Here is a 115,343-nt window from a genome sequence, read left to right on the forward strand (position 1 = left end):
AGTTTATTGTTTTATAAAGCTCTATATAATCGAAAGCAAGATAGAAAGAATTCTGTTTATAGTTTCTTGTTATAAACGAAAACTATATAGTTCGTGTGCTTGCCTTTCAGAAATCCATTTTGGAATACGTTTCATTATTTCATTTCTTATTATAGTTAAAGGTTTACTTTCTATTTGCGCCATTTTTCCAACTGTCCACGCAGTGGTTGAGATTTTTTCAATTCTATCTCTTCTTTTTTGTTCGTATTCTATAAATGCTTGACGATAATGAGCATTATTTTCGATACATTCAGCCAGAATAATCGCATCTTCAATTGCTTGACAAGCACCTTGACCTAAATTCGGAGTAAGTGCATGGGCAGCATCTCCAATAAATACGATGCGTTTGTCAAAAAATTGTTTCATTGGAGTGATGTCTACAATATCACGATGAATCATATTAACGTCAGATGCGTTTTTTAAAATAGCTGGAATGGGATTATGATAATTTTTGAAGTGATTATATAAATCTGCTGTTGTGTAAGCTTTGTATTTTGAATCTCTAGCTTTAGCGTTTATGAGTGCATACCAGTATACTTCATTGTTGGGAAGAGGGACGATACCAAATCTACCGTTTGTTCCCCAAGTTTCAATAAAATCGTTTGTTAAAGAAAGGTTATTAGTAGGAGTTACGCCGCGCCAACACGTATAGCCTGCATAACGGTAATTATCGCCTTGTGTTACTTGTTTTCGAACGACAGAATGAATACCATCAGCCGCAATGAGTATATTGCCGAGTGCTTCACTACCATCTTGAAATACTATTTTTAAGGCGTTTTCTTCATTCTGTTCTATTTTTACGCATTCTTTTCCCCATTCGACAGTATCCTCTTTTAGTTCAGAAAGTAATAATTGATGTAAATATTTTCTATGAATGGAGTACATTTTTGGATAGCAAGTTGGAATAATTAATTTATTGAAAGTAGTTCCTTTTTCGGATACAAGGTTAAAACCGTCACTTTCGTTGCCGAATTTTTTGATTTTCTCAGAAATTTCGTATAATTCCAGTGCTTGCATTGCATTTGGGGCAATGATAATACCTGCACCAGCAACAGTGGGTTCAGTTTTTTTGTCATATACTTTTACATCTAATCCTATTTTTTGTAGGGAAATTGCTGCACAAAGTCCAGCGATACCGCCACCAATAATTATGACATTATTCATTTGTTATCCCTCCACTTATAAATGACTTAACTCATAAAATGACCAAGGTCATTTTATGAGTTAAGGTTAATTTCTTTTTATGTAATTGTCAATTAGACTTTTAACTATAGTTTTGGAAAGATTAGGTGAAAATAGAATGAATAAAGCTTTTCAGAAATGTAGAAAAGGAATTAGTAAAATTAAGCATCCGAGTAGGAGTATAGAGTGATAACATGTTACAATACAGCTAAGAACATGCAATAAAGGAGAGTTTTTTACGTGAAGATTAAAGCAATTGAACCGACGCCAAGTCCAAATACAATGAAAGTTATTTTGAATGAAGTATTACCATCAGGAGCGCGTAATAATTATACAAATGAAAATAAAGAACAAGCGCCAATGCAAGTGCAAGAAATTTTGAAAATTGAAGGCATTAAAGGTGTATATCATGTAGCCGACTTTTTAGCAGTGGAGCGAAATGCGAAGTATGACTGGAAAGTTTTATTACAACAAGTTCGTGCTGTTTTCGGCGAAGAAGTAGTGGAAGAAAGTGAAGAACAACAACTTGCTCATTTTGGAGAAGTGAAAGTGTTTGTTCAAATGTTCTTTACAATTCCAATGCAAGTAAAGTTAACAGATGGAACGACGGAAGAACGTGTTGGTTTACCAGATCGTTTTAAAGAATCAATTATGAAAGTGCAAATGTCTGCACCAAACGTTGTAAAAGAGCGTAAATGGGTGGAACAAAGTACACGTTACGGTAACTTTGAAGAAATCGGGAAAGAAGTAGTGGAAGAGATTGTTGCTGCTTATTCAGAAGAACGTGTAAATGAAACGGTTAAAGAATTATTAAATCAAGCAGGTGCTGTTGAAGTAACGATTCAAAAGCGTGAGCCATATAAAGTAACAGAAGAGATGATGAAAGATGCTGACTGGAAAAACCGTTTTGCAGCATTAGAACAAATGGATCCTACTGAAGAAGATATTCCAGTGTTGAAGATGGCGTTAGATGATGAAAAAGTTTCGATCCGCCGTTTAGCAACTGCGTATTTAGGTATGGTAAAAGGTGATGGAGTATTGCCATTATTATATAAAGCGTTATTAGATCGTTCAGTAAGTGTTCGCCGTACAGCAGGCGATTGCTTATCAGACGTAGGTGATCCAGCAGCGATGTTCGTTATGATTAAATCTCTGAAAGATTCAAGTAAATTAGTACGCTGGCGTGCAGCTATGTTCTTATTTGAGCTTGGAGATGAAAGTGCAATTCCAGCATTAAAAGCAGCGCAAGATGATCCAGAGTTTGAAGTAGCGATGCAAGCGCGTCTAGCATTAGAGCGTATTGAAGGCGGAGAAGAAGCAAAAGGTTCTGTATGGAAACAAATGACAGAGTCTCGTAAAGGGGAATAATATATGATTGTTTTCTATGATAGTTGGTGTCCGATGTGTACGGCGGTTGCAGAACGTACGAAAAAATTAGATAAAAAAGGTAAGATGAAATTTGTTTCATTTCGAGATGAAGATGTAGTTGAGAAGTATGAGCTTTCTCAAGAACTACAAAGTAAGATGGAACAAAGACTGTATATTTTTAAAAATAATAAGTGGTATGACGGCATTCAGAGCATAAATGTATTAGCAAAGGCCGTACCATCTTATTGGTTTGCCGTTCCTTTTATAAAGCTATCTATCGTACTTGGTTTTGGAAGTAAAGTATACGATTATATCGCTAACAATAGAAAACTTGTCCCAGTTGGACATTGCCGCGGTGGGGTTTGTGAAATCCCTACAAAAAAATGAAATCATCGTAATCTTTCTTTTGCACCTAGTAATAGAGCGTGATATGATGAATTTGGAATGAAAGTTGAAGGAGAGATTACAAGATGTCAAATGCTTATGAAGAATACATGCGCCAAATGGTAATCCCAATGCGCCAAGAGTTAGTGCGTTCTGGGTTTGAAGAGTTAACTACAGAAGAAGCTGTAACAGAATTTATGGAAAATACATCAGGTACAACTTTAGTAGTTGTAAACTCTGTTTGTGGTTGTGCAGCTGGTTTAGCACGTCCATCAGCAGGTCAAGCGGTTGTTCGTGCTGAAAAACAACCTGATCATCTTGTAACTGTATTCGCAGGTCAAGATAAAGATGCTACCGCAAAAATGCGTGAATACTTCGGAGAAATCCCTCCATCTTCACCATCTATGGCATTATTAAATGGAAAAGAAGTTGTTCACTTCATTCACCGTCATGAAATTGAAGGTGCAACTATGGACGAAATTATTACGAACTTAGAACAAGCTTTCGAAAAGAATTGCTAAAGAAGGGGGAGAGTAAATCTCCCTCTTTTCTTTATATAGAGGTGAAACCATGATCGTAACAACAGCAGGAAGAACAAATAAAGAAATGACAGCATATGCAAAGGAGGTAGCAGAAGAATTAAATCGTTCTTTTATTTTACGTAATGATATACCAGTGCATAAATTACATGAGCAGTATGAACAAGATGTACTTGTCGTAGGAAAGAACCGATTAGCTATTTATCCGAAAGGTACGGAAGAATCATTTTTCTTTCATCCGAACTCAGCGATGTTTCGTGTGAAAAGGTTAATGCGTGGAGAGCACGATCCGTTTGTACAAGCTGCTAAATTAGAGAGCGGAATGACAGTGTTAGATTGTACGCTCGGTATGGCATCAGATAGTATTGTAGCTAGTTATGTTGTTGGTGAAAGTGGAACAGTAACAGGACTTGAAGGCAATGAATATATGGCTTATATCATGAAAAATGGTTTGAAAACATGGTCTTCATCTGTTTCTGAAATCGATGAAGCAATGCAAAGAATCCTAGTAAAGCAAACGGAGCATTTTTCATTTTTAGCGCAATGTGAAGACGATAGTTACGATGTCGTTTACCTTGATCCTATGTTTGAAGAAACTGTCATAGAATCTGACGGAATTAAAGGATTAAAACACTTCGCTTTGTATCATGATATTACTGATGAAACAATTGCGGAGGCGAAGCGAGTGGCGAGAAAGCGTGTCGTATTAAAAGATCATTTCCGTAGTTCTAGATTTGAAAAACACAATTTTCACGTATACAAAAGAAAAAGTGCTAAGTTTCACTTTGGTGTAATTGACCCTTGCTAATTGTTTGAAAAGATGTATAATAAGCAATAATTAATTAAATATACTGTCTGTGATGAAGAGAGTAGTCTTTTTTAGAAGGAAAGCGAGCTGGGGATGGTGTGAGCCTAGTACGGAAGAAAAAGATGAAGCGCACTTCGGAGATGCTTCTTGAACGAATAGTAGAGAAAGCCGAGGCCCCCTGTCCTCGTTATAAACGGGAAAGTGGTTCGTAACGAACAACAAGGGTGGTACCACGGGTTAAAACTCGTCTCTTTTTTAGAGACGAGTTTTTTGTGTTTTAAAAAATAAGGAGGTTAAATCATGGATTATAAAATGCAGTTTGCGGAAAGTTTATCTAATATTTTCACGAATGAACTAACGCAAAAACAAATTTTAGATTTAATTGAAACACCGAAACAAGATGAATTTGGAGATGCAGCGTTCCCATGCTTTTCATTAGCAAAGAAATACAAAAAAGCACCAGCTATTATCGCAAAGGAAGTTGCTGAGAAATTAAATAATCCGTTTTTTACGAAAGTAGAAGCCGTTGGTCCTTATGTAAATGTGTTTTTCAATCGTGAAACTGTAAGTGATGCAGTATTAAAAACGGTTTTAGCGGAAAAAGAAGAGTTCGGTCAAAACCACTTTGGCTGTGAAAAAACAGTAGTAATTGATTATTCCTCTCCTAATATCGCGAAACCTTTTTCGATGGGGCATTTACGTTCTACAATGATAGGAAATTCGCTGAAACATATCGCTGAAAAATGTGGCTATGAAGTTGTAGGAATCAATTATATTGGTGATTGGGGAACGCAGTTTGGAAAATTAATTACCGCATATAAAAAATGGGGAAATGAAGCAGTAGTTAAAGAGGATCCAATACGTGAATTATTTAAGTTATACGTTCAATTCCATGAAGAGGTAAAAGACGACGAAGAACTAGAAGAAGAAGGGCGTGCTTGGTTTAAGAAATTAGAAGAAGGTGATGAAGAAGCTGTTGAGCTTTGGAATTGGTTCCGTCATGAGTCCCTTAAAGAATTTTCTCGCATTTATGAACTTCTCGGTGTTGAATTTACTAATTTTCAAGGAGAAGCATTTTATAATAACTTAATGGAAGATTTTATTGGGATTTTAGAAGAGCATGATTTGCTTGAAGAATCAGAAGGCGCATTAGTCGTTAATTTAGAAGAAGAAGGAATGCCGCCCTGCTTAATTAGAAAATCAGATGGTGCGACGATTTATGCAACGCGTGACTTAACAGCAGCTTTATATCGTCAAAACACTTATGGGTTTGATAAAGCGCTATATGTTGTTGGTCCAGAACAAAGCTTACATTTCAATCAATTTTTCACTGTATTAAAAAAACTTGGCTATACTTGGGTTGATGGTATGGAACACGTACCGTTTGGCTTCATTTTAAAAGATGTTAAGAAAATGTCGACACGTAAAGGAAGAGTTATTTTACTCGAAGAAGTACTTGAGGAAGCAATTGAACTTGCAAAACAAAATATTGAAGAGAAAAACCCAAACTTAAAACAGAAAGAAGAAGTAGCAAAGCAAGTCGGTGTAGGGGCAGTTATTTTCCACGATTTAAAAAATGAGCGTATGCACAATATTGAATTCTCATTAGAAAACATGCTGAAATTTGAAGGAGAAACAGGCCCGTACGTACAGTACACACATGCACGTGCTTGCTCTATTTTAAGAAAAGAAAGTGTAGAATTTGAAACATGTACGTTTGCTTTAAAAGATGATCATAGCTGGAGTGTCGTAAAATTACTTAATAAATTCCCTCAAGTAATTGAAGCAGCTTTCAATAAAAATGAGCCATCAATCATTTCGAAATATGTATTAGATGTAGCACAATCATTCAATAAATATTACGGTAATGTTCGTATATTAGAAGAGAGCGAAGAAAAAGACAGCAGACTCGCATTGGTTTATGCTGTGACGGTTGTACTAAAAGAAGGATTACGTTTACTTGGGGTGGAGGCACCTGAGGAGATGTAGCATAAAAGGTGTATGTATCATTACAGATATGTATGCCTTTTTATTTGGTATAGGAGCCATGTAAGTAGTAATCTCACTTTATTAAACTAATTTCTGGGGGAATTAAAATGTAGGAATGTTTTTGTTAAATGGAGAATTGTAAGGGGTGTATATAAAAGGAGGCGTTAGACGTTGGAAACATACGATTGGAACAGTAAACTAGCGTATTTAAAAAACACGAGAGATTTATATTACAATAGCGATTATGTAAGTTTTCTAGTGAATTCAGTTTGGAAGATTTCTGATCCAGTACATGTTGTTGATTATGGCTGTGGATATGGTTATTTAGGGTTAGTTTTGTTGCCGTTACTTCCAGGTGGATCAACATATACAGGCATTGATAGCGGAGAAGCATTAATAGCTGAAGCGAGAGAGTTGTTTCGTTCCCTCCCGTATGAATCAGAATTTATTGAGGAAGATGCTACAGAAATTGAACTGAACGATAAATACGATATAGCAATCTGTCATGCTTTCTTATTACATATGAGTTCGCCAAAAACGATGCTACAAAAAATGATACATTCAATTAAAAAGGGCGGAAAAATAATCTGTTTTGAACCACATTGGATATCAAATATGTCTTCATACTCTTTAGATGGGGAGAAACAATCAGAATTTATTCAGTTAGGTGTTTTGCAGAAATTATTTGAAAGTGATACGAAAAGAAATGGTAAAGATGGCAATATAGGCATGAAAATACCGATATATTTAAGTGAATTAGGTGTGAAAAATATTGAGTGTAGAGTAAGCGATAAAGTGAACTTTTTAGATTCAAATATGCATCACAATGATAAAAACGATTTGTATCAATCATTAAAAGAAGAGGGGATTGCAGGCAATCCGGGTGATAAGCAGCAATTTATAGAATGTTTAATAGACAGAGGATTAACATATGATAATGCGCTAGCTCAATATGAAGCTGAACTCCGATTTTACAAAATATTTCATGTGCATTCTTCTTTAGTGTACGCTCCGAATATGAAAATTACATTTGGTGACATAGTATGTTAAAAGGTATGATATATAAGAATTGTCGTTTAATGTCGATAAGTCGGTATTCGACATATAATCGCTGATATATTTGAATTATCGGCGATATAATTTTATGTACTAAGTTCAGCTTTTACAAGATCAAAACTGCATGTTACGTTATTCCATATAATCAAACAAAATACAGAGAAAAGCAATCGTTTTTACTATATTTTGTTATAAATTTGAATAATATTAATTAATACCATCCATTATAAGAGATTTTAGTTGAATACATACTATATGGTGTGTAAAATCTAAGCAAGTAGCAGTATAAATATAAATTCGAGGTGAATGCATGCTAGATTTTAAGCAATTAGAAACTTGTTTGAAAGATAAGAGATTTGTAGACGGATTACAGGAAATAAATAATGAAATTGCATATATAAAAGAAACGAATACTTTATCCTATGTGAAGAATTGGCTTGCCAATATTCCTTCGCATAAGGAGTTTGATATATTAATTCGCCTTACTGATGAAGGGCTTATGCACCAATGCAGTTCATTTCTCATTCGCTACGCTTATAAAAAATTCCCAAATATGAGAACGCTCTCTTTATATTGTGATGAGTTAATTGATGAGCGAAAAATTCTTGAAGCAGAGCAGTTGTTAAAATCTTCTTTAGAAGAGTTAGGTAAAGAAGAAATAGATGCAGATTTTTTAGCGAAAACATATTTTACGTTAGTACGATGTCTTTTAGAAATGAAACGAAACGAAGAAGCGCTAATGTATATGAAAAAAGCAGAGGAGTACAGTACACGTGCAGTCTTTGATAAATGGGGCTACGTTTATATGCATACAGGTGAATGGGAGAAAGCGGAAGAACAATTTATTGCTGGCATACAGCATGAAGATTGTGAAGAGTTATCTACCTATTTATTATCACAATTGTATGCGAATAAAGGGGAACAAAAACGTGCAATACAGTTAATTGATGATGCGATTGTAAAGTTTCCACAAGTACCATATTTTCATTTTGAGAAGGTAAAGTATTTATTAGATTTAGAGCAATATGAAGAAATGTTAGCGGTAATAGATAACATAAATACTCAGCTGCCATATCATGCCTATAATACTTACTTTGTACATTTACGTGCAGAAGCGTTGTACAAAATGAATAAGTTTGCAGATTTACAAAAGCTATTAAGAGAAGAAAAGAGTTTAAAAGAATCTTTATATCATAATTTAGAAAAAAATCCGGATGGAAAAAAGGTTCACTTGCCGATAGTTCCTATTGTACAAAAGGATAATTATTGTGTTCCGACAAGTTTAGAGATGATGTTGCGTATATGGGGAGAGAAACGTACACAAGATGAAATAGCAGAGTTTATTTTTGATATGACAGGTTCGAAGTTTTCAGATACTGTTTCTTATTTAGAAGAATTAGGTTATGAATATCGTTATTTTAAAGGGAATGAAGAGAATTATAAGAGACTGATTGACGAAGGAATTCCTGTTTTATTAAGTATAGATATTGAGCATGCTTCACACGTACAAGTTCTATCTGGATATGATGATACATTGCAAGCTTTCTATGTTCAAGATCCAAACTTTATAGAACCAGTTCTTGTGGAATATAGTAAATTACAAGAAAAATATCGTTATACAGGCTGTTTAGCAATCACGTTTGTTCCGAAAGAAAAGAAGGAGCAACTAGCGTTTCTAAGTGAAGAAGAAAATCGTTATTTTAAATCTATTTTTTCTCTTACGGATCATTTAGATGAACATGACAAAGAGGGAATTAGTAACTTAGTACAATTTTTAAAAGAAACGAGTGATAATCCAAATACGTGGTTATATACGATAAAGCACTTAGATGTTGAAGTAGATAAAGAATTTATTTTATATTGTATCGATAAGTTAATGGAAAAGTTTCCGAACTCGGACTTTGTTAAATTGCATGGTGCACAGTGTTTTATTCGTCTTCAGGAAGTAGACAAAGCCGAGCAAATGCTGACAAGCGTTGAGAAGAAAAATAATCGTGCATTATATCATTTGATAAATGGAAGATATGCTTTTGAGCAGGAAAGTTATATAGAAGCAATTTCAAGCTTTCGTTCATCGTTACAATTAGACGCAGATCAGCCTATTGCTTGGAGTTTTCTCGCTTTATCCTATATGTATATTGATCAATCTGAAAAAGCATTGCAATACTCTCAAGTTGCGTTAGAGCGTAGTCCTGAAAGGTTTACTTTAACGAATCACGGTATAATATTAATAGATTTAGAAAGATATGAAGAAGCATATGAAATCTTTAATGACTTGTTAAAAGAATATAAATATGAAGCACATGTATGGTATGAACGAGCGAGATGTGCACATCAACTAGGAAAATTATATTTAGCAATAAAAGGGCTTAAAGTAGCGATTCATTTGGATAGTAATGCACCTTACATTTATACAAAACTTTCGGAAATATACGAATCTGATTTGAAGGATGAGGAAAGTACGAAAGAAATTTTATTAAACGGTATTGAGAATTGTGATGATAAAGCATCTCTTTACGTAAAATTAGGTGACTATCATTTTCAAAATGATAGCTTGGAAGAAGCAGAAGTATTGTATAATCGTGCTTTAGAAGAAAATGATGAGGATGTTTATTCTCACTTCGGACTTACACAAGTTTATATGGCAAGAGAACAATACAAGGAAGCAAAAGAATATATTCTTGGTCTTGAGAAGCAAATTGAAAAGAGCCAAGATTTCCTCATGAATGCAGGAATGGTTTTATGGGATGCTGAAATTGAACTTGGTGGAAATGAAGAAGGGTTTAAAGTAGCGCTATCTAAGTTAGAAAATGGTATAAAGAAAAGTGATTATAATGTAGCAAGTGCGTTAGATGAATATGTGAATCGAATTAAAGGAACGGAATTTGTACAACGAGGTATAGCGTTTTTAAGAACGTTACACAAAGAAAGAAATGAAGTAAGTGAGTACGGTTGTTATGCAGGTATTTTATATGAATCTATTGGACAGTACGGCCAAGCGATGAAAAGATATAGTAAGGCGATAGAACAAAAGGAAACGGCATTACCGTATTACCGAATTGGTGAAACACTTATGGCATTAGGACAATTGACGGAAGCAAAACAAGCGTATGAAACATGTTTAGAGCTTGATGGGAATTTCGTAGGTGTACATTTACAGCTTGCGGAAATATACGAAAAAGAAGAAAACCGTTTTAAAGAACAAAGTCATATGGTTCAGGCGATGAAAGAAGAGCCGTTGCATATTAATATGGAATATTTGGCACAGCTTTCAGTAGATATGAATCTTCAGGAAGAATTGTTGACTGAACTAGAACAATTAGCGGAAGAAGTACCTGAAATATGGCGTTTAGATGCGATTGCATATGTGCATGGTGCGATGAATGAAATAGATAAAGAACAAGCACAGATTGAATACGCGCTACAATTAGATGGTGAGCATATAGAAGTTCTATATCATTATGCAAAAGTATTAGTGAAAAAAAGAAATGTAAAAGCAATTGAAGTTGCAATGAAAGTAATACAAAAAGATTTTGATAATGAACGTATATTTGATGTTTATGTAAAAGCAGTAGAGCAACATAAAAAATTGTCTAACATACGAGATTTTCTTCATATGTTAAAGGTGAAAAAAGCAGAAAGAAGTACAGCATTCATGTATGCTGCAGCTGCGGTTACGGAAATATGGATTGAACGCCAGCTGCATGAACAGCCGAAACGATCTATCATTACGAGAGCTTTTTATCGTATGAAAAATCGTGCGAAAGAAATTTCAATGGTTACTATGATAATTGATTTATATGAAATCTCTTTAAAGTTAAATCCGAAAAATAGTATGGCAGCACAGCGATTTGCGCTATTTTATGAGAATGTAGAGATGAATAAAGAAGCGATAGACATTCTGCACACCTCACTAGAAAATAAATGGGATTATGAAGTAGCGAAGCAACTTGTAAATCTTTTCGTTGAGTGCGAGGAAGAAGATATGTTAAGAGATGCTTTGGAATTAACGAAGCAAATGGTTCGAGAACTACCAGATGATTATGATACTCTTCTTCTGCAAGCACAAGTATTCTTTAAAGCAGGGGAAGAAAGAAAAGCAGAAAAGATTACCTTACAATTAACGGAGCAAACACCGTTCGTAAGTAGAGCATTTCTTGCTTTAGGAGAAATATATCAAAGTCAAGAAAGGTTTGAAGAGGCAATTCAAGTATTAGAAAATGCTTCTATACATCATCCAAATGAAACAGTAATTCTTCTTTCTTTAGCGTCTTCATATCATGGTGCCGGCCAAACACTAAAGGCAGAAAAAATAACAAATGAAGTATTAACAATGGATGCAAGTGATTTGTTAGCAAGATATGATCGTGCTTGTTATTTAGCACAGTTAAATAGAAATGAAGAGGCGAAGGAAGAGCTTGAAATTGTCCTTCGTGAGGATGACTCGGGATTCTTTGTTGAACTTATTGAGGATGATGAAAATTTAGCAGCATTGCGAGAATTTGAAAAGTAATTGTATAAGAATAGGGGATAAGGATAAGAATATATTTTGAATTAGTTGACAATTAGTTGTCAAATGGCATAAAATAACTTTTAATAAAGTATACAAATCTGAAGACGAGAAAGAGTAAAATAGTGAACTGTTCTCCAGAGAGCCGGTATATTGCTGAAAGCCGGTGGGCAGAAGTTATTTGAAAATCATCTCCGAGGAGCCGAGGCTGAAAGTGAGTAAGCCCGGACGGATGTCTACCGTTACAAAGAACACGTATGATAGTACGTTGCTAAGCGCTATTAGTGAAAAGCTAATAGAATTAGGGTGGTAACGCGGGTAAACCCGTCCCTACTTCATAGGGGCGGGTTTTTTGTGTGCTTTTAAAACATTCAAAGGAGTGATTGTAGATGAAGAAAGTAGATGTAAAAGAGTCAGCTGTAGGGAGAGAAACACGTATTCGTAAGCAGTGGAACGAACAAAGCATTTTTGAACAATCAATTCAGAATCGAGAAGGCGCGCAATCGTTTGTGTTTTATGAAGGGCCACCAACGGCGAACGGTTTACCACACGTCGGCCATGCACTTGGTCGGGCAATTAAAGATTTAGTAGCAAGATATAAAACGATGGCTGGTTATAAAGTAGTAAGAAAAGCAGGATGGGATACACACGGTTTACCTGTAGAACTAGGTGTTGAGAAGCAACTTGGTATTTCTGGTAAAAATGAGATCGAAGAATATGGTATTGAACCATTTATTCAAAAGTGTAAAGAGAGTGTTTTCACATATGAAAAGCAGTGGCGTGAATTCACTGAAAGTATTGGTTATTGGGTAGATATGGATGATCCATATGTAACTTTAGAGAATCCATATATCGAAAGTGTATGGCATATTTTGGGGACGATCCATGAAAAAGGATTGTTATATAAAGGACATAGAGTTTCACCATACTGCCCAAGCTGCCAAACCTCATTGAGCTCACATGAGGTTGCACAAGGGTATAAAACAGTAAAAGATTTAAGTGCAACTGTGAAGTTTAAGGTGAAAGATAGTGAAAATGAGTATTTCTTAGGTTGGACAACGACACCTTGGACACTTCCAGCAAACGTAGCGCTTGCTGTCCATCCAAATATGGAATACGTTAAAGCAAAACAAGAAGGTCATGTATATATTGTTGCGAAAGAACGTGTACAAGAAGTATTAAAAGAGAATTATGAAGTATTATCTGTTCATAAAGGCGAAGAATTATTAAACACATCTTATGCAGCACCATTTCCGATGAAAGAAGTTACAAATGGTTACCGCGTTATCGCAGCAGATTTTGTAACAGCAGATAGTGGTACAGGACTTGTTCATATTGCTCCAGCATATGGAGAGGATGATTATAGAGTCGTTCAAAGTGAAGGATTGTCATTCTTGCACGTTGTAGATGAAAAAGGTGAGTATACAGAAGCAGTACCATTTTTGAAAGGAAAATTTGTAAAAGATTGTGACGTGGATATCGTTCGTTATTTAGCGAAGGAAGGTTTACTGTATCATAAAGAAAAATATGAACATAGCTATCCGCATTGCTGGCGTTGTGATTCACCACTACTTTATTATGCAGGAGAAAGTTGGTTAATCCGAACAACTGCAATTAAAGATACATTTTTACAAAATAATGATTCTGTTACTTGGTATCCGGATCATATGAAACATGGACGATTTGGTAAGTTTTTAGAAAATATGGTGGACTGGAATATTAGCCGAAATAGATATTGGGGAACGCCATTAAACGTATGGGAATGTGAAAGTTGTAATCATCAGTTCGCACCGAAAAGCATTGCTGAATTAAGAAAGCATAGTACGAACGAAACACCAGAAGATTTGGAATTGCATAAGCCTTATGTAGATGAAGTGCAAGTCTGCTGCGGGAAATGCGGAGGAACAATGAATCGTACACCAGAAGTAATTGATGTTTGGTTTGATAGTGGTTCTATGCCATTTGCACAATATCATTACCCATTTGAAAATAAAGAGTTATTTGAAGAGCAGTTTCCAGCGGATGTTATTGCAGAAGGAATTGATCAAACACGCGGCTGGTTTTATAGTTTATTAGCAGTCTCAGCACTGTATACAGGAAAAGTACCGTATAAACGAGTGTTATCATTAGGGCATGTCTTAGATGAAGAAGGACAGAAAATGTCTAAAAGTAAAGGGAATGCACTAGACCCAGTTGATTTAGTAGATAAGTTTGGTGCAGATGCGCTAAGATGGGCTTTACTTGTTGATAGTGCCCCGTGGAATGCGAAGCGTTTTTCTGAAAGAACAGTACTGGAAGCGAAATCTAAATTTGTAGATACATTAGTCAATGTGTATAGCTTCTACGTTTTATATGCAAATTTAGATGAGTATAATCCGAAAGAAACGTATAATGTAAAGCTTACGAAATTAGACGAATGGGTATTATCAAGATTGCATAGTACAACGAAAAAAGTGAGAACAGCACTTGATGATTATCAATTTACGAATGCAGCTCGTGAAATTGCAGCACTTGTAGATGAAGTGAGTAACTGGTATGTAAGACGCTCACGTAATCGTTTCTGGGAATCTGGTATGAACGCTGAAAAAGCTGCTGCGTATGAGACACTTCATGAAGTACTTGTAACAATTAGTAAATTAATTGCACCATTCACACCGTTTGTCGCGGAAGACATTCATCTTAATTTAGAAGGAAGTAGTGTTCATTTAGCTGATTATCCAGTTGTAAATGAATTACTACTTCAGCCGAAATTAGAAGCGGAAATGGATGCTGTTTTACAAGTTGTTGAACTTGGAAGAAGTAACCGTAATCAGCATTCTTTAAAAGTAAAACAGCCGCTAGCAGAATTTGTATTACTTGAGCATAACGAGAATGATATGGATTGGGAATCTTATCGTGATATCGTTATGGATGAGTTAAATGTAAAAGCGTTCCATGTTGAACTCGATGAAACAAAATACACATCATATCAATTGAAGCTTAATTTTAAAACAGCGGGGCCGAAGTTCGGTAAAAATGTGAATGCAGTGAATGGTTGGCTAAAACAATTATCACAAGAAGAAGTGCAAAACTTTGTATCAACAGGAAGAGCAGTTTACGAAGCAACACCAGGAGAAGAAGTAGTTGTAACTGCTGAAGATGTGTTAGTTGAGAAAGTTGCAAAATCAGGATTCTCTAATACGACTAACGGACAATACACAGTTATGTTAGATACGAATGTAACGGAAGAATTGTTACAAGAAGGAGTAGCGCGTGAATTCATTCGTGCGGTTCAAGAATATCGTAAACAGTTGAATTTACCAGTTAATTTACGAGTCGATGTTATTCTCGATACAGAAGTAGAGCTACAGCGAACGTTAACGAACCATAAAGATTTATTGGAAGAAAACTTACTCGTTGAACAATTTACATTTGGTCACTTAACGAACGAAGACGATGAACTTTCTTTAGGTGAGACAAAACTTAGAATTAAATTAAGTGCGGCTAATTAAAGAAAAAAGGAAGTTGGAATGATTCCAACTTCCTTTTTTGTATGATTAGAATTTATTTGACTATACATTCGATAGGATTACTAGCAATTTTCTTTTTTCATAGCGTACCGAAAACAATACTGTAGAAATATATTTCTACAGTATTGTTTTCACTTTACACATAAATATTGAGAAAATTTCACTTACCTCAAATGGAAAGGTAATAGAATTGTCCATAGAGAATTACTCCTAGATTCAATTTTTATCCCTCCATTTTGTGGAGAATGATTGCTGAGTGGTAACGGGATAAGGTTGAGCTACTTTATTAGGGGGAGTGGTTCTATGTTTAATAAAAAAATGGTGGCAATGGCAATGACTGTGCCGTTAGTAATGGGGACGATTTCTACGGTTTCGGCATTGGAAAAACAACAGCAAGTAAAGTTAGAAGCTTATTCGCCACAGAAAAAAGCAACTGAATATTTAAAAGAAAATGCTGCGCAGTATGGATTGAAGGCAGACCTTTCAGACTTGCAATATATTTCTACAACAGAAACGTCAGTAGCTTCATATGTTAGGTTCCAACAAGTTGTTAACGGTGCTCCTGTATTTTCAAAACAAATTACAGTTACTCTTAACGGAGAAGGAAAGGGAGTACTCGCTGTTTCTGATTATCAGCCTGTTACAGGTGTGAAGGAAGTAACGACAAAAATTAGTGAAAAAGATGCAATACAAAAATCAATGGCGTATGTTGGAGAAGCAAGTGAGCAAAACTTATGGGCTCCTACAGAGAAAGAATTCGGATATATTGTTGAAGAAGGAATGGCTCGTCCAGTATATAAAGTTGTAGTCCATTCTAATAATCCATTTGGTGCATGGGAAACATTTATTGATGCAGAAAATGGAAAGTTAATTAAAAAGGTTGATATAAACCGAAAAGCTGAAGGGTCAGGAAAAGTATTTTTACCTAACCCAGTAGTATCTAGCGGTAGTAAAGTAGGCTTAAAAGATAATAACGATGCAGATTCAACAGCTCTAACGAACCAACTGAAAACTGTTACGTTAAAAGGTTTAGATGGAACAGGATTTTTAATTGGAGAATATGTAACGATTTCTTCAAAAGCGAAAACAAAATCTACGAATTTACAATTTAACTATACACGTGCAAATGATAGCTTTGAAGATGTGATGTCGTATTATCATATCGATACATTACAGCGTTACATTCAAGGGTTAGGTTTTAAAAATATTAATAACCGTTCGATAAAAGTGAATGTTAATGGTACAACTGATGATAATTCATTCTATTCTCCATCAACAAAAGCTTTAACTTTCGGTACTGGCGGTGTTGATGATGCAGAAGATGCTGGTATTATCGCACATGAGTATGGGCATTCGATTCAAGATAACCAAGTTCCTGGCTTTGGTAGTTCAGCAGAAGGCGGAGCGATGGGAGAAGGATTTGGCGACTTCTTAGGTGCTACATATGAAGATGCAGTATCGACTACAGGATACGGAAAAGCATGTGTTGGAGAATGGGATGCGACAGCTTACTCTAGTTCAGATCCAACATGCTTACGCCGATTAGATACGAATAAAGTATATCCGAAAGATATAACGAATGAAGTGCATGATGATGGTGAAATTTGGGCACAAGGTCAATACGAAATGGCACAAGCTTTTGGCCGTGATGTAGCAACAAAAATCATTTTACAATCACACTGGTCATTAACACCAAACTCTAAATTCAGTGATGGAGCAAAAGCGATTAAGCAAGCAGATGCTCTTTTATATGGCGGACAACATGCTGCTGATATCGATCGTATTTGGGCAGCGAGAGGCATTAGTACGAATTAATATAAAAAGTCGTGGCATTATAAGCCACGACTTTTTAATTTGCTTACGAACTGGTACTAGTAAATAAAGCTATATCAATGATAGTGTGAATATATCCGTATCCCATTTACTTTTTAGCTTCTTTAAAAACAAAATGTTCTTTAAATTTTCTAGATTCAACTTTTTGACCATTTCGCATCAATCGGAATGGGTGTTCTTGCCATGTAATAATAACATCAACCTCATCCGCTTTTGTAGCAACAGGTAAATTAGCGTGTTCAAATCCAGTTTTTCCACTTGCTAAACGACTTTCCTTTAGGGAAAAGAGTTCATATTTCGTTTTCTTATTTGGTTCGTTGCGGAATACTTCGACGTTTACGTTATATACTTCACTATTCCCGATATTCTTTACTGAAAAATGATATGTTTGAAATTCATTTTTTTTAGCTTGAAGCATATTTTTGTTTGTTTTTTTCGGTTTATCAATATTCACTAGCCATTGACCAGAGTTTTGAGAGATTGGTAAAGATTTTGGTGAATAGGCGTATGTTTCGTTTACTACAATTAGGCAAAACAATAGGAGAAAGAAACTAATTGCTTTTTGCATATGCACACCTCGCTTTAAATTTGTTTATTAATATGCGTGAAAAATACGGTTTTTATGTAAAAATTGGGAAAATATTAGATGTGTAATTTCGGATTTGATACATAAGAATATGTATTACAAAATTAACTTTTCCCGTTTTAGAAGCAGTTAGGAGTTAGAAAATCAGAATGTTTCAAAAAAATTCTTGCATTTTATAAAGCGATAAGTTAGAATACTCTGTAAATATAAAAAGTGATGATCAGGAAAAGTACATGGTGCAAAGGTCTACAGAGAGCAGCCGGTTGCTGAGAAGGTTGTGATACCGCATGATGGAAAGACACCTGTGAGTGTTGCTTTGAACGTGATTATTAGTAAAAGCAAACGGTACCTACCGTTATCAGGGCTAAGATGGTCAGTATGACAATTTGGGTGGTACCGCGGAAAAAAATCCGTCCCTATTTATAGGGGCGGATTTTTGTATTCTTTGAAAGGGGGTGAGTGACCGTGGATGATGACGATGACAACAATAACGTAAATAAATATAAAATTACTGGAGGGAAAAATAATGAATTCAATAATGAAGCGTTCACTCACAAAAGAATGTATGGAACAAAGTGGAAAGGTTGTATTACTTCAAGGATGGGTAAAAAAAATTCGGCATCTTGGAAATGTTAGTTTTTTATTATTACGGGACAGAACAGGAGTAATTCAATGTGTATTAGAGAATGGATTGGCTGGATATAAAGTTGATGTAGAAAGTGTTGTCCATGTAATCGGTGAAATAGTCGAGACGTCGAAAACAGAATTGGGTGTTGAAGTACTTGCTCATGAAGTGAAAGTAATAAACGGTGCAGAACCACTTCCATTTGAAATAAATAAAAAGAAGTTACAAGTGGGCTTAGATCAACTACTTAATGAGCGAGTAATATCATTAAGGCATGAGCGAACCGCAGCGATTTTTAAAGTGAAATCTACACTCGTTCAGAGCTTTAGTGAAATTCTTATAGAGAACGATTTCACACGGATCTTTACGCCGAAAATTGTTTCGCAAGGGGCAGAAGGAGGAGCAAATGTTTTTAAGCTTCCATACTTCCAAAAAGAAGCTTATTTAGCACAATCACCACAGTTCTATAAGCAAATGATGGTGGCAGGTGGGTTAGAACGAGTTTTTGAAATTGCACCTGTATATAGAGCGGAACATCATAATTCTTCCCGTCATTTGAATGAATATATATCGTTAGACGTAGAACTTGGTTTTATTCATGATTTTTATGAAGTGATGCAACTAGAAACGGATGTTTTACGATATATGTTTCAACAAGTAGCGAAAAAATGTGAAATAGAACTACAACTATTACAAATAGAAGTACCTGTTATTACTGAAATACCTAAAATTACATTGTTAGAAGCACAAGAAATTTTGAAAAGTAAGTATCGTAAAGAATCTCCTGTAGGGGATTTAGATACAGAAGGTGAAAAGTTACTAGGGAAATATGTAAAGGAAACATATAATAGTGAATTTGTTTTCATTACACATTATCCGAAAGAAGCGAGACCGATGTATACGATGCAAAATAAAGAGAATCCAGCTATTACTGATTCATTCGACTTATTATATAAAGGGTTAGAAATAACGTCAGGGGCACAGCGAATTCATAATTATGAAATGTTACTCGCTTCGTTTAAAGAAAAAGGATTACACCCAGAGAAATTTCAATCTTATTTAAATACATTCCGATACGGTTGTCCCCCGCATGGAGGTTTCGGAATTGGGTTAGAAAGGATTGTATATAAACTATTAGAATTAACAAATGTACGAGAGGCGAGTGCTTTTCCGAGAGATTGTACTCGTCTTATACCGTAAAAAGAATCTTCGCGATTATCGCGAAGATTCTTTTTATAGTTCGTTTGAAAAGATGAAAATATAGACTCTTTCTTTTGCTAATAAGCTTAGTAAAAGTGAGTTATCAATATGAACCATTTCGACAAAAAATTAATATACCCCTTGACAGTTACAAATATAACCGATATACTTCATATTAATTTCAAAAGAAAATATATTCTAAATATTACAATGTGTTGAATAGGAGTAGTAAGGTCATGTATTTGTACAGAGAGCTATGGGTTGGTGCGACATAGTCAAATGACATCCTGAACTCGCCTAGGAGCAGTAAGGTGGAACGGAATCACATTCTTAGTAAATCTTAACGGTTAACCTTCGATATTAGGTTTGTAATCAAACGATTACTACTAAGGTGGATTCATAATGGAATCAATAAGGGTGGTACCGCGTTAAGTAAATGGCTTAGCGTCTCTTTATATAGAGATGCTAGGCCATTTTTTTATTATATGGAAAAAGAAGTGGAGGGTTTATTTGGATAGGTCTATAAAATTTATTTATCTATATAAAAAGATTTAATTAGGAGGAAAATGAGATGAAACAAACGGAGCAATGGACTTCGAAATTAGGTTTTATAATGGCTGCAGCAGGATCAGCAATTGGACTTGGCGCAATATGGAAGTTTCCTTATATCGCGGGGAAGAGCGGGGGAGGAGCATTCTTTTTAATCTTTATATTATTTACTATATTAATTGGATTACCACTACTTATAGCTGAATTTATGATTGGACGTAGTACGCAGAAACAAGCAGTTGGCGCATTTAAAAGTATTGCACCAAATACAGGGTGGCACTGGATTGGACGCCTTGGTGTTGGAACGTGTTTTATACTACTTTCATTTTATAGTGTTGTAGGTGGATGGGTGTTAATTTATTTATTCAGAGGAATTACTGGACAACTAATTGCACCGGGACAAAATTACGGAGCATTATTTACTGAAACAATTGGGAATCCCACTTGGGCTATTATGGGACATTTCGCTTTTATGTTCATTACGATATGGGTTGTATCAAAGGGTGTACAAAACGGAATTGAAAAAGCAAGTAAATATATGTTGCCAGCATTGTTCGTTTTATTTGTCGCTCTTATTATTCGTTCGTTAACACTTGATGATGCTATGAAAGGTGTGAAGTTTTTCTTACAACCAGATTTCTCAAAGATTACTTCGGAAAGTATTTTGTTCGCAATGGGGCAATCATTCTTTGCAATTAGTATCGGGATTTCAATTATGGTTACCTATAGTTCCTATTTAAATAAAAAAGAAAGTTTACCAAAATCAGCAATAACAATTGTTGGATTGAATTTATTTGTTTCTTTATTTGCAGGTCTTGCCATTTTTCCGGCCGTATTTTCATTAGGAATGGAGCCGACAGAAGGACCTGGATTACTATTTATCGTATTACCATCTGTATTTAGTCAAATCCCATTCGGTGGATTTTTCTTAACAGTATTCCTTGCACTATTTACATTTGCGACATTAACATCGGCATTTTCTCTACTAGAAACTGTTGTTTCAGCATTAGCAAATGGTGAACAAGAAAAGAGAACGAAATTATCATGGCTGATCGGTTTCGGCATTTTCTTAGTAGGTATACCATCAGCGTTATCATTTGGAGTATGGAGTGATATTACGATTTTCGGAAAGAATATTTTTGATGCAGTAGACTTCTTATCTAGTAATATATTAATGCCACTTGGAGCACTATTTATTAGTATTTTCGTTTCATTCAAAATGGAAAAGAAGGTACTAGAAGCAGAGTTTTTTGTAGGTGGAAATTATGGAAAGAAAGTATTTACTTGTTGGGCATTTTTACTTCGATTTGTAGCACCGCTCGCAATCATTATCGTCTTTTTAAATGTAATAGGGATTATTTAACAATAAATGTTATACTATTCAGTAAAAAAAGAAGATGGTGATGTTTATGGCGAATTTGATAGAAACAGGAGAGTATATGAATATTAGAGGGAAAAAGCTATACGTTGAAACACATGGAAATCCTAAAAATAAGCCAGTCTTATACTTGCATGGTGGACCAGGAGAGAGTTGTTATGATTTTTCATTTCAATCAAGCGGAACGTTTAAAAGATTCTCTACATGTAATTATGATAGATCAAAGAGGTGTTGGTCGTTCAGAAAAAATTACTGAAGACGAAGCTTTTGGATTAAATGATTTGATTGAAGACTGTGAGGAATTAAAAAAAGTATTACAAATTGAGAAGTGGTCTATAATTGGACATTCTTTCGGTGGATATGTAGCATTGCTTTATGCGTCGATATATCCAAGTTCAATAGAGAAAATAATATTTGAAGGACCAACTTTTGATTTTGCATTAACAAGTAGAGCTTTGTTGCAAAAGACAGGGCATTTATTAAAAAAGTATGGAAAAGAAGAAGTAGCAAAAGAGTGCTTTGCTTATTCATCTAGCGATGCTAGTTCAGAAGAGTTGTTAGAAGCTTATATAAGATTAAGCGCTGAATTAGAAGAAAAAAGAATGGAGATTTACAATAATAAGGAAGATAGGACAGATGAGAGTTTATACAGTGATGAAGAGTGGGAAATATTTTCAAATCGCTCCAAAATGCACTTTGATAGATTAAAATTAGAGGGAGCATGTCATACATCATTATTATCAAAAATAAAAGATGTACAAAATCTAATGTTATTAATAGTAGGAAAACATGATGTAGTAACGTGTGAAGAACAAATTAAAACATTTAATAAAGATGCCCGAAACGGCAAGTATATCGTATTTGAAGAGAGCGGTCATTCACCTCATTATGAGGAAGCAGATAGATTTGCAGAAACAGTCATACATTTTTTGAAATGAAGAAAAGGGTGCTTCTATAAATGAGAGGCACTCTTTCTAAATTTCTGGATATGTGATTGTGATGTTAGGCCACTTACTTTGCCAATTCTTTTTTATAACTCTGTTTTTGTACATATGTAATCGTTCTTTCGATTTAAGAAAATGAGCTGTTGGTCTCACTTGTAACGAAAGGACATCTTCAATACCACATGGGGCTGTTAATATAACATTGTTTAGTTCATCAAGTGTAACTCCTAAAGCCGTTGCTGTTTCAGGGAATTTAGAAATAGCATTAACAGAAGAAGAATATGGTGGCATATTATTCACTACATGCATACGAGCTTGATTTTTTACAGACCAAGGGATAGTAGCATCAATATTCATTAATTTCGTTTCTAATGATTGTTCGTATATCTCATCTTGATGTAGACTATCATAATAAATCACATCAACATCAGGCATAGCCGTTTTAGCTTCATAGTCATGTAAAGTATCCCAAATTTTAGAACGAACAAAGCCGGCACAAACCCACCAATCAGGTAACTCTAGTGATTTTGCCATTTGTAATACATTCATCATCCATTCGTCGTTTTCTATTAAGCGAATGATATCTTGTTCTGTTTGTATAGTCATTTGTTATCTCACCTGCTTTTTTTTAGAGAGTAAATTTAATTCATAAGCTTTATAATCCATGTAATCCAGTAAGCACCTGGTATGAATAACAGTTGAGCTAGTAATGTACCAAAAAGTCTAGAAATCATTAGCCAAGCATACATTTTACTCATTGCTTCAGCACCTTCTTCTGATTGAAGAGCTCGCTCTGTTAAAAGAGCAATACGTGGATCTAGTAGCACTGTTAATAAAATAGTAGCAAAACCATTAATAAGACCGGAAGCTGTAGTGGCTTTTGTTGCGAAAGCTGGAATTAAAAAAGAAGCATATAGTGCGGAAAGAACTCCCGCTGTATAAATAGCAGTAGCAAACATGTTAATAAGCATAATACGCTTTGGAATACCACCGATACGCAGTCTATGAATCATTTCTAACTTTGGAAAGCGGACATATTTTTTTGTGTACTTTAATTTTTGAATGTTATTCGTTTTCATCATTCGAATGAAAGAACCGTCTGTTTCAAAGTTTTGAATGACATATCCAAATAGTTTTGTCAAAGTTGGATACAGTATAATCGCAAGCAATGTACCGATAGAAGCAGATAATAGTACAAGACGTATAATATGCTCTAAATCAATAGAAGGATCTAGTTTTGCTTCGTCCACAATCCCGCCAAGTAAAAAGGCTTGTAGTAAGTTTGACGTTCTTGAAATGAGTAATACGATTCCTACGACGGATAATGCGACAGCAATCTTCTTTAAACGAACCCCCGCTAATCGAATACTATAAGAGCTTGTTTCAACTGCGTGGATTACAATTGTGAAAGCCATTATAAAAATTAACGTAATTGACATTTGTTTCACCAGTTTCTATTAAAATAATTGTAACTTTTTTACTTTATCATATCTATCGTATTTTGTAACTGAAAGTATGTGACATATGGAAATTGATTTTTCGAAAAAATAGATAATGATAGTATAATAAGGAGAAGTGGAAGAGATGTTAGCAGTTATTTATACAGCAAATTAAGTGGAGGAATGAAACATGTATAAAACATTTCTATTTGATTTAGATGGAACTTTAACGGATCCGAAAGAAGGGATTGTAAATTCGGTTTTGTATGCGTTAAAAAAAGTAGGAATTGAAGAAGTACATATAAGTGAGTTAGATTCATTTATAGGTCCTCCTATTCAGCAATCATTCGTAGAGAGATATAATATGAGTGAAGGAGAGGTTGAACGTGCAGTTTTTTACTTCCGTGAGTATTTAAAGCAGCGTGGATTGTTTGAAAATAATGTATACGAGGGGATTCTGAAGCTCTTGCAACAATTAAAAAGTTCAGGAAATCGCATATTCGTAGCTACTTCAAAGCCCACTGTATTTGCGAAACAAGTTATAGAGCATTTTCAATTAACGAATTATTTCGAAGATATCATTGGAAGTAATTTAGATGGTACGAGAATAAAAAAAGAAGAAATAATTGCTCATATTTTACAAACAAATGAAGAACTAAATAAAGAAGAAATGATAATGATTGGTGATAGAAAGCACGATATAATAGGTGCGAATCAGAATGGAATTGTTTCAATTGGTGTTTTATATGGCTATGGCTGTGAGAAAGAACTGACTGAAGTTAGTGCGACTTACATAGTGAAAGATGTTGAAGAACTGTATCATTTTTGTGTAGGGAAAATTTTAATAAATCAGTAAATATAGGTACTAACAATCCCTTTATAACGTATGATGAGGAATTCGTTTCTGTTTAAAGGGATTTTTCATATGTAATCGAATATTTATAATTAGACATTTTTAGCATGAAAAAATTGTATGAATAAGAGGAGGGATGTCAGAATTAAAAGATTAGTAGAAGTTTATCAATAAATTTTAGAATATTCTGTTTAATGGAGGGGTAAAATTGGAGTTAGTTATTATATTATTAGCACTAAGTTTACTTATGTTCGTAGCATACAGAGGCTTTTCTGTTATTTTATTCGCACCGATATTTGCATTATTTGCAGTATTTTTGACAGAACCTAGTTATGTATTACCTTTCTTTTCTAATATCTTTATGGAGAAAATGGTTGGATTTATAAAGTTATATTTTCCTGTGTTTTTATTAGGAGCAATATTTGGAAAAGTAGTGGAAATGTCAGGAATTGCAGATTCTATCGCAAAAACGATTATTGAGTTAGTTGGTGAAAAACGTACTATATTAGCGATTGTATTAATGGGGGCTATTTTAACGTATAGTGGTGTTAGTGTGTATGTAGTAGTGTTTGCTGTTTATCCGTTCGCAGCTAAGTTGTTTCGACAAGCTAATATTCCAAAGCGTTTAATCCCTGGAACGATTGTTCTTGGAGCAGTAACGTTTACAATGGATGCGCTACCTGGATCACCACAAATTCAAAATGTAATACCTACAACATTTTTTAAAACGAATATTTATGCTGCACCGATACTTGGCATTGTAGGAGCAATTTTTGTTCTTACATTAGGTTTACTATATTTAGAGAGTAGACGTAAGAAGGCAAAAGCGGCAGGTGAAGGATATTTTGGTTTTAATGATGGAAATACTGAAATGGCAGCATCTTTGCAATTAGAACAAAAAAATATGCCATTAATTAATAACATTGAAATTACAAGAGCACAACAACTTATTGCATTTATACCACTTATTTTAGTAGGTGTAATGAATAAAGTGTTTACTATTATGATACCGAAGTGGTATCCAAGCGGTTTTGATTTTTCTGCAATTGGTATGAAAGCATTTGGAAAAGTAGAATTAAGTGCAGTGGTAGGAATTTGGTCTGTAGAATTGGCACTTATTATAGGGATCTTAACAACGTTATTATTATATTGGAAGCGAGTAGTAACAGGTTTCCAAGCTGGATTGAATACAAGTATTGGTGGAGCGCTACTTGCAACGATGAATACAGGAGCTGAGTTTGGATTCGGTGGTGTCATTGCAGCACTTCCAGGCTTCGCAATTATGAGAGATGGCATCTCTGCTACTTTCACAAATCCGTTAGTGAATGGTGCAGTAACGACGAATATTTTAGCTGGAATTACAGGCTCTGCATCAGGAGGAATGGGAATAGTATTAAGTGCAATGGGAGATAAATTTATTGCAGCGGCCAATCAATTTGATATTCCATTAGAAGTTATGCACCGTATCGTATCAATGGCATCAGGAGGAATGGATACACTACCGCATAACGGGGCTATTATTACTATTCTTACAGTAACAGGATTAACACATAAACAGTCCTATAAAGATATATTTGCTATTACAATTTTGAAAACGGTTGCTGTATTTTTAGTTATCGCGTTCTATACTTTAACAGGACTCTATTAAAAATTCGAATCGTAAAGATTCATCAAATCGATAATTTATATCATAAAATATTAATTAGGATAAGAAGGGGTGGAGTACTTGCAAGAAGTTTCTGAGTTTCGTATGCCAAAGTCGGTATTATATGGAAGGAATTCGCTTGAAAAACTGGGGGAACAATCAAAAAAGTTAGGGAAAAGAGCTTTTATAGTTACTGATACAATTATGGAGAAATTAGGATATCTTGAAAAGTGTATACAACAACTAAATAAGAAAAGTATTACTGTTAGTACATATAATAAAGTGGATGCTGAACCTACAAATATACACGTGTTAGAAGCCTTATCTCTTTGTAAAGAGGAGAAGTGTGATTTTATTATCGGTATTGGTGGTGGAAGTTGTATTGATGCTGCGAAAGCAGTAGCGGTTTTATATACAAATGGTGGAGAAGTTGAGGATTATGTCGAAAAGGATATTGAAATAGAAAACAATCCACTACCACTTATTGCAATTCCAACAACTTCTGGTACTGGATCGGAAGTTACAAGTGTAGCAGTAATTACGAATAAAAAAACAGATGTAAAAATGATGATGAAGCATCCTAGTTTTATACCGAAAGTAGCAATTATAGATCCAGTTTTGACAAGTTCGTTACCACCACAAATTACGGCAGCAACAGGAATAGATGCGTTATGTCATGCGATTGAAGCTTATATTTCTAAATTTTCACAGCCACTTACAGATGTACTTGCTCTTTCAGCTATTGAAAGTATTATGAAATATTTACGTATAGCATATGAAGATGGACGTAATATGGAGGCAAGAGAAGCGATGATGATTGCTTCCTTACAAGCTGGAATTGCATTTTCTAATGCATCAGTTACATTAGTTCATGGAATGTCAAGGCCAGTGGGAGCATTATTTCATGTACCGCATGGAATATCAAATGCCATACTATTACCTACAGTGTTAGAATTTACAAAAACAAGTGCAGTGAAAAGGTTAGCAAAAATTGGACGTAGTTTAAATAAGGATTTGTATTCGAATTCTGATGAGGAAGTAGCAGACTACACGCTTGGGGAAATAAAAAAACTTTGCTTTGATCTTCGTATTCCAAATTTAAAAGAATATGGAATCGATGAAATTGAATTTGAAAATGCTATTTCTAAAATGGCATCAGATGCAATTGAAAGTGGTAGCCCAGCTAATAACCCACGTGTTCCATCATATGATGAAATCAAAGCGTTGTATCGAGAGTGTTTTAATTATAAGAAAGAATTTATAAAAACATCAGATTGTTAATTTCAGAATATTCTATAAAAATTTCCTTGGAAATGAAAGTACAATTACTCTTTATTATTTCCATATTAAATTCCGTAAAATAAGACTTTATATTTCAAACTTAAAGTCTTATTTTATTATGTATAATATATACAATAAAACGTAGTTATTAGTTTTATAAAAAAAGTTTAGGTAGGTGTTGTTTATATGAAAACGATAGGTCTTATAGGTGGTATGAGTTGGGAATCAACTTCTGAATATTATCGAATTATTAATGAAGAAATAAAAGAGAGATTAGGAGGGCTACATTCAGCAAAATGTTTGATTAATAGTGTGGATTTTGAAGAAATTGAACGATGTCAGTCTAGCGGAGATTGGGATGGTGCTGGAGAAATTCTAGGGAATGCGGCATATTCATTACAAAAGGGAGGAGCAGACTTTATAATCATTTGTACAAATACAATGCATAAGGTAGTTGGAAAAATAAAGGCGAAAATTGATATTCCAGTCTTACATATTGCTGATGCAACTGCAAAAGCAATTAAAAGAAAAGACATTCAAAAGGTTGGTCTGCTTGGAACTACATATACAATGGAGCAAGATTTCTATAAGTCACGTATAGAAGAAAATAATATAAAAGTAATAGTACCATCAGAAAAAAATAGAAAAGAAATAAATAAAGTAATATATACAGAATTATGTTTAGGAAAAATAGTATCTCAATCTAGAGAATATTATAAAAGAGTCATCGAAGAGTTAGTGCAAAAAGGAGCACAGGGAATCATATTAGGTTGTACAGAAATAGGGTTATTAATAAAGCAAGAAGACGTATCTGTCCCGATATTTGATACGACTCATATACATGCAATTGAAGCAGTCAAGGTAGCTCTAGATAGATTGTAATTATATTATGTAAACTAAATTCATATATCTGGAAAACATTCAGAAAATATTTTATAATGTAAGTGGTTACATTTAAGGGGGAATGCGCATGTTTTCAGTTCAACCAATCGCATTTGTACATAATGAAAGAAAGGAAATAAAAGATGATGAGTGGGGAGAAGTAAGATCCCGTATAACTTTAACTGAAATGTATGCAGAAGAAAGTATACAAGGGATTGAAGATTTTTCTCATATTGAAGTTGTTTTTTATTTTCATAAAGTAACTGACGAGCAAATTCAGTATTTTGCTAGACATCCTAGAAATAATAAGGATTATCCTGAAGTAGGTATTTTTGCACAGCGCGGGAAAAATCGCCCGAATCGCATAGGTGTAACAATTGTAAAGGTGATCAAAAGAGAAGGTAAATCAATTATTGTTGAGGGATTAGATGCTATTGATGGCACTCCTATATTGGATATAAAACCAATAATGAAAGAGTTTATGCCGAAAGAAGAAATACACCAGCCTAAGTGGGCAACGGATATAATGAGACAGTATTGGAAGGGGAATGGAGTAAAATGAGAATATATGAGGCAACAATTGCAGATTTAGATGGACTAGCATCAGTTTTTAATAACTATCGCATGTTTTATAGGCAGGATTCTGATTTAGAAGGGGCAAAAGTATTTTTACGAAACCGAATTGAGAAAAAAGAGTCCGTTATTTTCGTAGCAGTTGAAGACGGCGAATATATTGGGTTCACACAACTATATCCATCATTTTCTTCCATTTCAATGAAAGAATTATGGATTTTAAATGATTTATTTGTACAAGCGGCGAAGCGTGGAGCCGGAACAGGTAAAAAATTATTAGAAGCTGCTAAAGAATACGCATTAGAAAATGGAGCAAAAGGTGTAAAATTACAAACAGAGATTGATAATTTATCAGCACAACGATTATATGCTGAAAATGGTTATTTGAGAGATAATCGTTATTTCCATTACGAATTAACGTTTTAAAAAATTAAGTTGAAAGAGGCATTTTCAAGAAAAAGAATTTCTTTGTAATGAGAAATTCTTTTTTATTTTTGCCTAAATTAAAAAGTATGACAATAACGATAAAACGATATTTATTTATTGTTAAACGATAAATTATGTGGTAAAATTATGTTGTCATTAAATAAGTGAGTTATTGTAAATGAATCTTAAATGAAGTTCAACAACGTTCTTAAAAGTAATTATTTTTCTTTCTGGAATTGCAGTGCTTGCCTTATGCATATTTTTAGTGCCGGAAATGGCGAATTTTGTAGCGAATTTGTATCCTAATATCGCTCCGATAAAATATCTTGTTTTCATTGTGATGTATGGAGCAGCTGTGCCTTTTTATGTTGCTCTTTATCAGGCTTTCAATCTTTTACAGTATATTGACGAGAACACAGCGTTCTCGGAATTATCTGTAAAGTCGTTAAAGAATATAAAGCGCTGTGCAGTTACAATCAGTGGTTTGTATGTATTAGGTTTGCCACTTTTTCATTTTATAGCGAAGAAAATGGAACCTCCTATTGGGTTAGTGGGACTTATTATCATTTTTGCTTCGTTCGTTAGCGCTGTTTTTACCGCTATCCTTCAACGCCTTCTACAAGAAGCAATTAACATAAAATCAGAAAATGATTTGACAGTTTGAGGTGGCGGATATGACAATTATTATTAATATTGACGTCATGTTAGCAAAACGAAAGATGAGTGTAACGGAGCTTTCGGAGAAGGTTGAAATTACGATGGCGAATCTTTCTATTTTGAAAAATGGGAAAGCAAAAGCGGTTCGTTTTTCAACATTAGAAGCGATATGTAAAGCTTTGGAGTGTCAGCCAGGGGATATTTTGGAGTATAAAAACGATGAGAATACTCAATAAAAACAGATAACAAATGTAAATAATAGAAGTCAATAAAGAAGGGATAGCCACTAAGCTATTCCTTCTTTACGTTAATTGCTGTTAGTAATAAAAAATATAATTTGAATTGCAATGTCTGCTTATCAAAAGGGAACTTGCTACCTTTGTATTATAGTTGATTTAAAACCCAGTTTGTTGCATCTTCAAAGTTATCTGCAATGTAGTTTGGTTCAATATGTGCCCATTTGTCTCGGTACGTATGCAAAGCATCATACCCAGCGCCTGTTCGGACTAGAATCGTTGTCGCATTTACTTTTGCTCCTGCAACAATATCAGTCCAGCGATCACCAACTACAGCACATTGTGTTAAATCAAGCCCATGTTTTTTTGCTGCTTTAAGCAGCATGCCTGTACTCGGTTTACGGCATTCACAACCATCACCGTGTTTATGAGGACATACATAAATATCATCAAAACCGAAGCCTTCTAATTCTTGTACAAAATCGGCTACAGTTGCTATTCCATCTGCAATCCCAGGTTGATTTGTGAAAGAGAAAATTTTTATATTCTTAGCTTTTAGTTTTTGCAAGGATGTTTTTGTGAATGGAAATAATGTAAAAGATCCTGGATAATGTATTGTAGTGTCACCACCAATTGTACCGTCACGATCAATGAAAATTGCTTTAATGTTTGTCATAGTTATAGCCCCTTCAATTTATAAGTAGTTTAAAAATGTTTTACAAATCGGTAGCCATTTACCTCATAGCCTAATTTTTTGTAAAAAGGATGAGCTTCTACTCTTTTTGTTCCACTAACTAGCCATGTGCCAATGCAATTATGTTTCTTTGCTAATTGTTCTGCATAATCCATCAAAACTTGTCCAATGCCTTTACGTCGTATGTTAGAATCAACGCTAATAATTGAAATCTCTCCATAACGTGTTACATCTTCTAAATTTTCACGTATACGAAATCCAAGTAATCCAAATATAGCTTCTTCTTCCTCGTAAACATATAAAAAATCAAACGGACTCATTTGTACGAATTGTAATCGATTGTTCATATCTTCATAGGAAATAGAGGAACCTTTTAATTCTTTCGTTAAAGAACAAAGTGCGTCTATATCATCTATCGTTGCTTCACGAATTTGAAAAGACATATTATCCACTCCAATAAAATGTAATCAAACATTTAGTATTCTGTTAAAAAATGTTTTTTCCTGCCATAAAAATAAATATTTTATAATGATATATAGATAGTTATATGTTATTATTTTCCTTGATTGTATTGGAAATGGAAAGAGAAAGAGGGGAAATGCATGTTAGAAGTAAATATCCGCTCAGCTGGATATGAAATAGGTGAAAAAACAATTCGTGATATAGCTTTTTCTATCGAAAAAGGTGAACTAGTTGCTCTTATTGGAGCAAATGGTGCTGGGAAGAGTACGACGATAAAAACGATGCTCGGATTACTTGTAAATATGGACGGTGAAATATCATTCGGTGAAAAGAAAAATCCGTATGCATACGTACCAGAACATCCAACATACTATGATTACTTGACGCTCTGGGAACATATTGAATTATTAATGGCAGCTCGTGGAAGTGAAATGGGAAGCTGGGAAGAACGAGCGGGACAATTATTACATACTTTTCGAATGGATAAGCATAAACATGAATATTTATCAAAGTTTTCAAAAGGTATGAAACAAAAATCGATGCTAATATTGGCGTTTTTAACTGAGCCAGATTTTTATATAATTGACGAACCCTTTATCGGTTTAGATCCAGTAGCTACGAAAGAGTTTTTAAGTTATTTATATAAAGAAAAAGAGCGCGGAGCAGGAATTTTACTCTGTACGCACGTATTGGATACTGCTGAAAAAATTTGTGAAAGATTTTTACTCATTTCACAAGGTACATTAGTCGCAGATGGACATTTAGAATCTATTCAAATGTTAGCGGAAATGCCGGATAGCTCATTACTAGACTGCTTTGATATAATTGTAAGGCGTGAACAACATGATTAAACAACAATTTTATAAAAGATTATGTCATGAGCTCCAGCGGAAGTGGAAGTCTATATGTTCGGTAACAGATTGGACAGTCGCGTTATATATTATTATTCCAACACTTATATTTATGGGAATCTATTATAGGTCACTATGGATAAATGAATTATCAATGGAAGAGACGATTTATTTCGGATTAGGATTACTCGCATTTTATCTAGTAACATATCCGAGAGGAGTTCGTTCGTTTTTTGAGCAAGCGGATAGTTTATTTTTAATTTCGTATGCAACACATATGCGAAAATTAGTCCAGTATGGCATGATGTACACATTTGTTCGAATAGCGATAACGAATGTAATAGTAGTCGTTATTATGTTACCAGTGTTGATGAAAAGTATCGGAGTAACAGAGATACAAGTCGTATTATTTTGGGTATTCTTTACTATATTTCGATTTATGTTGTCGTTGTTAACAAGATTTATTCATGTACAGGTGGGGAAACGATGGGTTTTATGGATTGTAAAAAATGTAGTATTTTCTATGAGCTTGTCCTTTTTTGGAATTAGTTTATTTTTTATTTATAAAAATCTATATTATTCAATTCTATTTATCGGTCTATTAATTTTCTTAAGTAGTGTATTAGTAAAAGAGAAAATGAATTATAAAAAGTTCTTTTTTAAAGAAATCGAGAAAGAAAAAGAGGAAAGCATGCGCTGGACGAGCGGAATTATGCAAGTTGGTGGTCATGCAGCTAAACCGAGTAGCTCGAATAAAAAACCGTGGATGTTTCCGCGTTCTAAAAGACTATTAGGAAAAAAAGCAGATTCTCGTATTGTCGAATCTTTTTTGAAAGAATTTTTCCGTACAAGTACTGTACGAATATTTTATATTCAAATTGTATGTATGAGTACTGCAAGTATAATCATGACTCCAAGGTGGATTGCAGCTATTGTTCTTGTATTTGCTGTAGTTGCAATTTCTCGCTATGCGCGTGATTATTGGAATGAATTTACGAAAAAAATGTTTCTTCATTTATATTGTGAAGAAGGAAAATTACTTTTGCTAAGGTGGAAGGCAGATCGTTATTTACTACTACCAGCAATACTCTTGTATGGAATAGTTATACTTGCCCAGTTTTATTTATTGCCAGCTGTGATTGGTGGCTTTGTTTTTATTTTATTAATTGTATGGATTGTATTTTTACCATAAAAAAAGAGCCATTGACGGCTCTTTTTCTAGTCTGTAACACATTGATAAATAAAATATACTAAAACGAGTATGCTTGCGGCGGAATACATGACATCTAAAGTCATTCAAGTGCCTCCTCAATATTGTGGTATTAATATTGTATGAAATCTTACAATTTCATATTCAAGTGAAAAATATGTGAACGTTAACAAAATTGTAAAGTGCAAAAATTATAATCATTTTGTATAATAGAAGAAACCACCGTTATATAAAAAATAATGAGTGAAAGGGGAGGGAACATAAATGCCAAATTGGTTTAGAAAAACCTTAGTCGCATTAATTACCGTATTTACATTTGGTTTAGTGACGCCTCCTTCCATATTGCTTGATAATGCCAAAGCTGCGGACAAGCCTACGAGCACAGCTGGGCAACAAAGTTTGGAGAGCACGTCCTATACATATGAAGAAACGAATGACAGGTTAACCACCGATACTTTTATTACTTATGCAATGCAAGAAGCAGAGAAGCAGTCGATGCAAAAGTTTGGTACTAAAATTGGTCCAGTAATTGAAGATGAATTTAAAGATGTAATATTACCGAAAATTGAAGAGGCAATTGCTGAGCTTGCTAGTGATGTACCAGAAGACTCACTACAATCATTAGCGATTTCTCAAAAACCAGCTGGTGGAAATAATGAAAAGATTTTTCACGTCTACGATACGAAATCAGGAAATGATTTATTGCGTTTCCATGTAAGAAGAGATCATCCGCCGCAAGATGGTTATTATTTTAATTTCCATTATCACCGTTTTGATGATGGATACTCTGGACATCATGAGTTAGGAAATATTTATTGGAATACAAATGTACCGCCGAAATGGTTGTCTTAAAAAGAACAAGAGAAAATCTTGTTCTTTTTTATGTTTATAGAAGGGACAGACAACTATGTTGTTGAATAACATAGGTTTAGAAAAAAGAAATAAAAGGAGTATGGAGATGCAAAAATACATTGTTTTTGACTTTGATGGCACATTAGTAGATTCGCAAAATATATTTGTACCAATTTATAATCAAATTGCTGAAAAGCACGGATATAAAACGGTAAAGGAAGAAGAAATTGAACATTTACGTAAATTAACGATGCCAGAGAGATGTAAACAACTCGATGTACCACTGTATAAATTACCGATATTAGCGTTGGAGTTTTATAAATTATATCAGCCTGCTATAAAAGATCTTGTTTTATTTCATGGGATGAAGGATGTATTAGATGAACTATATAAAAAAGGATACGGTATTGCGGTTATATCATCTAACTCAGAAGAGCATATTCGGGCATTTTTACACAAGAATGATATAGAAAATATACAAGAAGTGTATTGTTCTAAAAATCTGTTTGGTAAAGATAAAATGATAAAAAGATTTTTAAAATCGAAAAAGATAACAGAGCAGGATATGTTATACGTTGGTGATGAACAGCGAGATGTAGCAGCGTGTAAAAAGGCTGGAGTGAACGTGATTTGGGTATCTTGGGGATATGATGTCATTGAAACAGTGAAAAAAGATGCACCAGATTATATGGTTCATAAGCCGATGGAAATTGTGGAAGTAGTACAAGGAGCGTATTCTTAATATGAATACACTTCGAGCAGGCATTCATCATATTGAATTTTGGGTAGCGAATTTGGAGGAGTCCATTTCTTTTTATAATAAGTTGTTTTCCATAATTGGATGGAGAAAGTTAAATGAAGTAGCATATAGCACAGGAGAAAGTGAAATATATTTTAAAGAAGTAGATGAGGAAATCGTAAGGACGTTAGGGCCTAGACATATTTGTTATCAAGCTATTCATAGAGAAGTAGTTGATGGAGTAGCAGATTTTCTTTCTAGTACGAAAGTGAAGGTAATACGTGGTCCAATTGAAATGAATCATTATTCGGAAGGTTACTATACGATTGATTTTTACGATCCGAATGGATTTATTGTAGAAGTTGCCTATACACCAAAGGCAGAAATGTAAGGGGAATAGATATGAAGATAATTACAGCGCAGCAAAACAATATACAAATTGTAAAAGATGCAGTGGATATTAAAGAAATTTCTAAAGGTTTTTCGCCTGATAAGAAATATATAATTATGAGTGCGAATAATGAAAAATATTTATTTCGGACAGGCGATATAAAAGAGTATGAAAGAAAGAAAATAGAGTTTCAAATTTTAAATGAAATGGTAAAATGTAACGTACAGGCACAAAGGCCAATTGAAATAGGTATATTGGAAGAAGAAGGTGTATGCTATAGTATTTTTTCATATTTAGAAGGGGAAGATGCGAAGAGACTATTGTCTACGTATTCACCAAAAGAACAATATGATATTGGCATAGAGGCAGGAAAAGATTTAGCGAAAATGCATACACTTGAAGCTCCTAAGAATATACTTCCGTGGTATGAAAGAGCAATGAAAAAACATAGGAAATATTTAGAGGCGTATAAAACATGCGGAATTAAAATTGAAAATGATGATAAAATTATTAAGTTTATAGATGAAAATGAAATGTATGTAAAGGATCGCCCAAATCGATTTCAACACGATGATTTTCATTTAGAAAATATAATTGTACGGGATGGGAGATATGTAGGTGTAGTTGATTTTAATGGTTATGACTGGGGCGACCCACTGCATGATTTCGTAAAAATTGCACTATTTGCAAGAGACATTAGTATTCCATATTCAATCGGACAAATAGAAGGATACTTTAATGAGAGAATACCAGAGGAGTTCTGGAAATTATATGCGGTGTACGTTGGCATGACAGTTTTCTCATCAGTTGTCTGGACATTACGAGCAGCACCGCATATGTTGGAGGATACGTTAGAGCGTCTTCATATTGTATTAGAAGATCATAAAAACTTTGAACTATCGAAGCCGATTTGGTTTCAACCAGATAAGATGGATATGAAATAGAAAAGGTAGGTGTGATTCGCACCTACCTTTATTTTTTACCATCAAAATAATTATTTGATTTTCTTAAATGTCAGCGGCTGAGTACTTAACATAGCTGGCACATGTAACTGAAGAGATGGGAATTCACCACTCACATTCATTTCATAAGCGAATAATAAACTCATTTTCATTTGGAATAAGTCAATTTTTGCAGAGAAGATGTCGTAGTGATGATGGTGCAATTGAACCTCCATCTCCATAAATTGTACAAATAACGAATCATCTTGTTTGTATACTTGTAATGTTCCGTATGCAGGATGTTCAAAAGTACCAGTATAATCCTCTAACTTGTGAGAAGGTGTAGTCCCTTTAATTTGTTCAGGAAGCGATTCAGTTGCTTCTTTCATCATTTCCTTCATTTTCTCAGTATCTTCTACAGCACGTTTATGCCAATCAATGGATTCTAATTCAAGTAGTTCGTCATAAATTTGATTAGCGAGATAAGTAGGAAGTAATGTTCCTCCAGCATTCGTTAAAATGACAAGGCCTATGTTTTCTGTTGGTATGAATGAAACAAGTGCTGAAAACCCATCAATATTACCGCCATGATGAATTACCTTATTACCACGGTAAGCGCTAATAAACCAACCAAGACCGTAACTATTTAATGGAGATTCAGGAAGTGATAAAACTGGTTGATCTGGAATGGAATTATGTGGTGTATACATTTGTTGTAATAATTCAGAGGAGATTAATTCATGATCTCCAAATTTACCTTTGTTTAAGTGAAGAAGGACCCAATTTGCCATATCTTCAATTGTAGAATTAATACACCCAGCAGCTCCAACTGTATCGATGTTATGGAATGGAACTTCTTTTATTTTACCTTCATTTTCAACGTAAGGTAAAGCATAATCATCTGTAGTTTGTGAATCTGTAACAGAGAAGTTTGTTTGATTCATATTTAAAGGTTCTAAAATATGTTCTGTAACGTATTGTTCCCACGTTTGATTTGTAATATTTTCCACAATGTAGCTGATTGTTGTATACATTAAGTTGTTATATAGAAACGCTGTTCGGAACGGCGCATCAAGTGGTAAATGTTTTATTTTTTCAACGAGATTTTTTCGAGATAAGGAAGAGCTATACCAAAGAGCCTCATGACGGCTTACACCGGTTCGATGAGAAGCTAAATCTCGTCCGGTAACTTGTGAGCTAGCAAGTAATTCAGATAAAGAGAAGTTAGGTATAAAAGACTGGACAGGACTATCCCAATTAAATTTTTGTTGTTGTGTTAACAAACTTAATGAAAGTGTGCCAAAAGCTTTCGTTGAGGAACCGATTGCGAATCGAGTATGCGGTGTAACAGCCTCTTTTATTTCTATATTACGATAGCCGAAACCTTCTGAAATAATAACTTCACCGTCTTTTATTACAGCGACAGCAGCACCAGGAACATTTAAATCCTTCATCATTTTTTCAACCGTTGTTTGTAAAGAAGTCATAACAGGCGTTCCAATTTTAGACATACTTCTAACCTCCAAATATAAATTTTGTTCTACCGCACTATACTTTCGGTAATAGAAAATGAAAACCTTTTTAAATTTGGAAAGTTAATAATTTTGTAAGAATTAGTGGGAGAAATTTTATTAATTAGGATTATTAACTTTACCATTTTTCATGTTATGATAAATTGCATATACGATTGAAAGAAGGTTTTCCTACATATGAAACATGCTGAAAATGAATACTTAAATTTATGCCGCCATGTAATGGAACATGGTACGAAGAAAGAAGATCGTACAGGGACAGGAACTGTATCTGCATTTGGATATCAAATGCGTTTTGATTTGAGTAAAGGATTTCCTTTATTAACGACAAAAAGAGTACCATTTCGCCTTGTAGCAAGTGAACTACTTTGGTTTATGAAAGGTGATACAAATATTCGCTATTTATTGCAGCATAATAATAATATTTGGAATGAATGGGCATTTAAGAGCTGGGTGGAAAGTGACGAGTATACTGGTCCTGACATGACTGATTTTGGTCTTCGCTCACAACAAGATGAAGAATTTAAAGTACAGTACGATGAGCAAATGGAATTGTTTAAAAAGAACGTTTTAGAAGATGATGATTTCTCAAATAAATATGGTTATTTAGGAGACGTATACGGTAAACAGTGGCGTGCTTGGAAAACGACAGCCGGTGAGACACTTGATCAATTAAAAGATGTAATTGAAATGATTAAAAAAACACCAGACTCACGTCGTTTAATCGTTTCTGCTTGGAATCCTGAAGACGTACCGAGTATGGCATTACCGCCTTGTCATACATTATTCCAGTTTTATGTAGCGGACGGAAAACTTTCTTGTCAGTTATATCAAAGAAGTGGTGACATATTCCTTGGAATTCCATTTAACATCGCAAGTTATTCACTACTAACACATTTAATTGCACATGAATGTGGTCTTGAAGTAGGAGAATTTGTTCATACAATTGGAGATGCACACATTTATACAAATCATTTTGAACAAGTAGAAAAGCAATTGGCACGTGAACCACGTCCGTTCCCGAAACTTACATTAAATCCAGATGTGAAATCTGTTTTCGATTTTGAAATGGAAGATTTAACGATTGAAGGATACGATCCGCATCCAGCAATTAAAGCACCGGTTGCAGTATAATTGTAGAGGAGATGAAAAAATGATTGTTTCATTTATGGTCGCAATGGACGAAAATAGAGTAATTGGTAAAGATAATAATTTACCTTGGCGTTTACCGAGTGAATTACAATACGTGAAGAAAACAACGATGGGTCACCCGCTTATTATGGGAAGAAAGAACTATGAAGCGATTGGTAGACCGCTGCCTGGAAGACGTAATATTATTGTAACTCGTAATGAAGGATATCACGTTGAAGGATGTGAAGTTGTTCATTCTGTAGAAGAAGTATTTGAACTATGTAAAAATGAAGAAGAGATTTTTATTTTTGGCGGGGCGCAAATTTATGATCTCTTTTTACCTTATGTAGACAAATTGTATATAACAAAAATCCATTATGCATTTGAAGGAGATACATTCTTCCCAGAAATGGATATGACAAATTGGAAAGAGATTTTTGTGGAAAAAGGTTTAACGGATGAAAAAAACCCGTATACGTATTATTACCATGTATATGAGAAACAACAATAATAAAAAAGATTGATGTGAGAATTCGCATCAATCTTTTTATTTATATTCACCAATATAAGTTTATAGATGAGATTCGATAGTGCTATAATGATAGGTAGCATGTAAAAAATGCTAAAATTTTCAAAATTACTAATATAGAAAGAGGAGGAGAATGGATTGAGAAAGATATGGGGGATTCTTTTTCTTTGCTTAACATTCATGTTAGTTGGATGCGGTAAAGAAGAAAAACCACAAGAAGCGTTTGATACATATGTAAAAGCATGGAATAAACAAAAATTTGCAGATATGTATGATCAACTATCAAAAAATGCAAAAAAAGATATTTCAAAGAAAGAGTTTACTGAGAAATATGAAAAAATTTATTCTGGTATCGAAGTAAAAGACTTAAAGGTAGAAACAGGGGAAGTAAAAGAAGATAAAAAAGATGAAGGCCCTGTTCCTTTTAAAGTAAGCATGGATACAGTTGGTGGTAAAATTACTTTTGGCCATGAAGCAAAAATGGTGAAAGAAAAAGATGGAGATAAAGAATCTTGGAAAATAGATTGGACTCCTGATTTTATTTTCCCTGGTATGACGAAAGATAGTAAAGTGCGTATGCAGACGACAGAGCCAAAACGTGGTGAAATATACGATCGTAATGGAAAAGGTCTTGCAACGAATGGGAAAGCTTCTGAAATTGGAATAGTTCCAGAAAAATTAGACGATACTGCTCCGCAAACGAAAGAGACAGTAGCGAAGTTGTTAAATATGACTGTAGAAGAAATTGATCAAAAATTAGCTGCTAAATGGGTAAAACCAGGGTATCTCGTACCAATTGGAATTTTGCCTGAAGGGGCAACGCAAAATACGTACATTGATTTAGCAGGTGTTTCAACAAAACCTGTAAATGTTCGTACATATCCATTAGGGGAAGCGGCAGCTCATCTAACTGGTTATATCGGAAAGGTAAATGCTGAAGATTTAAAAACGCTTCAAAAGAAAGGCTATCAAGCTGATGATCCAGTTGGTAAAGCTGGTTTAGAGCAAGTATTAGAGGAAAAGCTACGCGGTAAAAAAGGTGGCCGTGTCTTTGTAGAAGATGCACAAGGAAAAGAAATTAAAAACTTGGCAAAAACAGATGCTGTTGATGGAGAAAACGTGACTTTAACTATTGATAGTGCTGTTCAAGAAAAAACGTACAATGAAATGAAGGGCGAAGCTGGTTCAAGTGCAGCAATTAATCCGAAAAGTGGAGAAACAATTGCACTAGTAAGTAGTCCAGCATATGATCCGAATTTAATTGCACGAGGAACATCGAAAGCACAACGCGAAGCTTGGAATAATGATCCGAAAAAGCCGATGACGAATCGCTTTACACAATTATCGGTACCAGGTTCTGTATTTAAACCAATTACAGCTGCAATTGGTCTTGAAACGAAAACGATTGATCCAAAAGAAGAGTTAAAAATTGAAGGATTAAAATGGACAAAAGATTCTTCTTGGGGTAATTATTATGTAACGCGTGTGAAAGATGCAAATCCGATTGATTTTGATAAGGCGATGAAATACTCGGATAATATTTACTTCGCACAAGAAGCATTGAAAATCGGAAAAGACAAGTTTATGAGTGAAGCGAAAAAATTCGGATTCGATGAAAAATTACCAATTGAATATGGATTCCCTGCTTCTAAAATTGCAAATGACGGTATTAAAAATGATATTCAAATGGCAGATACAGGATATGGACAAGGGCAAGTATTAATGACTCCTCTTCATTTAGCTTTAACGTATGCGCCAATTGTAAATGATGGAACGATTCCATCACCGTATATTATTAAAACAGATAAACAACCAAAAGCTTGGAAAGAAAATGTAATTTCTAAAGGAAATCAGGATATATTAAAAACTGCTATGACGAAAGTAATTAATGATCCGGATGGTACAGGGAAAATTGCTAAAATTGATGGAATGACTCTTGCTGGAAAAACAGGTACAGCGGAATTAAAAGTATCCAAAGAGGCCGAAGGAAAAGAACTAGGCTGGTTCGCTGCATTTGATTTGAATTCACCAGATATGGTCATTACAATGATGATTGAAGATGTAAAAGGTAGAGGTGGAAGTAACATTCCAGCTGAAAAAGTGAAACATGTTTTTCAAAAATAATATGTAATAAAAGGCTATCTCTATAAATTATAGAGATAGCCTTTTTGTATGAGGAGTCTTAATATCTGTATACTAAATTTTAAAGAAACAAAATAAATCATTAACTTACGAAAAAAAAGCAGCTATTTTTTATTGACATTAATTAAAACTTTTTGTATTATACTTACATAAGGTAAGTTATTAACTTTCGAAAAATAAATCTTGAATTAAAGATAAAGAGAAAAAAGGGAGAGAATACAATGACAAAAGTACTATTTATCACAGCAAATCCAAATTCAGCAGAAGGTTCTTTCGGAATGGCAGTAGGGGAAGCTTTCATCGAGGCTTATAAAAACGAGCATCCACAAGACGAAGTTGTAACAATTGATCTATTCAATACTACTGTACCAGCAATCGATGCAGATGTATTTGGTGCTTGGGGTAAATTTGCAGCAGGTGAAGGCTTTGAAACTTTAACTGAAGTTCAACAACAAAAAGTAGCAGCAATGAACACAAACTTAGAAACATTTATGCATGCAGATCGTTATGTATTCGTAACTCCAATGTGGAACTTTAGCTATCCACCAGTAGTAAAAGCATACTTAGATAACGTAGCAATCGCAGGTAAAACATTCAAATATACTGAAAATGGTCCAGTTGGCTTATTAGAAGGTAAAAAAGCACTTCACATTCAAGCAACAGGTGGCGTATATTCTGAAGGAGCATACGCAGCTGTAGACTTCGGTCGTAATCACTTAAAAACTGTATTAGGATTTGTCGGAGTAAATGAAACTGAATATATTGCAGTTGAAGGTATGAATGCAAACCCTGAAAAAGCACAAGAAATTAAAGAAGCAGCAATTGCTAATGCTCGTGAATTAGCAAAACGTTTCTAATATAAAATGCCTTAAAAAGTCCAAACACTTGATGTTTGGACTTTTTTTCTTCTTTTTCCTTCGTTTGTCTAGTATAATGAAGGTCGGAATGATAATAGGTGGGGGTTCTGTATGATTCAAACGTTTTTTAAAATCTTTTATTTAATTTTAATCGTAATTGCGATTACACCGAGAATGTGGCGTCTTAAAAGACAAGTAAATACGATGGCGCCAAAAGAAAAAGATAATGCTGTGTACAAAACGACAAATTGGTTTGGTAAGAAAATGGTACGTGTAGCTGGAGGGACAGTAGAAGTTAAAGGGCTTGAAAATGTTCCGAAAGACAAGCCGGTACTAGTTGTAAGTAATCACCAAAGTAATATGGATATCCCTGTTTTACTAGGTTACTTAAATAAACCAATTGGATTCGTGTCAAAAGCAGAAATTAAAAAGTTCCCAGTTGTGCCAACTTGGATGGAACTTATGAATTGTGTATTTATGGATCGTAGCGATCGTCGTCAATCTCTTAAAGCAATTAAAGATGGAATCGAGCTATTAAAGAATGGACATTCTATCGTAATTTTCCCAGAAGGGACAAGAAGTAAGGGTGGCGAAGTTGGAGAGTTTAAGGCTGGTAGTTTTCATCTTGCAGTAAAGTCAGGTGTAGCAATTTTACCTGTAACGTTAGATGGTACATATAAGATGTTTGAAGCGAATGGAAATCGTATGAAGCCAGCTCATGCAACAGTAACAATTTCTAAGCCGATTACACCTGAAGATTATGCGAATATGGATATTAAAGAATTAACGAAGCATACACAGGAAGTTATCGCATCACAATTACATAAGTAGTAAAAAAGGTTTCAGCTTATAGTAAGCTGAAACCTTTTTTACTATGCTGTAGGTAAGACATAAAAGAGTACACAAAAGAACATCATCGCACTACCACCTAAAACGAACAGGTGCCATATGGCATGGTTGAAAGGTAGCTTTTCCCAAAGGAAGAATATAGCTCCGACAGAATATAAAATTCCGCCCGCTAAAAGTAGTGAAAAACCATGTCCAGTTAGATTTTCATAAAGTGGTTTAATGGCAACGATTATGAGCCAGCCCATAATGATGTAACATAAAGTTGATGCCTTTATAAAGCGACGTACAAAGAAAATTTTGAAGACGATACCTCCGATTGCAAGTGTCCATATAATAGCAAGTAACGTCCATCCTAATGGGCCACGAAGTGTAATAAGTAGAAAAGGAGTATACGTGCCAGCAATCAATAAGTAAATGGCTGAATGATCTAAAATAGTAAATATTTTTTCAACTCTAGGATGATGGATGCTGTGTAGCAATGTTGAAAACAAGTACAGTAAGAACATGCTTACACCATAAACAGTAAATGCAACTACAGCTGATGCGGTACCGTGCTTAGAAGCATGAATAATCAATATGATTAAGGCAGGGATGCTTAAAATGGCACCGATACCATGTGTAATTGCATTTGCAATTTCTTCTTTTACAAATTGGGTCATTCGTGTCATTTTTTCAGTCATAATGCAAATCCTTTCTACTATCATGAAATAATATGTCATTTCCCTTACCATATCATACACAAGGGCAATAGAAAATGAAATTTGTATAATTGATTATATTTTTGAATTTTTTTGACAAAAGGCAATGGATTTGTTGACGTTTTCAAACTTTTTTGACAAAATAAAATTATGTAATAGTAGGACAAGGAAACTACTAATAAAGGGGATGGGGAAATGTTTTCAAATATTGGCTTTCCAGGGTTAATTTTAATTTTAGTAGCAGTACTCATTTTATTTGGGCCTAAAAAATTGCCGGAAATCGGGAAGGCTTTAGGGGAAACGTTAAAAGAGTTTAAAAAATCAACGAAAGAATTGACAGATGACGCATTTCAAGAAAAGGAAAAGAAAGAAAAAATGTAATGTATTTTCCTTGTAATGGATAAATAAAGTGTGGTGAACGAGTTGGAAGATCGGGAAATGAGCGTAGTAGAACATATTGTTGAGCTTCGAAAAAGAGTAATATATACGGTGTTATCCTTTGTACTATTTTTAATTATCGGATTTACTTTTACAAAGGATATTTATTTTTGGCTTGTAAAAGATTTACCAATGAAATTAACTGTTCTCGGTCCAAGTGATGTATTGTGGATTTTTTTCTCGATTGCTACAGTATTTGCTATCGTTTGTACAATTCCTTTTGCTGCTATACAAATTTGGTTATTTGTAAAACCGGGTTTACATCCAAATGAACAAAAGATGACAATAATGTATATACCGGTATTGTCTATATTATTTATTGCAGGTTTATGTTTTGGATACTTTATTGTAATGCCATTTCTATTTCACTTTTTAACTACGATAGGTAATGAAATGTTTAATACGATGTTTACGACAGAAAAGTATTTTCATTTTGTACTTAATTTAACAGTCCCATTTGCTGTGATTTTTGAATTACCAGTCGTTGTAATGTTTTTAACTAGTATTGGAATACTTACGGCGGAATTTTTAATAAAAATAAGAAGATATGCTTACGTAGCACTGATTATCATTGCATCTTGTATATCACCGCCTGACTTTTTATCTCATAGTTTAGTTGCGGTGCCGCTTATTTGTATTTATGAAGTAAGTATTGCTTTATCAAAGGTTGTTAGTAAGAAGAAAAAGAAAAGAGAAGAAATGCAGTCGAAAAGTGCCTCGTTATAAAGGCACTTTTTTATTTATTGGTTATACTATAGCTATAAACGTATACAATATATAGAAGAAAAAAATTATAGAATCTCCAAAATTTAGACAAACTTTGCGCTTTTATAAGCTTATACTAAATGTATTAAACAATTGATGGATAATGAGATTCCCGTCTCGGAGATATTTAGGATGGGAAGATGGATTAGGTGGAGATGAATAGAGTATAAATCTTCTAGCCATAAGGACTACAGAAATCATATAAGTCTGATTTTACTCCACTTTAAACAACGTGTTACAACGCAAAGTAGAGGAAGTTCAAAAATCCAATGAAAAAGAGGATTGATATTGTGATTACGAAAAGTTTTTATTTCACTCATTCAACAGGGGATTGTATTAAAATATTCGAAATCCCTGTCCTACAGGCGCAGCATCCATTATCGTTTCTAATTCAGTCTCGTCTTCAATTATTTATTGCAAAAATTCAAAAACAAAAACATCCAAGATTTGCATATTCTTTCCGTGAATATTTACAAAATTGTTTGAAGTGGAATGATTATTTAAATGTATATAAAACAAATACTCTTGAAAAAAATGCATGATATAGAGTAGAGACAGGGTTAGGAGCTCTGTCTTTTTCATTTTAGATATAAAAATATAATTAATTTGATGAAATTTCGTTCCAAATTGTTGAAAGCAATGGGAATACTAGTATAATAACAAGGAGAGCGTATTGGAAAGGGAAGAATATAATATGCAAAAAATTAAAATTGTAACAGATTCAACGGCAGATTTATCACAAGAAGTAATCGAGAAGTATGACATTCATGTTCTACCATTATCAATCTCTGTAAATGGACAAACATATTTAGATCGCGTTGATCTACAACCAGATGAATTTATTGAAGAAATGCTTAAATCAGAGGAATTACCAAAAACATCGCAACCAGCAATGGGTACATTTGTAGAAATGTATGACAAGTTAGGTGAAGATGGAAGTGAAGTACTTTCCATTCATATGACAAGTGGAATGAGTGGTACTGTAGCAACTGCAAATAGTGCTGCATCAATGACCGATACAAAAGTAACAGTTGTTGATTCTCAATTTATTACACATGCTTTAGCATATCAAGTAATTGAAGCTGCAAAAATGGCAAATGAAGGGCGCTCACTAGAAGAAATTTTAAAACGTGTAGATGAAGTAAGAAAGAATACTCGTTTATATGTAGTAGTAGATACATTAGAAAACTTAGTGAAGGGTGGACGTATCGGTAAAGGAAAAGCGTTTATCGGTTCGCTGCTTAATATAAAGCCAATTGCTAGTCTTGAAGACGGTGTTTATAATCCTGTAACGAAAGTTCGTAGCCAAGGCCAAATTGTAAAAACATTAGCTAAGTTATTTGAGCAAGATACAGTTGGAAAAGTTGTAAAGGCTGTTGCAATTCCACATGCGAAAGCAATTCCTTTAGCTGAAAGTATGAAAGCGGCGGTTGAAAAAGTGAGTGGGTTTGCTCAATCAGAAATTTTCTATACAACGCCTATAATTAGTACTCATACAGGTCCGGGTGCAATCGGATTTATGTATTTAGCAGAGTAATAAAAAAGCTACTTGAAAATATATTTCAAGTAGCTTTTTTATGTAAATAGAAAGTAAGAAATAAGAAGAGCTATACAGGCACTACCGCTAATGATATAGCGAGTCTGTAAATATCTATTCATAGAAAACACCCTTTATCCCGCAATTTGCGGACAGTAAAACTCCCACCTCAAAATTTAGTTGGAGCAAAGAGGTTAGGTAACGGGCTGTCCGTAAAAGCCTTCACTATAGGATTTTCTATATTATATGTTAGATGTAGAAAATCAGTCGCTACGTTACACATGTAAAGTTTCAATTTTTTCATTTATTTGCTTATCATTTGTTGCGTTACTATAAATAAAAGTTTGGCCTAAAAAGAGTACATGCAGTTGTTCCCATGGTAACATGCGCAAATTCCAATTATTTCGAAGTCTAGTTATTGCTTCACGAGGTGTTTCATCGGCGAGTGCAAATGCTCCGTAATGCATCGGTATAAAATGAGTAGCGTTTAAATCTAAATAAGCTTGCACAGCCTCTTCAGGTGAAACATGAGATACTTTCATAAACCATTCTGGTTCATAAGCGCCAATGGGCATAAGAGCAATATCAATTAAAAAGCGTTCACCAATTTCTTTGAAACCTTGGAAATAGCCACTGTCGCCACAAAAATATATGGTTTCCATAGTCGTTTCATTATCAATAATCCATCCCCCCCAGTGAGACGTATTCATATCAAATAAGAATCTTCTCGTCCAGTGCTGAGCAGGTACGAAGTGAAAAGAAACTTCGTTAATTATCGTACTTTCCCACCATTTATACTCTTCTACATGTTTAAATTTCTTACGAGTAAATAATTTTTTTAATCCGATAGGTACAAGGTATAGAACATCATCATTCAACTGACGAAGAGTTGAAAAATCTAAATGATCATAATGACCATGTGAAATAAGGACAATATCAATTTTAGGTAGTGCTTCTATAGAGAATCCAGGTTCTGTAAGTCTTGGAACTAGCTTTAATTTATTGGCCCATACTGGATCTGTTAATATATTAAGTCCATTCGTTTGGATAAGAAAAGTAGAATGCCCAATCCATGTGACAGTCGTTTTTTTTACATTACTTTGCAAAAATGCACTTTGTTTAACGGGTGATTGTTCTACTAAGAAAGAAAAATCTTTTTTGTTTTGCTTTCGTTCTTTACGCCAGCGTAAAAAAGAGCGAATTGATTTTTTTGTACTAACATTATCCATATTTTCATAGCGCTTTGCCATGAACATCACCTCATTTAAAATCGTTGTATTTGTATTGTACCGAAATGTTGTTAAGGAATACAGTGTAAAACATGGATTAATGTTTAAGGAATTGTTAAAAAATAGGGAAAGATATTTACAAAAGTAACAATAAAATTAGTTTTATCACTTCTATTTATAGAAATAATAGTAAAAAAATATATTTTGTCTAGTAATTCGCTTGAAATAAAGAAGTAACATACGTAAATTCGTACGATTTCGTGAACAAATGTAGTAAACAATTTTCTCGTAGTGTTAACTTTTGTTATTATAAACATAACCTATTTAAATTTAGGATAGAGAAAAGAGGTTTATAAATGAAGCGTTATCAAAAAATAATTGGTCTTATGGTTGTATTTTGTCTCTTTGTACTTGCTGGATGTAGTGGATCAGGTTCAAAGCTTCGTAAACCATTGAATTGGGATTTAGAAACTTTCCAATTTACAAATCAAGATGGAAAGCAATTTGGTACAAAAGATTTAAAAGGGAAAGTTTGGGTTGCAGATTTTATGTTCACAAATTGTCAAACAGTTTGTCCACCAATGACTGCAAATATGGCCAAGCTGCAAAAGATGGCAAAAGAAGAGAAGATAGACGTTCAGTTTGTTTCATTTAGTGTAGATCCAGACCTTGATAAACCAGAAAATCTGAAAGCATTTATTCAAAAGTTTACAGAGGATACTAGTAACTGGAATTTATTAACGGGATATTCGTTAGAAGATATTACAAAGTTTTCAAAAGATAATTTCCAATCACTTGTAGATAAGCCGGAGAACGGTCAGGTCATGCATGGTACATCATTTTATTTAATTGATCAAAACGGAAAAGTAATGAAAAAGTATAGTGGCATTAGTAATACGCCATACGAAGACATTATACGTGATATGAAGCGATTAGTGGATTAAAAATAAGGGTGCATAGCACCCTTATTTTTTTTGCATTAGTCTATGGATAAAATGTCATGTTGTTGGGGAAGTTTCGGCGCCCGAATTTCTAATACGCCGTTTTGATAAGAAGCTTTTGCTGCTTTTTTATTAATTGAATACGGCAACTTAATCAATCTTGATGCTTCTGAAATGGAACGTTCTCGGCGATAATAGTTATGGGATGTTTCTTCTTCCTCTTCGAGTATCTCTTCTTTTACAGAGACTTTTAAGTATTCACTTTGTATTTCAATTTGGATTTGCTCTTTTTGTATACCTGGTAGTTCAGCTGTAACAACGAGTTCTTCACCAACTTCATATAAATCTACAGGGAATGTTAATAAACGGTTTCCTTTTTGGAAAAAATGATTTAAATCAGCGATTACATTGCGAAGAGGTGTTTGCTCGAAGAAATCATCAATTTGCTTTAAGTAATTACGAACCGGTGGGCGAGAAGAATCTTTTTTTTCTTCACTCATGGTATTCCCTCCTAGAAATCAATTTGCAATATCATATGACAAAAGCGGAGAAAGGTGAGTGCCTAGTTTTCATGTTTTCATAAAAAATTGTTAAAAATGTGAAATGGAGTGATTTTTTTATAGTTTTTGGTCGCCATATTCAGTTGATTATGCTAGTATAAATAGGGTTGATATAGTAGTATAGAAACAGAATGAAAACCGAAAGAGGGTAAGAAGTATGTGTGGTTTTGTAGGATGTTTATGTGAAAACCCTAGAGAGTTTTCAGAAACAGAAAAACATCAATTTGAAAATATGAACACGATGATTTTCCACCGTGGTCCAGATGACGAAGGATATTTTCGTGATGAACATGTACAATTTGGCTTCCGCCGTTTAAGTATCATTGACTTAGAGGCAGGACATCAGCCGCTAACTTATGAAAATGATCGATATGTAATTATTTTTAATGGTGAAATTTACAACTATGTAGAATTACGTGAAATGTTACTTGAAAAAGGTGCAACGTTTGCAACGCAATCTGATACAGAAGTTATTATTGCATTGTATGCACATATGAAAGAAAAATGTGTAGACTACCTTCGTGGTATGTTTGCATTTATGATTTGGGATCGTGAAGAGAAGAAACTTTTCGGTGCACGTGACCACTTCGGTATTAAACCTCTATACATCGCACAGCAAGGTGATACTACATTCTTCGCATCTGAGAAGAAAAGTATTATGCATGTGATGGAAGATAAAGGCGTTAATCCAACGTCACTACAACATTATTTTACGTACCAATATGGCCCAGAGCCAGAAACATTAACAATTGATGTTAATAAAATCGAGCCTGGTCATTATTTCGTAAAAGAAATCGGTAAAGAGATGGAAATCCATCGCTACTGGAAACCTTATTTCAATGCTTCAAGTGCAACGAAAGAGGAGCATATCCAAGCAATTCGTGATGTACTATATGATTCAGTAAAAGTGCATATGCGTAGTGATGTACCAGTAGGTTCATTCTTATCTGGTGGTATCGATTCATCTATCATCGCTTCTATCGCAAGAGAAATGAATCCAAATCTTTTAACATTCTCTGTTGGTTTTGAGCAACGTGGTTTCAGTGAAGTTGATGTTGCAAAAGAAACTGCTGAGAAATTAGGCGTTAAAAACCATAACGTATTCATTTCAGCGAAAGAATTTATGGATGAGTTCCCAAAAATCATTTGGCATATGGATGATCCTTTAGCTGATCCAGCAGCTGTACCATTGTACTTCGTTGCTAAAGAAGCACGTAAACATGTAACAGTTGTTCTTTCAGGTGAAGGCGCAGACGAGCTATTTGGTGGTTATAACATTTACCGTGAGCCAAACTCACTAAAAATGTTCTCTTACATTCCTAGCCCAGGTAAGAGTGTTCTAAAAGCATTGAGTGGTGCTCTTAAAGAAGGATTTAAAGGTAAGAGCTTCCTAGAGCGTGGATGTACACCAATTGAAGAGCGTTACTATGGAAATGCGAAAATCTTCCGTGAAGAAGAAAAAGCTGAATTAATGAAGTATTACAATGAAAGTGTTAACTATATGGATATCACGAAACCATTGTATAACGAGATTAAAGATTATGATGATGTAAGTAAAATGCAGTACATTGACATGTTCACATGGTTACGCGGTGACATTTTATTAAAAGCTGATAAAATGACAATGGCAAACTCATTAGAACTTCGTGTACCGTTCTTAGATAAAGAAGTATTCGATGTTGCATCTAAAATTCCAACTGAACTTAAGATTGCTAACGGAACTACGAAAGCTATTTTACGTGAAGCAGCACGCGGAATCGTTCCAGATCACGTATTAGATCGTAAAAAACTTGGATTCCCAGTACCAATTCGTCACTGGTTAAAAGACGAAATGCATGATTGGGCTATAAATATTATAAACGAAAGTAAGACAGAGCATTTAATCGACAAACAGTATGTATTAAACTTACTGGAAGCACATTGTGCAGATAAAGGCGATTATAGCCGTAAAATTTGGACTGTACTTGCGTTTATGGTATGGCACCAAATTTATGTTGAGCATAAATACGATACGAACAAGTTCCATGAAGAAACAAAACGTGCGTATAGCTTAGTGTAATTAGAAAAACCTTAAGATCGCATACGGTCTTAAGGTTTTTTTTCATAAATAGGAAGTATTATTGATACAATAATAGTAAAAGGATGGACAACATATGATTACGTTTGAGAAAGTTACTATAGAAAATGAAAGCGTTGTTAAAGAAATGTTTAAATCGCATAGTTTAGGTGAGAAAAAGGTACAGTATTGTGTGAAAGTTGATGATACATATATTGGTGTAATAGATTATAGTGTTCAAGAGGAACGAGCTGTTTTATCACAGCTAATTATTCATTTTGATTACCAAGGTTATGGTTATGGTACAAATACGTATTTTACATTTGAAGAAATGATGAAACAAAGAAATGTGAAAGAAATAAAAGTGCTACAAGAGGAATTAACAGAAAAAGCGCATTCTTTCATAGAGAGTTTTGGCTTTACTTCAGAAGATGGAGCGTATGTGAAGAAAATATAACGATGATTATTTATGCGATACAATAAATATAAGGCAGGTGGATGTATGACAATGACTTCTGGTCTTGTATTAATTGGAGGGTGCTTTATAGTAGCAGAACTATGTCATATAATCATTCGGAAAAGAATGATTAAGAAAAGAAAGCCGTATGAATTACAATACGTCCCTGTCTTTTTCATTATATTTTGTATGCTTAGTACATTACAAAATATAATGAACTTTCCACCACTTGTGAATGTTTTTTTAAAGTTCGGTTTACTTTATAGTGGTGTTGGAATAGTACTTTTATTTATTTTATTTTGCATACGTTATATTCACTATCAATCGTATATATTTATTTTAAATTGGTTAAAGCAAGATGATAGAAACCGCCTTACATAAGGCGGTTTTTTTATTTGTGATTGTAACAGAACTTGTACATTTCACATAAAATAGGACGAGTAGCAATGCTAACATATTACAAGAAAGGGGCGGGGTAGTAAAATGAAACTTGTTATAGACGCAGGGCACGGTGGATATGATTCTGGTGCTGTTGGTAATGGCTTAGTAGAAAAAAACTTAACGCTTCAAATTGCTAGACGCGTTCGAGATATTTTAACGGTAAATTACCCAATTACAATTAAAATGACACGTGATAGTGACGTGTTTATTTCCTTATCGGAACGTGCTAATATTGCTAATGCTTTTGGTGCGGATTATTTTATTTCATTTCATATTAATAGCGGCGGGGGTACAGGTTTTGAAAGCTATATTTATAATGCGTTATCCAACAGCAGCACTGCATATGCAAAGCAACAAAAGATGCATACAGCAGTAAATCCTGTATTAACAAAATACGGTCTTCGTGATCGAGGAGCAAAAAAAGAAAATTATGCGGTATTAAGAGAAACCGCAATGGATGCAATTTTAACTGAGACTGCCTTTATTGATACAACGTTTGATGCAAATTTATTAAAGAATCCACAATTTATTGAAGATCTAAGTCAAGCGTATGCAAATGGAATAGCGGCTATTTTTGGAGTAGCTCCAAATCCACAACCTCCAAACCCACAACCGACACCTCAAACGAAGGGAATCGCTTATATCCTTGGGAAAAATGTAAATTTAAGAAATGGTCCATCAACTTCTTCCTCAGTTATTCGTCAATTAAATTCTCCAGAATCTTACGTTGTATATCAGGAAAGTAACGGATGGTTAGATTTGGGGAATGGACAATGGGTGTATAATGATCCTTCTTACATTAATTTTGTAAAGACAAGCAATAGTGATGGAAGTCCGATTGGGGTTGCATATATACAAGGGATGAATGTAAATTTAAGAAGTGGTCCATCAACTACATCTGCAGTTATCCGTCAATTAAATCCTCCAGAATCTTATTTAGTATATATAAATGAAAATGGCTGGTTAAACCTTGGTGGAAATCAGTGGGTATATAATGATCCATCGTATATTAAGTATACTCAATATTAGGAATTAAAATGATAATGCAATATGGATGCGTATCTTTGTTATGTATAACTCAGATACGCATTGTAATAACAACATAAATTTTCATACTTATACACTATATGTTAAAAAGAAACATTAGAAAAGCCAATAGAATCGAAATGGTATATATTAAAAAAGTTTTCTGATATACATTGACAATGTATGTAGTATACATTAATCTTTAATTGTTAATGATAATCGATTTCATCTAGGGAGGACATATGATACATACTAAAAAACTAATTATGTTCTGCATTATGATACTCATGGTTGTAATTGCAGGATGTAGTAAAGAAGAGAAAAAAGAAAATGATATATCAGCTAAAGCAAAAGATTCATATACGGTCAAGCATGCAATGGGCGAAACGACAGTAAATGGTACACCTAAAAAAGTTGTTGTTTTAACAAATGAAGGTGCAGAGGCTCTCCTAGCTGTGGGCGTAACGCCAGTGGGGACTACGAAACCACGTGCTGGTGATGAATGGTACCCTCATGTAGCGAAAGAATTAAAAAATACGGAAGTTGTAGGAACTGAACGTGATATTAATTTAGAAGCAGTAATGAAGCTTAAGCCAGATTTAATTATCGGAAATAAAATGCGTCACGAAAAAATATATGATCAGCTAAAAGAAATCGCACCAACTGTTTATGCAGAAACATTACGCGGTGATTGGAAAGAAAACTTTACGCTTTATACAAAAGCTGTAAATAAAGAAAAAGAAGGGCAAAAAGCTCTTGATGATTATAAAAAACGTATTGAAGGAATGAAAGAGAAGTTAGGCGATAAATTGAATTCTAAAGTTTCTATTATTCGTTTCGTGCCAGGTGATGTTCGTATTTATCAAAAAAACTCATTCTCGGGAGTTGTTTTAAATGATATTGGATTTAAACGACCACCATTACAAGATAAAGATGATTTTGCGATAAAAGGAATTACAAAAGAGCAAATTCCAAATATGGACGGGGACTACTTATTTTATTTCACGTCTGATAAAGATGCAGATAAGAATAATGAAGGAAATTCGTTAGCAAAGGAATGGACAGAAGATCCACTCTTTAAGCAACTACAGGCTTCTAAAAATAATAAAGTATTCCAAGTGGATGAAGTAATCTGGAATACAGCAGGCGGTATTAAAGCTGCGAATCTTATGTTAGATGATATTGAAAAATATTTCCTTAAATAAATGATAAAATACATCACTTTTACGAAGTGATGTATTTTTTGTTCGTGAAAATACAGAAAATTCCTTCTTTAAGGGTGACATAAGTTGTACAATAAAATCAATCATGTGATAAAGGAGTGGGGAAGAATGAAAGCTACTCATAAAGAGTGGATCTTGTTTAATGGGAGAATGATTAATACGAAGGAAGAACAGCCGATGGTCGCATTAGAAGAGCGCGGCTTCCAATTTGGTGATGGTATTTATGAAGTATTTAGACTATACGATGGCAAGCCTCATTTATTAGATTTACATTTGGAACGATTCTTTAACTCTATGGCAGAAATAAAACTAATTCCACCATTTACGAAGGAAGAATTAGTGGAAGAGTTACATCAAATGATTGAAAAAAATCAATTTCAAGAAGATGGGAATGTATATTTACAAATATCAAGAGGTGCACAACCACGCAATCATGTATATGAATCAGATTTACAACCGACATATTTTGCAAATCTTGTTTCGTTCCCAAGACCAGTTGCTTCAATGAAGGCAGGGATTAAGGTAACGGTAGAAGAGGACATCAGGTGGAAGTTTTGCCATATAAAATCATTAAATCTTTTACCAAATATCATGATTAAAAATAAAATAAATGAACAAGGGTATCAAGAAGCAATATTAGTACGAGATGGCATTGTGACTGAAGGGTGTCATTCGAATTTCTTTATGGTGAAAAATAATAAATTGATTACACATCCGGCTGACAATTTCATTCTACAGGGCATTACGCGGCACTATGTTATTACATTAGCGAAAGAGTTACATATCGAAGTAGAGGAACGAGAGTTTTCATTACAAGAAGTATATGAGGCTGATGAGTGCTTCTTTACAGCGACGCCGCTTGAAATATTCCCAGTCGTTCAAATTGGTGATGAACAGTTTGGAAACGGCGAAAGAGGACCAATTACAAAGAAACTCCAAGTGGCATATGAAGAAAGTATTAGATTGTTTAAAGTTATGAACTAATATTGAAGAAAAAAGCTGATATTCCTTCAGCTTTTTTTCATGATATAATTCAAGCGTAGGACAAGATTTGAAAACGCTGTAAAAAGGGGATTTAATGTATGAATTATGAAGGTTTTAAAGAAGTAATTCACGGAAGACGAAGTGTTAGAAAGTTCACAGAACAAGAAGTATCTACTAATGATATAAAAGAAATAATTGATTGTGCTCGTTATGCACCGAGCGATACGAACTCACAAACGTGGGAATTCTTGGTCATTATGAACCGAGAGAAGATTAAAGAAATTGAACAAATGACATGGGATGCTTTACATAAACTTGCGGCAAAAGCAACAGATAATGGAGAAGAGAAAGCAGGGAAATTACTTACGCGTTCTTTCGGACCATATGCGACAGCTTTCTCTGAGGCACCAGTATTAATCGTATGCTTGGCAACACCATATGAATCAAAGTTTCGTGAAAAGATATTTGATCCCATTGCTTTTGTTCCAGATTCAGTTTGGGAAGAAGAAGGGATTAAGAGTAGCTGTTTAGCGGCACAAAACTTAATGTTAGCTGCACATGTAAAGGGACTTGGTACTTGTCCAATGACAGGGCCAGTATTGCTAGCTCAAGATGAACTGCGCCAATATTTACAAATTGAGCCTGAAAAACAAATAAATATGGTTATTTCACTCGGATTTCCGAAAGATAAGCCAAAAAAACTTCCAAGAAAAGAAGTAGAAGAAATCACAACATTTGTTTTTTAAAGTGCAAAATAAAAAGACATTGGACATATCAATGTCTTTTTATTTTGGAGCGGGTATTATATCGATTTGTTGGGCTAAAATGATAAATAAGAAGGAATTACTATTTATTTCATAAAAAAAATTAATGTTCTATTAAGGAAAGTATGATACATTAATCGTGAGCAAGCTTCTATATGTTCATAAAAGTTTTAAAAGTTATTTTTGTATAATAAATTATAATCAAATGACAGGGGGGATGAATTTTGAAAAAATTCATAATCACTGGATTGTCTGTATTGTTATTAGTAGGTTGCGGTGCTCCACAGGAAAAAGAGGACGCGCAATCAAAACAGGAAGAACAAGTTGTAAACGCAAGTGATGAGAATATGGTTGTATTTCCTGAAGGCGCAATGTCAATTGGAGAAGGGAAAGTAAAAGTTATTACTCCAGATGGTACTTCTGAAAATGGAAATATACCGACTGTATTCATCAAAAAGGATACTTTAATTCAGCAAGTTGAATTAGAACTTTCTAATTTTCAAAGTGATAAAGAAACATTCATATTTGTAGATCAAATGTATACAGATAAACATCAAGTAACTAGTACAACACAGACAACAGTACAATTAAAAGAAAAGACGCTGGAAACAGGTAGTCATACAATTACTGCAGTTCAGTATGAAAACAATGACCCGAAAGGAAAGGTTATTAGTTTTAATCAAGCAACATTTGAGACAAAGCCTGCGTCTTAATCAGAATAAAAAGTACATTACTCAAAAAAGTAGTGTGCTTTTTTGTTTGGATGGAATGGTGTAATAGGGAATAATTTATTTCGTTTTCTAGTACGATTAAGCAGTAAGGAATCACTTGTTACTACTATGATGGAGAAAAAGGTTGAAGGTATGAATCGATATGTTCGTATCTTCTTGATTAGTATAATCATGTCAGTAATTTGGTTTACTATACAAGACGTTAATCAACTTACGTTTAATTATCAAACTTATGACTTGTTAATGGGAAGTATATGTTTTGTCATTGTGTGCCTGTTTTATGATAAACTTTGATTAAGATAAGTTTTACAAGAAAAATGTAGGTATTTCATTTGAAATGTCGAATAGTACATACGATGTCGTAATAACAAATTTTCTATTGTTTACTGTGAAACAGGAGAAGGGGAGATAGTAGTTATGAAACGAGCTCTTATTAATATTGATTATACATATGATTTTGTAGCGGAAAAAGGCGCTTTAACTTGCGGAAAACCAGGTCAAGAAATCGAACAGGAAATTGTACATATAACGAAGCAATATATTGAAAATGGAGATTACGTAGTGTTTGCAATTGATAAACATGAAGAAAATGATGAATATCATCCCGAAGCGAAATTATTCCCTCCTCATAATATAGCAGGTACAAATGGTAGAGACTTATTCGGTGAGTTACAAGAAGTATACGAAACATATAAAAATGCTGAGAATGTATATTATATGGATAAAACGCGATACAGTGCGTTTGCTGGAACAGATTTAGAGATGAAGTTAAGAGAAAGAGGAATAGAAGAAGTTCATCTTGTAGGTGTTTGTACTGATATTTGCGTTCTTCATACAGCAGTAGATGCGTATAATAAAGGATTTAAAATTGTTGTTTATGAAAAGGCAGTTGCATCTTTTAATGCGCAAGGGCATGAATTTGCACTTGGACATTTTAAATCTTGTTTACATGCAGAAGTGAAATGAAAAAGAGGCCTTTAAAAAGGTCTCTTTTTTGCGTTTAAACCGAGACGACATTTTGCTCAATTAAATTAAAAAACTGTACATGTAATGATTCGACTCGATCAGCTTGTAGCGAGCCACCTGTAATATCTTTGCAAAGGTAAGCGATTGTCATAGGGTAAAATTCATCTCCGTTCGGTAATTTCACAAAAAATTCTTTACCTGAAAATACACTTACTAGCTGAAGTGTACCAATTTCAATTCCTGTTTCTTCAAGTACTTCTCGTCTTCCAGCTTCTTCTGTAGATTCACCAAGTTCCACAAAACCTCCTGGGACACCCCACATGCCATTTCGCCTTTGTTGTAGTAATATTTGTCCTTGTTCATTGAAAACAGCTACCGCAACGCCTGCTAAATTGAGTGGCCTTGATCCAACAACTTCTCTTAGTTCTTCAATATATCCCATTGGTTGTAACCTCCGTGAGTAATAATATTTTCAAATGAACTATTCGATATAATGTAAATGTTTTCCTTTTGTTGAGATGAGTAGTGTAGTTTTAAAGTAAAGTCATAAAAAATTTCAATTGCCAGCTCCCTTTAGGTTATGAAAAAGGGTATATTTATAGAAGAATGTCTAATGAATTTAAAAAATATAGCGGCTTTGTATAGAATTTTTATTAGTTAAGGAAGTGGATGGATGAGTTTATTAACGTATACTGAAGAATTTTTTAATTATGTAAGGGAGTTTTTACTTTTAAGATTTTTGCTATTTGCTTTAGTTTTAATCATTATTTCGTTTGTAATAAACCGTATTATTGATTGGTTTTTTAGGAAATCAAGCTTTTTTGATGAAGAGGTAGAGCAGACGATTCAAAGTGTAATTCGATCTATTTTTAGATATATCATTATCATCAGTCTTATCATATATTTAATTAGCCAATTTGTAGATATAAAAAGTATTATTGCAGGTGCAGGGATAGCTGGAGTTGTCATCGGTTTTGCTGCACAACAGATGCTAAAAGATGTTATATTAGGCTTTGCAAGATTAGCGGACAAAGAGTTTCGAGTTGGTGATTTTGTAACTTTTAACGGAACAAATTCAGGAACTATTGAAGAGATTAGTATTCGTTTTATGCAAATACGTGAATGGTCAGGAAAATTACTTACCATCCCACACGGAGAGATTAGAACGATACAAAATTTTAATAAAGGATGGATGCGTGTAATTGAACGCATCACGGTAAGTTATCAGGAAGATCCAACAAGAGTGAAGGAATTGTTAGAAGAAGTATGTGTTATATGCAATGAAAAATTGGATCAAACTCTTTATAGATTAGAGGATGAGGCTGTTGAACCATTTAAATACGTCGGTGTTACAGACTTAAATCCTAACCTGAAATATGTTGGCTATGAATTTTGTATTACAGGTTTAATAAAGCCAGAAGATTATTTTGAAACTTCTAGACAAGTAAGATTTGAATTAATGTCTATATTCCATAAGAATCAAGTGCAAATGCCGGCAGCGAATATGGTTGTTACTACTGAAAGTTTACAGCATATTCATGGTGGACAATCTTTATCGGACAGCTAAAGTAGAATCGCTTGTTAACAAAAATTCTGATTCCAACATTGGATAGAATAACAATAATAAAATGATTGATATAAAGAAAGGGCTGAAGGAATTCGGTTCTTTTTTTATTTATAGAATTTAGAAATTTCTTAATGTTATAATTGTAGTTGGTGATGAGAATGAACTTTGAAGAAAAAGAGATGCATCGTTTAGAAGCATTAAAAGAAATTGCTGAATTATTAAATGAAGCAACAAACTTACAGGATATGTTAGAAAAAGTGTTGCATACATTGTTACAAGTAATGAATTTACAAACAGGGTGGATATTCTTTATTGATGAAAGTGGAAAGCATAGCATGCTTGTAGACGAAAATTTACCAGAGGCTCTTACGTGGCAAGAGAAGAAGCCGATGTGTGAAGGAAACTGTTGGTGTGTAGAACGTTTTGTGAATGGGAGATTAGAAAAAGCGACTAATATTATTGAATGTAAGCGAATAGAAGATGCAATTGAATGTAATTGGGGAGAGACAGAAGATGTTACACATCATGCGACAATTCCGCTTAGGTCTGGATCAGAGAAATTTGGCCTATTAAATGTAGCCGCGCCTCATAAGACACATTTTTCTGAGGAAGAGTTAGCGTTATTAGAATCAATTGCATTTCAAATTGGAACGACAATACAACGTATTCAATTAGTTGAGAAAGAACGTAAATATGTAGTGGTAGCGGAAAGAAATCGACTTGCACGTGATTTACATGATTCAGTAAAACAATTGTTATTTTCTATTATGCTAACAGCAAAAGGTACTTTGAATATGACGCAAGATAGAGAATTGCAAGAGATGTTAAGTTATATTGGAGAATTATCACAAGAAGCATTACAAGAGATGACGTTATTAATTTGGCAATTAAGACCTGAAGGATTAGAGAAAGGATTAGCAGAAGCAATTCAAAATTACGGGAAGTTGTTAGGAGTTCAAGTGGAAGTTCGAATTGATGGGATGGTTTCAATTGGGGATGAAATAGAAGAAGTTTTATGGCGTATTAGCCAAGAGGCGCTACATAATTGTAAAAAGCATGCTTCGTGTGAAAAGGTACATGTTCTTTTAAAAATAGAAAATAACCAGTTATTTTTTTACATAGAAGATAATGGAATAGGATTTATACAAGATCAAGTAAGGGAGTCAGCACTTGGCCTGAAAAGTATGAAGGAACGTATTCAATTAATGAAGGGATCGTTTCAAATTATAACAGAGCTGAGAAAGGGTACAAAAATAGAAATTCAATTGCCGATTTGAAGGGGAGAATAAGATTGAAGATTAAATTGCTATTAGTTGAGGATCATCATATCGTTCGAAGAGGACTTGTATTCTTTTTGAAAACGAGAGGAGAATTTGAAATTATTGGGGAAGCGGAAAATGGCGAAGAGGCATTATATTTCGTGCAAAAAGAAAAACCAGATGTCGTACTAATGGATGTATCAATGCCGAAAATGGATGGAATTGAGGCGACAAAACGTCTAAAGCAATACGATGAGACGATAAAGGTACTTATATTAAGTAGTTTTTCAGAGCAAGATTATGTTATACCAGCACTTGAAGCTGGAGCAGATGGTTATCAATTAAAAGAAGTACAACCTGAGCAACTTGTCGCTTCTATTATTGCAGTACATCAAGGAAATGCGAATTTTCACCCGAAAGTAACACCTGCATTAATGGGGCGTTCCGCAGTAAAGAAGGAAATAGAAAATCCTTTTTCAATGTTAACGAAAAGAGAGCAAGAGGTACTTCGTGAAATTGCGAAAGGAAGAAGCAACAAGGAGATTGCAGCAGAACTTCATATTACAGAACAAACTGTGAAAACACACGTTTCAAACGTTTTAGCTAAATTGGAAGTGGATGATCGTACGCAAGCCGCATTATACGCAGTGAAACATGGGGAGAATTATTCATAAGTATGAATAATTCTGTTATATCGTATGACAGAATACATAGGAGCAATTAAAATTTATAGTAATCCCTAATATAGGTTTTTCTTCTTTTAATAATTAGGTACAATAAAGTGAAACTCTAATCAGGGGGGACCATCCCCACTGATGATTAGTTAAACTAATCGATTTTTACAGGATAAAGCTACGATGGAAGGGGAAGATATGCTATGCCTGGTACAAGAAGTGGGATTGGAAAGATTCAGGCTTCGTTAAATGGTTTATCACCGAAATTGCGAAGTATTGCCGAACATATTTTGAAACATCCACAAGATGTTGTACATAAATCTATTACAGAATTAGCTGAAGTTACGAATAGTTCCGAAGCTACGATATTCCGCTTATGTAAACACCTTGGTTTGCAAGGTTTTCAAGATTTAAAGATTACATTAGCCCGTGAAATTGTACATACACCAATGCAAAATATTCATGAAGAGGTATCAGCAGAAGATAGTATGGTAACTGTTGCTAAAAAAGTTTTTCATTCGCATATTACAGGACTGCAAGATACTTTACATTTGCTAAATGAAACAGCACTTGAGCAGGCTGTACGAGCCTTGCAAGAAGCAAGTCGAATTGAGTTTTATGGAAATGGTGGCTCTGGTATTATTGCGATGGATGCGTATCATAAGTTTATGAGAACGGGTATTTCTTGTATCGCTCATACTGATTCGCATTTTCAAATTATGGGAGCAGGTTTACTCTCGAAAAATTCAGTTGTTATTGGCATTTCTCACTCTGGTAGCAATAAAGGATTACTTGAAGCATTAGAAGTAGCGAAAGCAAGAGGGGCCAAAATTATTGCGATTACGAGCTATAAGAAATCAGCATTAAGTCAACTTGCTGATATAACGTTATATACATCAACACGTGAGACTGAGTTCCGCACAGAAGCAAGTTCATCACGATTAGCACAGTTAAGCTTATTAGATACTTTGTATGTAGGGTTGTCGTTGCAGCGACAAGAGGAAACGCTAAAAAATTTACAAAGTATACGTGAAACGATTTCGATGAAGCGAATATAAAAAAAGCTCTTCAAATGAAGAGCTTTCAGACTGTAGACAAACTATTTTTGGAGAGTTCAGATGCTAAAAAAATAGTTTGTCTCTTGTTTTATTGATAATTTATCCAATGACATTTATACGTAGTGCTTTCTATATTACAATTTACTATAAGCGAGGAAGGTGTCTTATGAAAATATCCGTTTATGTTGCAAGTGCATTTAGCAAGGATAATAAAGGCGGAAATAAAGCAGGAGTGGTATTTATAGAGAATACATTGACTACTACTCAAAAAATGGAAATATCCAAACGACTGGGCTATGCGGAAACCGCATTTATATCAGAATCTGAAATTGCTGATTATAAATTTGAGTATTTTACACCAAAAGAAGAAGTTGATTTATGTGGTCATGCCACAATCGGCTCTTTCACGATACTGATGCATTTAAATAAAATTTTCAAGAATCGCTATACGATTGAAACGAACAGCGGTGTTCTTGCTATTACCATAAAAGATGACATTATATTCATGGAACAAAACAAACCGATATTCTATGATGTTGTATCTCCAAACGAGTTCATCGACTGTTTTGACATTAAAGATATAGACAATAATTACCCAATTCAAATTGTCTCCACGGGCTTAAAAGATATTTTAATTCCTATAAAAAGCGAAACACAATTACATACACTGCAACCTAACTTTGAAAAAATTAAAGAAATCAGCAAGTATTATAATGTTGTCGGGATGCATCTATACACTTTTAATGACAATCGAATTATATGCAGAAATTTTGCTCCACTATACGATATCAATGAAGAAGCAGCGACTGGAACTTCAAACGGTGCATTAGCTTGCTACCTTTATGAACAGCACTACTTGCAAAAAGAAGTTTATGTATTTGAACAAGGTTATTCTTTACACTCGCCTTCTGAAATATTAGTTAAATTAGCAACCAATAGCAAAAATAAAATAGAAAAAGTTTATGTTGGTGGCAAAGGCTATTACTGTGAAACTAAGTTTTTAAATGTAGAAAATATTGAGTAAAGAGCTTTTTTTATCGTTGAGAAGTTTGTTGATTTATTTTCTTTTAGAAATGTATGACTTACATATAGCCAGTGATAAACTCTCATTTTTAAAAATTTAAAATAAAGAACGATTTGTGTAATAATTCAAACATTGTTCATAATTTCACAAATTGTTTATGAAGTGTCATGTTATGATGAAGATGTAATGATGATTGAACACTTAAATTTGGTACAATAACTAGCCAAAGTAGTGAGGAGAGTAGTTGTGAGATAAACTCATTAAAACGCTAAAACACTAAAGGGGAGATCACATATGAAAGCAGTAGTGGTTAATAAAAACAGCAAAGCAAACATCGAAGTGATTGAAAAAGAATTACGTCCGTTACGCTCAGGCGAAGCGTTAGTAGATGTAGAGTATTGTGGAGTTTGCCACACTGATTTACACGTTGCGAATCATGATTTTGGTAACACTGATGGCCGTATTCTTGGTCATGAGGGTGTAGGTATTGTTACGAAAATAGCTGATGATGTTACTTCACTAAAGATAGGTGATCGTGTAAGTATTGCATGGATGTTCCAATCTTGTGGACGTTGTGAATATTGCGTAACTGGTAGAGAAACATTTTGCCGTGAAGTTAAAAACGCTGGTTATTCAGTAGATGGTGGTATGGCTGAACAATGTATCGTTACAGCTGATTATGCAGTGAAAGTACCAGAAGGATTAGATCCTGCTCAAGCATCATCCATTACATGTGCTGGTGTAACTACATATAAAGCTATTAAAGTATCAGATATTAAACCTGGTCAACCTATTGTAATCTATGGCTGCGGTGGATTAGGTAACTTAGCTATCCAATATGCTAAAAATGTATTTGGTGCAAAGGTAATCGCAGTAGACATTAATGACGACAAATTAGCCTTAGCGAAAGAAGTTGGTGCTGATATGACTATCAATCCAATTTCTCAAGGTCCTGCTGATAAAATTGTTCAGGAGGAGTTTGGTGGTGCTTATGCGGCTGTAGTAACAGCAGTCTCTAAAGTAGCCTTTAACTCAGCAGTTGATGCAGTACGTGCTTGCGGTAAAGTAGTTGCAGTAGGGCTACCAGTAGAAACTATGGATTTAAACATTCCACGACTTGTACTGGATGGAATTGAAGTAGTTGGTTCTCTAGTCGGTACTCGTAAGGACTTAGAAGAGGCGTTTATGTTCGGGGCAGAAGGAAAAGTAGTGCCGGTTGTTCAAACTTGTTCTCTAGATAAAGTACAAAATGTATTCGAAGAAATGGAACAAGGTAGAATTCAAGGGCGCATGGTAATTGATTTTAAACAGCATAATTGTAATTGCAAATAATTCACTTTAAATATAAAAAGCATGAGTCTAGCAAAGGACATGTAAAAAAGTTAGACGGCATAAAAAGATGATCCCTGTATTCAATAGGGATCATCTTCTTTATATTCCACTAATATCAATGCCGATTAACGAGGAATGATTAAAGGTTCACTTTATTTGCAAACGAAAAAGAATCTTTATGTTTAACAAATTTTTTATGATGTGGAACGGTTTGAATTGCTGCAATTTGCGAATCTCTTGCTTTCAGTGCATCTTGAATCCCGATGGTCATAAGCTTAATAAATAGAATCGTAATAAAGAATGAAGCGAGAGTATAAAAAATAATCCACCATGAAAGATTCATTTCATTACGATTTAATCCAATAAGGCCTGCCCAATCATTAGATAGAGAAACAGGTTTGAGCACTCCGTCATAGAGTTCACGCATTTGTATCCCGCCAATTACAATGTTAAGCAACGCTAAATGGATAACGAGTATGAGTGTTTGGACGATATGTTCCATAAATAATACAAATAAGCGGTCAAGTAATAAGACTCGTAAGTGTTTTTTGATAATATGAAAACGGCTAGCACCCAGTAATTGTGAACTTAAGATGTAATCTCGTTTCATAAATTCATCAACTTCTGAGGATATGTATAAAGAAAGTGTAGGTAGAGCGACGAAAATAAGTACGAGTACTTGATAAAACGTAAATGAAACATTTGGATCTACCCCATCAGCATTTGATGTGATTACAATATTAACGGGCGTGATGAGTATGAATGCGATAAATAGAGTTGGAATATAATAAAAAACTTCTGAGCATGACTGGAAAAATCCCTTGAGTTTTGGAGCAAATAAACTTAAGAGGATTCCTATACATGTTCCGCATAAAATTCGAAAGAAGCTAATTGCCACGGCTAATAAAATAGTGAATTTTGCTCCTTCTACAATTTGTAAGAAAACAGACTCTCCAAAACGATCAGATCCAAAAGGTGGAATTAACGATGGCGGAAAGGGAGCCTTTCCAAGTAATTCGTTATTTTCATTGTAAAGTAACTGAGGAGGTTTTGGGATGTTATCTTTAAAGAACCAACTATAAATAAAACTAGCTGAAATAAGTATGAATAAATAAGTAAAGCCGATTAAAAAGCGTTTTGATTTCCAAATAGATTTCATAATGATACTCCTTTCAATTGCTTTTTCCATCTATTCATCATGAATGAGATTATTTGGAAAATGGCGTAAAACGGTAAAATAATCATAACAAGTATAATAAATGTAGCTGGAGGTGAAACAAACGCCTTATTAAATAAAAATTGAATAATGCCTTCCATATTAAAAACAAATTCTAAAATGAATAAATTAGAAAGTAAGAAAACAAAAATCGTTTTTAAATGGTGGAAGAAGTGGATAGATATATTTTTGAATAAATGAATGCATAATATATAACTTGATGAAAGGCCTTTTCCATATGCAACCTCTACGTAATGTTTTCCTTGTTCTTCTTTTATGTATAACACCATCATCCGAAACATTTGTAATGTAGGTAAGACAGCTAATGATAAAATAGGGAGTAAATAAGCTCGATTTTCATTAAAAGAAATAATATTGAAAGGAGATTCCCCAAATTTCTGAAGTACCCATATGAAAAATATTTGCAAACAAATCATCATCATCATATCAGGGACAGCTTCTAGTATGAACACAATTCGGTTTATCCATTTTTTTATATAATCTTTTGCTAAAAAATAAAAAAATGCCATGCTAGATGATAAAAAGAGAGCAAGAAAAAAGGCTGAAAATAATATAGTAAATGAATATAGGTAAGGTTCTAAAACAGTTGGAAATAATGGTGTTTTTTTGAAATGGCCAAACTTCGGGTCTGATCCTATAATCACTAATGATTCAAGGGAGAAGACCTGTTTTAACATGGTAACGATCTGATTAAAAAAATAAATTGGTTGAAAGGTAAATCCTTGTTGAGTGATAAATAAATAAGGTAAATTTAATAATAGTAAGAGTGATAAAAGAATTGATGAAAGCTTAATTGTGAATTGAGATATTGTATTTAACATTAAATCCCTCCGACATCTTTTTACAACATTATACAATAAATTCTATATTATTGTTTTATTTTTCTGAAAAATAAAAATACTGTTGAATTTTATAGTATGCAAGATATATTTACAAGATAAAAAAGTAATAGTAGGGGCCGCGCTCTATTTTTATCAAGACAAAAGGACTAGTGAACTTAAAACAATAAACAAGAGCAAAATGCACAGAATTTTCATTCTGCGGGTAGTTACTTTTCTTGGCTTGATAGCGATATTACGTGACCGCTAAAAATGAATATTGCTTTTCAACTCTTTCTTCATGCAAATGAGTAGAACGTATGGAGGACTATGTATGTGTTGTTAATGAGAGGAAAGAGTGTATTGCGTAACGAATATAACGTAATTTTACCGCAAGGAGTAGCTAAATTTAGTGTATAAGTGAAATGGAATGAGTAGATTTATTTTTTTATATGAAAAAAATTTTCTTTTTATAACTTGATAAATGAAAAAATATTTTATATACTAATTCATGTAAACGGTTTACTAAATCGTATTTTGCTAGAAATGAAGGGAAGATTCGCATGGAAACAAGGGGGAGAGTAATCGGGATTGATATCGGTACCACAAGTACGAAAACGGTTGTGTTCACAGAAAAAGGAAAAGTCATTGCATCACATGCAATCGATTACCCAATTATTCAACCGAACGTCGGATGGGCTGAGCAAGATCCTGATGTAATATGTGCCGCTGTATACAAAAGTGTAAGCGTTGCCATCAAAAAGGGTAATGTATTACCAGAAGATATTTCTTCAATCGGTATTAGTACAGCTATGCACGCATTAATTGCAGTAGATGAAAATGGTGCGCCATTAACGCGTTCTATCATTTGGGCAGATAATCGAAGTACGAAGCAATCAGAAAAATTATTACAACAAATGAATGGGCATGAAATTTATAGACGTACAGGTACACCAATTCATCCGATGTCACCACTTTCTAAATTGTTATGGATGAAAGAAGAGGAACCAGAGTTATATACAAGTGCTTATAAATTCATTTCCATTAAAGAGTATGTGATTTACCAATTATTTTCACGCTACGTAGTTGATTATTCGATTGCTTCTGCTACGGGGTTATTTAATTTAGAAACATTAAACTGGGATGAAGATGTTTTAACTATGTTACATATGTCACCAGAACAATTATCAACCCCTGTACCAACTACATATATTTTATCAGGTATGAAGCCAGAATTAGCACAGAAGATGGGGATAAGTGCAGAGACACCAATTGTCATAGGAGCAAGTGATGGGGTTCTTGCAAATGTAGGAGTTGGGGCGATATCACCGGGTGCGGCTGCAATTACCATTGGAACGAGTGGTGCGGTTCGAACAATCTCATCAAATATAAATACAGATGAGAAAGGGAGAACGTTTTGTTACGCATTAACAGATGAGCACTGGGTAATCGGTGGTCCAACGAATAACGGCGGAATATTACTGAGATGGTTACGTGATGAATTTGGTAGTCCAGAGCAAGAAGTAGCAAGAAAGCTCGGAATTGATCCTTATGATTTATTAATTAAATATGCAGGAAGCGTACCAGCTGGAGCGGATGGGCTATTGTTCTTACCTTTCTTATCTGGAGAACGCGCACCTTACTGGAATGCAAATGCTCGTGGTACATTCTTTGGAATCAATCTTCAACATAAGCGAGAACATTTTATACGTGCAGTGATGGAAGGTGTTTGTATGAGTGTATATTCAGTAGCACTCGCAATTAGAGATTGTACAGGGCCACTTACTGAAATACGAGTTTCAGGAGGGTTTGCGAAATCTGCATTTTGGAGACAAATGTTGTCCGATATGATGGGGAAAGAATTGCTTGTACCTGAAAGTCATGAAGCATCTGCGCTTGGGGCAGCGGCAGTTGCTTTATATGCTGTAGGAAAAATTGATTCTCTTGAAGAGGTAAAGGATTGGATTGATATTGTTCATCACCATGTACCGAATAAAGAAAATACGGCTATATATTTAGAAATGTTTTATATGTATGAACGACTTTACAATCGCTTGAAAGAAGAATTTGATTGTATAGCTGCTTTCCAACGTAAACAATAGGGGGATTGGGAGAAATGGTAGTTGGGATCGTACTAGCGGCAGTTGTCATACTACTTTTACTTATTACGGTAGTAAAATGGCATCCATTTGTCGCATTAATTTTAACAGCAATTGGTGTAGGATTAGCAATGGGAATGCCTTTAATTGGAACTTCACCAAAAGATCCAGGAATTATTGATTCTATTAAACTAGGGCTTGGTAATACGTTAGGATTTTTAGCAATAGTTTTAGCACTAGGAACGATGCTTGGAAAAATGATGGCCGAATCTGGTGGTGCTGAACGTATCGCTAACACATTAATTAATCGTTTTGGGAAGAAACGAGTTCACTGGGCGATGATGTTCGTTGCATTTTTAGTAGGGATTCCGGTATTTTTCCAAGTTGGATTTGTACTATTAATTCCGTTAGTATTTACAATTGCGTTAGAAACTGGGGTATCGCTTATTACAATTGGTATTCCGCTAGTAGCAGGACTGTCAGTCGTACACGGACTTGTTCCACCGCATCCAGCGGCAATGGCGGCAGTTGGTATTTTTAAAGCAGATGTAGGGAAGACAATTTTATATGCATTAATTGTCGGATTTCCAACTGCAATCATATCAGGTCCACTTTACGGGAAATGGATTGGTGCTCGTATCCATAAGGAAGTACCATTAGATATAGCGGAGCAATTTATTGAAAGAGATAAGAAGAAAGAACTTCCTAGCTTCGGAAATACATTGTTTGCTATTTTACTTCCAGTATTTCTTATGCTTGGTGCATCCATTGCTGAAGTAGCGTTACATAAAACGAGTCAACTTGCACAAGTGTTACACTTTATTGGAGATCCAATAGTCGCTTTATTAATTGCAACGATTTATTCTTTCTTTAGCCTTGGTTATGCAAAAGGATTTTCTAAAGATAAAGTATTACAATTTACAAATGATTGCCTTGGGCCAATTGCAAACATATTGTTAGTGATTGGTGCAGGCGGCGCATTTAATAAAGTACTATTAGATTCTGGAATTGGAACGACAATTGCAGATATGGCGAAAGAATCGCATATTTCACCGATATTATTAGGGTGGGGAATTGCGGCACTAATCCGAATCGCAACTGGATCGGCAACTGTTTCTATGATGACAGCAGCTGGAATTGTAGCACCGATTGCAGCAAGTACACCTGGTGTAAATGTTGAACTACTAGCACTTGCAACAGGCGCAGGGTCATTAATTTTATCACACGTGAATGATTCGGGATTTTGGATGATTAAAGAATATTTCGGAATGACTGTGAAAGAAACATTATTAACATGGACCGCAATGGAGACTATACTATCAGTTGTAGCACTTGGATTAATTTCGATATTAAATATATTTGTATAGAATGGGAGATTGATTAATATGAAACTAGGTTTAATTGGATTAGGAAAAATGGGATTCCCATTAGCTGAACACTTACATGAAGACAAGCATGAAGTAGTTGTATACGATGTAAATAAAGAGCTTGTAGAAAAGGCAGGAAAACTAGGAATTACTGCACGTCATACATTAAAAGAAATGATCGCTGAATTAGAAGCTCCTCGTACGATCTGGGTAATGGTGCCTGCAGGAGAAGTTGTAGAGTCAGTATTAAAAGATGTGTATCCGTTATTAGATGAAGGTGATATCGTTATTGAAGGCGGAAATTCATTCTATAAAGATACGTTACGCCGTGCTGAAGAAGCGAAAAGCTTTGGGTTACATTATGTAGATATCGGTACATCTGGCGGTGTAGAAGGAGCTAGATACGGTGCTTGTTTAATGGTTGGTGGAGAAAAAGAAATTTATGACCAATTAGAACCTTTATTTAAAGATTTAGCAGTAGAAAATGGCTATTCTTATGCTGGCCGCGTTGGTAGTGGTCATTTCTTAAAAATGGTTCATAACGGTATTGAGTACGGCATGATGCAAGCAATCGCTGAAGGATTTGAAGTACTAGATAAGAGTGACTTTGATTTCAATTATGAAGATGTTGCAAAAGTATGGGCGAACGGATCAGTAATCCGCGGTTGGTTAATGGACTTAACTGAAAAAGCATTTGCAGATGATCCTAAACTTGATGGCATTAAAGGTGTAATGAACTCTTCAGGAGAAGGGAAATGGACTGTTGAAACTGCGCTTGAGTTACAAGCAGCGGCACCAGTAATCGCGATGTCATTATTTATGCGCTATCGTTCTCAGGAAGATGATACATTCCATGGAAAAGTAGTTTCAGCACTACGTAATCAGTTCGGTGGACATGAAGTTGTAAAAAAATAAGGATGTTTTTGAAAAGAAACTTGTGCATAAGCGCAAGTTTCTTTTTTATAGTTTAAGAAATTACTAATTTACAAATACCAATCAATCATCGTTTTTTTGTCACAAATGACAGCTTCAACATTCATTGATTGAACAATATATTCTATATTTTCTTCTTTAGCTAATAATAAGGTTGTAAAGGAATCGTATATACTCATAAACGCATACTCATTGTCTTCGCCAGTAATAATTAACTCATTATTGCTAATGTCCCAAATATCTAATGGAGTAGTATTATTTACCTGTAATAATCCGTTTGTATCAAGAATTGGTTCAGAGAAATATAGATTTCTTGCACCTCTAGAACCGAGGAGTTTAAGTAATTTGTGTAATAAAAATATAGACGTATAATCTTCTGTTGGATAATAAAAATCTTTTTTTAAGTTTGAATGTAGCTTTTCAGCTAAATCCTCTCTTTTATATTCTTCTGAAAAGGCACTAATGGAAGTCAACATGGCCATTGCTAGGTCTGCGTATGAATGTAATCCACTACAAGACATCATTTCCTTCCAAGAAACGGACTTCCCATTATGAATGATTTCTTCAGCGCTAGGATAGATGTGCTCATATGGTCTTTTTCTCACAGACTTTTCCCATCCTAAAGGCATTTGGACAAAAGGATGTAGCAATATAGCTGCAGATTTAAAGTTTCTTGGTAGTTGTTCTAAAATTGGTGATTTGTCATCTAGCCAAATGTAATCCAACAAAATATAACCTCCTCTTAGACTTTGAAATGTACGGATTCCCGTATTATGTTTTTTTATATTGATTGTATCAAATATAAAGCGAAGCATGAAATATGTCCCAACATAAAAGTAAGAATAAATAAAATGAAGTTTTCATAAATAGTAAAAGGGTGCTTATGTCATCAGTATAGCTAAAAAATGTTGTTACATATGAGAAGAGCGTGTTAATAAAATATGAGGTGGTTAAATGGGAAATGAGCAAGTGAAGTCTGTAAAGGAAGAAAAAAAGTTATGTCTTTGTATGATCGTCAAAAATGAGTCTAGAATTATGGAAAGATGTTTAAATGCAACAAAATCAATTGTAGATTATGTTTCTATTTGTGATACTGGATCGACGGATAATACGCCTGAAATTATTGGAAATTGGTGTAAGGAAAATGAGATACCTGGGACAGTTCATCATGAGCCGTTTAAAAACTTTGGTTATAACAGAAGCTTAGCAGTTTCATTAGCGCAAAAAACATATCCAGAAGCGGATTATTTATTAATATTAGATGCGGATATGATTTTAGAGGTTGATCCGAATTTCGATAAAACGAGCTTAACGGAAGATCATTATCTTACATTGCAATATGATGTTCATATTAAATATTGGCTTACACGTCTATTAAAAGCTTCTTTACCATGGAAATCTGTCGGTGTTACTCATGAGTATTGGGATATAGATCGTTCAAAAGTTGGAGCGAATTACAATACGAGGGTAGATCGGTTAGAGACTCTTGTCGTGAATGATCCCGGAGATGGGGGGAGTAAAGCTGATAAATTTGAAAGAGATGAGAGGTTGTTGTTACAAGGAATAAATGACCCAGAAACAACGCCAGATTTGCATATAAGATATTTATTTTATTTAGCCCAGACTTATTTTCATTTAAGTCAATTTGAAGATTCGATTAAATGGTATAAAAAACGAGTGGAAGCAGGGGGATGGGTTGAAGAGGTATTCTATTCGTTATTGCGAATAGGATTTTGTTATGAGCAGTTAGCAAATCGTTCAGCAAATAAACAAAATGAAGTGACAGATGCTGATGAAAAAGAAAATGTTAAAGGGCAAGAAGAGCAATATTTAGCATTAGCTGTTTTTTATTTTCAAAAAGCGTGGGAATATAGACCAACTCGGGCTGAGCCATTATACCAACTTGCAAGGTTGTATCGATTACGATCTCAAAACAATATTGCTTTGATGTATGCTCTGCAAGGGAAGGAAATTCCTTTTCCAAAGGATGATCTTCTATTTGTAGATTATCATGTGTATGATTACTTATTTGACTATGAAATTTCTATTAGTGCTTTCTATATACCTCATAAAAAACATTTAGGGGCCGTGTCGCAAAAGTATTTGGAATCGATTAAAGAAGAGATTCCATTTCATATAGCAAATATAGTAGAGAATAATGCGAAATTTTATTAAATACATTTTCGGTTAAAGGAGTAGTGGAGTAATCATGGAATTAATGCGATGGGCGATTGAACTAGGAGAATCGGTGCATGGAAATACGTATGAAGAATTGATGCCACTACTAGACTATTATTATGATCGTGATCATTTAAAAGCGTATTGTATCGCAAATCTTCTTTTAAACATGGATGTATTAGATGAACATCGTGAAAGAATCGAATTAAGAAGATGCATCGCTGCTTATTATGCTGGATTATATAAAGTAGCAAGAAAACATGCAAATGAGTTAGCACTTAAACATCCGGATGTAGATTTATATAAAAATAATTTAAAATTAATGGAAGCTTATTTGAATAAAGAATATGATTATTGTCTTTTTATATGTCCAAAGACATACGGTAGTTTCATAGATGTTGCGCGAGCTTTAAAGTGGCGGTTGGAGCAGGAGGGAAATACAGTAATTATATCAGAAACAATACTGGAAAATGTAAAGAATACAGTTGTTTTTGGAGCACATACATACGCATATAACCCGAATCTTCTTCCGAAAGATGCAATTATTTATAATTTAGAACAGCTATACGAAGGAAGTCCATATGCGCACCCCCTTTATTTAATATTATTAAAAGATAGAGTGATTTGGGATTATAGTAAACAAAATATAGAATGGCTAAAACAAAAAGGGGTAGGAAAAGAAATAAAACATGTAGAAATGAACTATGCTCCAACTTTGGAAATAAAAAAAGATGCATTTGAAGATGAGATTACTGAAGATATTGATATTCTGTTTATAGGTGCCCTTAATCCGAGGCGGCAAGCTATTTTTGATCATCTAAAAGCGATTGCCCCGAATTTAAATATAGTTTTTAAAAATAATGCGTGGGGAATTGTTAGAAATGAATTGATTGCTAGAGCTAAAATTATATTAAATATTCATTTTTACTTATCAGGAATTCTTGAAACACCTCGCGTGTCTTATGCAGTCGCAAATAAAAAATTTATTATTTCCGAAAATAGTAATCCAGAAGATGAGGTAGAGTGGCCGGGAATTGTATTTACTCCGTACGAAAAAATAATTGAAAACGTAATGAAATATATAGAATTACCAGAAGAACGGAAAAAATTAGCGGAAAAAGCATATAATCATTTTGAAGCAAATGAAAGTTTAGGTACATTGAGTTTGAGAGATGAAACAAAGTAATTATACGAAACTCATACGAAAGTATGAGTTCTTTTTTGTTTATCATACTATTTTATGAAACAAGTTAACTCTTTATATTGTATTTTGTATAGAAATTTCTGATAATATATAAGTAGAACTTAAAAACAAAGGGGAGAAATAATCATGAAACTAGTCGTTATTAACGGTACACCAAGAAAATTTGGCAGAACTCGCGTGGTGGCAAAATATATTGCGGATCAATTTGAAGGGGAATTATATGATTTAGCAATCGAGGAGTTACCTTTATACAATGGAGAAGAGTCACAACGTGATTTAGAGGCAGTAAAAAAATTAAAAATGTTAGTGAAAGCTGCGGATGGGGTTGTATTATGTACACCAGAATATCATAATGCGATGAGCGGTGCGCTGAAAAACTCTTTAGATTACTTAAGTAGTAGTGAATTTATTCATAAACCAGTTGCGTTGTTAGCGGTTGCTGGTGGCGGTAAAGGTGGAATAAATGCATTAAACAGCATGCGAACGGTCGCTAGAGGTGTTTATGCAAATGCAATTCCAAAACAAGTTGTGCTTGATGGATTACATGTGCAAGATGGGGAACTTGGGGAAGATGCGAAACCATTAATTCATGATGTAGTTAAAGAGTTAAAAGCATATATGAGCGTATATAAAGAGGTGAAAAAGCAACTAGGAGTGGAGTGATATGTCCTCCCTTTATCATGATTCTCGCTTGTATTACATTCTAGGGGCCAATAGTCTATCTGCTATTGGTTCCGGAATTGTTATGATAACGATTCCATGGCTGTTAATTAAAGAGAGTGGAGGAGAGACAACATTTGGTTATGTTTCTATCATTGCAACCCTCATTATGTTTTTATTAACACCATTCATTGGGCAAAGTATTGATCGTTTTTCAAGAAAATCTTTATTGCTATGTAACGAAGGAATCGGAATAGCTGTAATTGGAATAATGTTTATATGGGGATTTGCTGGGCAACCTTATCATTCTATTCACTATATTCTTATTTATATAGCCGGATCATTCTACTATTTATTATTTTATCCTACAATATTTGCGTTCAACCAAGAGATATTTCAAGCGGAACATTATAAAAGTTTAAGTGGAACGATGGAAATACAAGGACAGTTAACACAAGTTATTTCTGGAGCGGCCGCGAGCTTCTTAATTGAAATTGTATCTTTGAAGTGGATTTTGTTAGTAGACATGTTAACTTTTGCTGGAGCATTTTTTCTTTTCTTATGTATACCGTACGTAAAGAAAAAAGAAGTGAAAAGAAAAATAACATTTAAGAAGCAATTATTTGAAGGAATTCACTTTATGAAAAAACGTCCTAAGCTCTTTTGGTTCTTACTGGCCACTTATATGCCTTTTATAGGTGTTATGATGGCAAATTATTTAATACCAGTTTATATTTCGGATATACTTAAAGCCAATGCCTCTGTATACGCAATAGAGGGGATGATGTACGGTGTTGGAGCGGTTGTTGCAGGAATCTGTATTCCACTCATAATGAAATATGTAAAAACAGAAGTTTCAATCGTTATGACGATGTTCATTTATGTAATTTCAATTACCGCAATGAGTATTGAACCTTCCGTAATTTTCTTATATGGACTTGCAATTTTTCATGCAGTTGGAAATGCGGGTACAAGAGTGGCGAGAAATGTATTGATGATGGAGGAAATTCCAAATGAAGTAATGGGACGTGTAGACAGCTTATTTCGCCTAATTGGTACTGGAATACGAATTTTATTATTAATGTTGTTTACAGCGGGTGTATCTAAAGTTGGAGTCATGCTGCCGTTTTACGTATTAAGCTGCATATTGATCTTCTCATTAGGAATCGCTATTTATTATGTACTATCACAACGTAAAGTAGCGGCGCATGTTTCTAATAAATCAATCGTTTGAAAAAACACTTCTGCATCCCTTTCTTTTTCTATATAATAACAAGAAAGGGAGTGAATACTTATTTATGAACAAATGGATCTTTCTTATGATTTTATTATTACCGCCACTATACATCATTTATATGACCTTTCGAATGAACAAAGTTGCTCGTGAAAAGTTGAGCTATCACTCTCCGTACGTTCTTATACTGGGTGCAAAGTTATTTGGAGATAGACCGTCTTTATCTCTTCAAAATCGTTTGGATGTAGCGTTGGAGTATTTATTTTCCCATCCTGAAGCGAAAGTAATTGTTTCAGGTGGTCAAGGAGAAGATGAAGATATATCGGAAGCTCACAGCATGAGAAACTATTTAATGGTACATGGTATAGATGAGAGTCGTATTTTAATAGAAGATCAATCTACAAATACGTATGAAAACTTAAAGTTTAGTATGGATTTATATAATGTGAAACATGCGGTAGTTGTAAGTAATACGTATCATTTATATCGAACGAAAATAATTGCAAAGCGTTTAGGCATGAAGATGGAGGCACTAGCTGCTGAAACACCAATTCGTTCTAAGAGAAAAATGTATGTTCGCGAATATGCTGCTATTATGAAAACAATATTGTTCGATCGTTAGAGCTCAAATGCGAGCTCTTTTTTAATTTAAAAGCGTATCATTTGAAATGAATGCCATATTCCATCAAAATAAAGGAAACAACAGTAAAGGAGTTGTATTTGTGATTCAATTTAATCATGTGTCAAAATCGTATGAAGATGGCACGAAAGCAGTGGATTCATTGCATTTAGAAATTAAAAAGGGAGAATTTTTCGTTCTCATCGGTCCGAGTGGTTGCGGGAAAACAACGACAATGAAGATGATTAATCGTTTAATCGAAACGACTGAAGGGTCGATTTTAATCGATGGAAAAGATATTCAACAATATAATATAAACGAATTACGTTGGGATATAGGATACGTGTTGCAACAGATTGCTTTGTTTCCTCATATGACAATCGCTGAAAATATTGCAGTTGTTCCTGAAATGAGGCAATGGAGCAAAAAGGAAATAAAAGCACGCGTCGATGACTTGTTACATATGGTTGGATTAGATCCGGATATATATCGAGATCGTATGCCTGATGAATTGTCAGGAGGACAAAAACAACGTGTCGGTGTCGTGCGAGCATTAGCCGCAAACCCGAAAATCGTTCTTATGGATGAACCATTTAGTGCGTTAGATCCATTAAGTAGGGAACAGCTTCAGAAGGATATTGTACAGTTGCAAAAAAAGATTCAAAAAACAATCGTGTTCGTAACACATGATATGCAAGAAGCATTATCACTTGGAGATCGCATTTGTATTATGAAAGAAGGAAAAGTTGTTCAACTAGATACACCAGAAGGAATTATACATAATCCGAAAAATGAATTTGTAGAGGAGTTCATTGGAAATCGTGGACGAACTTGGTATGAGGAGAAAAGTGTAGCAGATGTATTGCCGCTTGATCAAAGTGTGCAATTAGAAGGGCAGGCACTATCATTACATTCTTCTTTAGAAGAAGCGCTAGTTCGTGTGCGTGACGAGGAGGTCGTTCCAGTTGAAGAAAACGGTCAATATATTGGAGCGTTAACAAGTCGTCATATTGTCAATTACATTGTTGAACAAATGAAGGAAAGAGGTTAAACAGTGACTAATTTTATACAAACGTTCCAAGAACGAAAAATAGAATTACTAACTGCATTAAGTGAGCATTTACAAATATCGCTTATTTCATTATTTTTTGCAGTAATTATAGCGGTGCCACTTGGCATTTTATTAACAAGAAAAGAACGAATGGCTGAATTTATAATAGGAACTTCTGCGGTAATGCAGACAGTGCCATCACTTGCATTACTTGGACTATTAATTCCGTTAGTAGGAATCGGAAAACTTCCAGCGATTATCGCATTAGTTGTGTATGCACTATTACCTATTTTACGAAATACATATACAGGAATAAGGGAATTAGATGAATCACTAATAGAAGCCGCGAGAGCTATGGGGATGAATAGTTGGAGAAGGTTGTGGAAGGTAGAACTTCCTATTGCATTGCCTATCATTATGGCCGGTATTCGTACAGCGATGGTATTAATTGTTGGAACGGCTACATTAGCAGCTCTCATTGGTGCTGGTGGGCTAGGTAAGCTTATATTATTAGGTATAGATCGAAATGATCATGCACTTATCATTTTAGGGGCCGTACCAGCCGCGTTACTCGCTTTATTCTTTGATATAGTACTTCGCATACTTGAACGACCGAAACGCTCTTCTAAGCGTGTTATATTGACGATATGTATAGTTGTAGTAATGATTGCTTCTCCATTTCTTTGGAGTACAGAAAAGAAAGATATTGTTATTGCGGGCAAACTTGGATCAGAACCTGAAATTTTAATTCAAATGTATAAGCAGCTTATTGAACAAGATACCGATTTACACGTACAATTAAAACCAGGTCTTGGGAAAACAGCATTTGTATTTGAAGCGTTGAAATCAGGTGAAGTAGATGTGTACCCAGAATTTTCAGGAACAGCGCTATCTACTTTCGTGAAAGAAGAACCAAAGAGTACAAATCGTGATGAAGTATATGAGCAGGCTCGCGTTGGACTGGAAAAGAAATATAATATGATTATGTTGATGCCAATGGAGTATAACAATACATATGCACTAGCCATGCCGAAAAAAATAGCAGATCAAAAGAATATAAATACTATTTCTGATTTAGGGAATGTTGCGCAGGAAGCCAAAGTAGGATTTACATTGGAATTTGCTGATCGTGAAGATGGTTATAAAGGAATGCAAAAATTATATAACTATAAGTTCTCGAATGTTAAAACGATGGAGCCGAAGCTGCGTTATAGCGCAATTCAATCTGGAGATGTTAACGTAATTGATGCATATTCAACAGATAGTGAATTGGAGCAATACGGACTAAAAGTGCTAAAAGATGATAAAGGGTTATTCCCACCTTATCAAGGAGCACCATTATTAAGAAAAGAAACGTTACAGAAATATCCTGAACTTGAAAAGGTATTAAATAAATTATCTGGAAAGATTACAGATGAAGAAATGCGAAAAATGAATTATGAAGTTAATGTGAATGGTAAAAGTAGTGAAGAAGTCGCAAAACAATTTTTACAAAAAGAGAATTTACTTCGTTAAATTTACAAGAAATATACAAATTTATATGTTTGAAATGACCGTTCATTACAAAATGAGCGGTTTTTTTGTGCATACTTATACATTTTTTCAAAAAAGTATTCCATTTTTGTTCATTTTCTTTTAGAATAAGTAATGTTTTCCTGAAAAAATATAAGAGAAACGTCTATTAGAGAAAAAGGTGACTTTAATAGTTGAACGAACATAACACCTAGAATGACAGATGGGGTGGTACAAATAGAAAAGAAATTAGGGTTCTTTCCATTAATCGCATTAGTAGTTGGAACGATGGTTGGTGGCGGTGTTTTTAGTTTACCGCATGATTTAGCAGTAGGAGCAAACAGTGGCGCAATAATAATTGGCTGGTGTATTACAGCGATGGGAATGATTCCACTTGCGCTCGTATATCAAACGTTAGCAAGACAAAAACCGGAACTTGAAGGTGGAATTTATAGTTATGCACGTGCTGGTTTCGGTGAATATATTGGGTTTAATAGTGCTTGGGGATATTGGCTAGCAGGAATCTTAGGTAATGTCGCAACAATTATGTTACTGTTTAGTACATTAGGTTATTTCTTCCCAATTTTTAAAGGAGGAAATAATGTTGCGTCAATCGTTGGGGCATCACTTTTATTATGGACACTTCACTTTCTAATTTTATTTGGAATTCGTGAAGCTTCTATTATGAATGTTATCGCAACAATAGGAAAGTTAGTTCCAATCGTACTATTTATCGCAGTAATGGTAACAGCATTTCGCTGGGACACATTTACACATGATTTTTGGGGGGAAGGAACAATCTCAGTTTCCGCTATACTTGGTCAAGTGAAAAATACAATGCTTGTAACACTTTGGGTTTTCATTGGAGTTGAAGGAGCGGTTGTATTATCTGGAAGAGCGAAAAATAGCCGAGACGTTGGTAAGGCAACAGTAATGGGGCTTATTTTAGTAATGTCCATTTATATTTTAATTTCTGTCCTATCAATGGGAGCTATGACAAGAGGCGAACTTTCTGTGTTAGAAACTCCGTCAATGGGACATGTATTAGAGCATGTTGTTGGTCCATGGGGGGCAGTTGCGATTAACATCGGGTTAGTTGCTTCACTTGTCGGTACATTAATTGGCTGGTTTTTACTTGTTTCTGAAATTTCTCATGTAGCAGGAAAAGATGGCGTATTTCCAAAAGTCTTTACGAAAACAAATAAAAAGCAAACACCGCACATGGCATTATGGATTTCAAATGGTGTTGCCCAAATTATATTTATCATTGTTCTGTTTTCAGAATCAACATATCAAATTATGTATTTTATTGCATCAACATCAATTTTATTACCATATTTATTATCAGCGTTATTCCAATTAAAATTAGTCATTACAAACGAGCTAAAAGACGCTAAATTAAAAAATGGAGCGTTAGCTTTAATTGCTTCGATTTACTCTGTATGGCTTCTTTATGCAGCTGGTTTAAAGAATTTACTACTCGTTTCAATTGTGTATGGAATTGGAATTATTGTTTACACGTTTGCAAGAAAAGAACAAGGGAACCGTTGTTTTGCAGGTGCAGAGAGATATGTGATGTGGGCAATTATTGTTGCGGCTATCACATCACTGTATATGTTATTAACTGGAAATATAAAAATGTAAAAAGTCCTTTTTATTTAAAGGGCTTTTTTCTTTGTTTAGAGAATATTTACTACATAAGATATTCAGGAGGGATGAGAATGGAAGAAAAAGAACAGTTGTCTAGAATAATTGATTTAGCTAGTGAGTTAAGGAAAGTATTAGTGCAAGAATCTTTTTTTAATCATCATCCTGAATTGAGAGGAGTCATTGAAAATTTAGCAAGTTCTGTTGGAAATTTGGCGGAATTACAAAAAAGTAAAGATGAAAATGCTGAAGATCGATTACGTTACGTACTTGCTAAAATGAAAATTGCTCATAATGCAATTTTACAAGAGAAAAAAGCATTTCCTTCTCATTAATATACGTTTTAATTTTGAACCTGGCGGATAACGTCAGGTTTTTTATTTCTAGTTTTTCGTTTCTTTCATACACTAAGAATAGTATGAAAAAAGAAGGTGACTAAGGTGAGATTACATAAAGCTCTTCAGCCAAGTTTTATAAAACGAATGTACTATATGAGATTTTTAGGGAAATTTACAAAAGCTGAGAAAGAGAAGAGTGGAGAGAATTTCTTTGTACAATGCTTATCGCCAATACCATTCACTTTACAGGAACAATTTGCAAATGAACCATATGTATTTGAAGGGGTATGTAGTAATAAAAAGAATGAAAAAATCTTTTCGGAATTAAAGAAGAGGAAATTAGAAAAGCAATTAGTGATGTTTCGTCTTTATTATGAAAGAGGAAATGTATACGTGGAGTTAATATGTACAGAAGAACCGAAAGAAATAGCAAGCAGCTATAAAATGATTCCGGCACCTAAAGTTACAAATAATAAAAAAAGAGAGTCTTTAGAACGAAAACTTAGCAACGGTTATTTATCATTTCTTATGCCAAAATTTCCGAAAGACTTTGAGCCTCCCGAATTATTGTGGCATGATGGAAGACTGTACGGAAACATATCCTTAAAGTCATCAATTAGCTCAATCGCATATTTTGAACAGAAACGGGAATGTAAATATATAAACTGCAGTGACTGGACGAAGTATGTAGAAATAGCGGTAGAAGATCAATTATATTTTGTAAGTGATCATGTGTATGAGCAATTAAAAAAACGAATGCATGAAGAAGGTAAGATAGTTGAAGTAGAGGATATAAAAGTGCAAAAAGAGGAATGGGAATGGGATGAGCGTGAATCGTCCTTTTTACAGTATGTACAAAGTATGGTGCATAATAAAGGGCTATATTTGGATGAAACGGATATTTATAATTTCCATATAAGTGTAAAAACAAATATGTTAACGATTCTTGGTGGTATACCGGGCGTTGGGAAATCACGTTTTGTGCAAACTTATGCAGAAGCATTAGGGTTACAGTATGGGGAGGAATTGGTTTGGATTCCAATTTCGCCATCGTATCAAGAACCACATGATTTACTTGGTTACCTTCATCCGAATGGTACTTTTATTGAAAGTGAAACGAAGTTAGTTAGGACGTTAATGAAGGCGAAAGAAAATCAAAATCAACTGTATATAATCGTTTTTGATGAAATGAACATGTCTCATATTGAGCATTGGTTTACTCCATTTCTCTCTGTTCTTCAACTTGAAACAAAAAATCGTATTTTAAACTTGTATGAGGGTGTTCAGGACATTGAGAATTCAATTCCATCAACAATTGAAATTGGAGAAAATATTATATTTGTAGGTACTGTGAATTTTGATGAAACAACGAAAGAGCTCTCCGATCGATTATTAGACCGAACGAACCTAATAACGTTACAGAAAATTCCGTTTTGTGAGATGGGCATGGAACAGGGGAAAGTCGTATTACACCCACCTTTGAAAGTAACAGCGGGAGAATTTCGGATAAATTGGATGAGAAATAAAGCGATGATTGAAGTGTTTTCTGAAGAAGAATTAGAGCTATTAGATAAGTTGCATGTCGTATTGTCATCACATGATGCGTCTAAGGGAATTTCTTTCCGATGTGCAAATGCAATTGCGACTTATTTGCAAAACATACCGTTCCAAAATAACCATACCTATATGATCAGTAGAGAAGAGGGGTTTGATTTACAAATAAAGCAGCGTGTATTAACGAAAATCAGAGGGACCGAAATGATGGTTGGGTCTTTACTTTCTGAAGAAGCAAAAAGGGGAGCGACCTTAGTACCTCTTTTGCAATCTGCACTTGCAAACAGAGTATCTACATTTGAACATTCTTTAGCATATATACGAGAAAAACGTAGGGAACTGGAGCTGTATGGATATGCAAAATGAAGGGCGTTACGAAACAAAAATCGTTGATACGAATGAAACGCTCCCTTTTGTATTAAAGTTAATCATTGGAAATGAGGGGAAAGGAGATTATATTTTATTAAATCGTCTTTGTACATCTACTACAGCATTGGTTCAATGTATTTATAAAGTACAAGAATTAAAACCAATTAGATTGCAGTATAATTATGAAATCCCAATGAATATTACTTTTATATGGAATAAAGTATATGAGGGACAGAAAAATATAAAAGAGGCTCAATATGAAATAAATGAAAAAAAACAAAGAGTATTAATATATGAACATGGGAAAACAGAATTCTTTTATCCATGGCGCTGCGGTATATACCATTTTGAAGTGCGCATAGAAGATACAACGTATTATGGCGCTTTTCAAATCGTACCGAAAAACTTTTTTGATGATCAATTTGAAATGATTCAAGACTATGTGAAGTCAATTTTAAATGAGTTGATTTTGGATAGAGGTTATTATAAAAAGACTTTCTCTGCACTTAGCGATATTGAGGATTCTTCTTATTTAGTGTTGCTTAGAAAGTTACCCCAAAAAATGAAAATGATAAAGCAAATCTTTAAGAAAATAGAATCAAGTTCAAAATTTATAAATGCATATAAATGGGAAGGAAAAGAGCGAAAGCCAACAAGAAGAGGAACTATAGTGGCAGAAAGAAAACCTTATGCCAAACATTATAATCGTAAGTTTATGGAACAAAAAAATAGTAAGGAAAATGCATTTCTTAAATATAAATCGATGCAATTTTATCATTATTTAATTGAAGCTAAAAGTTTTTTACGTCAAACAATTGAAATCTTAGAAAGAGAAAAAAAGAAAAAATCAGAAGAGTTTCAAGCCGTAAAAACGATTATACAAACAATTGAGCGAAATGGATCGGTAACCGATAGAGAGAAGCAAAAATATAAAAATATACATTTACTAAAAGAAGCCGATTTACGAAAGAGCTCAATGAAAATACAAGAATATAAAATATTGGCGCATATCGTGCATGAAAATGTACAATACTTTCAAATGTTAATGCACTCTTCGTTTTGGAGGGAAGTTACTGAAACAAGTAACATGAACTTACATGATTTACCGATACCACATCAACAATTACTACATCATTTAGAAGTACTCCCGCAATATACGGATCAATCTCCATCGTTATTATTTGTTTATAAGCCAACGTTTTTAGTGTATGAATATTACGCTTTTTTTATCGTTATTTCAATTTTAGAGCAAATTGGTTTTGAGGCTAGAAACTCAATTCGTGAACAAATACAAGAACATTTTTATGTAGATGGATTACAAGATGGAACGACAGTAGTTTTAGAACGAGATGATATAAAGGTGCATGTCGCATTTAATGATTTAATTGAAACACATCCTCTTATTGCATTAAGTAAAGGTAGTAATTTTTACAATGGTGAGGATACGAAGAAGCCAGATATTCGCTTAGACTGTTATGTAAAAGAAGATGGGAACTACGTATATAAATCTTCTATTATTATTGAAGTGAAATACAGTCCAATGTACAATATTTTTCAGCATGTCGGAAATACAAAAGCAACTGAGCAAATGTATAAGTACTGGTCTATAAAGTATGTAGAAGAACAGGATGGAAAGCGAGTCTATTATCGAAGGTCAATTTATGAAGTCATTTGTGTATATCCAGGAAGCCATATGCATAGTAAAAAAATTGAGTCTGGATGCGGTGTTTTCTTGCAGTTATATCCATATAAGACGAAACAAGGGGAAGAGAAATTAGCTGGAAAACATGGGATGGTACAAATTTTTGAAAAATGGTTAAAAAGCATTCAGAAGTAAAAGAAATCCTTTTTCATAAAGGATTTTTTTAGATTAAGAAGAATTATATGCTGTATGGAAAGAAACATAATGTAATTTAGGTTTGAAAAGTGATACGAATGTGTTATTAAAAGGAATGTGAGCGCGGGATAAAAGTCGATTAAATTGGAATCTAATTCACTTTGCAGAATATAATAAGTCATAAATATTTTTAGTTGCATACGAAGATTTGTTCTTATATGATAGATAGTGAAAGCGTTATCAAAAACAGAGCGGCGATGGGAAAGGCGGTTAAATATGTTCCAGCGTGTTCAAACAAAGGAAGAACATTTTGGGTTCGAGCAACTATGGGGAGATTTTTGTGAAGAAAGAAACTTAATGTTTGTAGAACGTAATTTAAATCCATCACGATTTTTATTAATAGAAGATGAACATCCTATTGGTACAGTAGAATGTATTAAGTATACGGTACCTGAACAATCAAATTCTGAGTTTTTCTATCCGTTTTCTAAAAATGATTTAGTAAAAGATTTGAAGAATGTGTATGAAATAGGCAAGTTAAGTATTTCGAAAACATCTCGTGGGAGAGGACATTTCAAAAGGTTAACAGCTATTTTATTTATACATGCGTTAGAAACAAAAGCTGAATGGTACATTGCAGCAGTGACAAAAAGAATGTATATGTATTTACTTACACTCGGTTTTCCAATTGAACCGATAGATAATCCATTTCAGTTTCATGATACTTTACAAGGTGTACCAGTAAGAATTCATGCTCGAAAAGGGGTTACGCATTTGTATTCTTTAAAAGAATTTCGTGATGTGATTCAAGGGAATGCTCATGCACAGGCATTAATTGCAGAATACAGTAAAAATATTATGTTAACGAAATAAAACGAAGTGAATATGTATAATAAAGAGAATAATATTTTTATAAGATATAACTCTTCATTAAAAAAGACCCTTATTATTTTAATAAGGGTCTAAAAATTATAATCCAAATATACTAAAAATCATTTTGCGGCGCTTCGGTTTCCTTTCGCGTTCGTATGTTGGTTTTGAATCAGGAGTAATATAAATGGGTTCTTCTTTCGTTAGCGCAGCTTCTAACTTTTGAATTCGCTCTAACATTTCCTCCATTTCACGACGGTGTTGTAAAAGTTGGTACGTGACGACATCATTTGCCTTATCTTGCATTTGTTCTTCCATTCGATCGAGCCTTCTTGTAATAGTGTTTAATTGATTAGCTAATTGCTCAAAATCATTCGATGATATGTTTTGAACAATTGTATTGACTTGAGTTTTTAATTCTTCAACCTCATTTGAGGAAGCCTTTTGAGTAGGTTGAGGATTTTGAGACTGCTCTATTTGAAATAGATGGTGTTCTAACATTTGATCGACATCATCTTGTGTGAAAATAAAGTGGCCATATTTGTTTTTTTCTATCGTAAGATTTAATTGTTGCGCGATCCGGACAACAGCCTTTGGGCTAACACCTAATTTTTTTGCGATAAATGGTGTTTTATATTCCAAAATAATCCCTCCTATATATATCCTGTTGAATGATTTCGAGCTATGAAGTAAGTTCCCTTCTAGTGCGACAAAAGAAGTGTGGAATCGGCAAAGAAAGTGTTTTTTCACGAAATTGAGTTGAGAAGAATAGTTCGTTTAAATAAAAATGTTTTATCGTAACATTTAGAATAATTTGACGAGTGTAAATGAATTAGATTATCATAATGATAAATATCTTTTTTATGTATGCATATAATATATAAAAAGGTGGTTGCTAATGTAGAATTTTGTTAGAGTATTAGAATGCTTACTTCACTTGAATATAATTAAGTAGGAGGTGGCTTCCTTGCTTACAATGTAAGTAAGGAAAAGTATTTGGACATATATAGTATAAGTATAGTGATTGTTTTAATTGCCTTAACGGCATTTTTCGTTGCAGCAGAATTTGCAATTGTTAAAGTGAGAAGTTCACGAATTGACTATTTAATTGCAGAAGGAAATAATCGTGCAACATCGGTCAAAACAGTCATTACAAACTTAGACGAATATTTATCTGCTTGTCAGCTAGGAATTACTGTTACAGCTTTAGGAATTGGGTGGTTTGGTAAACCTGCGTTAAAGCAAATGTTTGATACGCTTTTTGCAAATTGGAATATCTCTACTCAACTAACAGACATTTTTGCTGTAATTTTAGTATTTTTTTTAATTACTTTTTTACATGTTGTAATAGGGGAATTGGCCCCAAAAACATTTGCAATTCAAAAATCTGAACAAGTAAGTTTGCTTGTTTCTAAGCCGTTAATTTTCTTTTATCGTATTGCATTCCCATTTATTTGGATATTAAATGGTTCAGCTCGAATCATTACGAAGCTGCTAGGGTTGAAACCGCCGAAGGGGCATGATGAGGTTCATTCAGAAGAAGAATTACGGTTGTTAGTTTCAGAGAGTTATAAAAATGGTGAAATTAATCAATCTGAATATAAATATGTAAATAAAATTTTTGAATTTGATGATCGGATTGCAAAAGAAATAATGGTACCTCGAACCGAAATGAATATTATAAGTAAAGAAATGCCTGCTGAAGAAGCTTTGCAAAAAATGTCTCGTGAAAAATATACAAGGTATCCAGTTGTTGATGGCGATAAAGACCACGTAATAGGTTTTGTGAATTTTAAAGATATTTTTACTGAGTTTGTACAACATAAAGCTGTTAATAAAAAGACAGTAGAGCAATATATGAGACCAATTATTTTAGTTATCGATTCTATCCCAATTCATGATTTGTTTTTAAAAATGCAAAAAGAAAGAACACATATTGCTATATTGATAGATGAATATGGTGGGACATCTGGACTTGTTACTGTTGAAGATATTCTGGAAGAAATTGTTGGAGATATTCAGGATGAGTTTGATACGGATGAGCAGCCAGAAATTCAACAAGTTAGTGAAACGAAGACGATACTAGAGGGAAAAGTACTTGTTAGTGAAGTGAATACGTTATTTGGTTTAGGGATTGATGATGATGGTGTTGATACAATTGGTGGTTGGATTTTAACGAAGAATATAGAGATTGCTGAAGAGGATTCCATTGAAATTGAAAATTATAAGTTTTGTGTGAAAGAATTAGATGGACACTATATAAAAAGATTGGAAGTTACAAAGATAGTAGAATCGATTGTTATTTTAGAAGATGAAAAACAAATTTCATTACAAGAGCAAATTAGCTCGTAAACTCTGCTAAATAGCAGAGTTTTTTTGAGCATAATGTTTTTTGAGGGATAGGGGCTATGATACAATGACATAAGCCAGACCTTTCACTAGGTGAATTATTGTTGTATACATATATTTGGAAGGAGAAGAAGTATGAAAAAGCATTTATATATAAATGGAGATTGGAAATCTGTAAACACGTATAAACCATTATACGCACCATATTCTGAAGAAATATTAGCAGAAATTGCACAAGGAACGGAAGAAGATGTAAAAGAGGCTGTTATTGCTGCAAAAAATGCAATGACAAAAATGAATAAATTATCCGCATATGATCGTGCGATTATTTTAGAGAAGGTTGCACAAAAAATGGATGAAAGAAGAGAAGAATTTGCAGAGATTATTGCAAAAGAAGCTGCAAAACCAATACGTGCTGCTAGGGGAGAAGTGGATCGTACTGTTCAAACATACAAATTTGCAGCTGAAGAAGCGAAGCGTATATATGGTGAGACATTGCCATTAGACGCCGCACCTGGTGCGGATGGGCGTATTGCATATACAATCCGAAAGCCGATTGGTGTAATAGGGGCTATTACACCATTTAATTTCCCATTAAATTTAGTTGCGCATAAAGTTGGACCTGCAATTGCTGCCGGAAATACAGTTGTGTTAAAGCCAGCTGATCAAACGCCATTATCATCTTATGCATTAGTTGAGTTATTTGAAGAGGCAGGATTGCCAAATGGAGCTTTAAATATCATTTCTGGTCCTGGCTCCACGGTGGGTGAGGCAATCGTTAAAAATGATTATGTTGCTTCTATTACTTTTACCGGAAGTCCAAAAGTTGGAATCGGAATAAAACAAAAGGCTGGGTTAAAACGAGTTACGTTAGAACTAGGATCAAATGCTGCTGTTATAATTGATGAAGATGTAGAGTTAACAGATGAAATCATTGAACGTGTAAAATGGGGAGCATTTGTTAATAATGGGCAAGTTTGTATTTCCGTACAACGTGTTTTTGTACATGAAACGAAAATGCATGAATTTCTTTCGAAGCTAAAGAAAGCGATGGAATCAGTAGTTGTTGGTGATCCACTGCTTGAAGAAACGGATGTATCAGCTTTAATTTCAAAAAAAGATGTAGAGCGAATTGATATGTGGGTTCAAGAAGCAATCAAGGAAGGAGCAACTATTTTACACGGTGGTAAGAAGCGGGATGCAAGAATTTTTGAACCGACTGTATTAACAAATGTTCCAAATCATGTATCTGTGCAGTGCCAAGAAGTATTCGGTCCACTCATGACAGTAAATACATTTAAAGAATTTGATGAAGCGATTGAGCAAGTAAATAATTCGCGTTACGGCTTACAGGCAGGAGTATTTACAAATAATTTATTTAAAGCAATGCGTGCAATCGATGAGTTAGAGGTTGGTGGTGTCATGATTAATGATATTCCAACGTTCAGAGTAGATCATATGCCTTATGGTGGTGTGAAAGAAAGTGGCACGGGGCGCGAAGGAATTAAATATGCAATAGAAGAAATGACAGAAATGAAATTAGTATGTATTAAAAAATAAATTAGAAAAACTTAAACTTTGCGCTAAAAAAACGAGTAGGAAATGTTTACGATTCCATACTCGTTTTTTACGCTTCTAGTAACTATTTAATTAAGTGTAACTTTTACTTCATTTCTTGTTTGAAAATAGTATCTTCTACATAAATTTGTTCTTTATCTACAGCAGTAGCATGAGTTAATACTAAACCGATTGGTGTTTTTGTATCTTTATTTTGAACAATTGTAAAAGGAACATTTTTTTCGTTTGCTAATTTAATGTATTTTGATAAATGTGGGTAAGCAATGCCACCATTTAGGAGGAGTTGTAATGATTGAGAAGAGCGCATGCTACCCGCCACTTCAGAGTATACATTACTTTGCATTACTTGACCGATCGTTAAAGCGATTTCTACACGCTCACGTAATGTAGTTAAATACATATTACGTTCTTCTGGTTTGTTTTGCTTTTGGCCGTAAATGCCTTCTTGGAGATAATCTTCCACATTTTTATTTACCATATTTTTCACACCTTTCATTTTCTATTGTACGCAAGAATTAAAAATGATGCAAAAAAAAGTCGTGTTGACTACGGAAATAATGAAAATTTGTGAAGGAAAAAGGGTATTTGCATACAATTAGTTAAATAAGAAAGAAAAAAATAATTTTATCAACAGAAATTAACAAAATGTGACAAAAATCTATTAACTAATCATCTTTTTTGTGTTAATATTCAAAATATAAAGGGTATTCGTCGTATGGAAATGGAGGGAATGGAGGTTTTTCCAATCGATAAGGATATTAAAGAAATATTTTGTTCACACTTGAAAAACAATAGGCACCAATTCGTAGAGAACTGGAAAAACAAAATGATAATTTCCGAAAAAGATCCATTTAAACTAGAAGTAGTTCAAAATGGAGAGGATTTACTAGAGTTGATTATCGAACTTACTATGGAAGATAAAGATATAAATTATCTTCAACCGTTATGCGAGAAAATTGCTATTGAACGTGCTGGAGCAGATGCGAATATTGGAGATTTTGTTTATAACGCAAACGTGGGAAGAAATGAACTTTTCGAAGCGATGTGTGAATTAGATGTTAGCGCTCGTGATTTGAAACCAATTATGGCAAAAATACATACTTGTTTTGACAAATTAATTTATTATACCGTTTTAAAATACTCGGAAATTATATCGAAGAATTTAGAGGAAAAACAGCAATATATTAATGAAACACATAAAGAAAGGCTGACAATTTTAGGGCAAATGTCAGCTAGTTTTGTACATGAATTTCGTAATCCGCTTACTTCCATTATGGGATTTGTCAAACTATTAAAGGCAGATCATCCGAGTTTATCGTATTTAGATATTATTTCGCATGAATTAGATCAATTAAATTTTCGTATTTCGCAATTTTTACTCGTATCGAAAAAAGAAATGTGGAATGAATCGGAACGGTTTTGGCTTAATGACTTGTTTCAAGACATTATACAATTCTTATATCCGAGTTTGGTCAATGCGAATGTTTCAATTGAAAAGAATTTACCGTATCCAATTCCGCTTGTTGGTTATCGAAGTGAAGTGAGACAAGTATTTTTAAACATATTAATGAATTCAATTGATGCTCTTGAATCAATGAAAGAAGAACGAAAAATTATCATTGATGTATTTGAAGAAGATCAAGCTATTCGAATTGTGATAAAAAATAATGGACCAATGATTCCTGCTGAAAATGTAGAAACGATTTTTGAGCCGTTTGTAACTACTAAAAAGTTAGGAACTGGTATTGGCTTATTTGTATGTAAACAAATTGTGGAAAAACATAATGGGTCCATTATGTGTCGATCAGATAACGATTGGACAGAATTTCAAATTGCATTTCAAAAATAAACAGTCTACACCAAATGAATGGTGTAGACTGTTTTAATTTGTGAGTATAACGGCTTCTAATTTAGGATCTTTAGTTGAATAACCTACTATTGAAATTGTATAAATAACATTTGGTTCAACATTGAATTTCGGTATAGTCAATAAAACGTTTTTATTATCTGCGAGTGAAATTTCAATATCCGCTGTACCGGGGCTAACTTGCAAAAAATCTGTTATCTGTTTAAAGATTACATTTTCAAATAAATGATCTCCATCTTTTAAATCGACATTTACAACAGGGGTATCTGGAGAGAAATGTGCAAAGCGTATTTTGGCTTGACCAGCTGGTAAATGTGTATTATCAAGTATAGGTTGTAATTGTAGGTGATTATCACTATTTATTGCAGCAAGAGTATAAGTATGATTTCCCATTATTGGTACCAATGCTGAAAAGATTGGAGTTTCATTTCCGACAGGGACAATATCTATACGGTATTTACCTTGTACTAATGATAAATAAGGGCTGAATTGCTTAAATGAAATATTTTTAATAACTTTTTGTCCGTTTACTAAAATGTCAACCGCCGGTATATTTGGATCGGCATGAAAAATTCTTATATGTGACGGTAAAGTAGCTTCTTGTGAATCCCTTGTTTCATGCGCCTGTACAAGTTTTGAAAGTGCATCGCAATATTTCATATATAATTCTATATATTTTTTAGGATTACGAAACTGATAGTAACGTGCGAGCTGTTCGTATTGCGTAACTTCTTGTCCATATTTTTCAATTTCAGATTGAGACATGAACATTCCTCCTTTGTCATCATTAAAATTATATGCGAAGCAAGAAAGCGGTTATGCGAAAAAATGATTTTATAAAGGGGAAAATTAAAAATTTACAACAAATATGTTGTCATAAAGAGGTGCTTGTGCTTACGAGTATTTCGCAGAGTAAAGCAGTACATATGATTGCACGAAAGTAAAATAAATGCCAAATTGAAAGTGCATTTCAATAACATATTGAATACATGTCCAGCAATCGCTAGAAAACTAGGGTTTTTTTTAATTATAGGCAAATACACATACAAAGTGATAATTGTCCTACATAAATTATAAAGGAAAGGTAGTTTGAATCTGAGGAAAGGGGTGCCACTTCGGGATAGGGATATCCTGATAGTAATTGTGAATGAAGTTATGAAAAGGTTTTGTGTTATAGGCTGTAGGATGAATTTGTAAACTTGATTTTTCTATTTATTTTAGCAATTGACAGTATTAACCCATAAGAGAGCGTCATGACGAACTGATTAATGTGGTTAATCGGTTCTTTTTTTATAGTTTAAAAATGAAAAATTTACATATTAAATATGAATCTGAACTGATTAGAAAGGTGTAGCGTTGTCGAAATTTGTTTTAAAATATGCAATTTAAAGTAGGATAATAGGAAGGAGTTTAACGGGAGTTCCGTCGAAGTGTACAGAATGTCGGCATTTGAGGGCAGCTGGCATTATGCTATAAAAACATTTGGTGATGTAGTCATTTCATATAAAAGGGAGGGTTACTTGGGCGTATAGAAAAGGGTTGGTCTTCATTTTAAGTTCTGAATTTTCTGTTTTATAGGTATTTTTAAGCACTCATTTGTATATTTTATAATAGTTTTTTGATAAATTCACTGCTTTTGCAGAGGATTCTTTTTTATGAAAGAAACGTCAATTTTCTTCATATATATATACAAATTGGAGAAATGGGGGAGCGCTATGCGCGATTACTTAATTAAACCACTTGTTGGTCAGCCGTATCCAATGATTTCACATGGAAAAGGTGTTTATTTGTATGATCAAAATGGTAATAAATATTTTGATGGTTCGTCAGGAGCAATTACGGCAGGTATTGGGCATGGCGTAAAGGAGATTGCAGACGTTATTAAAAAGCAAGCTGAGGAGATTGCTTTTGTTTATAGATCACAGTTTACGAGTGAACCAGCTGAAAAATTAGCGAAGAAGTTAAGTGATTTAAGTGTAGGAGATTTGAACTGGAGTTTCTTTGTGAATAGTGGTACGGAAGCAAATGAAACAGCTATGAAAATTGCAATTCAGCATTTTCAAGAGCGAGGTATTCAAGGTAAGCATAAAATTTTATCGAGATGGATGAGTTATCACGGTATTACGATGGGTGCGTTATCGATGTCTGGTCACCCACTACGTAGACAACGCTTCGTATCTATTTTGGAAGATTATCCGACTATACCAGCTCCATATTGTTTCAGGTGTCCTGTTCAAAAGGTATATCCAACTTGTCAGCTGGCATGTGCGACTGAATTAGAAAGATCAATTGAAAGAATTGGTGCAGAGCATATTGCTGCTTTTATTGCTGAGCCGATTATCGGAGCAGCTGGAGGCGCGGTTGTTCCGCCAAAAGACTATTATAAAGTCATTAAAGATATTTGCAACCATTACGATATTTTATTTATTGCGGATGAAGTAATGACTGGGCTTGGTCGTACGGGAGCATGGTTTGCGATGGAGCATTGGGGTGTAGAACCTGATATTATGACACTTGGTAAAGGGCTAGGAGCGGGATATACACCGATGGCAGCGACAGTTGTAAGTGATCGTGTTATGGAACCAATATTACGTGGATCACGTTCAGTAATGAGCGGTCATACGTTAAGTGCAAATCCATTGTCTGCAGCAACGGCTTTAGCTGTTATTGAATATATGGAGAAACATAATCTCCCTGAAAAAACAGCAGAAAAGGGAGAATATTTAATAAAAGGCTTACAGAAAGTTCAACAACAATCGACAATCATTGCTGATGTGCGCGGAAAAGGGTTGCTAATTGGAGTAGAATTGCAACCGTTTACAAAAGCGTCGGAGCTTATTTCGGTTGCAGCTAAAAATGGCCTGCTTTTATACCAAGCAGTTTCAGGGCAAGCAGGAAAAGAAGATAGTGCACTGCTAGTAGCACCGCCAATGACAACTACATATTCCGAGTTAGATGAATTACTTTCAATTTTCTCTAAAAGTGTGGAAGAGATGATGCAAAAAGGAGGGCATAGTATCGCATGACAACTATTACAAATACATTCGGTAAATTAAAAGAAATTGAGGAAGTAATTTCTTTGTTCCATGATGATATGACATTAATGTTTGGGGGATTTGGAGGGATTGGATCCCCTCCATCTTTAATACAGGCAATTTTAGAAAAAGGCGTTACAAATTTAAATTTGGTTGGAAATGACACTGGATTTCCTGATGTAGGTATCGGTCGTCTTGTTACAAATGAAAGAGTTAAATCACTAATTACTTCTCACATTGGCTCCAACCCAAATGCAGGAAGGCAACTAAACGAGGGAAGATTACAAATTGAGTTTTCTCCGCAGGGAACATTAGCAGAGCGCATTCGTGCTGGTGGTGTTGGTCTTGGTGGTGTTTTAGTTGATGTAGGTGTTGATACGATTGTGGAAGAGGGAAAACGAACAGTTGAAATGAATGGTAAGACATATTTAGTTGAAACAGCATTAACTGCTGAAGTTTCAATTGTATATGCGAAAAAGTCAGATCCGTTTGGTAACCTTGTTTTTGACAAAAGTGCACGAAATATGAATCCTCACGTAGCAATGGCTGGGGATATAACAATTGTAGAAGCAGAAGAAATAGTCCCGCTAGGAAGTTTAGATCCAGAGGAAATCGTCGTTCCAGGTGTTTTCGTAAATTATATTGTACCGTCGGAAGGAGTGAACTGGAAATGGGTATGGGCGTAGAAGTGAGAGATAAGATTGCTAGGCGAGCGGCGAAAGAAATACAAAATGGCATGATTGTAAATTTAGGTATTGGCATACCATCGCTTGTACCAAATCATTTGCCTGATGATATAAATGTTATGTTTCATGCGGAAAATGGAATCGTCGGAATGGGACCAACACCAAGTAAAGGGAATGAAGATGAAAATTTGTGTAACGCAGCAGGTTTACCAACTTCTCTTATAACAGGAGCGAGTTATTTCGATAGCTGTACAGCGTTTGGTATGATTCGAAAAGGTTTGCTAGATATAACGATTCTTGGTTCATTACAGGTAAGTGAAAATGGTGATTTAGCAAACTGGATTGTACCTGGAAAACGTGTTCCAGGCATTGGTGGAGCAATGGATTTAGCACAAAAAGCGAAGCGGGTCGTTGTTGTGATGAATCATGTTGATAAGTATGGAAATGCAAAAATTGTTTCAGAGTGTACATTGCCATTAACTTCAAAGAAATGTGTAGATTTAATTATTACTGATATGGCGGTCATGGAGGTAACTCCGAGTGGACTTATATTACAAGAATTAATGAGCCCATACACAGTAGAAGATGTAAAACGACATACAGAAGCTGATTTTCAAATTAGTTCTAACTTACTAGTAATTGAATGAAGGGAGATGTAATATGTGGAGCAATTAAAAAAGCAAGTTTGCGATTATATTGAGAGTCATGAAGAAGAAAGTGTGAAATTTTTAAAGCGATTAATTCAAGAAAAGAGCGTATCTGGTGATGAAAGCGGTGCGCAGGCGATTGTGATTGAAAAATTACGTGAATTAGGTTTAGACCTCGATATTTGGGAGCCTTCTTTTTCTAAAATGAAAGGTCATCCTTATTTTGTATCACCCCGTACAAGTTTTTCAGATAGCCCAAATATTGTAGCAACTTTAAAAGGAAGTGGCGACGGGAAATCTATGATATTAAATGGGCATATTGATGTAGTTCCGGAAGGGGATGTGAATCAGTGGGAACATCATCCTTATAGTGGTGAGAGAATAGGAAATCGTATATATGGCCGTGGAACGACGGATATGAAAGGCGGAAATGTCGCACTCATGCTTGCGATGGAAGCGATTATTGAATCTAGCATTGAATTAAAAGGAGACATCTATTTTCAAAGTGTAATAGAAGAGGAAAGTGGCGGAGCAGGGACATTAGCAACTATATTACGAGGATATAAGGCAGATGGTGTCATTATTCCAGAACCTACTAATATGAAGTTTTTTCCGAAACAACAAGGTTCCATGTGGTTTCGTCTACGTGTAAAAGGGAAAGCAGCACACGGTGGAACGCGTTATGAAGGGATTAGTGCAATTGAAAAAAGTATGTTTGTTATAGAACATGTAAGAAAGCTAGAGGAGAAAAGAAATAGTCGAATCACAGATCCGTTATTTAAAGGAATTCCGATTCCAATTCCAATTAACATTGGGAAAATTGAAGGAGGGAGTTGGCCAAGTTCTGTTCCCGATGAATTAATTTTAGAAGGAAGATGCGGTGTTGCGCCGAATGAGACTATAGAGGCGGCAAAAGAAGAATTTGAGAATTGGATTGCTGAATTAAATGATGTGGACAATTGGTTTGTTGAAAATCCAGTAGAAGTAGAATGGTTTGGAGCGAGATGGGTTCCTGGTGAATTAGAAGAAAATCATGAACTTATTACCGCACTTCATCATAACTTTGTTGAAATCGAAGGGAACGAACCAATTATTGAAGCATCTCCTTGGGGGACTGATGGAGGTTTATTTACACAAATCTCAGGTGTACCAACTATAGTATTTGGTCCAGGAGAGACAAAAGTAGCGCACTATCCAAACGAGTATATAGAAGTTGATAAAATGATAGCTGCCGCAAAAATTATTGCATGTACATTACTAGATTGGTGTGAGGTGAAAAAATGAAATACTATGAATCTTTTAGAGAACAGACGAATTGTTATACAGTAGAAGGCGTTTTAGATTATTTTAATAAACGTATCCGAGTAGACCACTATACAGGAAATGTTGAAAGTATTATACAGACAATTGACGAACTAGCAGAGAAACATTCTTTCACTAAATGTATTATTAAAGGAAAGGGAGAGCATGTTTCAACATGGCTCTCTTTCGGTTTTTTGTTGGAAGCAACGATACCTCATTATTTTCAAGGACACGATGCATACTTTTTTGTGAAATATAATAATGATGAAAGACGAAATAGTATGCATTGGACTGAGGAAGATACTATATTAAGCGGTGTAAAAGGAAAAGAAATAAAAGAAAAAGTAGTTCCAGAGAAATTTCTGCTGAGAAAAGCGACTGAAGAAGATGCAGAAGAATTAGCAACTGTATTCGGAAAAGTATTTGAAGTGTATCCGACACCTTTAAATGAAGCGAGTTATGTATTACAGACGATGAAAGAAGACGATACAATTTACTACGTGTATGAATTTGAGGGGGAAATTATTAGTACAGCATCTGCAGAAATGAATATAAAAGAAGGGAATGCAGAATTAACAAATTGTGCTACTTTACCTGAATATCGTAAACATGGATTTATGAAAAGTTTACTAATTAAATTAGAGGAAGAGCTCCGAGAAAAATCTATTTTCTGTTCCTATACAATTGCTCGATCGCTTTCTTTCGGAATGAATGCTGCATTTCATCAATTAGGCTATACGTATACAGGAAGACTGGCGAATAATTGCTACATTTTCGATAAGTTGGAAGATATGAATATATGGGTGAAAGATTTATCTAGCTATTCGAAAGCAGTAAAAATTCCGCCTCAAAATTCGGCTGTAAAGCAAAATAGTTAGGTGGAGCTGGGTGTTTGAAAAAGCCGTACTAATTAAAATATAAAATTGATCAAAATTATAGAACGGAATCGTCATGCTTACAATCGCACATAGGTATGCCGAAAATTCGGCATGTAATTGCTGGATTTTCGGCAAAAGGGGGGATGACATTGCTAGCAGTTTCGACACAAGAAGTCATTGAAGCGATTTTGGGCAGCATTGATGAGGCTATACACGCTGTAGATGAAAATGGAATTACAATATTTTATAACTCTGTAGCTGCAAAACACGATGGATCCAAGATTGAAAAAGTGTTAGGGAAGCATTTGTTAGAAGTGTTCCCGTCTTTATCAAGGGAAACGAGTACATTGATGAAAGTATTAGATACAAAAAAACCTATCGTACATCAAGTACAGCATTATCAAAATTTAAATGGTGAAGATGTTTGTACAGTAAATACGACGTTACCTATTTTTATAGATGGGAATATTGCCGGGGCTGTTGAAATTGCAAAGGATTACTCTACAATTCAAAAACTTACTGACACAATTGTTGATTTACAGTCGAAAATAAAACGGTCATCTAGAAAAAAATTGATTAAAAAGCATGCTGCATTTGAGACGATAGTGACAAATGATACGCGGTTTAAACAGACGAAAGAGCTAGCACAAAAAGTAGCACCAACAGACGCAAATGTTTTAATATATGGTGAAACAGGAACAGGAAAAGAACTGTTCGTACAAGCAATTCATGAAGCTTCTAAAAGAAAAAACAAGCCATTTATTGCACAAAACTGTGCAGCTTTACCAGAGTCGTTATTAGAAAGTTTATTGTTTGGAACGACAAAAGGAAGCTATACAGGAGCGATTGAAAGAGCTGGGCTATTTGAACTTGTTGATGGTGGTACATTATTTTTAGATGAACTGAATTCAATGCCTCTTGATTTGCAGGCAAAAATGTTACGAGTGTTAGAAGATGGAGTCATTAGAAGAATTGGTGATAATAAGACGAGAAAAGTAGATGTTCGCGTTATTACCGCAATGAACCAGCCTCCAGAAATATGTTTACGAGAGAATAAAATTCGCACTGATTTATATTATCGCTTAAACGTATTTTCATTATATATCCCACCACTTCGTGAAAGAACTGAGGATGTACTATTATTAGCATCTTATTTTTTGGAAGAATATAATAAAAGTTATAAAAAAGGTGTACTTCAAATTGATGAGGAAGCGAAAGATAGACTGCAAGCTTATCAGTGGCCTGGAAATGTCCGGGAGTTAAAACATACGATTGAACATGCTGTTATTATTGCAGAAGGGAATACATTAACAGCCAATTGTTTACCACGTACATTTCGGAAAGAGAAGTTTTCGAAGAAGAAGGGTATAATGCCACTTAGAGAAGCACTTCATCAAACAGAAAAAGAATTAATAGATCAAGCGTTGATTGAAACGGAAGGGAATATATTACAAGCCGCAAAAATGTTAGGTATCCCTCGTCAAACGCTTCAATATAAACTGAGCAAGTACGACAAAACCGCCGAATAATCGGCGGTTTTTGTGTGTTTGCACGAATAAAAGAGCGTTTACATATATATAAAGTAATGAATATAATGTTAAGTATTGATTTCATACAACGCTTAAAAATATTTTTTCGCTTATATAATAGGGTTCTCCGCACATTTACTTATCAACAATGTAAAGTTGGCATAACTATTGCTTATATAAAGGGTGAGCGTATAAAAAGGGGGAATAGCAATGTTACATGATGTATACAAACCAAATCGTCACTGGAAGGATATCGAATTATGGAAAGATGTTACTGAAGAGCAATGGAATGATTGGGTTTGGCAATTAACGAATACGATCAAAACGTTAGATGACTTAAGGAAAGTGATAAACTTAACACCTGAAGAAGAAGAGGGCGTTAAAATTTCAACGAAAACGATCCCGTTAAACATTACACCGTACTATGCTTGGCTAATGAATCCTGATGATCCACGCTGTCCGATTCGGATGCAATCAGTACCGATTTCGGAAGAGTTATATAAAACAAAATATGATTTAGAAGATCCGCTTCACGAAGATGAAGATTCACCAGTTCCAGGGCTAACACATCGTTATCCAGACCGTGTACTATTCTTAGTAACAAATCAATGTTCTATGTATTGTCGTTACTGTACACGCCGTCGTTTTAGTGGACAAATTGGAATGGGTGTACCGAAGAAACAATTAGATGATGCGATTGCTTATATTAGTGAAACACCACAAGTACGAGATGTATTAATCTCCGGTGGTGATGGACTTCTAATTAACGATAAAATTTTAGAATATGTATTGAAAAATTTACGAGAGATTCCGCATGTTGAGATTATTCGTATCGGAACGAGAGCACCAGTAGTATTCCCGCAACGTATTACAGAAAATTTATGTAACATTATTAAAAAATACCATCCAGTATGGTTAAATACACATTTCAATACATCTATTGAAATTACTGAAGAATCGAAAAAGGCATGTGAAATGTTAGCGAATGCTGGTGTTCCAGTCGGAAACCAAGCAGTAATTTTAGCTGGTATTAACGACAGCGTTCCAATTATGAAAAAACTTATGCATGACTTAGTAAAAATCCGTGTACGTCCATACTACATTTATCAATGTGACTTATCTGAAGGTATCGGTCACTTCCGTGCACCAGTATCTAAAGGTCTTGAAATTATTGAAGGTTTACGTGGACACACATCTGGTTATGCAGTTCCGACATTCGTTGTTGATGCGCCAGGTGGAGGCGGTAAAATTGCACTTCAACCAAACTATTTAATCTCACAAAGTGCAGATAAAGTTGTACTTCGTAACTTTGAAGGTGTTATTACGACGTATCCAGAGCCAGAGAGCTATATTCCAGGAAGAGCGGAAGGATACTTTAAAGAGATTTATCCGAACTACGAAGAAAAACGTTCAGATGTTGGTATCGCAGGTCTTATGAGCGATAAGAAATTTAACCTCGTTCCAGACGACTTACAGCGTATGAACCGTCGTAAAGACTACGAAGATAATGATACTCATGCATCTTTAAAAGATAAACGTGATAAGCGTGATCAATTAAAAGATAAAAAATATCAAGCACAAATGGCTAAATTAGAAGAAAACGACAAAAAAACTGAGGGTGATGCAGTATGAATTGTATGTGGTGTGACAGTACAGAAGCGAAAGAAAGCTTGAATACTGTATATTGGGAATTACCAGATGGTACGAAAGCCATTGAAATCCAAAAGACACCATGTATTTCTTGTTCCTCGTGCGGGATGGACTATCAATCAGACCATACAGTAAAAGAAATTGAAGATCAGTTATTTTTAATTTATACGAAAGATTTACCAAAACAACTAACATATGAAGAATTAATGGGAAGACCACGTCTATTAAAAAGAAATTACTTCGACTTTTAACCAGCTTTTATGCTGGTTTTTTTCTTTTTTGCCTTGTATAATGTACCCAAGTTAGAAAGGTAGGGAATATTTTTGAAAAAGACATTTTACCATTATATGATGAAGCATCGTGCAGCTTTATTTAGAAATGAAATTTCAGATTTAGCAGAGGCGATGTATGATGATTTAAGTTTTCCGAAGCAATCTGAAGACTATGATGAAATTAGTTCATACTTAGAGTTGAGCGGAATGCTAGAAAGTATGTCTATATTTGATGAAGCCTGGGATTTATACATACAAGATAGATAAAAACTATTTGAAAACATACAGAATACATTACTTTATTTAAAGTGAAGTATTCTGTATGTTTTTTTTATTGATTTGAAGCTAGTCTAGTTACTAGCTTTTCTTTTGGGTTTAACGTAAATTTTATAAGATTATAATTTTTATTGAAAAAATTTATGAATATAAGCTTCTGTGATAAGCGTTTTTATGTAGGTTGCATATACTGTTATCAAAATCACGACGTCAAAAAAAGGAGAGATAGAGATGGCAAGAAAAAAACAACCTAAATATAACGTAGGGGACATAGTCGTGATTACGCTATATGGAACCGTTGGGAAAATCACAAATATGAAGGTTTTAGATGGAGTTTATGTATACGAAGTCAATAATCACGATGGATTTTACGTAGAGCAAACGCTGCAGCACGTTACAGAGCAAGATATGAAGAAGGGCGATACGGAGTGGATTGAATTAAATTATAATTTCACGTTTGGTGATCTTGTGCAAGTAACTGGATATGATAAAGATGTTTTCCGTATTGTTGGTTTTCGTACAGAAGTATGGAGATATAAGAATGACGCATGGGAAGATACAATTTATGAATTGTCACGGATTACGGATGGTGAATGGTTAGAAGCGGATGAGTCAGATTTAACGTTACTTGCCAATGCTCAAACGGCAAATGCAATTTTGAAGAAACTGAAACAAGATAAAGCAGGTATGAATAAATTAGATTTAGGTAAGTTAAAGTCAATTAACAACTCGAAAAAAGTGAGTGTTAAGACGAATCGTCAAGAAATCATTGATGGATTACTTGATATTTATAACGATTATCAATTATTGTTCGATACATTTAAAGATGAAGAATATAAAATTGTAATGGATGTTGTTCATAATTATTTAGTTAAATTGACAGAGAAAAAATAGTTAACTAGAAAGAGAGAATAAATTGAACAACAACATATGCAGTATAAGGTATGCCTACAATTATTAAAAAAATAAAAAGCCACTTTATAAGAGAGTCTGCCCATTGATCTTCATGCATGAACTCTTCTTTTGTTTGTCCTACTTCATATTGATTTCCCATTATTATTTCCCCCTTTGAATAGCTTGTACTACAATCGTATGCATCTCGTCCAAAGCTTATGACCTATAAAAAAATAAAATCTATTTTTCTAATCTCATATACATAATTTTGAGATTTTTTCATAAAACAGAAATAAAGGAGTGATGCTCATGAAGGAAATTGAAGTCGTGATTGATACGGAAGAGATTGCGGAGTTTTTTTATGAGCAACTAATTGAAAGAGGGTACGTCCCGAAACGAGAAGAAATTGAAGATCTCGCAGATATTACATTTGAGTATTTATTAGAGAAATGCATGATTGATGAAGTTTTTGATGAAGAGGATGAATGAAAGTAACGACGGGCATAACTCGTCGTTTTTTTACTCTTTACAAACCTGTCACAAATATAGTCAATAATTATTGGTATAATTAAAATGAAATTTTACTCAAGAGGTGAAGGGATGTTCAAAAAAATTATTGATTCTTTATTAGGAAAGAAAAAATATCGTTCGTATTCAAGTAGTGATTATCGTCGTAGAGGGCGCTCGTATTCAAGTAGCGATTATAAACGACGTTCATCTGGTTATGGACATCAACATTATAAAAGAAAACGTAAAAGCCGTAGCTTCTTTTCAAGTAGCTGATGAAATGGCGTCGTGTACTAGCATTATTTGATAGACCACTGCGGAAAAATACAATTGTTGCAGAACGTTATAAAGTTGAATCAGTAATTGGAATGGGCAGTTATGGGGTCACATATGTCGTTAATGATTTACAAGTAAATAGATATAAAGTCTTAAAACAATTAAGACAAAGTAAACAAAGATATGAGTCTGGTAGAAAATCATTTGAACAAGAGAAAATGATTTTACAAACATTAAATCATCATGCAATTCCTAGTCTGTATGATCATTTCATATGGGAGAAAAAGAGCTTCTTTGTGATGGAGTACATGCCTGGTAAAAATTTTGAAGATTATATTTTCATAGATGGGTATGTATATACAGAACGTGAAGTTTTTGAGATTTTATATGAAATATTAGAAATTGTATCGGTGTTTCATAGTGAAGGCATTATTCACCGAGATTTACGCATTCCAAACATATTAATGAAAGAAAATCAAATTAGTATTATTGATTTTGGATTGGCTAAATGGAAAGGTGAGGGTGATGAGAGAGCTACAACTTACGAAGGTGAACAAGCTTTGATGCGAGAAGTCCACTTTCGTAGCGACTTTTATGCACTCGGTCATTTCTCGTTATTTTTATTATATGCAGGATATGAATCTAATGAAAAACAGGAAAAACCATGGTACGAAGAATTAACTTTGGAAAATTATAATCGCGAAATGCTTATGCGAATGTTACAAATAAAAACGCCGTACTATGAGAATGTACAAGATTTAAAACAAGATGTAGCTTCTGCTTTAGAAAGGATGGAGACTCCATGTTTCAAAAGTTTTTAGCAAGCGTTGGTATTGGAAGTGCAAAGGTAGATACTGTTCTTGAAAAAGATGAGTATATTGTTGGGGAAGAAATAGTTGGAAAGGTTCATATAACTGGAGGTTCAGTTAGCCAGCAAATTGAAAGCATTTACTTAACATTATCGACGTCGTATGTACGAGAAGTGGATGATAAAAAAGTAACAGCAACGTATGATTTAGAGCGAGTACGCTTAACAGAACCATTTTCTATAGAACCGAATGAAAAAGTTGAAATTCCATTTTCTTTTCCAATGCCAATTGAAGCACCACTTACACTTGGTATGAAAACGGTTTGGATTCATACAGGTCTTGATATTAAACGTAGTATAGACCCAAGTGACCGCGACTACGTTCAAGTGTTACCCAATGCATTATTAAGTAGTGTTTTAGATAGTGTAAATGAATTAGGGTTTAAAGCACGTCATATAGAATGTGAAGAATTACCGCATCGATTACGTAAGCAAGTTCCATTCGCACAAGAATTTGAGTTTATTCCAGTTTCTGGAGAGTATTATGGGAAATTAGATGAATTAGAATTATTAATCTTGCCACGTGCATACGATCGACTAGAAATTATTATGGAAGTAGATAGAAAATCTCGTGGTTTAGCTGGATTATTCGCTGAGGCGCTTGATCTTGATGAGAAGGTGATTCGTTTTACCGTAACAAGAGAAGATATCCCTGAGATGAAGCAAAAAATTAATAATTATATTTTTTAATAAACTATGCATAAAAAAGAAATGGAGAGGAAAACTAAAACAACCGCTCCATTTTTTTGCATAGTGAGGTTATGTATGTGAAACGATATCGACATTTATACTTGCTAAGTTTTACGTTACTCATTTGTTTTGTCGTATTATCACTTTCGTATCATACCGCTTGTATTGAGAATTTTGACAATATAGTCGCACATTTTATTCAAAGTTTTCGAAACGATTATTTGACGACCTATTTTACTTGGGTGTCTTTTATCGGTTCCAAAAGGATATTTTTCCCATTACTCATTATTCTTGTAATGTATTTTCTCGTTAGAAAAAAGTTGCTGAGTGCATTGCTTCTAACAATTAATTACTACGGATCTCGTTATTTAAACAGTCTGCTTAAACTATGGTACGAACGAGCAAGACCTGATGTTACGCAGCTTGTTACTGCAACTGGATATAGTTTTCCGAGCGGTCATACGATGAATGCTACGGCTTTTTTAGGATTTATTGCATACGTCACAATTACTGAAGATCGTATTTCGTTGCATAAAAAATTGCTAATTATTCTTATAGCAAGCTTTGTTGTATTATCTATTTCAGTTAGCCGAATATATCTTGGCGTGCACTATCCATCTGACATATTAGCAGGATGGGCAGCTGGCGGTAGCTGGCTCGTTTTATGTGTTATATTCCATAAAACGTTCATAAAAAAAGAACCTATGTCATAATAGGTTCTTTTTTCATTGGCTCAACATGAATGTGTGCATGGTAAATTCCAAACTTTTTGCGAAGCATAGCTTCGATGTTGTCGGTAATACAGTGACTTTCTCCAACATCCATACGAGCATCTACTTCAATTGTAATATCAACGTACGTTTGATTCCCGTACATACGTGCTCGAATATCTACAATGTTTTCCACACCGCCAATATGCTCAATAGCATCAGCGTATTCCTCCATTTTATCAGGATCAATTCCATCTGTTAGCATATGAGAAGATTCTACGAAAATCTCCCATGCAGTTTTACAAATAATAAGACCAACAATTAAAGCGGCAATAGGGTCTAAAATAGGCATTTGGAACTGAGAACCGACAATACCTACTACAGTACCGATACTTACGAGTGCATCTGATAAATTATCTTTTGCAGCAGCTTCTAGTGATTTACTTTTTGTTCGTGCTGCAATTTTTTTCGTATACAAATACACGCAGTACATAACGACAGCAGAAAATAAAGCAACCCATGCAGCGAGTACATTAGGTGCTGCTTGTTTCGGATTTAAGAAAGATTGAATGGCACTAATAACAACTTCTAATCCGACTGTTGCCATAATGAAGGACGCAACAAGTGATGCGATTTGTTCGGCCCGTGAATGCCCATACGGATGATCTGGGTCACGAGGTTTACGAGATATTTTTAGACCAATTAATATCGCTAAAGAAGCACCGATATCCGTTAAGTTATTTAAACCGTCAGCACGTAATGCGCTAGAGAGGGTAATATAACTGATGATGATTTTCATAGAGGATAAAAATATGTAGGCCATAATGCTGACAATAGCACCTTTATCAGCTTCTTTATGAGAAAGAGTATCCATTTTAATCACTCACCTTTCTTTAAAGGAATTTCTTTCTATAAATAGAGTATCAAACGAAAGTCGTGTGGGTCTATACAAACATTGTTGACGTTTTATAGCTTTTTAAGAAGGGGATAACAAAGTTTCGTGAAGGAAAAATATGTTGAAAAGTACAAAGTCAGGGTGTGAACCTAATTAGAGTTTATTTACTAAAGAGATAGGAGGGTAGATGGATGAAGAAGCGAATACTTTTCTTAATATGTACTATTCTTATAATGACAGGGTGTAATTCATTAAACGATGAAAAACATCAAAAGATAATTGTGAAAACAGATGAAAGCCCTCTGAAAAATATTTTCCAGAGGGCTTTTATTTTAGTATGCTTCTAAAAACTCAGTAACTTGCTCTTCAGTTTTTGCATTAGCACTATGTAAGTGGCCTAGCTTCTCACCATTTTGGTATACAAGTAAACTTGGAATACCCATTACTTGATACTCTTCAGCGATACTTGGAAACTCATCTTTATTAATAGAATACCATTCAAATTTATTGAACTCTTCCATTACATCTCCGATAAAGTTGTCCATACGTACGCAATCTGGGCACCATGTAGTAAAGAACTTAACAACTACAGGCTCCTCGCTTGCGATGATGTCTTTGAATTCTTGTTCTGTTTTAATTTCTTTCATAAGTAAAACTCCTTTCAATATTACACGAATTTATATGCAAAATTCGTATTTGCAAACATGTTGCAAACTTATTATTTGTTTTTTAGTTTTGTAGTTCGTTCACACTTATAAAACTGTATTTTAAATTGTATATAACATGACTGGACTTCTAAGTGTGAAAATAACGGAACCTCACTTTTCTTTATAAGCTTTTTCCAGGATTGTGTCAAACTTCTGAATTTTATACAGCAATTAAAGAAGCCCACACTTTGATTGAGTGTGGGCAGAGTGACTAAAATTAATCGCTTATTAATTTCGAATAGATATTTAAATCGATAAGCTTTCCAGCTGATTTTTCGCTCTTTCTCAGAGTCCCTTCAAAAGTAAAGTTTAATTTTTCTAATACCTTTATGGAATTTACATTTGCAGGTTCAACTTTTGCTTCAACACGATATAGTTTTAAATGTGTAAAAGCATAATCTAATAAAGAGGATATTGCTTCAGGGGCATATCCTTTACCCCCAAATTTTTTTGAAATATCATAACCAATCTCAGTCTTTGAGTTTTCAAAATCTAAGGAATTATAGCCACATGAACCGATAATGTGATTAGATTCTTTTTCAATAATAGTAAAACGTATAGCTTTATTATTTTGAGCGAGTTCGTTAAGAAATTGAATCATATCTTTTGCCTGGCTTTCATCGGTGAAATTACTTATATTCATGAATTTAGTAACATCAGGATCAGACCATATTTTAAACATACTTAATGAATCAGATGCTTTCATTTGCCTTAAATATAATCGTTGTGTGTGTAGTTCAGTAATCAATACTTTTACCTCCGTTATGTTGTAAGAATAGGTAGTTTAAAAATATTGATATCTGCGCATAATTCAGTTCCTTTTAGATTAATTAACTTTTATTATACAAGAAAATTACTACAGTGAACAAAGGCGTTAATTAGTTTAGCTATTTTCTATAATTGATGGAATCAGAGAGACAAAGGAACATGGTTTCAGTGGATTTAAAGATTTTAGCCCGCTATTTGTGAGCAGTAAGACCCCACCTTAAAATTCAGCAGAAGCAAAGAAGTTAGGTGGGGGTCGGGCTGCCCGTAAAAGCCCGATTGGTGAGGGCTAATAATCAATGGGGGATGAACACCCCCCCCATTGATTAGAGTTTCACTTTATTCAATTCTTTAACAAACCCCTTATCTGGAAATTAAAGAACGCCTTGGGAGAAAGGCGTTCCATGACCAAGGAATGTATGGAAAATGATACTAAATGATTCATAATGAGATGATCATAAGTATTGTATGTATTTCTCTAATGTATGTGAAGTCTTTATTTCATAATATCGAAAAAGAACATGCATATAAGCATGCTCTTTCACAAGAAAGATAGATTTCTATGAGTGGATGCCTCCATACAATAATATATGCTTGTCCAGTTAAAAGGTGAAAAGTTTTAATAAAATTGTTATTTCAATGGAGAAGCCCTAGGATTAGGAGGCTAGGGCTTCAAGTCATGGTATATCTCACACGACATTATAAAAAGAAAAGAACGTACTGAAGATAACACATGAATATTTCATATTTTATTATAAAAACTGTATAAGGCTAGAATTTATATAAATGTAATGGAAATTAATTAATAAAAAATTTTATTAGGGATTTGCCTTAATCATTTATAACAGCCAAGAATATTTATAAAATATGACTGTAGAAACAGGTCCGATTTTTATAACGATGGAGGGAATTGGTGTGGACATAACTCAAAGTATGGCCAGAATAGTGGTTAATGGGAAAGATCTTCCGTTTACTTCAGTTAGAACTTCAATATGGAATCAAGGACCTGTAAATGATTTAATTGTTTCGACAAATCGGAGAGTCGAGGAGTTTTATCAATTTATGTGGTCACAAGTGCCAGTTACGCTCACAATGTATTTTCTTCAGGGAGCGGACTTGATGAGATTTGCTAGAATTGTTGGAATCAATCAAAGTGTAACGGGAGAATATATATATCATTTCTTTTGGGGATAAAATGAATTTAAAGCAGTTTAATAGCTGTTTTTTTATTTTATAGAGACATGATTCGAAGGCGAAGAATATGTATGGCTAGGAAGATTAGCTTAGATCGTGATATAGATAAATTATTATCGCTTCTGAGTTTTTAAAAAATTTTCAAGAAAATTGGGAGGTTCTAATTGGATATATATCAACGCTTGGTTATTAATAGGAAATATAATAAAGGTTAAAAAGTTTAATGGAAATTTATTTATTTTTTCGAATCATAAAATGAGCAATTTATGTGAAGAGAATAATGACTAGTGAGTGGTTTAATACATTTAAAGATAGGAACATAAAAAAAGCGGTGTTAGTAATATGTATTATACAAAACAATGTAGAGAAACGATCAATATATAGGTGTTATTTTTAAGGATGTTTATTTTTATAAGACAATATAATAAAGAAGGAACAGGTTAAGGGACAGTTTGAATTTCTAACAGAGAGCTGTGTGATTAAATAGGATAAAAGTAATTATTTAATGTTGGGATAGGTTATAAATGGAGAACCAATTAAAAGAAATATTTGGTGCATTGATAGCAGCTATAGGTACAATAACTTCCGCTATTGGAAGTACACCGTTCTATTTTATAAGCAGTAATGTAAGGGAGAATCTGAATATATATGGAAACACATTGCAAGCAGTTGGTAACGCTTTAGAGGCTGATGGTCAAGGGGGAATTTCTCTTGAAAAAATTGGGAATGAAATCCAATCAATTGGTAATGTAACTGTAATATCAGGGTTAGTTATTGATTTTACAGATGAAACAAAAGTTAAATTGGTTATTTCTGGAAATTGGGCGCAGGCTTTAGGAGGACTTACAGCATTAGCAGATGAATTTGAAGATACTTCAGATAAGGATGAGTCTTTTAATGTTGTAGGAAACTTATTGCAAGCTATAGGAAATTCCTTGCAAGCGATTGGAGGAATATATGAGCTAAAAAGTATTAGAGGAGATCGGCAGGATAGTAAAGAAAATCTAGTAAATGATACAGGGGAAATTTTAGACAATCAAGCAAATAGTCAACCGGATAAAAAGAAAGAAGGCCAGTCAATAGATACCATAGGAAGTTGGATTCAAGCCGTAGGTTCTATATTTTCATTAATTGGACAAATACGTGAAGAAAGTGAGGAGTTAGAAGGGAGCGATAAATAGACTAGTTGTAAAAGAGCCTCACATATTGCGCATATTTGATAGTAGGAAATTTTTTTATTGAATGCTAAGTTTAAAATTATATGATGCAGTAAGTAAAAAGGGTTCAAGGAGTATTATTAGTTTAATAAAAAAGAGCGGTTAGCAAAAGCGAAAAGTTTTCATGAAAACTGGTAATAGAAACTGCTTTTTAGAAAAATAACATATACTTATTGAAAATGGAATACAGGAGTTCGTATTGTAGGTTTTGCATATGGCTATTCGTTCTCAGGAATTACACGTGAATTAGTAGGATTGTTAGTTTAGTAGTAATGAAACTTATGACGAATATTTCGATAGATGCCATTATCCAAGTGGTGTCTTTTTTTATTGTTAAGGAATAAATAAAAAAGAGAGTTTAAACCCTCTTTTTTATAATTATCTAACTATTATGCGCAAATTGGAATTCCTAATGCTATTAAAGTCAATGCTACTTGAAGAGAAAGTTCTAATCTAGCAATTTCGATTCCAGCAACTGAAATCACTAAAAGAGGTTGTCCATTAACGAACAAAACACAACTTTCCATGCTTACGCCTCCTTTCTAGTAATCTAATATAGTATATGGATTAAACTTAAAAAGTGTAATAGTTAAATGTATGAATTCAATATAATTAATAAATTAAACTATTATATTTAATAAATTAAAATTGACCTAACAGCTGCTTTTTTGTCACTTTATAAGAAGGGTCAGAATATATTAGAAGTATAAAAATTATAGGAGTGATAGATATGTTCTTTGCAAAGTTGCGTGGTAGAAATGAAGTTCCACCAGTAGAAACAGATGCTCGAGGAGAAGGTTTCTTTAAATTAAGCCGGGACGAGCTTAGCCTAAAATTTAAGTTGGATTTATTCGATATAGAGGATGTAGTAGCTGCACATCTGCATCTTGGATTAAAAGGAAAGAACGGTCCTGTTGTAGCTTTTTTATTTGGACCGATAACAAATCCAATTTCAATAGAGTGTGCAACTTTTACGGGAATGATTACTCAAGAAGATTTGGTCGGACCGCTAGTGGGTCAAACATTAGGCACTCTTATAAATGAGATTATATCTGGAAACATATATATTAATGTTCATACAGTACAACATCCTAATGGTGAAATTCGTGGACAACTAAATTATTGCTAATGAATTATGGCAGTAGGAAAATTTAGCGAGAAACAAAAAGCATCCGTTGAGTGTGCTTTTATTTAGAGAATGATATTTATATTGAAAATGTTTAACCTTAATAAGAGCTAGTGAATTAGCTTTTGCACTCACTGAAATATAGAATCATAACATATTTTGTAATAACTTATACGAAAGTGAGTTGAAAATCATGTTTTATTCATATTTTAATTCTCAAGCTGGCATGCGACCAGCGTATGGTACGTCTATAACGTATAGTGGAGCACAAAGTACAGTCCAAGCTATTCAACAAGCATTACAAATGCAACAACAAATGCAAATGCAGCAGCAAGGAGTACAACCATATTACTCATCCGTAGAGTATTTTTACCCAGTACATCATGTTACACCGTATGGAAGTTCTTTTCTTACTATTCCATATGGAACTGTATACAACTTATAACTAGTAAGGAATTATGTGGTGTATATAAATAAGGGTGCAGGTTAATAGCGCCCTTATGAACAATAAAAATAGCTAGTCCAAACCTTATAAATCAATCTTACATAATATGTAGTAATAAGTTTGAAAGGGGAATTAGTATGTCTTGTTATTACTACTGTAAGTATTGTAAGGAGTATAAAAAGAAGCACCATGATTGTTGTAAGAACACTAGTAAGTGCCATGATAACAAGGACAATCTTGTTAGAGCATCGGCATTTAGAGCTAGAAATACTGTGAATCAAAATGTTCCTGCTAATACTTTTGTGAAAGTGTTATTTCAAAATGAACAATTTGATTTAGCGAATGAGTATAATCCAGCAACATCTATTTTTATGCCGAAGACTAAAGGAGTATATTCTATTATTGGAACGATTGGTTTCTTTCCAAACGATCCAACTTTAAATTATAGAGCGCGTGTAGAAATTCGTGTGAATGGAAACGCAGCGATAGCTATAGATAATGACTTTTTTGGTCCAATAAGTTTTGGAAATGTAGTAAGTGTTTCGACGATTGTTCAATTGAATGCAGGAGATGAAGTTGAGGTTTATGCACAAAGTAGTATAGATGGAGTTTTAAGTCCTTTAGAAGATGGTGCACATTTTGAAGCAGCAAGATTTCCTTCTCCGATTAAATAAAGTCATTAAACATTGAGTTTACAGAAGCTTAAAGGTAAATCCTCACCGAAATGGTGAGGGTTTTTTACTCTATTAAAAATAGTAACAGGTCGTCCAAGCTATTCTAATCTATATAGCATACTATATAAAAATAAGTGTAAAGGGGGACTAACTATGTCTTATTATTACTGTAAGTATTGTAAAGATTACAAAAAGGAAAGTCATGATTGTTATAGAAAAAGTAGTAAATGTGATAGGAAGTATGTAAAGGTGAAGTGTTGTGATGATAAGAAAGAGGAGCTTGTAAGGGCATCGGCATTTAGAGCTGTGAATACAGTTAATCAACCTGTTCTAGCAAATACTCCTGTTAAAGTATTATTTCAAAATGAACAATTTGATCTAGCGAATGAATATAATCCAGTAACATCCATTTTCACTCCGAAAACTAGAGGGGTATATAGTGTGTTAGGAAATATAACATTTTCCCCAAATGATTTTAATGTGAATTACAGAGCTAGAGTAGAAATTCGTGTAAATGGAAATCCAGCAATAGCGATAGATAATGATTTCTTTGGAACAGGAGTATTTTTTTATAATGATGTTTCAGTAACTACTATTCTTCAATTAGAAGCAGGAGATTCAGTTGAAGTTTTTGCAGAAAGTAGTATTGCGGGCGTAATTGTACAAAATGTTAATGGTTTAAATACGGTTCACTTTGAAGCGGCAAGATTTCCTTCTCCAATTAAATAAAACAGATCATTAAATGTTTTTTAGTAGGTTTAGTTAATCCCCTTACCAAATGGTGGGGGATTATTATTGTTTTTCTAAAATATATAAGTAAACAGGTAAAGTGTAGTTTAATTTGTAGAGGCTTTAACCTTATTCAGATAATGAAAAAAATAATATGTAAATAAGTAACATGCTTCTGAAAACTCAGTGTTAGTAAGTTTACTAGTTTTTTTATAGAACAAGAAAGACGAAATACATAAAAGATCGTATCATTACGTTTTTTCTCTACTATATAGAAATTACATATTGAACATAAATTTGTGAAGGGAATGCTAGTACACTGAAAAGAATAACATAAAGGCGATTACACTATATAAAAACAAAATCAATCCTAAGATGAGTAGTATTGGATGCAGCTTGAACATATTTGACCTCCTTGAGTACATAAAGAATTTTAATATATTGTTGGTCAATTTAGAAGGGGACGGTTACATAAAAAAAGAGCATACATAATAAGTACGCTCCAAAGAAAGATAGGTTTTATGAGTGGATAATCTCCATACGATAATATATGTCCTTTTAATAAAAACGTGTAAAAAATCAATGAATTATCAATGGAATATCATAAAATGAGTAATTTTAGTCTAGGAATGCAGTCATTTTCTTTCTC

111 protein-coding genes, 1 pseudogene and 4 other annotated features are annotated in these 115,343 nt (G+C 34.1%); of the genes and pseudogenes, 90 read left to right on the forward strand and 22 right to left on the reverse strand.

Features of this window, described 5'->3' with window-relative positions; all coding sequences use genetic code 11:
• Positions 1 to 69: 69 nt before the first annotated feature.
• Complete coding sequence (locus ACYFX0_RS13045; RefSeq protein ID WP_460270691.1) at positions 70 to 1,203, reverse strand: FAD-dependent oxidoreductase; 1,134 nt, start codon at positions 1,201 to 1,203, stop codon at positions 70 to 72.
• A 258-nt stretch (positions 1,204 to 1,461) separates the two neighbouring features.
• On the opposite strand from ACYFX0_RS13045, the gene ACYFX0_RS13050 reads away from it, so the two are divergent.
• The 9 genes from ACYFX0_RS13050 (at position 1,462) to ACYFX0_RS13090 (ending at position 17,199) form a co-directional block, all read left to right on the forward strand.
• The gene (locus tag ACYFX0_RS13050; protein WP_340421658.1) at positions 1,462 to 2,589 is read left to right on the forward strand and encodes a conserved virulence factor C family protein; all 1,128 of its coding nucleotides are present in this window, start codon (positions 1,462 to 1,464) and stop codon (positions 2,587 to 2,589) included.
• Between the two features lie 3 nt (positions 2,590 to 2,592).
• Positions 2,593 to 2,976, forward strand: a complete 384-nt coding sequence (locus ACYFX0_RS13055; RefSeq protein WP_017763087.1) for a thiol-disulfide oxidoreductase DCC family protein — start codon at positions 2,593 to 2,595, stop codon at positions 2,974 to 2,976.
• Positions 2,977 to 3,059: 83 nt separating this feature from the next.
• Positions 3,060 to 3,494, forward strand: coding sequence for a BrxA/BrxB family bacilliredoxin (locus tag ACYFX0_RS13060; protein WP_000063708.1), 435 nt, complete (start codon positions 3,060 to 3,062; stop codon positions 3,492 to 3,494).
• 49 nt (positions 3,495 to 3,543) lie between these two features.
• Positions 3,544 to 4,320, forward strand: a complete 777-nt coding sequence (locus ACYFX0_RS13065; protein WP_000637432.1) for a class I SAM-dependent methyltransferase — start codon at positions 3,544 to 3,546, stop codon at positions 4,318 to 4,320.
• Between the two features lie 40 nt (positions 4,321 to 4,360).
• Positions 4,361 to 4,575: a binding site (T-box leader), on the forward strand.
• Positions 4,576 to 4,620: 45 nt separating this feature from the next.
• On the forward strand, positions 4,621 to 6,309 hold the full coding sequence (gene argS, locus ACYFX0_RS13070) for an arginine--tRNA ligase (protein WP_460270695.1): 1,689 nt from the start codon (positions 4,621 to 4,623) through the stop codon (positions 6,307 to 6,309).
• Positions 6,310 to 6,480: 171 nt separating this feature from the next.
• Positions 6,481 to 7,359: a class I SAM-dependent methyltransferase gene (locus ACYFX0_RS13075; RefSeq protein WP_016077792.1), complete on the forward strand. Its 879-nt coding sequence runs from the start codon at positions 6,481 to 6,483 to the stop codon at positions 7,357 to 7,359.
• 316 nt (positions 7,360 to 7,675) lie between these two features.
• Positions 7,676 to 11,878, forward strand: a complete 4,203-nt coding sequence (locus ACYFX0_RS13080) for a tetratricopeptide repeat protein (RefSeq protein ID WP_460270697.1) — start codon at positions 7,676 to 7,678, stop codon at positions 11,876 to 11,878.
• 92 nt (positions 11,879 to 11,970) lie between these two features.
• Positions 11,971 to 12,210 (forward strand) — a binding site (T-box leader).
• 54 nt (positions 12,211 to 12,264) lie between these two features.
• Complete coding sequence (ileS, locus tag ACYFX0_RS13085) at positions 12,265 to 15,366, forward strand: isoleucine--tRNA ligase (protein WP_460270699.1); 3,102 nt, start codon at positions 12,265 to 12,267, stop codon at positions 15,364 to 15,366.
• A 321-nt stretch (positions 15,367 to 15,687) separates the two neighbouring features.
• Positions 15,688 to 17,199: a M36 family metallopeptidase gene (locus tag ACYFX0_RS13090; protein ID WP_000482263.1), complete on the forward strand. Its 1,512-nt coding sequence runs from the start codon at positions 15,688 to 15,690 to the stop codon at positions 17,197 to 17,199.
• Positions 17,200 to 17,305: 106 nt separating this feature from the next.
• On the opposite strand, the gene ACYFX0_RS13095 is transcribed toward ACYFX0_RS13090, so the two are convergent.
• Positions 17,306 to 17,785 (reverse strand): hypothetical protein, encoded by a 480-nt coding sequence (locus tag ACYFX0_RS13095; protein WP_081143858.1) that lies wholly within the window; start codon positions 17,783 to 17,785, stop codon positions 17,306 to 17,308.
• A gap of 225 nt (positions 17,786 to 18,010) precedes the next feature.
• Positions 18,011 to 18,224, forward strand: a binding site (T-box leader).
• A 105-nt stretch (positions 18,225 to 18,329) separates the two neighbouring features.
• Between ACYFX0_RS13095 and aspS the strand changes: the two genes are divergently transcribed.
• From aspS to ACYFX0_RS13110, 3 genes and pseudogenes are all read left to right on the forward strand, one after another.
• A complete protein-coding gene (gene aspS, locus ACYFX0_RS13100; protein ID WP_001084710.1) occupies positions 18,330 to 19,628 on the forward strand; it encodes an aspartate--tRNA(Asn) ligase in 1,299 nt (432 codons plus the stop codon).
• A 206-nt stretch (positions 19,629 to 19,834) separates the two neighbouring features.
• Positions 19,835 to 20,083 (forward strand) — a binding site (T-box leader).
• A gap of 116 nt (positions 20,084 to 20,199) precedes the next feature.
• Entirely contained in the window at positions 20,200 to 21,540 is a 1,341-nt protein-coding gene (locus tag ACYFX0_RS13105; RefSeq protein WP_016077788.1) for a sodium-dependent transporter, read from the forward strand.
• Positions 21,541 to 21,616: 76 nt separating this feature from the next.
• A pseudogene (locus ACYFX0_RS13110) lies at positions 21,617 to 22,493 on the forward strand (alpha/beta fold hydrolase).
• Between the two features lie 36 nt (positions 22,494 to 22,529).
• Here ACYFX0_RS13110 and ACYFX0_RS13115 read toward each other — a convergent pair.
• Both ACYFX0_RS13115 and ACYFX0_RS13120 read right to left on the reverse strand, forming a co-directional pair.
• On the reverse strand, positions 22,530 to 23,105 hold the full coding sequence (locus ACYFX0_RS13115) for a nucleotidyltransferase family protein (RefSeq protein ID WP_016077786.1): 576 nt from the start codon (positions 23,103 to 23,105) through the stop codon (positions 22,530 to 22,532).
• A gap of 35 nt (positions 23,106 to 23,140) precedes the next feature.
• Entirely contained in the window at positions 23,141 to 23,938 is a 798-nt protein-coding gene (locus tag ACYFX0_RS13120) for a lipid II flippase Amj family protein (RefSeq protein ID WP_000028911.1), read from the reverse strand.
• A gap of 190 nt (positions 23,939 to 24,128) precedes the next feature.
• On the opposite strand from ACYFX0_RS13120, the gene ACYFX0_RS13125 reads away from it, so the two are divergent.
• From ACYFX0_RS13125 to ACYFX0_RS13160, 8 genes are all read left to right on the forward strand, one after another.
• Complete coding sequence (locus tag ACYFX0_RS13125; RefSeq protein WP_016077785.1) at positions 24,129 to 24,794, forward strand: HAD family hydrolase; 666 nt, start codon at positions 24,129 to 24,131, stop codon at positions 24,792 to 24,794.
• 205 nt (positions 24,795 to 24,999) lie between these two features.
• Complete coding sequence (locus ACYFX0_RS13130; RefSeq protein ID WP_016077784.1) at positions 25,000 to 26,439, forward strand: GntP family permease; 1,440 nt, start codon at positions 25,000 to 25,002, stop codon at positions 26,437 to 26,439.
• Between the two features lie 78 nt (positions 26,440 to 26,517).
• Positions 26,518 to 27,717, forward strand: a complete 1,200-nt coding sequence (locus ACYFX0_RS13135) for an iron-containing alcohol dehydrogenase (protein WP_106081206.1) — start codon at positions 26,518 to 26,520, stop codon at positions 27,715 to 27,717.
• 186 nt (positions 27,718 to 27,903) lie between these two features.
• Entirely contained in the window at positions 27,904 to 28,599 is a 696-nt protein-coding gene (locus ACYFX0_RS13140) for an aspartate/glutamate racemase family protein (RefSeq protein WP_106081205.1), read from the forward strand.
• Between the two features lie 88 nt (positions 28,600 to 28,687).
• Positions 28,688 to 29,161, forward strand: a complete 474-nt coding sequence (locus tag ACYFX0_RS13145; protein WP_000493250.1) for an SAM-dependent methyltransferase — start codon at positions 28,688 to 28,690, stop codon at positions 29,159 to 29,161.
• The gene (locus tag ACYFX0_RS13150) at positions 29,158 to 29,598 is read left to right on the forward strand and encodes a GNAT family N-acetyltransferase (protein ID WP_001223866.1); all 441 of its coding nucleotides are present in this window, start codon (positions 29,158 to 29,160) and stop codon (positions 29,596 to 29,598) included. The genes ACYFX0_RS13145 and ACYFX0_RS13150 overlap by 4 nt, the downstream gene beginning before the upstream one ends.
• 217 nt (positions 29,599 to 29,815) lie before the next feature.
• Positions 29,816 to 30,262 (forward strand): DUF2975 domain-containing protein, encoded by a 447-nt coding sequence (locus tag ACYFX0_RS13155; protein WP_033668863.1) that lies wholly within the window; start codon positions 29,816 to 29,818, stop codon positions 30,260 to 30,262.
• 10 nt (positions 30,263 to 30,272) lie between these two features.
• Positions 30,273 to 30,491, forward strand: coding sequence for a helix-turn-helix domain-containing protein (locus ACYFX0_RS13160; RefSeq protein ID WP_000152531.1), 219 nt, complete (start codon positions 30,273 to 30,275; stop codon positions 30,489 to 30,491).
• Positions 30,492 to 30,639: 148 nt separating this feature from the next.
• Here ACYFX0_RS13160 and ACYFX0_RS13165 read toward each other — a convergent pair whose 3' ends face one another.
• Together ACYFX0_RS13165 and ACYFX0_RS13170 are read right to left on the reverse strand one after the other, a co-directional pair.
• Complete coding sequence (locus ACYFX0_RS13165; protein ID WP_000181782.1) at positions 30,640 to 31,167, reverse strand: HAD-IIIA family hydrolase; 528 nt, start codon at positions 31,165 to 31,167, stop codon at positions 30,640 to 30,642.
• A 29-nt stretch (positions 31,168 to 31,196) separates the two neighbouring features.
• Complete coding sequence (locus ACYFX0_RS13170) at positions 31,197 to 31,628, reverse strand: GNAT family N-acetyltransferase (protein ID WP_000009776.1); 432 nt, start codon at positions 31,626 to 31,628, stop codon at positions 31,197 to 31,199.
• Between the two features lie 159 nt (positions 31,629 to 31,787).
• Here ACYFX0_RS13170 and ACYFX0_RS13175 point away from each other — a divergent pair, with 159 nt between their 5' ends.
• The 6 genes from ACYFX0_RS13175 (at position 31,788) to ACYFX0_RS13200 (ending at position 36,634) form a co-directional block, all read left to right on the forward strand.
• Complete coding sequence (locus tag ACYFX0_RS13175; protein ID WP_000895248.1) at positions 31,788 to 32,498, forward strand: ABC transporter ATP-binding protein; 711 nt, start codon at positions 31,788 to 31,790, stop codon at positions 32,496 to 32,498.
• Entirely contained in the window at positions 32,491 to 33,690 is a 1,200-nt protein-coding gene (locus ACYFX0_RS13180) for an ABC transporter permease (protein WP_106081204.1), read from the forward strand. The genes ACYFX0_RS13175 and ACYFX0_RS13180 overlap by 8 nt, the downstream gene beginning before the upstream one ends.
• A gap of 282 nt (positions 33,691 to 33,972) precedes the next feature.
• On the forward strand, positions 33,973 to 34,560 hold the full coding sequence (locus tag ACYFX0_RS13185; protein WP_001134421.1) for a YpjP family protein: 588 nt from the start codon (positions 33,973 to 33,975) through the stop codon (positions 34,558 to 34,560).
• Between the two features lie 106 nt (positions 34,561 to 34,666).
• Positions 34,667 to 35,302, forward strand: coding sequence for an HAD family hydrolase (locus ACYFX0_RS13190; protein WP_001174980.1), 636 nt, complete (start codon positions 34,667 to 34,669; stop codon positions 35,300 to 35,302).
• Position 35,303: 1 nt separating this feature from the next.
• Positions 35,304 to 35,690 carry a VOC family protein gene (locus ACYFX0_RS13195; protein WP_460270709.1) on the forward strand — a complete coding sequence of 129 codons (387 nt, stop codon included), beginning with the start codon at positions 35,304 to 35,306 and terminating at the stop codon, positions 35,688 to 35,690.
• A gap of 11 nt (positions 35,691 to 35,701) precedes the next feature.
• The gene (locus ACYFX0_RS13200) at positions 35,702 to 36,634 is read left to right on the forward strand and encodes an aminoglycoside phosphotransferase family protein (RefSeq protein WP_016077781.1); all 933 of its coding nucleotides are present in this window, start codon (positions 35,702 to 35,704) and stop codon (positions 36,632 to 36,634) included.
• A 50-nt stretch (positions 36,635 to 36,684) separates the two neighbouring features.
• On the opposite strand, the gene ACYFX0_RS13205 is transcribed toward ACYFX0_RS13200, so the two are convergent.
• The gene (locus ACYFX0_RS13205; RefSeq protein ID WP_106103306.1) at positions 36,685 to 38,142 is read right to left on the reverse strand and encodes a serine hydrolase; all 1,458 of its coding nucleotides are present in this window, start codon (positions 38,140 to 38,142) and stop codon (positions 36,685 to 36,687) included.
• Positions 38,143 to 38,340: 198 nt separating this feature from the next.
• Between ACYFX0_RS13205 and ACYFX0_RS13210 the strand changes: the two genes are divergently transcribed.
• From ACYFX0_RS13210 to ACYFX0_RS13230, 5 genes are all read left to right on the forward strand, one after another.
• Positions 38,341 to 39,297: a thymidylate synthase gene (locus tag ACYFX0_RS13210; protein WP_106081203.1), complete on the forward strand. Its 957-nt coding sequence runs from the start codon at positions 38,341 to 38,343 to the stop codon at positions 39,295 to 39,297.
• Between the two features lie 19 nt (positions 39,298 to 39,316).
• A complete protein-coding gene (locus ACYFX0_RS13215; protein ID WP_000637207.1) occupies positions 39,317 to 39,805 on the forward strand; it encodes a dihydrofolate reductase in 489 nt (162 codons plus the stop codon).
• A gap of 156 nt (positions 39,806 to 39,961) precedes the next feature.
• Positions 39,962 to 41,947 (forward strand): penicillin-binding protein 3, encoded by a 1,986-nt coding sequence (gene pbpC, locus ACYFX0_RS13220; protein ID WP_106103307.1) that lies wholly within the window; start codon positions 39,962 to 39,964, stop codon positions 41,945 to 41,947.
• A 239-nt stretch (positions 41,948 to 42,186) separates the two neighbouring features.
• On the forward strand, positions 42,187 to 42,822 hold the full coding sequence (locus ACYFX0_RS13225) for an FMN-dependent NADH-azoreductase (protein ID WP_000170033.1): 636 nt from the start codon (positions 42,187 to 42,189) through the stop codon (positions 42,820 to 42,822).
• A 111-nt stretch (positions 42,823 to 42,933) separates the two neighbouring features.
• Positions 42,934 to 43,653: a lysophospholipid acyltransferase family protein gene (locus tag ACYFX0_RS13230; protein WP_000616579.1), complete on the forward strand. Its 720-nt coding sequence runs from the start codon at positions 42,934 to 42,936 to the stop codon at positions 43,651 to 43,653.
• A 41-nt stretch (positions 43,654 to 43,694) separates the two neighbouring features.
• Here ACYFX0_RS13230 and trhA read toward each other — a convergent pair whose 3' ends face one another.
• On the reverse strand, positions 43,695 to 44,351 hold the full coding sequence (gene trhA / locus ACYFX0_RS13235; RefSeq protein WP_000136899.1) for a PAQR family membrane homeostasis protein TrhA: 657 nt from the start codon (positions 44,349 to 44,351) through the stop codon (positions 43,695 to 43,697).
• 213 nt (positions 44,352 to 44,564) lie between these two features.
• Between trhA and ACYFX0_RS13240 the strand changes: the two genes are divergently transcribed.
• The 4 genes from ACYFX0_RS13240 to ACYFX0_RS13255 all read left to right on the forward strand — a co-directional run bounded on the left by ACYFX0_RS13240 (position 44,565) and on the right by ACYFX0_RS13255 (position 47,109).
• A complete protein-coding gene (locus ACYFX0_RS13240; protein ID WP_000492443.1) occupies positions 44,565 to 44,750 on the forward strand; it encodes a twin-arginine translocase TatA/TatE family subunit in 186 nt (61 codons plus the stop codon).
• A gap of 57 nt (positions 44,751 to 44,807) precedes the next feature.
• Positions 44,808 to 45,533, forward strand: coding sequence for a twin-arginine translocase subunit TatC (tatC, locus tag ACYFX0_RS13245; protein WP_142398787.1), 726 nt, complete (start codon positions 44,808 to 44,810; stop codon positions 45,531 to 45,533).
• A 329-nt stretch (positions 45,534 to 45,862) separates the two neighbouring features.
• Positions 45,863 to 46,114 carry a DUF2535 family protein gene (locus ACYFX0_RS13250; RefSeq protein WP_000629010.1) on the forward strand — a complete coding sequence of 84 codons (252 nt, stop codon included), beginning with the start codon at positions 45,863 to 45,865 and terminating at the stop codon, positions 46,112 to 46,114.
• A gap of 152 nt (positions 46,115 to 46,266) precedes the next feature.
• Positions 46,267 to 47,109, forward strand: a complete 843-nt coding sequence (locus ACYFX0_RS13255) for a DegV family protein (RefSeq protein ID WP_106081379.1) — start codon at positions 46,267 to 46,269, stop codon at positions 47,107 to 47,109.
• 275 nt (positions 47,110 to 47,384) lie between these two features.
• On the opposite strand, the gene ACYFX0_RS13260 is transcribed toward ACYFX0_RS13255, so the two are convergent.
• Positions 47,385 to 48,359, reverse strand: coding sequence for an MBL fold metallo-hydrolase (locus ACYFX0_RS13260; protein WP_142398788.1), 975 nt, complete (start codon positions 48,357 to 48,359; stop codon positions 47,385 to 47,387).
• A 335-nt stretch (positions 48,360 to 48,694) separates the two neighbouring features.
• Here ACYFX0_RS13260 and ACYFX0_RS13265 point away from each other — a divergent pair, with 335 nt between their 5' ends.
• On the forward strand, positions 48,695 to 49,282 hold the full coding sequence (locus tag ACYFX0_RS13265; protein WP_000833341.1) for an SCO family protein: 588 nt from the start codon (positions 48,695 to 48,697) through the stop codon (positions 49,280 to 49,282).
• A gap of 35 nt (positions 49,283 to 49,317) precedes the next feature.
• On the opposite strand, the gene ACYFX0_RS13270 is transcribed toward ACYFX0_RS13265, so the two are convergent.
• Positions 49,318 to 49,779: an Hsp20/alpha crystallin family protein gene (locus ACYFX0_RS13270; protein ID WP_001288086.1), complete on the reverse strand. Its 462-nt coding sequence runs from the start codon at positions 49,777 to 49,779 to the stop codon at positions 49,318 to 49,320.
• 217 nt (positions 49,780 to 49,996) lie between these two features.
• Between ACYFX0_RS13270 and asnB the strand changes: the two genes are divergently transcribed.
• The 9 genes from asnB (at position 49,997) to ACYFX0_RS13315 (ending at position 58,487) form a co-directional block, all read left to right on the forward strand.
• Positions 49,997 to 51,898 carry an asparagine synthase (glutamine-hydrolyzing) gene (gene asnB / locus ACYFX0_RS13275; RefSeq protein WP_000333819.1) on the forward strand — a complete coding sequence of 634 codons (1,902 nt, stop codon included), beginning with the start codon at positions 49,997 to 49,999 and terminating at the stop codon, positions 51,896 to 51,898.
• 94 nt (positions 51,899 to 51,992) lie between these two features.
• The gene (locus ACYFX0_RS13280) at positions 51,993 to 52,352 is read left to right on the forward strand and encodes a GNAT family N-acetyltransferase (protein WP_000627501.1); all 360 of its coding nucleotides are present in this window, start codon (positions 51,993 to 51,995) and stop codon (positions 52,350 to 52,352) included.
• A 51-nt stretch (positions 52,353 to 52,403) separates the two neighbouring features.
• Positions 52,404 to 52,733: a hypothetical protein gene (locus ACYFX0_RS13285; protein ID WP_000200457.1), complete on the forward strand. Its 330-nt coding sequence runs from the start codon at positions 52,404 to 52,406 to the stop codon at positions 52,731 to 52,733.
• 102 nt (positions 52,734 to 52,835) lie between these two features.
• Positions 52,836 to 53,822 carry an N-acetylmuramoyl-L-alanine amidase gene (locus ACYFX0_RS13290; RefSeq protein WP_000779884.1) on the forward strand — a complete coding sequence of 329 codons (987 nt, stop codon included), beginning with the start codon at positions 52,836 to 52,838 and terminating at the stop codon, positions 53,820 to 53,822.
• 239 nt (positions 53,823 to 54,061) lie between these two features.
• Complete coding sequence (locus ACYFX0_RS13295) at positions 54,062 to 55,024, forward strand: ABC transporter substrate-binding protein (protein WP_000581983.1); 963 nt, start codon at positions 54,062 to 54,064, stop codon at positions 55,022 to 55,024.
• A 126-nt stretch (positions 55,025 to 55,150) separates the two neighbouring features.
• Positions 55,151 to 56,026 (forward strand): D-amino-acid transaminase, encoded by an 876-nt coding sequence (gene dat / locus ACYFX0_RS13300; RefSeq protein ID WP_000648395.1) that lies wholly within the window; start codon positions 55,151 to 55,153, stop codon positions 56,024 to 56,026.
• A 98-nt stretch (positions 56,027 to 56,124) separates the two neighbouring features.
• Complete coding sequence (locus ACYFX0_RS13305; RefSeq protein ID WP_460270720.1) at positions 56,125 to 56,772, forward strand: nitroreductase family protein; 648 nt, start codon at positions 56,125 to 56,127, stop codon at positions 56,770 to 56,772.
• Positions 56,773 to 57,014: 242 nt separating this feature from the next.
• Positions 57,015 to 57,503 carry a putative periplasmic lipoprotein gene (locus tag ACYFX0_RS13310; protein ID WP_000713494.1) on the forward strand — a complete coding sequence of 163 codons (489 nt, stop codon included), beginning with the start codon at positions 57,015 to 57,017 and terminating at the stop codon, positions 57,501 to 57,503.
• A 435-nt stretch (positions 57,504 to 57,938) separates the two neighbouring features.
• Positions 57,939 to 58,487: a cysteine hydrolase family protein gene (locus tag ACYFX0_RS13315; RefSeq protein WP_000816791.1), complete on the forward strand. Its 549-nt coding sequence runs from the start codon at positions 57,939 to 57,941 to the stop codon at positions 58,485 to 58,487.
• A gap of 34 nt (positions 58,488 to 58,521) precedes the next feature.
• On the opposite strand, the gene ACYFX0_RS13320 is transcribed toward ACYFX0_RS13315, so the two are convergent.
• Complete coding sequence (locus tag ACYFX0_RS13320) at positions 58,522 to 58,929, reverse strand: NUDIX hydrolase (protein WP_106081198.1); 408 nt, start codon at positions 58,927 to 58,929, stop codon at positions 58,522 to 58,524.
• A 231-nt stretch (positions 58,930 to 59,160) separates the two neighbouring features.
• On the opposite strand from ACYFX0_RS13320, the gene ACYFX0_RS13325 reads away from it, so the two are divergent.
• The 6 genes from ACYFX0_RS13325 to adhP all read left to right on the forward strand — a co-directional run bounded on the left by ACYFX0_RS13325 (position 59,161) and on the right by adhP (position 65,401).
• A complete protein-coding gene (locus ACYFX0_RS13325; protein WP_106081197.1) occupies positions 59,161 to 60,054 on the forward strand; it encodes a mechanosensitive ion channel family protein in 894 nt (297 codons plus the stop codon).
• A 158-nt stretch (positions 60,055 to 60,212) separates the two neighbouring features.
• A complete protein-coding gene (gene casK, locus ACYFX0_RS13330) occupies positions 60,213 to 61,331 on the forward strand; it encodes a two-component system sensor histidine kinase CasK (RefSeq protein ID WP_001008458.1) in 1,119 nt (372 codons plus the stop codon).
• Positions 61,332 to 61,345: 14 nt separating this feature from the next.
• Positions 61,346 to 61,987 carry a two-component system response regulator CasR gene (casR, locus tag ACYFX0_RS13335; RefSeq protein WP_106081196.1) on the forward strand — a complete coding sequence of 214 codons (642 nt, stop codon included), beginning with the start codon at positions 61,346 to 61,348 and terminating at the stop codon, positions 61,985 to 61,987.
• Positions 61,988 to 62,190: 203 nt separating this feature from the next.
• Positions 62,191 to 63,045 carry a MurR/RpiR family transcriptional regulator gene (locus tag ACYFX0_RS13340; RefSeq protein WP_001119645.1) on the forward strand — a complete coding sequence of 285 codons (855 nt, stop codon included), beginning with the start codon at positions 62,191 to 62,193 and terminating at the stop codon, positions 63,043 to 63,045.
• 166 nt (positions 63,046 to 63,211) lie between these two features.
• Positions 63,212 to 64,069, forward strand: coding sequence for a PhzF family phenazine biosynthesis protein (locus ACYFX0_RS13345; protein WP_106081194.1), 858 nt, complete (start codon positions 63,212 to 63,214; stop codon positions 64,067 to 64,069).
• A gap of 294 nt (positions 64,070 to 64,363) precedes the next feature.
• Positions 64,364 to 65,401, forward strand: a complete 1,038-nt coding sequence (gene adhP, locus ACYFX0_RS13350) for an alcohol dehydrogenase AdhP (RefSeq protein ID WP_106081193.1) — start codon at positions 64,364 to 64,366, stop codon at positions 65,399 to 65,401.
• 139 nt (positions 65,402 to 65,540) lie between these two features.
• Here adhP and ACYFX0_RS13355 read toward each other — a convergent pair whose 3' ends face one another.
• The gene (locus ACYFX0_RS13355) at positions 65,541 to 66,560 is read right to left on the reverse strand and encodes an ABC transporter permease (protein ID WP_142398789.1); all 1,020 of its coding nucleotides are present in this window, start codon (positions 66,558 to 66,560) and stop codon (positions 65,541 to 65,543) included.
• Positions 66,557 to 67,459: an ABC transporter permease subunit gene (locus ACYFX0_RS13360; protein ID WP_106081191.1), complete on the reverse strand. Its 903-nt coding sequence runs from the start codon at positions 67,457 to 67,459 to the stop codon at positions 66,557 to 66,559. Before ACYFX0_RS13360 ends, ACYFX0_RS13355 begins: the two co-directional genes overlap by 4 nt.
• A gap of 560 nt (positions 67,460 to 68,019) precedes the next feature.
• On the opposite strand from ACYFX0_RS13360, the gene gntK reads away from it, so the two are divergent.
• Genes gntK through gnd form a run of 3 tightly spaced genes read left to right on the forward strand, consistent with a single transcriptional unit; the run spans position 68,020 to position 71,837 of the window.
• The gene (gene gntK, locus ACYFX0_RS13365) at positions 68,020 to 69,558 is read left to right on the forward strand and encodes a gluconokinase (RefSeq protein WP_106081190.1); all 1,539 of its coding nucleotides are present in this window, start codon (positions 68,020 to 68,022) and stop codon (positions 69,556 to 69,558) included.
• A 14-nt stretch (positions 69,559 to 69,572) separates the two neighbouring features.
• The gene (locus tag ACYFX0_RS13370; RefSeq protein WP_142398790.1) at positions 69,573 to 70,922 is read left to right on the forward strand and encodes a GntP family permease; all 1,350 of its coding nucleotides are present in this window, start codon (positions 69,573 to 69,575) and stop codon (positions 70,920 to 70,922) included.
• A gap of 18 nt (positions 70,923 to 70,940) precedes the next feature.
• Positions 70,941 to 71,837 carry a phosphogluconate dehydrogenase (NAD(+)-dependent, decarboxylating) gene (gene gnd, locus ACYFX0_RS13375; RefSeq protein ID WP_000765981.1) on the forward strand — a complete coding sequence of 299 codons (897 nt, stop codon included), beginning with the start codon at positions 70,941 to 70,943 and terminating at the stop codon, positions 71,835 to 71,837.
• 68 nt (positions 71,838 to 71,905) lie between these two features.
• Here gnd and ACYFX0_RS13380 read toward each other — a convergent pair whose 3' ends face one another.
• Positions 71,906 to 72,670 (reverse strand): DUF2711 domain-containing protein, encoded by a 765-nt coding sequence (locus ACYFX0_RS13380; RefSeq protein WP_002082859.1) that lies wholly within the window; start codon positions 72,668 to 72,670, stop codon positions 71,906 to 71,908.
• 139 nt (positions 72,671 to 72,809) lie between these two features.
• On the opposite strand from ACYFX0_RS13380, the gene ACYFX0_RS13385 reads away from it, so the two are divergent.
• From ACYFX0_RS13385 to ACYFX0_RS13440, 12 genes are all read left to right on the forward strand, one after another.
• On the forward strand, positions 72,810 to 74,030 hold the full coding sequence (locus ACYFX0_RS13385; protein ID WP_000526233.1) for a glycosyltransferase: 1,221 nt from the start codon (positions 72,810 to 72,812) through the stop codon (positions 74,028 to 74,030).
• A gap of 34 nt (positions 74,031 to 74,064) precedes the next feature.
• Positions 74,065 to 75,219, forward strand: a complete 1,155-nt coding sequence (locus tag ACYFX0_RS13390) for a CgeB family protein (RefSeq protein ID WP_000422331.1) — start codon at positions 74,065 to 74,067, stop codon at positions 75,217 to 75,219.
• Positions 75,220 to 75,363: 144 nt separating this feature from the next.
• Positions 75,364 to 75,900: an NADPH-dependent FMN reductase gene (locus tag ACYFX0_RS13395; protein ID WP_000780353.1), complete on the forward strand. Its 537-nt coding sequence runs from the start codon at positions 75,364 to 75,366 to the stop codon at positions 75,898 to 75,900.
• Between the two features lies 1 nt (position 75,901).
• A complete protein-coding gene (locus ACYFX0_RS13400) occupies positions 75,902 to 77,131 on the forward strand; it encodes an MFS transporter (RefSeq protein ID WP_000097155.1) in 1,230 nt (409 codons plus the stop codon).
• Positions 77,132 to 77,195: 64 nt separating this feature from the next.
• The gene (locus tag ACYFX0_RS13405) at positions 77,196 to 77,753 is read left to right on the forward strand and encodes a YdcF family protein (RefSeq protein ID WP_106081188.1); all 558 of its coding nucleotides are present in this window, start codon (positions 77,196 to 77,198) and stop codon (positions 77,751 to 77,753) included.
• Positions 77,754 to 77,853: 100 nt separating this feature from the next.
• Complete coding sequence (locus tag ACYFX0_RS13410; RefSeq protein ID WP_000614075.1) at positions 77,854 to 78,801, forward strand: ABC transporter ATP-binding protein; 948 nt, start codon at positions 77,854 to 77,856, stop codon at positions 78,799 to 78,801.
• 3 nt (positions 78,802 to 78,804) lie between these two features.
• Entirely contained in the window at positions 78,805 to 80,316 is a 1,512-nt protein-coding gene (locus ACYFX0_RS13415) for an ABC transporter permease/substrate-binding protein (RefSeq protein WP_106103310.1), read from the forward strand.
• Positions 80,317 to 80,529: 213 nt separating this feature from the next.
• Entirely contained in the window at positions 80,530 to 81,957 is a 1,428-nt protein-coding gene (locus tag ACYFX0_RS13420) for a basic amino acid/polyamine antiporter (RefSeq protein WP_106081186.1), read from the forward strand.
• Between the two features lie 77 nt (positions 81,958 to 82,034).
• Positions 82,035 to 82,295, forward strand: coding sequence for a LemA domain protein (locus ACYFX0_RS13425; protein ID WP_106081185.1), 261 nt, complete (start codon positions 82,035 to 82,037; stop codon positions 82,293 to 82,295).
• A 105-nt stretch (positions 82,296 to 82,400) separates the two neighbouring features.
• Complete coding sequence (locus ACYFX0_RS13430) at positions 82,401 to 84,218, forward strand: AAA family ATPase (RefSeq protein WP_001236574.1); 1,818 nt, start codon at positions 82,401 to 82,403, stop codon at positions 84,216 to 84,218.
• On the forward strand, positions 84,208 to 86,058 hold the full coding sequence (locus tag ACYFX0_RS13435) for a hypothetical protein (protein ID WP_106081378.1): 1,851 nt from the start codon (positions 84,208 to 84,210) through the stop codon (positions 86,056 to 86,058). The genes ACYFX0_RS13430 and ACYFX0_RS13435 overlap by 11 nt, the downstream gene beginning before the upstream one ends.
• 276 nt (positions 86,059 to 86,334) lie before the next feature.
• Positions 86,335 to 86,931, forward strand: coding sequence for a hypothetical protein (locus ACYFX0_RS13440; protein ID WP_000487795.1), 597 nt, complete (start codon positions 86,335 to 86,337; stop codon positions 86,929 to 86,931).
• Between the two features lie 96 nt (positions 86,932 to 87,027).
• On the opposite strand, the gene racA is transcribed toward ACYFX0_RS13440, so the two are convergent.
• Positions 87,028 to 87,570 carry a chromosome-anchoring protein RacA gene (gene racA / locus ACYFX0_RS13445; RefSeq protein WP_106081184.1) on the reverse strand — a complete coding sequence of 181 codons (543 nt, stop codon included), beginning with the start codon at positions 87,568 to 87,570 and terminating at the stop codon, positions 87,028 to 87,030.
• Between the two features lie 354 nt (positions 87,571 to 87,924).
• Between racA and ACYFX0_RS13450 the strand changes: the two genes are divergently transcribed.
• A complete protein-coding gene (locus ACYFX0_RS13450; RefSeq protein WP_106081183.1) occupies positions 87,925 to 89,280 on the forward strand; it encodes a hemolysin family protein in 1,356 nt (451 codons plus the stop codon).
• 132 nt (positions 89,281 to 89,412) lie between these two features.
• A complete protein-coding gene (locus tag ACYFX0_RS13455; RefSeq protein WP_000716437.1) occupies positions 89,413 to 90,837 on the forward strand; it encodes an aldehyde dehydrogenase family protein in 1,425 nt (474 codons plus the stop codon).
• Between the two features lie 103 nt (positions 90,838 to 90,940).
• Here ACYFX0_RS13455 and ACYFX0_RS13460 read toward each other — a convergent pair whose 3' ends face one another.
• Positions 90,941 to 91,333 (reverse strand): YueI family protein, encoded by a 393-nt coding sequence (locus ACYFX0_RS13460; RefSeq protein WP_000247560.1) that lies wholly within the window; start codon positions 91,331 to 91,333, stop codon positions 90,941 to 90,943.
• A 237-nt stretch (positions 91,334 to 91,570) separates the two neighbouring features.
• Between ACYFX0_RS13460 and ACYFX0_RS13465 the strand changes: the two genes are divergently transcribed.
• Positions 91,571 to 92,704 (forward strand): BA2291 family sporulation histidine kinase, encoded by a 1,134-nt coding sequence (locus tag ACYFX0_RS13465; RefSeq protein ID WP_106081182.1) that lies wholly within the window; start codon positions 91,571 to 91,573, stop codon positions 92,702 to 92,704.
• Positions 92,705 to 92,737: 33 nt separating this feature from the next.
• On the opposite strand, the gene ACYFX0_RS13470 is transcribed toward ACYFX0_RS13465, so the two are convergent.
• Positions 92,738 to 93,487, reverse strand: coding sequence for a DUF4397 domain-containing protein (locus ACYFX0_RS13470; protein WP_000083277.1), 750 nt, complete (start codon positions 93,485 to 93,487; stop codon positions 92,738 to 92,740).
• A 950-nt stretch (positions 93,488 to 94,437) separates the two neighbouring features.
• Between ACYFX0_RS13470 and ACYFX0_RS13475 the strand changes: the two genes are divergently transcribed.
• The 10 genes from ACYFX0_RS13475 to ACYFX0_RS13520 all read left to right on the forward strand — a co-directional run bounded on the left by ACYFX0_RS13475 (position 94,438) and on the right by ACYFX0_RS13520 (position 103,891).
• On the forward strand, positions 94,438 to 95,748 hold the full coding sequence (locus ACYFX0_RS13475) for an aspartate aminotransferase family protein (RefSeq protein WP_001205879.1): 1,311 nt from the start codon (positions 94,438 to 94,440) through the stop codon (positions 95,746 to 95,748).
• Positions 95,745 to 96,443, forward strand: a complete 699-nt coding sequence (gene atoD / locus ACYFX0_RS13480) for an acetate CoA-transferase subunit alpha (RefSeq protein WP_000208111.1) — start codon at positions 95,745 to 95,747, stop codon at positions 96,441 to 96,443. Before ACYFX0_RS13475 ends, atoD begins: the two co-directional genes overlap by 4 nt.
• Positions 96,428 to 97,090 (forward strand): CoA transferase subunit B, encoded by a 663-nt coding sequence (locus ACYFX0_RS13485; protein WP_000525278.1) that lies wholly within the window; start codon positions 96,428 to 96,430, stop codon positions 97,088 to 97,090. The genes atoD and ACYFX0_RS13485 overlap by 16 nt, the downstream gene beginning before the upstream one ends.
• Before the next feature lie 15 nt (positions 97,091 to 97,105).
• The gene (locus ACYFX0_RS13490; protein ID WP_106081181.1) at positions 97,106 to 98,374 is read left to right on the forward strand and encodes a peptidase; all 1,269 of its coding nucleotides are present in this window, start codon (positions 97,106 to 97,108) and stop codon (positions 98,372 to 98,374) included.
• Positions 98,371 to 99,270: a putative beta-lysine N-acetyltransferase gene (gene ablB, locus ACYFX0_RS13495; RefSeq protein ID WP_000878599.1), complete on the forward strand. Its 900-nt coding sequence runs from the start codon at positions 98,371 to 98,373 to the stop codon at positions 99,268 to 99,270. The genes ACYFX0_RS13490 and ablB overlap by 4 nt, the downstream gene beginning before the upstream one ends.
• Before the next feature lie 143 nt (positions 99,271 to 99,413).
• A complete protein-coding gene (rocR, locus tag ACYFX0_RS13500) occupies positions 99,414 to 100,799 on the forward strand; it encodes an arginine utilization transcriptional regulator RocR (protein ID WP_014894777.1) in 1,386 nt (461 codons plus the stop codon).
• Positions 100,800 to 101,009: 210 nt separating this feature from the next.
• The gene (gene kamA, locus ACYFX0_RS13505) at positions 101,010 to 102,431 is read left to right on the forward strand and encodes a lysine 2,3-aminomutase (protein WP_000902145.1); all 1,422 of its coding nucleotides are present in this window, start codon (positions 101,010 to 101,012) and stop codon (positions 102,429 to 102,431) included.
• Positions 102,428 to 102,700, forward strand: a complete 273-nt coding sequence (locus ACYFX0_RS13510) for a YokU family protein (protein ID WP_000995766.1) — start codon at positions 102,428 to 102,430, stop codon at positions 102,698 to 102,700. The genes kamA and ACYFX0_RS13510 overlap by 4 nt, the downstream gene beginning before the upstream one ends.
• Positions 102,701 to 102,772: 72 nt before the next feature.
• A complete protein-coding gene (locus ACYFX0_RS13515; protein WP_000750717.1) occupies positions 102,773 to 102,988 on the forward strand; it encodes a YozE family protein in 216 nt (71 codons plus the stop codon).
• A 240-nt stretch (positions 102,989 to 103,228) separates the two neighbouring features.
• The gene (locus ACYFX0_RS13520; protein ID WP_000101498.1) at positions 103,229 to 103,891 is read left to right on the forward strand and encodes a hypothetical protein; all 663 of its coding nucleotides are present in this window, start codon (positions 103,229 to 103,231) and stop codon (positions 103,889 to 103,891) included.
• Between the two features lie 4 nt (positions 103,892 to 103,895).
• Here ACYFX0_RS13520 and ACYFX0_RS13525 read toward each other — a convergent pair whose 3' ends face one another.
• A complete protein-coding gene (locus ACYFX0_RS13525) occupies positions 103,896 to 104,051 on the reverse strand; it encodes a DUF3930 family protein (RefSeq protein WP_460270733.1) in 156 nt (51 codons plus the stop codon).
• Between the two features lie 149 nt (positions 104,052 to 104,200).
• Between ACYFX0_RS13525 and ACYFX0_RS13530 the strand changes: the two genes are divergently transcribed.
• The 5 genes from ACYFX0_RS13530 to ACYFX0_RS13550 all read left to right on the forward strand — a co-directional run bounded on the left by ACYFX0_RS13530 (position 104,201) and on the right by ACYFX0_RS13550 (position 106,945).
• Positions 104,201 to 104,380 carry a YozD family protein gene (locus ACYFX0_RS13530; protein ID WP_000658451.1) on the forward strand — a complete coding sequence of 60 codons (180 nt, stop codon included), beginning with the start codon at positions 104,201 to 104,203 and terminating at the stop codon, positions 104,378 to 104,380.
• 111 nt (positions 104,381 to 104,491) lie between these two features.
• A complete protein-coding gene (locus ACYFX0_RS13535; protein ID WP_000473371.1) occupies positions 104,492 to 104,674 on the forward strand; it encodes a hypothetical protein in 183 nt (60 codons plus the stop codon).
• Positions 104,674 to 105,495: a serine/threonine protein kinase gene (locus tag ACYFX0_RS13540; RefSeq protein ID WP_106081179.1), complete on the forward strand. Its 822-nt coding sequence runs from the start codon at positions 104,674 to 104,676 to the stop codon at positions 105,493 to 105,495. The genes ACYFX0_RS13535 and ACYFX0_RS13540 overlap by 1 nt, the downstream gene beginning before the upstream one ends.
• On the forward strand, positions 105,477 to 106,232 hold the full coding sequence (locus tag ACYFX0_RS13545) for a sporulation protein (protein WP_000486617.1): 756 nt from the start codon (positions 105,477 to 105,479) through the stop codon (positions 106,230 to 106,232). Before ACYFX0_RS13540 ends, ACYFX0_RS13545 begins: the two co-directional genes overlap by 19 nt.
• Positions 106,233 to 106,309: 77 nt before the next feature.
• The gene (locus tag ACYFX0_RS13550) at positions 106,310 to 106,945 is read left to right on the forward strand and encodes a phosphatase PAP2 family protein (protein WP_002082842.1); all 636 of its coding nucleotides are present in this window, start codon (positions 106,310 to 106,312) and stop codon (positions 106,943 to 106,945) included.
• On the opposite strand, the gene ACYFX0_RS13555 is transcribed toward ACYFX0_RS13550, so the two are convergent.
• The 3 genes from ACYFX0_RS13555 to ACYFX0_RS13565 form a co-directional block, all read right to left on the reverse strand.
• Complete coding sequence (locus ACYFX0_RS13555) at positions 106,935 to 107,816, reverse strand: cation diffusion facilitator family transporter (protein ID WP_000380385.1); 882 nt, start codon at positions 107,814 to 107,816, stop codon at positions 106,935 to 106,937. The genes ACYFX0_RS13550 and ACYFX0_RS13555 overlap by 11 nt on opposite strands.
• Positions 107,817 to 108,169: 353 nt before the next feature.
• Positions 108,170 to 108,484 carry a thioredoxin family protein gene (locus tag ACYFX0_RS13560; protein ID WP_000658787.1) on the reverse strand — a complete coding sequence of 105 codons (315 nt, stop codon included), beginning with the start codon at positions 108,482 to 108,484 and terminating at the stop codon, positions 108,170 to 108,172.
• Positions 108,485 to 108,761: 277 nt separating this feature from the next.
• Positions 108,762 to 109,292 (reverse strand): GNAT family N-acetyltransferase, encoded by a 531-nt coding sequence (locus ACYFX0_RS13565; protein ID WP_106081177.1) that lies wholly within the window; start codon positions 109,290 to 109,292, stop codon positions 108,762 to 108,764.
• 884 nt (positions 109,293 to 110,176) lie between these two features.
• Here ACYFX0_RS13565 and ACYFX0_RS13570 point away from each other — a divergent pair.
• Entirely contained in the window at positions 110,177 to 110,503 is a 327-nt protein-coding gene (locus ACYFX0_RS13570) for a hypothetical protein (protein ID WP_106081176.1), read from the forward strand.
• 524 nt (positions 110,504 to 111,027) lie between these two features.
• The gene (locus ACYFX0_RS13575; RefSeq protein ID WP_106081175.1) at positions 111,028 to 111,684 is read left to right on the forward strand and encodes a DUF6944 family repetitive protein; all 657 of its coding nucleotides are present in this window, start codon (positions 111,028 to 111,030) and stop codon (positions 111,682 to 111,684) included.
• A gap of 425 nt (positions 111,685 to 112,109) precedes the next feature.
• Here ACYFX0_RS13575 and ACYFX0_RS13580 read toward each other — a convergent pair whose 3' ends face one another.
• Positions 112,110 to 112,247, reverse strand: a complete 138-nt coding sequence (locus ACYFX0_RS13580) for a DUF3956 family protein (protein WP_000443218.1) — start codon at positions 112,245 to 112,247, stop codon at positions 112,110 to 112,112.
• 203 nt (positions 112,248 to 112,450) lie between these two features.
• On the opposite strand from ACYFX0_RS13580, the gene ACYFX0_RS13585 reads away from it, so the two are divergent.
• From ACYFX0_RS13585 to ACYFX0_RS13600, 4 genes are all read left to right on the forward strand, one after another.
• Positions 112,451 to 112,849, forward strand: coding sequence for a CHRD domain-containing protein (locus ACYFX0_RS13585; RefSeq protein ID WP_000464544.1), 399 nt, complete (start codon positions 112,451 to 112,453; stop codon positions 112,847 to 112,849).
• Between the two features lie 190 nt (positions 112,850 to 113,039).
• Positions 113,040 to 113,291 carry a DUF3947 family protein gene (locus tag ACYFX0_RS13590; protein ID WP_000500101.1) on the forward strand — a complete coding sequence of 84 codons (252 nt, stop codon included), beginning with the start codon at positions 113,040 to 113,042 and terminating at the stop codon, positions 113,289 to 113,291.
• A 137-nt stretch (positions 113,292 to 113,428) separates the two neighbouring features.
• Positions 113,429 to 113,965 (forward strand): C1q-like domain-containing protein, encoded by a 537-nt coding sequence (locus ACYFX0_RS13595; RefSeq protein WP_014894775.1) that lies wholly within the window; start codon positions 113,429 to 113,431, stop codon positions 113,963 to 113,965.
• A 153-nt stretch (positions 113,966 to 114,118) separates the two neighbouring features.
• A complete protein-coding gene (locus tag ACYFX0_RS13600) occupies positions 114,119 to 114,694 on the forward strand; it encodes a complement C1q domain-containing protein (RefSeq protein WP_106103312.1) in 576 nt (191 codons plus the stop codon).
• Positions 114,695 to 115,343 lie beyond the last annotated feature (649 nt).

The organism is Bacillus sp. NEAU-Y102, assembly GCF_054788175.1.

What these genes read in the sequence shown, in the direction of transcription:
- ACYFX0_RS13530 (WP_000658451.1), top strand. Translation starts at nt 104,201, where the DNA reads ATGAAGGAAATTGAAGTCGTGATTGATACGGAAGAGATTGCGGAGTTT.
- ACYFX0_RS13475 (WP_001205879.1), top strand. Translation starts at nt 94,438, where the DNA reads ATGCGCGATTACTTAATTAAACCACTTGTTGGTCAGCCGTATCCAATG.
- ACYFX0_RS13120 (WP_000028911.1), bottom strand. Translation starts at nt 23,938, where the DNA reads ATGTCAATTACGTTAATTTTTATAATGGCTTTCACAATTGTAATCCAC.
- ACYFX0_RS13295 (WP_000581983.1), top strand. Translation starts at nt 54,062, where the DNA reads ATGATACATACTAAAAAACTAATTATGTTCTGCATTATGATACTCATG.
- ACYFX0_RS13260 (WP_142398788.1), bottom strand. Translation starts at nt 48,359, where the DNA reads ATGGCAAAGCGCTATGAAAATATGGATAATGTTAGTACAAAAAAATCA.
- ACYFX0_RS13385 (WP_000526233.1), top strand. Translation starts at nt 72,810, where the DNA reads ATGGGAAATGAGCAAGTGAAGTCTGTAAAGGAAGAAAAAAAGTTATGT.
- ACYFX0_RS13520 (WP_000101498.1), top strand. Translation starts at nt 103,229, where the DNA reads ATGGCAAGAAAAAAACAACCTAAATATAACGTAGGGGACATAGTCGTG.
- ACYFX0_RS13290 (WP_000779884.1), top strand. Translation starts at nt 52,836, where the DNA reads ATGAAACTTGTTATAGACGCAGGGCACGGTGGATATGATTCTGGTGCT.
- ACYFX0_RS13080 (WP_460270697.1), top strand. Translation starts at nt 7,676, where the DNA reads ATGCTAGATTTTAAGCAATTAGAAACTTGTTTGAAAGATAAGAGATTT.
- ACYFX0_RS13580 (WP_000443218.1), bottom strand. Translation starts at nt 112,247, where the DNA reads ATGGAAAGTTGTGTTTTGTTCGTTAATGGACAACCTCTTTTAGTGATT.
- kamA (WP_000902145.1), top strand. Translation starts at nt 101,010, where the DNA reads ATGTTACATGATGTATACAAACCAAATCGTCACTGGAAGGATATCGAA.
- ACYFX0_RS13150 (WP_001223866.1), top strand. Translation starts at nt 29,158, where the DNA reads ATGAGAATATATGAGGCAACAATTGCAGATTTAGATGGACTAGCATCA.
- ACYFX0_RS13205 (WP_106103306.1), bottom strand. Translation starts at nt 38,142, where the DNA reads ATGTCTAAAATTGGAACGCCTGTTATGACTTCTTTACAAACAACGGTT.
- ACYFX0_RS13230 (WP_000616579.1), top strand. Translation starts at nt 42,934, where the DNA reads ATGATTCAAACGTTTTTTAAAATCTTTTATTTAATTTTAATCGTAATT.
- ACYFX0_RS13470 (WP_000083277.1), bottom strand. Translation starts at nt 93,487, where the DNA reads ATGTCTCAATCTGAAATTGAAAAATATGGACAAGAAGTTACGCAATAC.
- ACYFX0_RS13455 (WP_000716437.1), top strand. Translation starts at nt 89,413, where the DNA reads ATGAAAAAGCATTTATATATAAATGGAGATTGGAAATCTGTAAACACG.
- ACYFX0_RS13240 (WP_000492443.1), top strand. Translation starts at nt 44,565, where the DNA reads ATGTTTTCAAATATTGGCTTTCCAGGGTTAATTTTAATTTTAGTAGCA.
- ACYFX0_RS13125 (WP_016077785.1), top strand. Translation starts at nt 24,129, where the DNA reads ATGTATAAAACATTTCTATTTGATTTAGATGGAACTTTAACGGATCCG.
- trhA (WP_000136899.1), bottom strand. Translation starts at nt 44,351, where the DNA reads ATGACTGAAAAAATGACACGAATGACCCAATTTGTAAAAGAAGAAATT.
- ACYFX0_RS13405 (WP_106081188.1), top strand. Translation starts at nt 77,196, where the DNA reads ATGAACAAATGGATCTTTCTTATGATTTTATTATTACCGCCACTATAC.
- ACYFX0_RS13145 (WP_000493250.1), top strand. Translation starts at nt 28,688, where the DNA reads ATGTTTTCAGTTCAACCAATCGCATTTGTACATAATGAAAGAAAGGAA.
- ACYFX0_RS13285 (WP_000200457.1), top strand. Translation starts at nt 52,404, where the DNA reads ATGACTTCTGGTCTTGTATTAATTGGAGGGTGCTTTATAGTAGCAGAA.
- ACYFX0_RS13190 (WP_001174980.1), top strand. Translation starts at nt 34,667, where the DNA reads ATGCAAAAATACATTGTTTTTGACTTTGATGGCACATTAGTAGATTCG.
- ACYFX0_RS13165 (WP_000181782.1), bottom strand. Translation starts at nt 31,167, where the DNA reads ATGACAAACATTAAAGCAATTTTCATTGATCGTGACGGTACAATTGGT.
- argS (WP_460270695.1), top strand. Translation starts at nt 4,621, where the DNA reads ATGGATTATAAAATGCAGTTTGCGGAAAGTTTATCTAATATTTTCACG.
- ACYFX0_RS13340 (WP_001119645.1), top strand. Translation starts at nt 62,191, where the DNA reads ATGCCTGGTACAAGAAGTGGGATTGGAAAGATTCAGGCTTCGTTAAAT.
- atoD (WP_000208111.1), top strand. Translation starts at nt 95,745, where the DNA reads ATGACAACTATTACAAATACATTCGGTAAATTAAAAGAAATTGAGGAA.
- ACYFX0_RS13055 (WP_017763087.1), top strand. Translation starts at nt 2,593, where the DNA reads ATGATTGTTTTCTATGATAGTTGGTGTCCGATGTGTACGGCGGTTGCA.
- ACYFX0_RS13320 (WP_106081198.1), bottom strand. Translation starts at nt 58,929, where the DNA reads ATGGGATATATTGAAGAACTAAGAGAAGTTGTTGGATCAAGGCCACTC.
- ablB (WP_000878599.1), top strand. Translation starts at nt 98,371, where the DNA reads ATGAAATACTATGAATCTTTTAGAGAACAGACGAATTGTTATACAGTA.
- ACYFX0_RS13380 (WP_002082859.1), bottom strand. Translation starts at nt 72,670, where the DNA reads ATGCTTCGCTTTATATTTGATACAATCAATATAAAAAAACATAATACG.
- ileS (WP_460270699.1), top strand. Translation starts at nt 12,265, where the DNA reads ATGAAGAAAGTAGATGTAAAAGAGTCAGCTGTAGGGAGAGAAACACGT.
- ACYFX0_RS13225 (WP_000170033.1), top strand. Translation starts at nt 42,187, where the DNA reads ATGACAAAAGTACTATTTATCACAGCAAATCCAAATTCAGCAGAAGGT.
- ACYFX0_RS13425 (WP_106081185.1), top strand. Translation starts at nt 82,035, where the DNA reads ATGGAAGAAAAAGAACAGTTGTCTAGAATAATTGATTTAGCTAGTGAG.
- asnB (WP_000333819.1), top strand. Translation starts at nt 49,997, where the DNA reads ATGTGTGGTTTTGTAGGATGTTTATGTGAAAACCCTAGAGAGTTTTCA.
- ACYFX0_RS13545 (WP_000486617.1), top strand. Translation starts at nt 105,477, where the DNA reads ATGTTTCAAAAGTTTTTAGCAAGCGTTGGTATTGGAAGTGCAAAGGTA.
- ACYFX0_RS13095 (WP_081143858.1), bottom strand. Translation starts at nt 17,785, where the DNA reads ATGCAAAAAGCAATTAGTTTCTTTCTCCTATTGTTTTGCCTAATTGTA.
- ACYFX0_RS13345 (WP_106081194.1), top strand. Translation starts at nt 63,212, where the DNA reads ATGAAAATATCCGTTTATGTTGCAAGTGCATTTAGCAAGGATAATAAA.
- ACYFX0_RS13560 (WP_000658787.1), bottom strand. Translation starts at nt 108,484, where the DNA reads ATGAAAGAAATTAAAACAGAACAAGAATTCAAAGACATCATCGCAAGC.
- ACYFX0_RS13160 (WP_000152531.1), top strand. Translation starts at nt 30,273, where the DNA reads ATGACAATTATTATTAATATTGACGTCATGTTAGCAAAACGAAAGATG.
- ACYFX0_RS13465 (WP_106081182.1), top strand. Translation starts at nt 91,571, where the DNA reads ATGGAAATGGAGGGAATGGAGGTTTTTCCAATCGATAAGGATATTAAA.
- ACYFX0_RS13435 (WP_106081378.1), top strand. Translation starts at nt 84,208, where the DNA reads ATGCAAAATGAAGGGCGTTACGAAACAAAAATCGTTGATACGAATGAA.
- ACYFX0_RS13195 (WP_460270709.1), top strand. Translation starts at nt 35,304, where the DNA reads ATGAATACACTTCGAGCAGGCATTCATCATATTGAATTTTGGGTAGCG.
- ACYFX0_RS13360 (WP_106081191.1), bottom strand. Translation starts at nt 67,459, where the DNA reads ATGTTAAATACAATATCTCAATTCACAATTAAGCTTTCATCAATTCTT.
- dat (WP_000648395.1), top strand. Translation starts at nt 55,151, where the DNA reads ATGAAAGCTACTCATAAAGAGTGGATCTTGTTTAATGGGAGAATGATT.
- ACYFX0_RS13535 (WP_000473371.1), top strand. Translation starts at nt 104,492, where the DNA reads ATGTTCAAAAAAATTATTGATTCTTTATTAGGAAAGAAAAAATATCGT.
- ACYFX0_RS13440 (WP_000487795.1), top strand. Translation starts at nt 86,335, where the DNA reads ATGTTCCAGCGTGTTCAAACAAAGGAAGAACATTTTGGGTTCGAGCAA.
- ACYFX0_RS13585 (WP_000464544.1), top strand. Translation starts at nt 112,451, where the DNA reads ATGTTCTTTGCAAAGTTGCGTGGTAGAAATGAAGTTCCACCAGTAGAA.
- ACYFX0_RS13395 (WP_000780353.1), top strand. Translation starts at nt 75,364, where the DNA reads ATGAAACTAGTCGTTATTAACGGTACACCAAGAAAATTTGGCAGAACT.
- ACYFX0_RS13180 (WP_106081204.1), top strand. Translation starts at nt 32,491, where the DNA reads ATGATTAAACAACAATTTTATAAAAGATTATGTCATGAGCTCCAGCGG.
- ACYFX0_RS13265 (WP_000833341.1), top strand. Translation starts at nt 48,695, where the DNA reads ATGAAGCGTTATCAAAAAATAATTGGTCTTATGGTTGTATTTTGTCTC.
- rocR (WP_014894777.1), top strand. Translation starts at nt 99,414, where the DNA reads ATGACATTGCTAGCAGTTTCGACACAAGAAGTCATTGAAGCGATTTTG.
- adhP (WP_106081193.1), top strand. Translation starts at nt 64,364, where the DNA reads ATGAAAGCAGTAGTGGTTAATAAAAACAGCAAAGCAAACATCGAAGTG.
- ACYFX0_RS13270 (WP_001288086.1), bottom strand. Translation starts at nt 49,779, where the DNA reads ATGAGTGAAGAAAAAAAAGATTCTTCTCGCCCACCGGTTCGTAATTAC.
- ACYFX0_RS13525 (WP_460270733.1), bottom strand. Translation starts at nt 104,051, where the DNA reads ATGGGAAATCAATATGAAGTAGGACAAACAAAAGAAGAGTTCATGCAT.
- ACYFX0_RS13200 (WP_016077781.1), top strand. Translation starts at nt 35,702, where the DNA reads ATGAAGATAATTACAGCGCAGCAAAACAATATACAAATTGTAAAAGAT.
- ACYFX0_RS13510 (WP_000995766.1), top strand. Translation starts at nt 102,428, where the DNA reads ATGAATTGTATGTGGTGTGACAGTACAGAAGCGAAAGAAAGCTTGAAT.
- aspS (WP_001084710.1), top strand. Translation starts at nt 18,330, where the DNA reads ATGAATTCAATAATGAAGCGTTCACTCACAAAAGAATGTATGGAACAA.
- ACYFX0_RS13060 (WP_000063708.1), top strand. Translation starts at nt 3,060, where the DNA reads ATGTCAAATGCTTATGAAGAATACATGCGCCAAATGGTAATCCCAATG.
- ACYFX0_RS13485 (WP_000525278.1), top strand. Translation starts at nt 96,428, where the DNA reads ATGGGTATGGGCGTAGAAGTGAGAGATAAGATTGCTAGGCGAGCGGCG.
- ACYFX0_RS13370 (WP_142398790.1), top strand. Translation starts at nt 69,573, where the DNA reads ATGGTAGTTGGGATCGTACTAGCGGCAGTTGTCATACTACTTTTACTT.
- ACYFX0_RS13315 (WP_000816791.1), top strand. Translation starts at nt 57,939, where the DNA reads ATGAAACGAGCTCTTATTAATATTGATTATACATATGATTTTGTAGCG.
- ACYFX0_RS13325 (WP_106081197.1), top strand. Translation starts at nt 59,161, where the DNA reads ATGAGTTTATTAACGTATACTGAAGAATTTTTTAATTATGTAAGGGAG.
- ACYFX0_RS13175 (WP_000895248.1), top strand. Translation starts at nt 31,788, where the DNA reads ATGTTAGAAGTAAATATCCGCTCAGCTGGATATGAAATAGGTGAAAAA.
- ACYFX0_RS13105 (WP_016077788.1), top strand. Translation starts at nt 20,200, where the DNA reads ATGAAACAAACGGAGCAATGGACTTCGAAATTAGGTTTTATAATGGCT.
- ACYFX0_RS13280 (WP_000627501.1), top strand. Translation starts at nt 51,993, where the DNA reads ATGATTACGTTTGAGAAAGTTACTATAGAAAATGAAAGCGTTGTTAAA.
- ACYFX0_RS13115 (WP_016077786.1), bottom strand. Translation starts at nt 23,105, where the DNA reads ATGACTATACAAACAGAACAAGATATCATTCGCTTAATAGAAAACGAC.
- casK (WP_001008458.1), top strand. Translation starts at nt 60,213, where the DNA reads ATGAACTTTGAAGAAAAAGAGATGCATCGTTTAGAAGCATTAAAAGAA.
- ACYFX0_RS13210 (WP_106081203.1), top strand. Translation starts at nt 38,341, where the DNA reads ATGAAACATGCTGAAAATGAATACTTAAATTTATGCCGCCATGTAATG.
- ACYFX0_RS13185 (WP_001134421.1), top strand. Translation starts at nt 33,973, where the DNA reads ATGCCAAATTGGTTTAGAAAAACCTTAGTCGCATTAATTACCGTATTT.
- ACYFX0_RS13065 (WP_000637432.1), top strand. Translation starts at nt 3,544, where the DNA reads ATGATCGTAACAACAGCAGGAAGAACAAATAAAGAAATGACAGCATAT.
- ACYFX0_RS13575 (WP_106081175.1), top strand. Translation starts at nt 111,028, where the DNA reads ATGGAGAACCAATTAAAAGAAATATTTGGTGCATTGATAGCAGCTATA.
- ACYFX0_RS13555 (WP_000380385.1), bottom strand. Translation starts at nt 107,816, where the DNA reads ATGGATACTCTTTCTCATAAAGAAGCTGATAAAGGTGCTATTGTCAGC.
- ACYFX0_RS13420 (WP_106081186.1), top strand. Translation starts at nt 80,530, where the DNA reads ATGACAGATGGGGTGGTACAAATAGAAAAGAAATTAGGGTTCTTTCCA.
- ACYFX0_RS13570 (WP_106081176.1), top strand. Translation starts at nt 110,177, where the DNA reads ATGACTGTAGAAACAGGTCCGATTTTTATAACGATGGAGGGAATTGGT.
- ACYFX0_RS13595 (WP_014894775.1), top strand. Translation starts at nt 113,429, where the DNA reads ATGTCTTGTTATTACTACTGTAAGTATTGTAAGGAGTATAAAAAGAAG.
- ACYFX0_RS13170 (WP_000009776.1), bottom strand. Translation starts at nt 31,628, where the DNA reads ATGTCTTTTCAAATTCGTGAAGCAACGATAGATGATATAGACGCACTT.
- ACYFX0_RS13540 (WP_106081179.1), top strand. Translation starts at nt 104,674, where the DNA reads ATGAAATGGCGTCGTGTACTAGCATTATTTGATAGACCACTGCGGAAA.
- tatC (WP_142398787.1), top strand. Translation starts at nt 44,808, where the DNA reads ATGAGCGTAGTAGAACATATTGTTGAGCTTCGAAAAAGAGTAATATAT.
- ACYFX0_RS13460 (WP_000247560.1), bottom strand. Translation starts at nt 91,333, where the DNA reads ATGGTAAATAAAAATGTGGAAGATTATCTCCAAGAAGGCATTTACGGC.
- gntK (WP_106081190.1), top strand. Translation starts at nt 68,020, where the DNA reads ATGGAAACAAGGGGGAGAGTAATCGGGATTGATATCGGTACCACAAGT.
- gnd (WP_000765981.1), top strand. Translation starts at nt 70,941, where the DNA reads ATGAAACTAGGTTTAATTGGATTAGGAAAAATGGGATTCCCATTAGCT.
- ACYFX0_RS13045 (WP_460270691.1), bottom strand. Translation starts at nt 1,203, where the DNA reads ATGAATAATGTCATAATTATTGGTGGCGGTATCGCTGGACTTTGTGCA.
- ACYFX0_RS13400 (WP_000097155.1), top strand. Translation starts at nt 75,902, where the DNA reads ATGTCCTCCCTTTATCATGATTCTCGCTTGTATTACATTCTAGGGGCC.
- ACYFX0_RS13600 (WP_106103312.1), top strand. Translation starts at nt 114,119, where the DNA reads ATGTCTTATTATTACTGTAAGTATTGTAAAGATTACAAAAAGGAAAGT.
- ACYFX0_RS13090 (WP_000482263.1), top strand. Translation starts at nt 15,688, where the DNA reads ATGTTTAATAAAAAAATGGTGGCAATGGCAATGACTGTGCCGTTAGTA.
- ACYFX0_RS13590 (WP_000500101.1), top strand. Translation starts at nt 113,040, where the DNA reads ATGTTTTATTCATATTTTAATTCTCAAGCTGGCATGCGACCAGCGTAT.
- ACYFX0_RS13390 (WP_000422331.1), top strand. Translation starts at nt 74,065, where the DNA reads ATGGAATTAATGCGATGGGCGATTGAACTAGGAGAATCGGTGCATGGA.
- ACYFX0_RS13355 (WP_142398789.1), bottom strand. Translation starts at nt 66,560, where the DNA reads ATGAAATCTATTTGGAAATCAAAACGCTTTTTAATCGGCTTTACTTAT.
- ACYFX0_RS13255 (WP_106081379.1), top strand. Translation starts at nt 46,267, where the DNA reads ATGCAAAAAATTAAAATTGTAACAGATTCAACGGCAGATTTATCACAA.
- ACYFX0_RS13215 (WP_000637207.1), top strand. Translation starts at nt 39,317, where the DNA reads ATGATTGTTTCATTTATGGTCGCAATGGACGAAAATAGAGTAATTGGT.
- ACYFX0_RS13140 (WP_106081205.1), top strand. Translation starts at nt 27,904, where the DNA reads ATGAAAACGATAGGTCTTATAGGTGGTATGAGTTGGGAATCAACTTCT.
- ACYFX0_RS13305 (WP_460270720.1), top strand. Translation starts at nt 56,125, where the DNA reads ATGAATTATGAAGGTTTTAAAGAAGTAATTCACGGAAGACGAAGTGTT.